At 60.1% G+C, this 115,008-nt stretch carries 106 protein-coding genes and 1 pseudogene (1 of these 107 only partly in view); 37 read left to right on the top strand and 70 right to left on the bottom strand.

Going from position 1 to position 115,008, the window contains the following annotated elements; translation table 11 throughout:
- On the top strand, positions 1-135 hold the final stretch of the coding sequence (locus ACWIKB_RS18915; RefSeq protein ID WP_475268780.1) for a tetratricopeptide repeat protein. The gene continues 420 nt to the left of window position 1, outside the view; only the last 135 of its 555 coding nucleotides appear in the window; its start codon lies off the left edge, out of view; its stop codon occupies positions 133-135.
- Positions 136-311: 176 nt separating this feature from the next.
- Here ACWIKB_RS18915 and ACWIKB_RS18910 read toward each other — a convergent pair whose 3' ends face one another.
- Positions 312-641 carry a DUF1820 family protein gene (locus ACWIKB_RS18910; protein WP_045062075.1) on the bottom strand — a complete coding sequence of 110 codons (330 nt, stop codon included), beginning with the start codon at positions 639-641 and terminating at the stop codon, positions 312-314.
- A 134-nt stretch (positions 642-775) separates the two neighbouring features.
- Between ACWIKB_RS18910 and miaB the strand changes: the two genes are divergently transcribed.
- The 5 genes from miaB to lnt all read left to right on the top strand — a co-directional run bounded on the left by miaB (position 776) and on the right by lnt (position 6,209).
- Positions 776-2,104, top strand: a complete 1,329-nt coding sequence (miaB, locus tag ACWIKB_RS18905) for a tRNA (N6-isopentenyl adenosine(37)-C2)-methylthiotransferase MiaB (RefSeq protein ID WP_163911539.1) — start codon at positions 776-778, stop codon at positions 2,102-2,104.
- A gap of 229 nt (positions 2,105-2,333) precedes the next feature.
- Complete coding sequence (locus ACWIKB_RS18900; RefSeq protein WP_475268777.1) at positions 2,334-3,338, top strand: PhoH family protein; 1,005 nt, start codon at positions 2,334-2,336, stop codon at positions 3,336-3,338.
- Positions 3,331-3,825, top strand: coding sequence for an rRNA maturation RNase YbeY (ybeY, locus tag ACWIKB_RS18895; RefSeq protein WP_475268776.1), 495 nt, complete (start codon positions 3,331-3,333; stop codon positions 3,823-3,825). Before ACWIKB_RS18900 ends, ybeY begins: the two co-directional genes overlap by 8 nt.
- Before the next feature lie 5 nt (positions 3,826-3,830).
- Entirely contained in the window at positions 3,831-4,670 is an 840-nt protein-coding gene (locus tag ACWIKB_RS18890; protein ID WP_027924283.1) for an HlyC/CorC family transporter, read from the top strand.
- 15 nt (positions 4,671-4,685) lie between these two features.
- Entirely contained in the window at positions 4,686-6,209 is a 1,524-nt protein-coding gene (gene lnt / locus ACWIKB_RS18885; protein ID WP_475268775.1) for an apolipoprotein N-acyltransferase, read from the top strand.
- A gap of 83 nt (positions 6,210-6,292) precedes the next feature.
- On the opposite strand, the gene ACWIKB_RS18880 is transcribed toward lnt, so the two are convergent.
- Positions 6,293-7,072, bottom strand: coding sequence for a YdcF family protein (locus ACWIKB_RS18880; RefSeq protein ID WP_475268773.1), 780 nt, complete (start codon positions 7,070-7,072; stop codon positions 6,293-6,295).
- A 106-nt stretch (positions 7,073-7,178) separates the two neighbouring features.
- On the bottom strand, positions 7,179-7,499 hold the full coding sequence (locus tag ACWIKB_RS18875; protein WP_201198146.1) for a hypothetical protein: 321 nt from the start codon (positions 7,497-7,499) through the stop codon (positions 7,179-7,181).
- A 281-nt stretch (positions 7,500-7,780) separates the two neighbouring features.
- On the opposite strand from ACWIKB_RS18875, the gene leuS reads away from it, so the two are divergent.
- The 5 genes from leuS to ACWIKB_RS18850 all read left to right on the top strand — a co-directional run bounded on the left by leuS (position 7,781) and on the right by ACWIKB_RS18850 (position 13,905).
- Complete coding sequence (leuS, locus tag ACWIKB_RS18870) at positions 7,781-10,387, top strand: leucine--tRNA ligase (RefSeq protein WP_475268770.1); 2,607 nt, start codon at positions 7,781-7,783, stop codon at positions 10,385-10,387.
- A gap of 87 nt (positions 10,388-10,474) precedes the next feature.
- Positions 10,475-11,080, top strand: coding sequence for an LPS-assembly lipoprotein LptE (locus tag ACWIKB_RS18865; RefSeq protein WP_475268768.1), 606 nt, complete (start codon positions 10,475-10,477; stop codon positions 11,078-11,080).
- Positions 11,081-11,119: 39 nt separating this feature from the next.
- Positions 11,120-12,157, top strand: a complete 1,038-nt coding sequence (gene holA, locus ACWIKB_RS18860; protein ID WP_475268940.1) for a DNA polymerase III subunit delta — start codon at positions 11,120-11,122, stop codon at positions 12,155-12,157.
- Positions 12,158-12,356: 199 nt separating this feature from the next.
- Positions 12,357-12,521, top strand: coding sequence for an alternative ribosome rescue factor ArfA (arfA, locus tag ACWIKB_RS18855; protein ID WP_054052436.1), 165 nt, complete (start codon positions 12,357-12,359; stop codon positions 12,519-12,521).
- 61 nt (positions 12,522-12,582) lie between these two features.
- Positions 12,583-13,905 (top strand): lytic murein transglycosylase, encoded by a 1,323-nt coding sequence (locus ACWIKB_RS18850; RefSeq protein WP_475268766.1) that lies wholly within the window; start codon positions 12,583-12,585, stop codon positions 13,903-13,905.
- A 111-nt stretch (positions 13,906-14,016) separates the two neighbouring features.
- Here ACWIKB_RS18850 and ACWIKB_RS18845 read toward each other — a convergent pair whose 3' ends face one another.
- From ACWIKB_RS18845 to ACWIKB_RS18785, 13 genes are all read right to left on the bottom strand, one after another.
- Complete coding sequence (locus ACWIKB_RS18845; RefSeq protein ID WP_475268764.1) at positions 14,017-14,967, bottom strand: S66 peptidase family protein; 951 nt, start codon at positions 14,965-14,967, stop codon at positions 14,017-14,019.
- 173 nt (positions 14,968-15,140) lie between these two features.
- Positions 15,141-16,166: a lipoyl synthase gene (gene lipA, locus ACWIKB_RS18840; protein ID WP_475268763.1), complete on the bottom strand. Its 1,026-nt coding sequence runs from the start codon at positions 16,164-16,166 to the stop codon at positions 15,141-15,143.
- Position 16,167: 1 nt separating this feature from the next.
- On the bottom strand, positions 16,168-16,815 hold the full coding sequence (gene lipB / locus ACWIKB_RS18835; protein ID WP_169372926.1) for a lipoyl(octanoyl) transferase LipB: 648 nt from the start codon (positions 16,813-16,815) through the stop codon (positions 16,168-16,170).
- Positions 16,815-17,090 (bottom strand): DUF493 domain-containing protein, encoded by a 276-nt coding sequence (locus ACWIKB_RS18830; RefSeq protein WP_054052426.1) that lies wholly within the window; start codon positions 17,088-17,090, stop codon positions 16,815-16,817. The genes lipB and ACWIKB_RS18830 overlap by 1 nt, the downstream gene beginning before the upstream one ends.
- 80 nt (positions 17,091-17,170) lie before the next feature.
- Complete coding sequence (locus tag ACWIKB_RS18825) at positions 17,171-18,328, bottom strand: D-alanyl-D-alanine carboxypeptidase family protein (RefSeq protein ID WP_475268761.1); 1,158 nt, start codon at positions 18,326-18,328, stop codon at positions 17,171-17,173.
- A 181-nt stretch (positions 18,329-18,509) separates the two neighbouring features.
- Complete coding sequence (locus ACWIKB_RS18820) at positions 18,510-19,520, bottom strand: septal ring lytic transglycosylase RlpA family protein (protein ID WP_475268760.1); 1,011 nt, start codon at positions 19,518-19,520, stop codon at positions 18,510-18,512.
- Positions 19,520-20,527: a lytic murein transglycosylase B gene (gene mltB, locus ACWIKB_RS18815; RefSeq protein WP_213942238.1), complete on the bottom strand. Its 1,008-nt coding sequence runs from the start codon at positions 20,525-20,527 to the stop codon at positions 19,520-19,522. Before mltB ends, ACWIKB_RS18820 begins: the two co-directional genes overlap by 1 nt.
- Before the next feature lie 17 nt (positions 20,528-20,544).
- Positions 20,545-21,648 carry a rod shape-determining protein RodA gene (gene rodA / locus ACWIKB_RS18810; protein WP_054052418.1) on the bottom strand — a complete coding sequence of 368 codons (1,104 nt, stop codon included), beginning with the start codon at positions 21,646-21,648 and terminating at the stop codon, positions 20,545-20,547.
- Positions 21,649-21,679: 31 nt separating this feature from the next.
- Positions 21,680-23,575 (bottom strand): penicillin-binding protein 2, encoded by a 1,896-nt coding sequence (mrdA, locus tag ACWIKB_RS18805; protein WP_475268758.1) that lies wholly within the window; start codon positions 23,573-23,575, stop codon positions 21,680-21,682.
- A 10-nt stretch (positions 23,576-23,585) separates the two neighbouring features.
- Entirely contained in the window at positions 23,586-24,053 is a 468-nt protein-coding gene (gene rlmH, locus ACWIKB_RS18800; RefSeq protein ID WP_007937439.1) for a 23S rRNA (pseudouridine(1915)-N(3))-methyltransferase RlmH, read from the bottom strand.
- A gap of 9 nt (positions 24,054-24,062) precedes the next feature.
- Positions 24,063-24,557 carry a ribosome silencing factor gene (gene rsfS / locus ACWIKB_RS18795; RefSeq protein WP_131063098.1) on the bottom strand — a complete coding sequence of 165 codons (495 nt, stop codon included), beginning with the start codon at positions 24,555-24,557 and terminating at the stop codon, positions 24,063-24,065.
- Between the two features lie 72 nt (positions 24,558-24,629).
- Positions 24,630-25,319 carry a nicotinate-nucleotide adenylyltransferase gene (gene nadD, locus ACWIKB_RS18790; protein ID WP_475268756.1) on the bottom strand — a complete coding sequence of 230 codons (690 nt, stop codon included), beginning with the start codon at positions 25,317-25,319 and terminating at the stop codon, positions 24,630-24,632.
- A 1-nt stretch (position 25,320) separates the two neighbouring features.
- Positions 25,321-26,592, bottom strand: a complete 1,272-nt coding sequence (locus ACWIKB_RS18785; protein ID WP_475268754.1) for a glutamate-5-semialdehyde dehydrogenase — start codon at positions 26,590-26,592, stop codon at positions 25,321-25,323.
- Positions 26,593-26,781: 189 nt separating this feature from the next.
- On the opposite strand from ACWIKB_RS18785, the gene ACWIKB_RS18780 reads away from it, so the two are divergent.
- Together ACWIKB_RS18780 and ACWIKB_RS18775 are read left to right on the top strand one after the other, a co-directional pair.
- Entirely contained in the window at positions 26,782-27,480 is a 699-nt protein-coding gene (locus tag ACWIKB_RS18780) for a DNA-3-methyladenine glycosylase (RefSeq protein ID WP_475268753.1), read from the top strand.
- A 162-nt stretch (positions 27,481-27,642) separates the two neighbouring features.
- A complete protein-coding gene (locus ACWIKB_RS18775; RefSeq protein WP_475268752.1) occupies positions 27,643-28,959 on the top strand; it encodes a bifunctional DedA family/phosphatase PAP2 family protein in 1,317 nt (438 codons plus the stop codon).
- An 88-nt stretch (positions 28,960-29,047) separates the two neighbouring features.
- Here the strand turns inward: ACWIKB_RS18775 and ACWIKB_RS18770 are convergent, their stop codons facing one another.
- The 3 genes from ACWIKB_RS18770 to ACWIKB_RS18760 are packed head-to-tail and all read right to left on the bottom strand — an operon-like array spanning position 29,048 to position 30,724.
- A complete protein-coding gene (locus ACWIKB_RS18770; RefSeq protein WP_475268751.1) occupies positions 29,048-29,638 on the bottom strand; it encodes an LON peptidase substrate-binding domain-containing protein in 591 nt (196 codons plus the stop codon).
- A gap of 10 nt (positions 29,639-29,648) precedes the next feature.
- Positions 29,649-30,365 (bottom strand): LrgB family protein, encoded by a 717-nt coding sequence (locus ACWIKB_RS18765; protein ID WP_475268750.1) that lies wholly within the window; start codon positions 30,363-30,365, stop codon positions 29,649-29,651.
- Positions 30,362-30,724: a CidA/LrgA family protein gene (locus ACWIKB_RS18760; RefSeq protein ID WP_475268748.1), complete on the bottom strand. Its 363-nt coding sequence runs from the start codon at positions 30,722-30,724 to the stop codon at positions 30,362-30,364. Before ACWIKB_RS18760 ends, ACWIKB_RS18765 begins: the two co-directional genes overlap by 4 nt.
- A 195-nt stretch (positions 30,725-30,919) precedes the next feature.
- Between ACWIKB_RS18760 and ACWIKB_RS18755 the strand changes: the two genes are divergently transcribed.
- The 3 genes from ACWIKB_RS18755 to ACWIKB_RS18745 all read left to right on the top strand — a co-directional run bounded on the left by ACWIKB_RS18755 (position 30,920) and on the right by ACWIKB_RS18745 (position 33,865).
- Positions 30,920-31,375, top strand: a complete 456-nt coding sequence (locus ACWIKB_RS18755; protein ID WP_429529308.1) for a MaoC family dehydratase — start codon at positions 30,920-30,922, stop codon at positions 31,373-31,375.
- Between the two features lie 102 nt (positions 31,376-31,477).
- Complete coding sequence (locus ACWIKB_RS18750; protein ID WP_475268747.1) at positions 31,478-33,196, top strand: C13 family peptidase; 1,719 nt, start codon at positions 31,478-31,480, stop codon at positions 33,194-33,196.
- A 27-nt stretch (positions 33,197-33,223) separates the two neighbouring features.
- Entirely contained in the window at positions 33,224-33,865 is a 642-nt protein-coding gene (locus ACWIKB_RS18745; protein ID WP_475268746.1) for an oxidoreductase, read from the top strand.
- Between the two features lie 142 nt (positions 33,866-34,007).
- Here the strand turns inward: ACWIKB_RS18745 and ACWIKB_RS18740 are convergent, their stop codons facing one another.
- The 4 genes from ACWIKB_RS18740 to ACWIKB_RS18725 form a co-directional block, all read right to left on the bottom strand.
- Positions 34,008-34,292: a YceK/YidQ family lipoprotein gene (locus tag ACWIKB_RS18740; RefSeq protein ID WP_475268744.1), complete on the bottom strand. Its 285-nt coding sequence runs from the start codon at positions 34,290-34,292 to the stop codon at positions 34,008-34,010.
- Entirely contained in the window at positions 34,285-34,917 is a 633-nt protein-coding gene (gene ubiX, locus ACWIKB_RS18735) for a flavin prenyltransferase UbiX (protein ID WP_054052392.1), read from the bottom strand. Before ubiX ends, ACWIKB_RS18740 begins: the two co-directional genes overlap by 8 nt.
- Positions 34,914-36,263: a UDP-N-acetylmuramate:L-alanyl-gamma-D-glutamyl-meso-diaminopimelate ligase gene (mpl, locus tag ACWIKB_RS18730; protein WP_475268741.1), complete on the bottom strand. Its 1,350-nt coding sequence runs from the start codon at positions 36,261-36,263 to the stop codon at positions 34,914-34,916. The genes ubiX and mpl overlap by 4 nt, the downstream gene beginning before the upstream one ends.
- A gap of 288 nt (positions 36,264-36,551) precedes the next feature.
- On the bottom strand, positions 36,552-38,465 hold the full coding sequence (locus ACWIKB_RS18725; protein ID WP_475268739.1) for a sigma-54-dependent Fis family transcriptional regulator: 1,914 nt from the start codon (positions 38,463-38,465) through the stop codon (positions 36,552-36,554).
- 449 nt (positions 38,466-38,914) lie between these two features.
- Here ACWIKB_RS18725 and exaC point away from each other — a divergent pair, with 449 nt between their 5' ends.
- The 9 genes from exaC to ACWIKB_RS18680 all read left to right on the top strand — a co-directional run bounded on the left by exaC (position 38,915) and on the right by ACWIKB_RS18680 (position 48,479).
- Positions 38,915-40,435 (top strand): acetaldehyde dehydrogenase ExaC, encoded by a 1,521-nt coding sequence (exaC, locus tag ACWIKB_RS18720; protein ID WP_054052388.1) that lies wholly within the window; start codon positions 38,915-38,917, stop codon positions 40,433-40,435.
- A 258-nt stretch (positions 40,436-40,693) separates the two neighbouring features.
- Complete coding sequence (eat, locus tag ACWIKB_RS18715; RefSeq protein WP_475268736.1) at positions 40,694-42,064, top strand: ethanolamine permease; 1,371 nt, start codon at positions 40,694-40,696, stop codon at positions 42,062-42,064.
- 168 nt (positions 42,065-42,232) lie between these two features.
- Positions 42,233-43,627 (top strand): ethanolamine ammonia-lyase subunit EutB, encoded by a 1,395-nt coding sequence (locus ACWIKB_RS18710; RefSeq protein ID WP_475268734.1) that lies wholly within the window; start codon positions 42,233-42,235, stop codon positions 43,625-43,627.
- An 8-nt stretch (positions 43,628-43,635) separates the two neighbouring features.
- Positions 43,636-44,460: an ethanolamine ammonia-lyase subunit EutC gene (eutC, locus tag ACWIKB_RS18705; protein WP_475268732.1), complete on the top strand. Its 825-nt coding sequence runs from the start codon at positions 43,636-43,638 to the stop codon at positions 44,458-44,460.
- Between the two features lie 113 nt (positions 44,461-44,573).
- The gene (locus ACWIKB_RS18700; protein ID WP_007990572.1) at positions 44,574-45,035 is read left to right on the top strand and encodes a GNAT family N-acetyltransferase; all 462 of its coding nucleotides are present in this window, start codon (positions 44,574-44,576) and stop codon (positions 45,033-45,035) included.
- A 348-nt stretch (positions 45,036-45,383) separates the two neighbouring features.
- Entirely contained in the window at positions 45,384-46,040 is a 657-nt protein-coding gene (locus ACWIKB_RS18695; RefSeq protein WP_475268730.1) for a DedA family protein, read from the top strand.
- A gap of 6 nt (positions 46,041-46,046) precedes the next feature.
- Positions 46,047-46,859 carry a M90 family metallopeptidase gene (locus tag ACWIKB_RS18690; protein ID WP_475268727.1) on the top strand — a complete coding sequence of 271 codons (813 nt, stop codon included), beginning with the start codon at positions 46,047-46,049 and terminating at the stop codon, positions 46,857-46,859.
- 113 nt (positions 46,860-46,972) lie between these two features.
- Positions 46,973-47,500 (top strand): inorganic diphosphatase, encoded by a 528-nt coding sequence (gene ppa, locus ACWIKB_RS18685; RefSeq protein WP_054052377.1) that lies wholly within the window; start codon positions 46,973-46,975, stop codon positions 47,498-47,500.
- Between the two features lie 232 nt (positions 47,501-47,732).
- Positions 47,733-48,479, top strand: a complete 747-nt coding sequence (locus ACWIKB_RS18680) for a S24 family peptidase (RefSeq protein WP_475268725.1) — start codon at positions 47,733-47,735, stop codon at positions 48,477-48,479.
- Positions 48,480-48,937: 458 nt separating this feature from the next.
- Here ACWIKB_RS18680 and ACWIKB_RS18675 read toward each other — a convergent pair whose 3' ends face one another.
- From ACWIKB_RS18675 to ACWIKB_RS18665, 3 genes are read right to left on the bottom strand one after another with little or no spacing between them, the layout of a single operon-like run.
- Positions 48,938-50,023 (bottom strand): Rieske 2Fe-2S domain-containing protein, encoded by a 1,086-nt coding sequence (locus ACWIKB_RS18675; RefSeq protein ID WP_475268722.1) that lies wholly within the window; start codon positions 50,021-50,023, stop codon positions 48,938-48,940.
- Complete coding sequence (locus ACWIKB_RS18670) at positions 50,008-51,609, bottom strand: GH3 family acyl-acid amido synthetase (RefSeq protein WP_475268720.1); 1,602 nt, start codon at positions 51,607-51,609, stop codon at positions 50,008-50,010. The genes ACWIKB_RS18675 and ACWIKB_RS18670 overlap by 16 nt, the downstream gene beginning before the upstream one ends.
- Positions 51,609-52,538: a fatty acid desaturase family protein gene (locus ACWIKB_RS18665; protein ID WP_475268718.1), complete on the bottom strand. Its 930-nt coding sequence runs from the start codon at positions 52,536-52,538 to the stop codon at positions 51,609-51,611. Before ACWIKB_RS18665 ends, ACWIKB_RS18670 begins: the two co-directional genes overlap by 1 nt.
- 292 nt (positions 52,539-52,830) lie before the next feature.
- Between ACWIKB_RS18665 and ACWIKB_RS18660 the strand changes: the two genes are divergently transcribed.
- A complete protein-coding gene (locus ACWIKB_RS18660) occupies positions 52,831-53,709 on the top strand; it encodes a metal-dependent hydrolase (protein WP_475268716.1) in 879 nt (292 codons plus the stop codon).
- Positions 53,710-53,723: 14 nt separating this feature from the next.
- Positions 53,724-54,617, top strand: coding sequence for a lipase family protein (locus tag ACWIKB_RS18655; protein ID WP_475268939.1), 894 nt, complete (start codon positions 53,724-53,726; stop codon positions 54,615-54,617).
- On the opposite strand, the gene ACWIKB_RS18650 is transcribed toward ACWIKB_RS18655, so the two are convergent.
- Positions 54,605-55,720 (bottom strand): hypothetical protein, encoded by a 1,116-nt coding sequence (locus ACWIKB_RS18650; RefSeq protein ID WP_475268714.1) that lies wholly within the window; start codon positions 55,718-55,720, stop codon positions 54,605-54,607. The genes ACWIKB_RS18655 and ACWIKB_RS18650 overlap by 13 nt on opposite strands.
- A complete protein-coding gene (locus ACWIKB_RS18645) occupies positions 55,714-56,373 on the bottom strand; it encodes a hypothetical protein (protein WP_475268938.1) in 660 nt (219 codons plus the stop codon). The genes ACWIKB_RS18650 and ACWIKB_RS18645 overlap by 7 nt, the downstream gene beginning before the upstream one ends.
- A 243-nt stretch (positions 56,374-56,616) precedes the next feature.
- Between ACWIKB_RS18645 and ACWIKB_RS18640 the strand changes: the two genes are divergently transcribed.
- Positions 56,617-58,077, top strand: a complete 1,461-nt coding sequence (locus tag ACWIKB_RS18640; RefSeq protein WP_475268712.1) for a fatty acid desaturase — start codon at positions 56,617-56,619, stop codon at positions 58,075-58,077.
- Positions 58,078-58,129: 52 nt separating this feature from the next.
- On the opposite strand, the gene ACWIKB_RS18635 is transcribed toward ACWIKB_RS18640, so the two are convergent.
- The 23 genes from ACWIKB_RS18635 to ACWIKB_RS18525 all read right to left on the bottom strand — a co-directional run bounded on the left by ACWIKB_RS18635 (position 58,130) and on the right by ACWIKB_RS18525 (position 86,392).
- A complete protein-coding gene (locus tag ACWIKB_RS18635; protein WP_054048120.1) occupies positions 58,130-58,390 on the bottom strand; it encodes a PAAR domain-containing protein in 261 nt (86 codons plus the stop codon).
- A gap of 146 nt (positions 58,391-58,536) precedes the next feature.
- Positions 58,537-60,126 carry a type VI lipase adapter Tla3 domain-containing protein gene (locus tag ACWIKB_RS18630; protein WP_475268709.1) on the bottom strand — a complete coding sequence of 530 codons (1,590 nt, stop codon included), beginning with the start codon at positions 60,124-60,126 and terminating at the stop codon, positions 58,537-58,539.
- Positions 60,126-62,276 carry a T6SS effector phospholipase Tle3 domain-containing protein gene (locus tag ACWIKB_RS18625; RefSeq protein ID WP_475268707.1) on the bottom strand — a complete coding sequence of 717 codons (2,151 nt, stop codon included), beginning with the start codon at positions 62,274-62,276 and terminating at the stop codon, positions 60,126-60,128. The genes ACWIKB_RS18630 and ACWIKB_RS18625 overlap by 1 nt, the downstream gene beginning before the upstream one ends.
- A 202-nt stretch (positions 62,277-62,478) precedes the next feature.
- Complete coding sequence (locus tag ACWIKB_RS18620; protein WP_475268705.1) at positions 62,479-63,216, bottom strand: hypothetical protein; 738 nt, start codon at positions 63,214-63,216, stop codon at positions 62,479-62,481.
- Complete coding sequence (locus ACWIKB_RS18615) at positions 63,213-63,827, bottom strand: hypothetical protein (RefSeq protein WP_475268703.1); 615 nt, start codon at positions 63,825-63,827, stop codon at positions 63,213-63,215. The genes ACWIKB_RS18620 and ACWIKB_RS18615 overlap by 4 nt, the downstream gene beginning before the upstream one ends.
- Positions 63,820-66,573: a type VI secretion system Vgr family protein gene (locus tag ACWIKB_RS18610; protein ID WP_475268701.1), complete on the bottom strand. Its 2,754-nt coding sequence runs from the start codon at positions 66,571-66,573 to the stop codon at positions 63,820-63,822. The genes ACWIKB_RS18615 and ACWIKB_RS18610 overlap by 8 nt, the downstream gene beginning before the upstream one ends.
- Positions 66,574-66,681: 108 nt before the next feature.
- Entirely contained in the window at positions 66,682-67,197 is a 516-nt protein-coding gene (locus ACWIKB_RS18605) for an Hcp family type VI secretion system effector (RefSeq protein WP_054051032.1), read from the bottom strand.
- A gap of 533 nt (positions 67,198-67,730) precedes the next feature.
- On the bottom strand, positions 67,731-68,594 hold the full coding sequence (locus ACWIKB_RS18600; RefSeq protein WP_475268698.1) for a DUF6282 family protein: 864 nt from the start codon (positions 68,592-68,594) through the stop codon (positions 67,731-67,733).
- Complete coding sequence (locus ACWIKB_RS18595) at positions 68,591-69,367, bottom strand: alpha/beta fold hydrolase (protein ID WP_475268696.1); 777 nt, start codon at positions 69,365-69,367, stop codon at positions 68,591-68,593. The genes ACWIKB_RS18600 and ACWIKB_RS18595 overlap by 4 nt, the downstream gene beginning before the upstream one ends.
- 36 nt (positions 69,368-69,403) lie before the next feature.
- Positions 69,404-70,378, bottom strand: coding sequence for an NAD(P)H-dependent flavin oxidoreductase (locus ACWIKB_RS18590; RefSeq protein ID WP_475268694.1), 975 nt, complete (start codon positions 70,376-70,378; stop codon positions 69,404-69,406).
- 82 nt (positions 70,379-70,460) lie between these two features.
- Positions 70,461-70,832 carry an antibiotic biosynthesis monooxygenase gene (locus tag ACWIKB_RS18585; RefSeq protein WP_475268692.1) on the bottom strand — a complete coding sequence of 124 codons (372 nt, stop codon included), beginning with the start codon at positions 70,830-70,832 and terminating at the stop codon, positions 70,461-70,463.
- A gap of 36 nt (positions 70,833-70,868) precedes the next feature.
- Positions 70,869-71,399 carry a flavin reductase family protein gene (locus ACWIKB_RS18580; protein WP_475268690.1) on the bottom strand — a complete coding sequence of 177 codons (531 nt, stop codon included), beginning with the start codon at positions 71,397-71,399 and terminating at the stop codon, positions 70,869-70,871.
- The gene (locus tag ACWIKB_RS18575) at positions 71,396-72,571 is read right to left on the bottom strand and encodes an LLM class flavin-dependent oxidoreductase (RefSeq protein ID WP_475268688.1); all 1,176 of its coding nucleotides are present in this window, start codon (positions 72,569-72,571) and stop codon (positions 71,396-71,398) included. Before ACWIKB_RS18575 ends, ACWIKB_RS18580 begins: the two co-directional genes overlap by 4 nt.
- A gap of 73 nt (positions 72,572-72,644) precedes the next feature.
- Positions 72,645-73,352 carry an RraA family protein gene (locus ACWIKB_RS18570; RefSeq protein ID WP_475268686.1) on the bottom strand — a complete coding sequence of 236 codons (708 nt, stop codon included), beginning with the start codon at positions 73,350-73,352 and terminating at the stop codon, positions 72,645-72,647.
- Positions 73,349-74,530, bottom strand: coding sequence for an isocitrate/isopropylmalate dehydrogenase family protein (locus tag ACWIKB_RS18565; RefSeq protein ID WP_475268937.1), 1,182 nt, complete (start codon positions 74,528-74,530; stop codon positions 73,349-73,351). Before ACWIKB_RS18565 ends, ACWIKB_RS18570 begins: the two co-directional genes overlap by 4 nt.
- 23 nt (positions 74,531-74,553) lie before the next feature.
- The gene (locus ACWIKB_RS18560; RefSeq protein WP_475268685.1) at positions 74,554-75,582 is read right to left on the bottom strand and encodes a beta/alpha barrel domain-containing protein; all 1,029 of its coding nucleotides are present in this window, start codon (positions 75,580-75,582) and stop codon (positions 74,554-74,556) included.
- A 469-nt stretch (positions 75,583-76,051) separates the two neighbouring features.
- Entirely contained in the window at positions 76,052-76,918 is an 867-nt protein-coding gene (locus tag ACWIKB_RS18555) for a LysR family transcriptional regulator (RefSeq protein ID WP_475268684.1), read from the bottom strand.
- A gap of 219 nt (positions 76,919-77,137) precedes the next feature.
- Positions 77,138-78,322 (bottom strand): MFS transporter, encoded by a 1,185-nt coding sequence (locus ACWIKB_RS18550; RefSeq protein ID WP_475268682.1) that lies wholly within the window; start codon positions 78,320-78,322, stop codon positions 77,138-77,140.
- The gene (locus tag ACWIKB_RS18545; RefSeq protein ID WP_475268680.1) at positions 78,319-79,320 is read right to left on the bottom strand and encodes a zinc-dependent alcohol dehydrogenase family protein; all 1,002 of its coding nucleotides are present in this window, start codon (positions 79,318-79,320) and stop codon (positions 78,319-78,321) included. The genes ACWIKB_RS18550 and ACWIKB_RS18545 overlap by 4 nt, the downstream gene beginning before the upstream one ends.
- Positions 79,321-79,399: 79 nt before the next feature.
- Positions 79,400-82,585: an efflux RND transporter permease subunit gene (locus ACWIKB_RS18540; protein ID WP_475268679.1), complete on the bottom strand. Its 3,186-nt coding sequence runs from the start codon at positions 82,583-82,585 to the stop codon at positions 79,400-79,402.
- Positions 82,582-83,760 carry an efflux RND transporter periplasmic adaptor subunit gene (locus ACWIKB_RS18535; protein ID WP_475268678.1) on the bottom strand — a complete coding sequence of 393 codons (1,179 nt, stop codon included), beginning with the start codon at positions 83,758-83,760 and terminating at the stop codon, positions 82,582-82,584. Before ACWIKB_RS18535 ends, ACWIKB_RS18540 begins: the two co-directional genes overlap by 4 nt.
- A 41-nt stretch (positions 83,761-83,801) precedes the next feature.
- Complete coding sequence (locus ACWIKB_RS18530) at positions 83,802-84,962, bottom strand: acyltransferase family protein (RefSeq protein WP_475268677.1); 1,161 nt, start codon at positions 84,960-84,962, stop codon at positions 83,802-83,804.
- Between the two features lie 239 nt (positions 84,963-85,201).
- Entirely contained in the window at positions 85,202-86,392 is a 1,191-nt protein-coding gene (locus ACWIKB_RS18525) for a serine hydrolase domain-containing protein (RefSeq protein WP_475268675.1), read from the bottom strand.
- 125 nt (positions 86,393-86,517) lie between these two features.
- Here ACWIKB_RS18525 and ACWIKB_RS18520 point away from each other — a divergent pair, with 125 nt between their 5' ends.
- Positions 86,518-87,396 (top strand): LysR family transcriptional regulator, encoded by an 879-nt coding sequence (locus ACWIKB_RS18520; protein WP_475268673.1) that lies wholly within the window; start codon positions 86,518-86,520, stop codon positions 87,394-87,396.
- A 64-nt stretch (positions 87,397-87,460) separates the two neighbouring features.
- On the opposite strand, the gene ACWIKB_RS18515 is transcribed toward ACWIKB_RS18520, so the two are convergent.
- Genes ACWIKB_RS18515 through ACWIKB_RS18490 form a run of 6 tightly spaced genes read right to left on the bottom strand, consistent with a single transcriptional unit; the run spans position 87,461 to position 97,647 of the window.
- Positions 87,461-88,270: a YfaP family protein gene (locus tag ACWIKB_RS18515; RefSeq protein ID WP_475268672.1), complete on the bottom strand. Its 810-nt coding sequence runs from the start codon at positions 88,268-88,270 to the stop codon at positions 87,461-87,463.
- Between the two features lie 3 nt (positions 88,271-88,273).
- Positions 88,274-89,893 carry a DUF2300 domain-containing protein gene (locus ACWIKB_RS18510; RefSeq protein WP_475268671.1) on the bottom strand — a complete coding sequence of 540 codons (1,620 nt, stop codon included), beginning with the start codon at positions 89,891-89,893 and terminating at the stop codon, positions 88,274-88,276.
- A 1-nt stretch (position 89,894) separates the two neighbouring features.
- Entirely contained in the window at positions 89,895-94,460 is a 4,566-nt protein-coding gene (locus ACWIKB_RS18505; protein WP_475268936.1) for an alpha-2-macroglobulin family protein, read from the bottom strand.
- Positions 94,457-95,122, bottom strand: coding sequence for a DUF1175 domain-containing protein (locus tag ACWIKB_RS18500; protein WP_475268669.1), 666 nt, complete (start codon positions 95,120-95,122; stop codon positions 94,457-94,459). The genes ACWIKB_RS18505 and ACWIKB_RS18500 overlap by 4 nt, the downstream gene beginning before the upstream one ends.
- Complete coding sequence (locus ACWIKB_RS18495; protein ID WP_475268668.1) at positions 95,092-96,804, bottom strand: DUF2138 domain-containing protein; 1,713 nt, start codon at positions 96,802-96,804, stop codon at positions 95,092-95,094. Before ACWIKB_RS18495 ends, ACWIKB_RS18500 begins: the two co-directional genes overlap by 31 nt.
- 51 nt (positions 96,805-96,855) lie before the next feature.
- The gene (locus ACWIKB_RS18490; RefSeq protein WP_475268666.1) at positions 96,856-97,647 is read right to left on the bottom strand and encodes a YfaP family protein; all 792 of its coding nucleotides are present in this window, start codon (positions 97,645-97,647) and stop codon (positions 96,856-96,858) included.
- Between the two features lie 15 nt (positions 97,648-97,662).
- Between ACWIKB_RS18490 and ACWIKB_RS18485 the strand changes: the two genes are divergently transcribed.
- From ACWIKB_RS18485 to ACWIKB_RS18465, 5 genes are all read left to right on the top strand, one after another.
- On the top strand, positions 97,663-97,788 hold the full coding sequence (locus ACWIKB_RS18485) for a hypothetical protein (protein WP_475268665.1): 126 nt from the start codon (positions 97,663-97,665) through the stop codon (positions 97,786-97,788).
- Positions 97,789-98,158: 370 nt separating this feature from the next.
- Complete coding sequence (locus ACWIKB_RS18480; protein WP_007894317.1) at positions 98,159-98,401, top strand: exodeoxyribonuclease VII small subunit; 243 nt, start codon at positions 98,159-98,161, stop codon at positions 98,399-98,401.
- Positions 98,398-99,285, top strand: coding sequence for a (2E,6E)-farnesyl diphosphate synthase (gene ispA, locus ACWIKB_RS18475; protein WP_475268664.1), 888 nt, complete (start codon positions 98,398-98,400; stop codon positions 99,283-99,285). Before ACWIKB_RS18480 ends, ispA begins: the two co-directional genes overlap by 4 nt.
- Before the next feature lie 91 nt (positions 99,286-99,376).
- Complete coding sequence (gene dxs / locus ACWIKB_RS18470) at positions 99,377-101,275, top strand: 1-deoxy-D-xylulose-5-phosphate synthase (protein WP_475268662.1); 1,899 nt, start codon at positions 99,377-99,379, stop codon at positions 101,273-101,275.
- A gap of 156 nt (positions 101,276-101,431) precedes the next feature.
- Positions 101,432-103,315 carry a TonB-dependent receptor domain-containing protein gene (locus tag ACWIKB_RS18465; protein ID WP_475268660.1) on the top strand — a complete coding sequence of 628 codons (1,884 nt, stop codon included), beginning with the start codon at positions 101,432-101,434 and terminating at the stop codon, positions 103,313-103,315.
- Between the two features lie 155 nt (positions 103,316-103,470).
- Here the strand turns inward: ACWIKB_RS18465 and ACWIKB_RS18460 are convergent, their stop codons facing one another.
- From ACWIKB_RS18460 to nrdR, 12 genes are all read right to left on the bottom strand, one after another.
- Entirely contained in the window at positions 103,471-104,271 is an 801-nt protein-coding gene (locus tag ACWIKB_RS18460) for a cobalamin-binding protein (RefSeq protein WP_475268659.1), read from the bottom strand.
- On the bottom strand, positions 104,271-104,690 hold the full coding sequence (locus ACWIKB_RS18455) for an MFS transporter (RefSeq protein ID WP_475268657.1): 420 nt from the start codon (positions 104,688-104,690) through the stop codon (positions 104,271-104,273). The genes ACWIKB_RS18460 and ACWIKB_RS18455 overlap by 1 nt, the downstream gene beginning before the upstream one ends.
- The gene (ribA, locus tag ACWIKB_RS18450) at positions 104,687-105,304 is read right to left on the bottom strand and encodes a GTP cyclohydrolase II (RefSeq protein ID WP_054052350.1); all 618 of its coding nucleotides are present in this window, start codon (positions 105,302-105,304) and stop codon (positions 104,687-104,689) included. Before ribA ends, ACWIKB_RS18455 begins: the two co-directional genes overlap by 4 nt.
- Before the next feature lie 234 nt (positions 105,305-105,538).
- Entirely contained in the window at positions 105,539-106,273 is a 735-nt protein-coding gene (locus ACWIKB_RS18445) for a substrate-binding periplasmic protein (protein WP_475268656.1), read from the bottom strand.
- Between the two features lie 22 nt (positions 106,274-106,295).
- Positions 106,296-106,799 (bottom strand): phosphatidylglycerophosphatase A family protein, encoded by a 504-nt coding sequence (locus ACWIKB_RS18440; protein WP_046047355.1) that lies wholly within the window; start codon positions 106,797-106,799, stop codon positions 106,296-106,298.
- A complete protein-coding gene (thiL, locus tag ACWIKB_RS18435) occupies positions 106,796-107,761 on the bottom strand; it encodes a thiamine-phosphate kinase (protein ID WP_475268654.1) in 966 nt (321 codons plus the stop codon). Before thiL ends, ACWIKB_RS18440 begins: the two co-directional genes overlap by 4 nt.
- A 21-nt stretch (positions 107,762-107,782) precedes the next feature.
- Positions 107,783-108,283 carry a transcription antitermination factor NusB gene (nusB, locus tag ACWIKB_RS18430; protein WP_007944234.1) on the bottom strand — a complete coding sequence of 167 codons (501 nt, stop codon included), beginning with the start codon at positions 108,281-108,283 and terminating at the stop codon, positions 107,783-107,785.
- On the bottom strand, positions 108,280-108,756 hold the full coding sequence (gene ribH, locus ACWIKB_RS18425) for a 6,7-dimethyl-8-ribityllumazine synthase (RefSeq protein WP_003185938.1): 477 nt from the start codon (positions 108,754-108,756) through the stop codon (positions 108,280-108,282). Before ribH ends, nusB begins: the two co-directional genes overlap by 4 nt.
- A 248-nt stretch (positions 108,757-109,004) precedes the next feature.
- Positions 109,005-110,096, bottom strand: coding sequence for a bifunctional 3,4-dihydroxy-2-butanone-4-phosphate synthase/GTP cyclohydrolase II (ribBA, locus tag ACWIKB_RS18420; protein ID WP_123596788.1), 1,092 nt, complete (start codon positions 110,094-110,096; stop codon positions 109,005-109,007).
- A gap of 16 nt (positions 110,097-110,112) precedes the next feature.
- Positions 110,113-110,775, bottom strand: a complete 663-nt coding sequence (locus ACWIKB_RS18415; RefSeq protein ID WP_054616781.1) for a riboflavin synthase — start codon at positions 110,773-110,775, stop codon at positions 110,113-110,115.
- A 46-nt stretch (positions 110,776-110,821) separates the two neighbouring features.
- Positions 110,822-111,955 (bottom strand): bifunctional diaminohydroxyphosphoribosylaminopyrimidine deaminase/5-amino-6-(5-phosphoribosylamino)uracil reductase RibD, encoded by a 1,134-nt coding sequence (gene ribD, locus ACWIKB_RS18410; protein WP_475268652.1) that lies wholly within the window; start codon positions 111,953-111,955, stop codon positions 110,822-110,824.
- Positions 111,952-112,416 carry a transcriptional regulator NrdR gene (nrdR, locus tag ACWIKB_RS18405; protein WP_003228656.1) on the bottom strand — a complete coding sequence of 155 codons (465 nt, stop codon included), beginning with the start codon at positions 112,414-112,416 and terminating at the stop codon, positions 111,952-111,954. Before nrdR ends, ribD begins: the two co-directional genes overlap by 4 nt.
- A 127-nt stretch (positions 112,417-112,543) precedes the next feature.
- On the opposite strand from nrdR, the gene ACWIKB_RS18400 reads away from it, so the two are divergent.
- The 3 genes from ACWIKB_RS18400 (at position 112,544) to trxA (ending at position 114,671) form a co-directional block, all read left to right on the top strand.
- Positions 112,544-113,008, top strand: a complete 465-nt coding sequence (locus tag ACWIKB_RS18400; RefSeq protein WP_475268650.1) for a hypothetical protein — start codon at positions 112,544-112,546, stop codon at positions 113,006-113,008.
- Positions 113,005-113,661, top strand: coding sequence for a class I SAM-dependent methyltransferase (locus tag ACWIKB_RS18395; RefSeq protein ID WP_475268648.1), 657 nt, complete (start codon positions 113,005-113,007; stop codon positions 113,659-113,661). Before ACWIKB_RS18400 ends, ACWIKB_RS18395 begins: the two co-directional genes overlap by 4 nt.
- A 137-nt stretch (positions 113,662-113,798) precedes the next feature.
- On the top strand, positions 113,799-114,671 hold the full coding sequence (gene trxA, locus ACWIKB_RS18390) for a thioredoxin (protein ID WP_475268646.1): 873 nt from the start codon (positions 113,799-113,801) through the stop codon (positions 114,669-114,671).
- A gap of 120 nt (positions 114,672-114,791) precedes the next feature.
- On the opposite strand, the pseudogene ACWIKB_RS18385 reads toward trxA, so the two are convergent.
- Positions 114,792-114,971: pseudogene (locus ACWIKB_RS18385) on the bottom strand (hypothetical protein); the annotation flags it as partial.
- Positions 114,972-115,008: the final 37 nt, after the last annotated feature.

Raw genomic sequence — 115,008 nt, 5'->3', positions numbered from 1 at the left:
GCCGACGAAGTCGCCGAGAAAATGCCCCGCGAAGATCTGGAAGTCGCTACCCAGGTGCTGGGGCAAATCTTCCGTAAATATTTGATGGAATTGCAGAGCGCGGATGGGCGTACGCCGTTTTCGCCGTTGCCCTGATCGACGCGGGCCCCTGTGGCGAGGGAGCTTGCTCCCGCTGGGCCGCGAAGTGACCCTAAACCCTGTAACCACAGTTTGTCTGGCACACCGCGCTCTCTGGTTTTGCGACTACTTCGCAGCCGAGCGGGAGCAAGCTCCCTCGCCACAGAAAGCTCCTCACCTCAAAAATTCGCTACTTACTTATCAGGCATCGGCATCGGGAACGGCATCACATTGCCGACCGCACCGCGGGCTTCGCTGATTTTCGGCGTGCCCAGGCGCTCGACTTCGTCGATGCGCACAATCGAATGCATCGGCACAAAACTGCGCACCACGCCCTCGAACTGAGCCTTGAGTTTCTCTTCGCTCGGATCGACGACCACTTGCGTGCGCTCGCCAAAGACGAACTCTTCCACTTCCAGGAAGCCCCACAGATCACTTTGATAGATCTGCTTGGCATACATTTCGTACACCTGGCCCTGGTTGAGGAAAATCACCTTGTAGATTGGGGCTTCACGTTTGGTCATGGTGGGCGGGCAACACATTGGGGATAAAAATGAGGGCGCGAACTATAGCATAGCCGCCGGACGCACAACGGTAGGAACCTTGGGACATGTTCCCTATAATGCGCGGTTCTTTGAATCACGTGATGACCCTATCCATGGCCAAGAAGCTTTACATCGAAACCCACGGTTGCCAGATGAACGAGTACGACAGCTCGCGCATGGTCGATCTGCTGGGTGAACATCAGGCCCTGGAAGTCACCGCTCGCGCTGAAGATGCCGACGTGATCCTGCTCAACACCTGCTCCATCCGCGAACGCGCACAGGACCGGGTGTATTCCCAACTCGGCCGCTGGCGCGAACTGAAACTCGCCAACCCGGACATGGTGATCGCCGTTGGCGGTTGCGTGGCCAGCCAGGAAGGCGCCGCCATCCGCGATCGCGCGCCCTACGTGGACGTGGTGTTCGGCCCGCAGACCCTGCACCGTCTGCCGGAAATGATCGACGCCGCTCGCGCCACCAAGCTGCCGCAAGTGGACGTCTCGTTCCCGGAAATCGAAAAGTTCGACCATTTGCCCGAGCCACGCATCGACGGGCCGAGCGCCTATGTGTCGGTGATGGAAGGATGCAGCAAGTACTGCACCTTCTGCGTGGTGCCCTACACCCGCGGTGAAGAAGTCAGCCGTCCATTCGATGACGTGATCGCAGAGATCATTCACCTGGCTGAAAACGGTGTGCGCGAAGTGACCTTGCTCGGGCAGAACGTCAACGGTTATCGCGGCACCACTCACGACGGTCGTCTGGCGGACCTCGCCGAGCTGATCCGCGTGGTCGCCGCCGTCGATGGCATCGACCGGATTCGCTACACCACGTCGCACCCGCTGGAATTTTCCGACAGCCTGATCCAGGCCCACGCCGAAGTGCCGGAGCTGGTGAAACACTTGCACTTGCCGGTGCAGTCGGGCTCGGACCGGATTCTGTCAGCGATGAAGCGCAACCACACTGCGCTGGAATACAAATCCAAACTGCGCAAGCTACGGGCCGCCGTGCCGGGGATCTGCATCAGCTCGGACTTTATCGTCGGCTTCCCGGGCGAGACCGAGAAAGACTTCGAACAGACCATGAAGCTGATCGAAGACGTCGGTTTCGACTTCTCCTACTCGTTCGTTTATAGCCAGCGCCCGGGGACTCCGGCCGCCGACCTGGCCGACGAGACGCCGGAAGAACTGAAAAAAGAACGTCTGAACGCACTGCAACATCGCCTGAACCAGCAGGGTTTCGAGATCAGCCGACAAATGGTCGGCTCGACCCAGCGCATTTTGGTCACCGATTATTCGAAAAAAGACCCCGGCGAGCTGCAAGGCCGGACCGAGAATAACCGTATCGTCAACTTCCGCTGCGACAATCCAACCCTGATCGGCCAGTTCGCCGACGTACACATCGATGCCGCACAGCCGCACTCGTTGCGGGGCTCGCTGATCCAATAACACCGCATACCCCGTGGATGTCGGGCTTTTGTGGCGAGGGGGCTTGCCCCCGTTGGATCGCGAAGCGGTCCCAAGTATTTTGCGACTGCTTCGCAGCCGAACGGGGGCAAGCCCCCTCGCCACAGGTTAAGCACCAAAGTCCGGCATCTTATTTAAGAGCTTTCGCACCCAGCCCTCTGGCGTTATCCTTGATTTCATCTTAATTGCCCCAGGGCGGCTAAATACGACCTTGAACGCACCCATCGAACCACATCGTTTCATCCTCGAGCCCTTTGAGGCTCGCCGCTTCGCCAATCTGTGCGGGCAATTCGACGAGCATCTGCGCTTGATCGAACAGCGCCTGACCATCGAGATCCGCAATCGCGGAAACCAGTTCGAACTGATCGGTGAACCCAAGCACACCACTTCCGCGGAAAACCTGATTCGCCGTCTGTACCGGGAAACCAAAGGTACCGATCTGTCGCCGGATACGGTTCACCTGTTCCTGCAGGAATCCGCCGTCGAAGAGCTGGATAACGTCTCCCCGAACGAGCCCTCCGTCGCCCTGCGCACCAAAAAAGGCATGATTCGCCCTCGCGGCTTGAATCAGTTGCGCTATGTGAAGGAAATCCTCGGTAACGACATCAATTTCGGTATCGGCCCGGCCGGTACCGGCAAGACCTATCTGGCCGTTGCCTGCGCGGTAGACGCGCTGGAACGCGAGCAGATTCGCCGCATCCTGCTGGTGCGCCCGGCGGTTGAAGCGGGCGAAAAGCTCGGCTTCCTGCCCGGCGACCTGTCGCAGAAGATCGACCCGTATCTGCGCCCGCTGTATGACGCACTCTACGAAATGCTCGGCTTCGAACACGTGGCCAAACTGATCGAACGCCAGGTCATCGAAGTTGCGCCACTGGCCTACATGCGCGGTCGCACGCTGAACAACAGTTTCATCATCCTCGACGAAAGCCAGAACACCACCGTCGAACAGATGAAGATGTTCCTGACCCGGATCGGCTTTGGCTCTACAGCCGTAATCACCGGTGACATCACCCAGGTCGACCTGCCGAAAGGCACCAAGTCCGGGCTGCACCATGTGATCGAAGTTCTCAAAGACGTGCCAGGCATCAGCTTCACCCATTTCATGCCCAAGGACGTCGTGCGCCATCCGCTGGTGCAACGCATTGTCGAAGCCTATGAGCGCTTCGAAAATCGCGTCGCCGATGAAACGCCCAAGGATAAACGCCACGATGCTTGAGCTTGACCTGCAACTGGCCACCGAAGCGCCAGCCCCAAGCGAAGCCGAATTCCGCCAATGGTGCGAACTGGCCCTGCGCCAGCGCACTGCCGACTCCGAAATGACCATTCGCTTGGTCGATGAAGAAGAAGCCCGCGAACTCAACTTCACCTGGCGGCAGAAAGACTACGCCACCAACGTTTTGTCGTTCCCGGCCGATGTCCCAGATGAGTTTCTCGACATCCCCCTGCTCGGCGATCTGGTGATCTGCGTGGCGGTGGTTGAGCGCGAAGCTTCGGAACAAGGCAAGGAACTAAAGGCCCACTGGGCGCATCTGGTCATTCACGGTTGCTTGCATCTGCTTGGTTACGACCATATAGATGACGAGGAAGCCGAGGAAATGGAAGCACTGGAACGAACGTTGCTTGCCGAGTTGGGCTATCCCGACCCTTATGCGGACGACGAAACAGACACAACCCCCATCGTTACAACAAAGGATTCAGAGTAATCGCTATGAGCGAAGATCGATCGAGCAACGGGCAGAAGTCATGGCTGGGTAAGCTCACCCAGGCTTTTGCCCACGAGCCGAAGAACCGCCAGGAGCTGCTGGAGCTGCTGCGCGACGCACACCAAAACAAATTGCTGGACAGCGAAGCGCTGGCCATCGTCGAAGGCGCCATCCAGGTTGCGGACCTGCAAGTACGGGACATCATGGTCCCGCGCTCGCAAATGGTCAGCATCAAGGCGACCCAGACACCTCGCGAGTTCCTGCCTGCCGTGGTCGACTCGGCCCACTCCCGCTACCCGGTGATCGGCGAAAGCCACGATGACGTGATGGGTGTGTTGCTGGCCAAGGACTTGCTGCCGTTGATCCTCAAGGAGAACGGCGACAGCTTCAACATCAAGGACCTGCTGCGCCCGGCCACCTTCGTGCCGGAGTCCAAGCGCCTGAATGTGCTGCTGCGCGAGTTCCGCGCCAACCATAACCACATGGCCATCGTCATCGACGAATACGGCGGCGTGGCCGGTCTGGTGACCATCGAAGACGTACTGGAACAAATCGTCGGCGACATCGAAGACGAGCATGACGTCGAAGAAGACAGCTACATCAAGCCGCTGCCCAGCGGTGACTTCCTGATCAAGGCCCTGACGCCGATCGAGAACTTCAACGAGTTCTTCGACAGCGAGTTCTCCGATGACGAGTTCGACACGGTCGGTGGTCTGGTGATGAGCGCGTTCGGGCACTTGCCAAAACGCAACGAAATCACTGAAATCGGCCCGTATCGCTTCCGTATCTTGAATGCCGACAGCCGTCGGATTCACTTGCTGCGCCTGACTCCAATTGCCCGGTAATTCCTAAGGATTGAAATGCACCGTCTGACCCGTCCCGGCTGGCCCGGTAATCTGCTGGCCGTGGTGGCCGGTGCAATCACCACCCTGGCGTTGGCGCCGTACGATATCTGGCCGCTGGCTTTGCTGGCGGTCGGGTTCTTCTATGCCGGTTTGCGTGAACTGAGCCCCCGCCAGGCCTTGGGCCGTGGCTGGTGCTTCGGTTTTGGCCTGTTCGGCGCCGGCACCAGTTGGATCTATTACAGCATTCACAACTTCGGCGGCGCTTCGGTGCTGCTGGCCGGTTTCCTGATGCTGATCTTCACCGCCGCGATTGCCTGGTTCTTCGCCCTGCCCGCCTGGGTTTGGGCGCGCTGGCTGCGTCGCAACGAAGCGCCGCTGGCCGATGCCCTGGCGTTTGCAGCGCTGTGGGTTGGTCAAGAAGCATTTCGTGGCTGGTTCCTCACTGGCTTCCCGTGGCTCTACTCCGGTTACAGCCAGCTCAACGGCCCTTTGGCCGGGCTCGCACCGGTTGGCGGGATGTGGCTGATTTCCTTCGCCCTGGCCCTGACGGCAGCGCTGATCTGGAACGCTCCACGCCTGATTCGCACGGGCCGCAAGGGTTTCATTGCCGCGGGCGTGGTGTTGCTGGCTGGTCCTTGGGTGGCGGGCATCGCGCTCAAGGAGCATGCCTGGACCAGTCCGGCAGGCCCGGCGCTGAGCGTCGCGGCAATTCAGGGCAACATCGAACAAAGCATGAAATGGGACCCGGCGCAGCTCAACGCTCAGTTGGCGCTTTACCGCGACATGAGTTTCAGCTCCAAGCGTGTCGACCTGCTGATCTGGCCGGAAACCGCAGTGCCAGTGCTCAAGGAGTCCGCCGAGGGCTACCTGAGCATGATGGGAAACTTCGCCGCAGAGCGTAAGACCGCACTGATTACCGGCGTACCGATTCGCCAGGAAGTGCGGCACGAGCGACGTTTCTTCAACGGCATCACCGTGGTCGGTGAAGGCGATGGCACCTACCTCAAGCAGAAGCTGGTGCCGTTCGGCGAGTACGTTCCGTTACAGGATGTGTTGCGCGGGTTGATTGCGTTCTTCGATCTGCCGATGTCGGACTTCGCTCGTGGCCCGGCCGATCAGGCCATGCTGCAAGCCAAGGGTTATCAGATCGCCCCGTTCATTTGCTATGAAGTGGTCTACCCGGAATTCGCTGCCAGCCTGGCCGCCCGTAGCGACTTGTTGCTGACCATCAGCAACGACACCTGGTTCGGCAAATCCATCGGCCCGCTGCAACATTTGCAGATGGCGCAGATGCGCGCGCTGGAGGCCGGCCGCTGGATGATCCGCGCCACCAACAATGGCGTGACCGGTTTGATCAACCCGTTCGGGCAGATCACAGCGCAGATTCCACAGTTCGAACGTGGGATTCTGTACGGCGAAGTGGTGCCGATGCACAACCTGACGCCGTACCTGGAATGGCGTTCGTGGCCACTGATCATTGTGTGTCTGTTGTTGTTTGGCTGGGCATTGATCGCCAGCCGGATGGCGAAAACCGTTTAAAAGCTTCGCGAGCAAGCCCGCTCCCACACTCGGTCATCTGTTGGAGCGGGCTTGCTCGCGCAGGCGGCATCCCAGGCGCCGCATCAATCCGCGCCCGCATCGCCCCGATAAAACACCGAATACCCCACCTGCCCCACCGCCTCATTCAGCAACTGCCCGCTCTGCCAGATCGATTTGAACTCAGGCATCCAGCCGCCCAACGGCCGAGCGTTGTCCACGCCCAGAAACCCAACCGGCGCGGCCACTACTTCAAACCCTGCCTGTTTGAAACTCCAGACCGCCCGCGGCATGTGCCAGGCCTGAGTCACCACCACTACGCGTTTAACCCCTTCCGGCAGCAACACCTGAGCACTGAACTGCGCGTTTTCCCAAGTCGTGCGGCTGCGTCCTTCCTGCCAACGTACCGTCACGCCGAAATCATCGAGCAACGAGTCCGCCATCAGTTTGGCTTCCGTCGGCGGCGTGCCGTAATGCAGGCCGCCACTGGTGAGGATCGGCAGGCCGGAGGCCTTGGCCAGTCGCGCGGCGTAGCGCTGACGCTCCAGGCCGACACCGGTCGGCTGATCAGCGCCCCACGCCAGGTCACCGCGCTCGCGCCCGGAACCCAGCACGACGATCGCGTCGGCGCGCTGGCCCAGGGTCGCCCACTCATCAAGAGCCAGCGGCGGCTCCCGCTCCAGCGCCTTGGCGCCCCATTGCACCACCACCGGCAGGCTCATCAACCAGAACCCGCCAAGCCCCAGCGCAAAGCACAATCCGGCCAGTCGCGGCCTTGAGCGGCGCAACCACCAGGCAAGCGCCAACAGCAGCAAAAGAATGCCGGGAGGCAACAGAAATTGTTTTACGAAATAACGAAAAGGCATCGAGCATCTCCAGAGATGCCCGAAGCCTAAGTGGGTTGACGCGATGCGACAACTAATGCGGAAGGACTATGCTTCAAAAAACCATATGTCATGGCTTCAAGCGCCCTTACTTGAATTGCAGAGACCGGACCTTTACCGCGTCCCTGCCGGGTGTTTTGTCCTTGAGCCAGATGATCTTGGCCGAACGTGGTGCGTCGAGTTGCTTCACTGCTTCAGACAAGCATCCGTGGGTTTCACGTTCACTGCGATCCAGATACGCCTTGACCAATGCAAACTCTGCGGGGCTCAGGCCACGCAACTCCAGCTCCAGGGGACGTTCATCACGCAACCGACCGGCGGTTTTTGCCGCGTCCAGGGCCATCCCCAGACGATCGATCAGTCGCTCATACAGCTCCGGTTTTGTAACTTTACGTTGTGACTCAACCATCCCTCACCTCATTGAAGATAAGACTCACTCCCCAATTAGGAGCTTAGCTTCCATGAACAAACCGGCTGAACGCTGCGACCAACGGCCCTCGCGGCCGGTTTGAAGGGGTCTTGTGCCTGTAATCAGGGTTTCCCTCGATAGAGTGCGGTCATGTATGCTACGGCGCTTCCTGTAACTCCACTTCCAGCTCGCCTGGACACCGAAACGCCAATTAGGCGTGATCACCGTCCGGCGTTGCATTGAAGAGGATTAGGCCACCCCTATTCAGTTCAAAAGTAGCCATGCACGAACAATATCAGCCCCGTGAAATCGAAGCCGCCGCCCAGTCGTTCTGGGACGAGCAAAAGTCCTTTGAAGTCAGTGAACAGCCAGGCAAGGAGACTTTCTACTGCCTGTCGATGTTCCCTTACCCCAGCGGCAAGCTACACATGGGGCACGTGCGCAACTACACCATCGGCGACGTGATCTCCCGCTACCAGCGCATGCAAGGCAAGAACGTCCTGCAACCCATGGGTTGGGACGCCTTCGGCATGCCGGCGGAAAACGCCGCGATGAAGAACAACGTAGCGCCCGCCAAGTGGACCTACGAAAACATCGCCTACATGAAAACCCAGCTGCGCAGCCTGGGCTTGGCGGTGGACTGGTCCCGCGAGGTGACTACCTGCAAGCCTGATTACTACCGCTGGGAACAATGGCTGTTCACTCGCCTGTTCGAAAAAGGCGTGATCTACCGCAAGAACGGCACCGTGAACTGGGACCCGGTCGACCAGACCGTCCTGGCCAACGAACAGGTGATCGACGGTCGCGGCTGGCGCTCCGGCGCGCTGATCGAAAAGCGCGAAATCCCGATGTACTACTTCAAGATCACCGCTTACGCGGATGAGCTGCTGTCGAGCCTCGACGATCTGCCGGGCTGGCCTGAACAGGTCAAGACCATGCAGCGCAACTGGATCGGTAAGTCCCGGGGCATGGAAGTGCAGTTCCCGTACAACGTCGACTCCATCGGCGAAAGCGGCGTACTGAAAGTCTTCACCACCCGTCCGGACACCCTGATGGGCGCGACCTACGTTGCCGTGGCCGCTGAACACCATCTGGCCGCCCTGGCCGCGCAGAACAACCCTGAGCTGCAAGCGTTCATTGCTGAATGCAAAGGCGGCAGCGTCGCCGAAGCCGACGTCGCCACCCAAGAGAAAAAAGGCCTGCCGACTTCACTGTTCGTCGAGCACCCGCTGACCGGTGAGAAACTCCCGGTGTGGGTCGCCAACTATGTGCTGATGCACTACGGCGACGGCGCGGTGATGGCGGTTCCGGCTCACGACGAACGTGATTTCGAGTTTGCCACCAAGTACAACCTGCCGATCAAATCGGTGGTGCGCACCAGCTCCGGCGACACTAATCCCGCGCCATGGCAGGACGCCTACGGCGAACACGGCACGCTGATCAATTCCGGCGAGTTCGACGGCCTCGACTTCGAAGGCGCCTTCGACGCGATGGAAGTCGCGCTGATCAAGAAAAACCTTGGTGCCTCGCGCACCCAGTTCCGCCTGCGCGACTGGGGCATCAGCCGCCAGCGCTACTGGGGCTGCCCGATCCCGATCATCCACTGCGACACCTGCGGTGATGTCCCTGTCCCGGAAGCTCAACTGCCGGTCGTGCTGCCGGAAGACGTGGTGCCGGATGGCGCCGGTTCGCCATTGGCGCGCATGCCTGAGTTCTACGAGTGCAGCTGCCCGAAATGCGGCCAGCCTGCCAAGCGTGAAACCGACACCATGGACACCTTCGTCGAGTCCTCGTGGTACTACGCCCGCTACGCCTCGCCGCACTATGAAGGCGGCCTGGTGGAAAAATCCGCGGCTGATCATTGGTTGCCGGTTGATCAGTACATCGGCGGCATCGAACACGCGATTCTTCACCTGCTGTACGCGCGCTTCTTCCACAAGCTGATGCGTGATGAAGGCCTGGTGAGCTCCAACGAACCGTTCAAGAACCTGCTGACCCAGGGCATGGTGATCGCCGAAACTTACTATCGTCGCGAAGCCAATGGTGCCTACACCTGGTTCAACCCGGCGGACGTCGAACTCGAGCGTGACAGCAAAGCCAAGGTTATTAGCGCCAAGCTGATCGCCGACGGCCTGCCGGTGGAAATCGGCGGCACCGAGAAGATGGCCAAGTCCAAGAACAACGGCGTTGACCCGCAGTCGATGATTGACCAGTTCGGCGCAGACACCTGCCGCCTGTTCATGATGTTCGCCTCGCCACCCGACATGAGCGCGGAATGGTCCGACTCCGGCGTAGAAGGTTCGCACCGCTTCCTCAAGCGCGTCTGGCGTCTGGCTCAAGCCCACGTCACTCAGGGCCTGCCGGGCAAACTGGACGTCGCCAGCCTGAACGACGAGCAGAAAGTCATTCGCCGTTCGATCCACCAGGCCATCAAGCAAGCCAGCCACGACGTCGGCCAGAACCACAAATTCAACACCGCCATCGCCCAGGTGATGACGCTGATGAACGTGCTGGAAAAAGCCCCGCAAGGCACCGCACAGGATCGCGCACTGGTTCACGAAGGTCTGGAAACCGTGGTCCTGCTGCTGGCACCGATCACTCCGCACATCAGCCACGAGCTGTGGAATCAACTGGGTCACGCAGACCCGGTGATCGACGCAGGCTGGCCGGTGCTGGACGAGAGCGCTCTGGTGCAAGACAGCCTTCAGTTGGTCATTCAAGTGAATGGCAAGCTGCGCGGCCACATTGAAATGCCGGCCAGCGCCACTCGCGAAGAAGTCGAAGCTGCCGCACGGGCCAATGAAAACGTGCTGCGTTTCGTCGACGGCCTGACTATTCGTAAAGTGATCGTAGTGCCCGGGAAACTGGTCAATATCGTCGCCAGCTAATTGGATCAGGCGCCAGGTGAGCCTGGCGCCGAGTTAAACCTTTCGGGCCGCACGGTCGGCCCACATGGTTTCAAGGGGAGCAACAAGATGATCAAACGCAATCTGCTGGTGATGGGCCTCGCAGTCCTGTTGAGCGCCTGCGGTTTCCAGCTGCGCGGTACCGGCACCACTGAACTGGCGATCAAGGAACTCGACGTGAGCGCCCGCAACGCCTATGGCGAAACCGTGACACAACTGCGTCAGGTCCTGCAAAGCAGCGGCGTCAAGGTTTACACCGGTGCACCGTACAAGCTGATTCTGACCGATGAGCAGGAAAGCCAGCGCATCCTCAGCTACGCCGGTGCCGGTCGTACGGGTGAGTATCAAGTGACCACCGTGCTGAACTACGACATCCGTGGCGAGCACGACCTGGCGCTGATGAGCGACAAGCTCGAAGTGCAGAAAATCTTCATCCACGACGGCAACAACCTGGTGGGTTCCGATCAGGAAGCCACAACGGCCCGAGTGGAAACCCGTCGCGAGCTGGTTCAGCGCATGATTCTGCGTCTGCAACAGATCACGCCGGCTCAGCTGGATCAGTTGCAACAGACCGCAAGTGCCCGTGCCAAGGCTGAAGCCGATGCACTGAACGCGGCGCAGAAGGCTGAAGCGGAAACACCGCGCCAGTCGCCTGTCGAAATCCCGCAGCAGTAAGACTTACGGGGCGCTCAGGCGCCCCGTTTGCCCTCTCTTATGAAACTCGCCCCCGCCCAACTCGCCAAACACCTGCAAGGTGGCCTCGCGCCCGTCTACATCATCAGTGGCGACGACCCACTGCTGTGTCAGGAAGCCGCCGACGCCATCCGCGCCGCTGCCCGTCAGCAAGGTTTCGATGAACGCCAGGTCTTTGCTGCCGACGCCAGTTTCGACTGGGGAACGCTGCTGCAGGCCGGTGCCAGCATGTCGCTGTTCGCCGAAAAGCGTCTTCTGGAACTGCGCCTGCCGTCCGGCAAGCCCGGTGACAAAGGCGCCGCCGCGTTCATCGAATACTGCTCGCGCCCGGCCGAAGACACCGTGCTGCTGATCAGCCTGCCCAAGCTCGATGGCGCTGCGCAGAAGACCAAATGGGGCAAGGCGCTGGTCGAAGGTGCGCAGACCCAGTTCGTGCAGATCTGGCCGGTGGAAGCCAACCAGCTGCCGAGCTGGATTCGTCAGCGCTTGTCTCAGGCAGGGCTGTCTGCCAGCCAGGACGCGGTCGAACTGATCGCCGCACGGGTCGAAGGCAACCTGTTGGCCGCCGCCCAGGAAATCGAAAAGCTCAAGCTGATGGCCGAAGGTGGCCAGATTACCGTCGAAACCGTGCAGGCTGCGGTTGCCGACAGTGCGCGTTTTGACGTGTTCGGCCTGACCGACGTGATCCTCAACGGCGAAGCGGCCCATGCCTTGCGCATGCTTGAAGGGTTGCGTGGCGAGGGCGTCGAACCGCCGGTGATTCTCTGGGCCCTGGCCCGTGAGTTGCGCCTGCTGGCCAACCTGTCGCTGCAATACAGCCAGGGTGTGCCACTGGACAAAGCCTTCAGTTCGGCACGACCACCGGTCTGGGACAAACGCAAACCGCTGATGAGCAAAGCCCTGCAACGCTACCCGGCGCAACGCTGGGCGCAGTTGTTGCTGGAAGCGCAGCGCATTGATGCCCAGATCAAAGGCCAGGCGGCGGGTTCGCCGTGGATGAGTTTGAGTCGGTTGTCGTTGTTGATGGCCGGGCAGAGATTGTCGTTGCCGGCTGAATAAGATCAAGGGATCGCAGCCTCGTTTCACTCGACAGCTCCTACCTTGGAATGCGTCCGCTGTAGGAGCTGTCGAGTGAAACGAGGCTGCGATCTCTTGACCTTGCGTCCTACAAATCAAATCTAAATCTCCCCTCTAGACAGAACCCCAACTTCAGCAGATTATTTCCCCCGCAAAACCCACCTACCTGTGAGAGACCATCATGAGCAAAAAGCCATCCAAGCATGGCCCCAACAAGGCCAAATCCATCATCGCCCAGCCACTGTTCCGCAGCCGTACGGAACGAGCCGGCAAAGGCAAAGGCAGCTACCGCCGCGAAGCCTTCCAGTCTAATAGCTGGGAGGCTTCTTACTTTCTGGCCGCTTAAAGCAGAACACCCCTTCTACATGTTAAGGTCTGCTCCTGATTCGTATTCTCTGGACCTGTGCATGCCCCTTCGTCTTTCCCGTCGTTGGCACCTTCGCCAACTGATTGCTGCCTCCAGCCTCATATTGCTTGTCGCCTGCGCGGAAAAACCGACCGCCGCCGACGCCCAACCGCTCCAAACCCTCCCCGTCGCAACTGCGCCTGCGGTGATTCCGCCCGTGGTGCCGACCGGTGAAAACCTGGATATCCAGCCGACCCAGACCTTCGCTGAATGGCAGGCCGGTTTTCGCAAGGACGCCCTCGCCGCCGGCATTCGCGCCGACCTGTTCGACCGCGCCTTCGCCAATGTCAGCTTTGACGACAGCGTGATCCGCGCCGACCGTAGCCAGCCAGAGTTTTCCCGCCCGGTGTGGGAATACCTCGACGGTGCCCTGTCGCCGCTGCGGGTGCGCAAAGGTCAGGCACTGGTCAGCCAGTACGCCGACATCCTGCAAAGTATCGAGCAGCGCTACGGCGTCGACCGTCAGGCACTCGTTGCGGTGTGGGGCATGGAAAGTAACTTCGGGCAGTTCCAGGGCACCAAATCGGTGATCAACTCCCTGGCAACCCTGGCATACGAAGGCCGCCGTCCGGGCTTTGCCCATGCGCAACTGATCGCCGCCCTGCAGATCCTGCAACAGGGCGATATCACGCCGGAGAAAATGCTCGGCTCCTGGGCCGGCGCCATGGGCCAGACCCAGTTCATTCCGACCACCTACAACACCCACGCCGTGGATTTCGATGGCGATGGTCGCCGTGATATCTGGGGCAGCCCCGCCGATGCCCTGGCCTCGACCGCGCACTACCTGCAAAGCTCAGGCTGGCAGAAAGGCCAGCCGTGGGGCTTCGAAGTGCAGCTGCCGGGCAGTTTCAACTACGTTCTGGCCGATGGCACGATTCGCAAGAGCGTCGCTGAATGGCTGCAATTGGGTGTCTCACTGCCCAACGGCACCCAGGTTCCGGCAGGCGCCGAACACCTGTCAGCCGCCCTGCTGCTGCCGGCCGGTTATCGCGGCCCGGCATTCCTGGTCCTCGACAATTTCCGCGCGATTCTCAAGTACAACAACTCGTCGTCCTACGCGCTGGCGGTCAGCCTGTTGTCCGAGCGCTTCAACGGTGCCGGCCTGATCAACGGTGCCTGGCCGAAAGATGATTTGCCATTGAGCCGCAGCGAGCGGATCGAGCTGCAAAACCTGCTGAGCACCCAGAACTACGACGCGGGCACTGCCGACGGCATCATCGGCGCCAACACCCGCAAGGCGATCCGCAGCGCACAGCAGTCGTTTGGCTGGCCGGCGGATGGGTATCCGACGCACAAGTTGCTGGAAGGGTTGCGCAACCGATAGATAGCCGTATGGCTGGTGTCCCCTTCGCGAGCAAGCCCGCTCCCACATTTGGAATGCACCCTCTGTGGGAGCGGGCTTGCTCGCGAAGACTGACTGTCAGACGATAAACCTCTAAGCCTTAACCACCACATCCTGCTCCAACACCAACACCTTGTTCCCCGCATCCAGCTTGACCAACGCCCCCATCGGCAGCGTCAGGTTCGGATCACAATGCCCGCTGCGCCACCCAGCCAGCACCGGAATCCGCAACGGTTCGAAGGTTTGCTTGAGCAACTTCGCCAACGCTGCAGCGTCCACCCCCGCCACATCCCCCACCAGAACTCCGCGCAGCTTGCCCAGCGTGCCGGCCAGGCGCAGATGGGTCAGCAGCCGGTCGATGCGATAAAGCGGCTCGTTGATGTCCTCAATGAACAGGATCACCCCTTCGGCATCGATTTCGTAAGGCGTGCCCATGGTTGCGGCAATCATCGACAGATTGCCCCCCAGCAAGCGCCCGTGAGCGATGCCAGGTTCGATTGTGTTCAACGGGAAGGCAACCGGGTGCGTCAGCACACTGCCCGCCTTCATCTGCCCACGCAGCATGTTGAAGAACGACGACTCAGTCGGCTTCTGCTTGTCACCCAGCAGGTCAGCGTTGAGCAGCGGACCATGAAAGGTCACGAAGCCTGCATAACGGCTGATCGCCAGATGCAGTGCCGTGATGTCGCTGTAGCCAATAAAGGGCTTGGCATTTGAACGCAACAAGTCGAAGTCGAGGCGATCCAGCAACCGCGGCGTACCGTAACCACCACGCAGACAGATGATCGCGTCGACTTCAGTGTCGGCGAATGCCCCGTGCAGGTCATTGAGCCGCACGTCGTCGTTGCCGGCGAGGTAACCGTCCTGCTCGTAAACGCCAGGGAACACCCGCAGCGAATAGCCTCGGGCGCGCATCCATTGCACGGCCTTGTCGGTGTCCAGCGCTGCGGGGCCGGCGGGCGCAATCACGCCGATCAGTCCTTCCGACGGCAAGGCCGGAACTGGCGCATGGGGAAAAAGAGTGTGTGTCGGTCGAACGGTCATCCATGAATCTCCCTGCATGAAAACTTCAGCACACAGTAGTCAGGAACGGGCATAAACAGAAGAGGGCCAATCGCGCCGCGCGTTGCGGGAAAAGACCGCCGTGGATGTGGGCAAGACAAAAAAACGCCCGCAGGCTGTGAAGCCGTGCGGGCGATTTGTCTTTCATCAGCTCGTTACAGGGCCGCTATAAGCTCGGCTTTAACCAGCTTCGCCTGCTCATCGGCATGGTACGAGGAACGCACCAACGGGCCGGAAGCGACGTTTTTGAAGCCCATCTTGTAACCTTCCTCGGCAAACCAGGCGAACACGTCCGGGTGCACGAAACGCTGCACCGGCAAGTGGCTGCGGGACGGTTGCAGGTACTGGCCCAAGGTCAGCATGTCGATGTCGTGTTCACGCATGCGCTTCATGACTTCGATGACTTCTTCGTCGGTTTCGCCCAAGCCCAGCATCAGGCCGGATTTGGTTGGAATGTGCGGCATCATCTGCTTGAAGCGTTGCAGCAGGGTCAGCGACCACTGGTAATCCGAACCCGGACGCGCAGCCTTGTACAGGCGCGGCACGGTTTCCAGGTTGTGGTTGAACACATCCGGTGGCTCGGCGGCGGTGATTTCCAGCGCCACGTCCATACGCCCACGGTAATCCGGGACCAGGGTTTCGAGCTGCACGTTGGGCGACAGCTTGCGGATCTCGCGGATGCAGTCGGCAAAGTGCTGGGCACCGCCGTCACGCAGATCATCGCGATCCACCGAGGTGATTACCACGTACTTGAGCTTGAGGTCGGCGATGGCGATGGCCAGGCTTTGCGGCTCGTTGACGTCCAGTGGTTTCGGACGACCGTGGCCGACGTCGCAGAACGGGCAACGACGGGTGCAGATGTCGCCCATGATCATGAAGGTCGCGGTGCCGCCGGAGAAGCACTCGCCCAGGTTCGGGCAGGACGCTTCTTCGCAGACGCTGTGCAGCTTGTGTTTGCGCAGCAGGGCCTTGATGCGGTCGACTTCCGGGGATACCGGAATGCGCACGCGGATCCAGTCGGGTTTCTTCGGCAGTTCGGTGGTCGGAATGATCTTTACCGGGATGCGTGCAACCTTCTCGGCGCCGCGCAGCTTGACGCCGGCTTCAACCTTGGCACGCGGGGCCGGGCGCTCGGTAACATCCAGCGTCGGGATCATGGTTTGCACTGCATCAGTAGTCATATCAGTCGATTCCGCCCGTAAGGGTCGTCTGCTCAGCATAGTCGAGGTGTTTGACGAGCTGCGCGCGCAGCCGGGCACTTACCTCGGCAAATTCAATCGATCCTGCGTGATCGCTCAGCTGGGTCATCGCCAGCCCGGCGTAGCCGCAGGGATTAATCCGTCGAAACGGTTCCAGGTTCATGTCCACGTTCAGGGCCAGGCCATGAAAGGAACAACCATGGCGGATCCGCAGGCCCAGTGAAGCGATTTTCGCCCCATCGACGTAGACACCTGGTGCGTCTGGCTTGGCTGCGGCGGTGACGCCATAGCTGGCCAGCAACTCGATCAGGCAGTGTTCCATGCGGGTGACCAGGTCACGCACGCCGAAACCCAGTTTGCGCACATCCAGCAACAGGTAGGCCACCAATTGGCCGGGACCATGGTAAGTCACCTGGCCGCCGCGATCGACCTGCACCACCGGAATATCTCCGGGAAGTAACAGGTGCTCGGCCTTGCCGGCCTGGCCCTGGGTGAACACCGGTGGGTGTTCCACCAGCCAGATCTCGTCCGCGGCGTCAGTGCCGCGCTCATTGGTGAAGCGCTGCATGGCATGCCAGACCGGCTCGTAAGCCATCTGGCCAAGCTCACGAAAGCCCAGCGTGCCAGACATCACAGCACCATGTGCACGAAACCGGTAGCCCGCAACTCGCTATTGATGTCGTACAGCTGGTCTTGACCGGTGGCGATGATGTGCAACTGGATGGTGGTGTACTTGCCGTTGCTGCTCTGGCGTTCGTCCACCTTCTCATCGTTGATCGTCGCGTGTTTCTTGACGATGTCGATGATCTTTTGCTTGATGTCGACAATGGTGTCGCCGATCACTTTGATCGGGTAATCATTGGCGGGGAATTCGATCTTTGGCGCCTTTACTTCAGTGTCTGTCATGGCGTAACGGCCTCGTAAGCCGTGGCAACGGACATGGCCCCGTCCCGGGTTGGAACGGAGCCATGCAGGTCCACACTAATTCAGTTGAACAAGCCGTAGAAGAATAGACGGATGCTATCCCACATGCGACGGAAGATACCACCCTCGTCGACCGCGTCCAGAGCGATCAGGTCAGCGCTGTGCACTACCTTGTCGTCCAGTTTCACTTCGACTTTACCGATCACGTCGCCCTTGGCGATTGGCGCAACCAGTTGCGGGTTCATGGTCATGCTGGCGGCGAGCTTTTTCAGCTGGCCTTTTGGCAGGGTCATGGTCAAGTCTTCAGCCAGGCCGGCCTTGACTTGATTGGTGGTGCCTTTCCAGACAGGAGCCTGAGCCAGCTCGGCGCCTTTCTGATAGAAGGTCTGGGTTTCGAAGAAGCGGAAACCGTAGGTCAGCAGTTTCTGGGTTTCGGAGGCGCGAGCCACTTCGCTGTTGGTGCCGAACACCACGGCGATCAGGCGCATGCCATCACGTACAGCCGAAGACACCATGCAGTAGCCGGCTTCGTCGGTGTGACCGGTTTTCAGACCGTCAACGGTCTTGTCGCGCCACAGCAGCAGGTTGCGGTTAGGCTGCTTGATGCCGTTCCAGAAGAACTCTTTCTGCGAGTAGATCGCATAGTGAGCCGGGTCTTCGTGGATGATTGCGCGAGCCAGCAGCGACATGTCGTGAGCCGACGAGTAGTGCTCCGGGTTCGGCAGACCGGTCGGGTTCATGAAGTGGCTGTTGGACATGCCCAGGTCGCCGGCCGTCTTGTTCATCATGTCGGCGAACGCGTCTTCGCTACCGGCGATGTGCTCGGAGAGCGCAACACTGGCGTCGTTACCCGACTGAATGATGATGCCGTGCAGCAGGTCGCTGACCGTTACCTGCGAGCCAACCTTGATGAACATCCGCGAACCGCCGGTACGCCAGGCGTTTTCGCTGACGGTCACCGGGTCGTTTTCGCCGATCTGGCCACGACGGATTTCCAGCGTCGCAATGTACGCGGTCATCAGTTTGGTCAGGCTGGCAGGTGGCAGACGCTGGTCACCGTTGTTCTCGACCAGCACGTTGCCGCTGCTGGCATCCATGAGCACGTAGGATTTGGCGGCCAGTTGTGGTGGCGACGGCATCATTTCTACCGCAAAAGCGGCAGGCGTGACGAACAGCGGGACTAACAGGCACAGGCGTTTGGCAAAGGTGGTGATGTTCATCCGTCTCTCGAAATCGCTAATGGAAACTGCCCGAAGGCAAAACTAATCAGATGGCTTTCTAAGGGGCCATCGCGTGTTCAGTTGCAAACTCAGTAACCCTTGCCGGGCTTTTGTTCTTAACGAGCCAACAACCAGGTCCGCCCCCCAAACCGCAAGCGAACCCTCAATCAAGTACTGCGTGTTACTCGGCGGTGACCAGGCTCGGCGAACCGAGATTGGCCATACGCACGCTGTTCTGCACTTGCTGGATTTCACCCTGCGAACCGATCGGCCCCAGGCGCACCCGATGCAGTGTCTGTTGGTTGCGCACGATCGAGCTGATGAACACCGGAGCGCTCACCATCCCGCTGAGCTTCGATCTCAGGAGTTCTGCAGCGTCCGGGTTGGCGAACGCGCCCACCTGCAGATACTGGCCAGAGGCTGGTACAGAAGCGTTTTTTTTTGCGGCCACCTGCACAGGCACAGTGTCCGTGGCATGTTGCTGCGGCGGTGGCGTCCATTGCTCGACCGTGCCCGCCGAAGCGGTAATGGTCGGCGCGGCATTTTGCGCTACTTGCGGCTCATTGAGCATCAAAGGCGCCGGACGGCCTTTGGCGGCCCACCACTGTTGCGGATCGATACCTTCGACCTTGACCCGCGCCGTGCCAATTTCGGCATAGCCGAGCTTCTTGGCGGCGGCATAGGACAAGTCGATGATGCGATCAGAGTAGAACGGCCCACGGTCGTTGACCCGCAGGACCACGCTCTTGTTGTTGTCCAGGTTGGTCACCCGAACGTAACTCGGCAGCGGTAAAGTCTTGTGTGCGGCACTCATGCCATACAGGTCATACACCTCGCCATTGGCGGTGTTCTGACCGTGGAACTTGGTGCCATACCACGACGCCGTGCCCGAGGCGACGTACGTCTTGGAGTCTTGCAGCGGGAAGTAGGTCTTGCCCAGCACGGTGTACGGGTTGGCTTTATAAGGGCCGCTGTGCAGGGTCGGCGTGGCATCCGGGATACGCGAGACGTCGACATCCCACCACGGCGCACCGTCTTTGTGGGCGCGGTTGATGTCCAGCCCCGGCGTAGCGCGCACGGCGGTGTTGGTCTTCTGCGTCGGCGCGCGGCTGGTCGAACAACTGGCGACCAGCACCGCCAACGCGGCGAATGCCATCAGCTTCAGGGGTTTACTCATAGGCAATGCCCGCATTACTTGACGCCCCGTGCTTGGACCAGCTGTTCAGACAGTTGATGTACGGCCATGGCGTACATCACGCTGCGGTTATAACGCGTGATCGCGTAAAAATTCTTCAGACCCATCCAGTACTCGGGGCCATTGTCACCTTCCAGGCGGAAAGCGGTGACCGGCATATCATCGCGCAGCGCATCATGACTCGACCACCCCAACGCCCGCAACTCCCCGACGGTTTTCGTCGGCTCGATGCCGGTGGTCAAACCGTCGTCCACCTGATCGCCACGCACATCGGCGCGACTGACCACAGGTTCGCCGGCGACCCAACCGTGACGCTTGAAATAACTGGCGACGCTGCCGATGGCATCGTCCGGATTGGTCCAGATATTAATGTGGCCGTCACCGTCGAAGTCCACCGCATAGGCGCGAAAGCTGCTCGGCATGAACTGCGGCAAGCCCATGGCACCGGCGTAGGAGCCTTTGAGAGTCAACGGATCGACCTGCTCTTCCCTGGCCAGCAGCAGGAATTCACGCAATTCCTTGCGGAAAAACTCGGCACGGGGAGGATAGTCGAAACCCAGGGTCGACAACGCGTCGATCACCCGGTAATTACCGGTATTACGGCCGAAAAAGGTTTCAACGCCGATGATCGAGACAATCACCTGGGCCGGCACACCGTATTCCTGCTCGGCACGCGCCAGTACGGCCTCGTGCTGACGCCAGAAGTCCACACCACGGGCAATACGCGCGTCGGTGATGAACATCGGGCGATATTCATTCCACTGTTTGACCCGCTCGGCCGGTTTGGAGATTGCATCCAGAATCGCCTGTTTGCGCTCGGCTTCGCGGAACACGCCCATCAGCTGTTCACCGGCAAAACCGTAGTCGCGGGTCATTTCACCGACGAATTCGGCCACCTGGGGTGAGCCTTCGTAATCGCCGGCCCGCGTTTCAGCGGTACCAAGGATGCCTACCAGGCCGACCCACGGCGCGTATCGAGTCGCCCAGCCATGCATTACTTGCATTGAAATCTTCACCTTATTCAAACCTGTGCGATCCACTTACGATGGGTATGGATCGACATCAAAACCCCAAACGCTGACAGCAGCGTCACCAGCGAAGTTCCTCCGTAGCTAATGAACGGCAACGGCACCCCCACAACCGGCAACAGGCCACTGACCATACCGATGTTGACGAAAACGTAAACAAAAAACGTCATGGTCAGGCTGCCCGCGAGCAATTTGCCGAACAATGTCTGCGCCTGGGCGGTAATCACCAGCCCGCGACCGATCAGCAACAGGTAAATCAACAGCAATGCGCAAATGCCCACCAGGCCGAATTCTTCGCCCAGTACCGCAATAATGAAGTCGGTGTGGCTTTCCGGCAGGAAGTCCAGGTGCGACTGGGTGCCCAGCAACCAGCCTTTGCCGAATACGCCGCCGGAACCGATGGCTGCCTTGGACTGAATGATGTTCCAGCCAGTGCCCAACGGATCGCTTTCCGGGTCGAGGAAGGTCAGGATTCGCTGCTTCTGGTAGTCGTGCATGATGAAGAACCACATCGCCACCGCCACCGGCACTGCCGCGGCGATCACGCTGAGGATCCAGCGCCAGCGCAGGCCACCCATGAACAGCACGAACGCACCGCCCGCAAGGATCAGCAGCGAAGTGCCGAGGTCGGGCTGACGCACGATCAGGATAAACGGCAAGCCGATCAGGAACAGGCTGACACCCACATGCTTGAGCTGCGGCGGCAATGTACGTTTGGACAAGTACCAGGCGATGGTCGCCGGCATCAGGATCTTCATGAATTCCGAGGGCTGGAAGCGGATCACCCCGGGAATGTTGATCCAGCGCGTGGCGCCCATGGCGTTGTGGCCCATGACGTCCACCACCACCAGCAACAGCACGCCGAGCACATAACCGATCGGCACCCAACGGGCCATGAAACGCGGTTCGAACTGGGCGATGACGATCATCGACACCAGGCCGATACCGAATGAAGTGGCTTGCTTGGCCAGCAGGTCCCAGCTCTTGCCACTGGCCGAATACAGCACGAACAGGCTGCCGGCGGCGAGGGTCAGCAGCAGGATCAACAGCGGGCCATCAATGTGCATACGTTGCAGCAGCGTCGCACGGCGACGCATCACGTCCTCACTGGAGAGGATGCGATCGAAATTACTCTTCACGGGCCGTAGCCTCCGCGCTGATAGGGCCGGCGTACTCAGGCTTGAGTCGTCCATCCTGGTCCAGGAGCCAGGCATCCATGACTTGACGCACAACAGGTGCCGCGACGCCGGAACCGGACTCGCCGTTCTCGACCATCACCGACACCACGATTTTCGGGTTGTCGGCCGGCGCGAAGCCGACAAACAAGGCGTGGTCGCGATGCCGTTCCTGCACCTTGGAGCGGTCGTATTTCTCGCCTTGCTTGATCGCGACCACCTGGGCCGTACCACTTTTACCGGCAATCCGGTATTGCGAACCGATGGCAGCTTTGCGCGCCGTACCGCGAGCACCGTGCATTACTTGCTGCATGCCATGGTTGACCTTGGTCCAGTCGGACGGGTCGCGCAGGATGATGTCCGGCATCGGATTCTCATCCTTGGGCTTTTCGCCTTCGACAGTCTTGGCCAGGTGCGGACGGTTCCACACACCCTTGTTGGCCACCAGCGCCGTGGCTTGCGCCAGTTGCAGCGGCGTGGATTGCATGTAGCCCTGGCCGATCCCCAGAATCAGGGTTTCGCCCGGGAACCAGGCCTGACGCCGGGTAGCCCGCTTCCATTCGCGGGACGGCATCAAACCAGGGGATTCTTCGAACATGTCCAGCGAGACCTTCTGGCCGATGCCGAACTTGCCCAGGTAGGAAGACAAGCGGTCGATGCCCAGCTTGTGGGCCAGGTCATAGAAGTAGGTGTCGTTGGAACGCATGATCGCCGTGTCCAGGTCCACGTAGCCGTCGCCGGTACGGTTCCAGTTACGGTATTTGTGATCGTAGTTGGGCAGCATGTAGTAGCCGGGGTCGAAGACCCGGGTCGAGGCCGTCACCACACCGGAATCCAGACCGGCAATCGCCACCGCAGGCTTGATCGTCGAGCCCGGCGGATACAGACCGCGAAGCACCCGGTTGAACAATGGCCGGTCGATGGAATCGCGCAACTCGGCGTAGGCCTTGAAGCTGATGCCGGTGACGAACAGGTTCGGGTCGAAACTCGGCTGGCTGACCATGGCCAGGACTTCGCCGGTGTTCGGGTCCAGCGCGACGACCGCACCACGTCGACCGCCGAGTGCCAACTCGGCAGCTTCCTGCAATTTGATGTCCAGGCTCAGGACGATGTCCTTGCCGGGAATCGGATCGGTGCGCTTGAGCACGCGCAAGACGCGGCCCCGAGCGTTGGTCTCGACTTCTTCGTAACCCACTTGGCCGTGCAGCTCGGGCTCGTAGAAGCGCTCGATACCGGTCTTGCCAATTTGATGAGTACCGCTGTAACCGACCGGGTCCAGCGTCTTGAGCTCTTTCTCGTTGATCCGGCCCATGTAACCCACGGAATGCGCAAAGTGCGCGCCCTGCGGGTAATGCCGCACCAACTGCGCGACCACTTCCACACCCGGCAGCCGGAACTGATTCACCGCGATCCGGGCGATCTGCTCTTCGGTCAGCTCGAACAGAATCGGCACCGGCTCGAATGGCCGACGCCCCTGCTTCATGCGTTTCTCGAAGATCCCCCGGTCCTCGGGCGTCAGCTCCAGCACCTGGACGATCACGTCGAGCACTTGCTGCCAGTCGCCGGAGCGTTCACGGGTCATGCTCAGGCTAAAGCTGGGCCGGTTATCGGCCACCACCACGCCATTACGGTCGAAGATCAACCCGCGAGTCGGCGGAATCGGCTGTACGTGGACGCGGTTGTTTTCCGACAGGGTCGAGTGGTACTCGTACTGAATCACCTGGAGGAAATACAGCCGCGCGATCAGCACGCAGATCAGTGTCACCACCGCAATTGCCCCGAACACGACGCGGCCACGCACCAGACGGGCGTCTTTTTCGTGGTCCTTGATGCGGATCGGCTGGGACATGAGGGCAGAACTACTTGTGGTAAGGGTGGCCGGACAGGACTGTCCAGGCACGATACAACTGTTCGCCGATCAGAATCCGCACCAGCGGGTGCGGCAACGTCAACGGCGATAACGACCAACGCTGATCAGCCCGGGCACACACTTCCGGCGCCAGCCCTTCGGGGCCGCCGACCATGAAATTCACCGTGCGCGAGTCCAGCCGCCAGCGATCGAGTTCGACCGCCAACTGCTCGGTGCTCCAGGGCTTGCCGTGGACTTCGAGGGTGACAACCCGCTCGTTCGGCCCGACCTTGGCCAGCATGGCTTCGCCTTCCTGACGGATGAAGCGCGCCACGTCGGCGTTCTTGCCACGGGTATTGAGCGGTATTTCCACCAGTTCCAGCGCCAGCTCGGACGGAAGGCGCTTGGCATATTCATGCCAGCCTTCTTCCACCCATTTGGGCATGCGTGAACCGACGGCGATCAGTCGCAGTCGCACAGCGGTCCCTTATTGCTGGTCTTTGTTGAGCTTGATGAAATGCTCGTGGGTGTTTTCCGGGCTGTGGTGAGCCGCGTTCAGGGCACGGCTCTGTTCAGCGCCGGACCACAGACGCTCGAGGTCGTAAAACTGACGAGCAGACGCGGTCATCATGTGCACGATCACGTCGTCCATATCCAGCAGAACCCAGTCGCTGTCGCCCTTGCCTTCTTCACCCAATGGCTTGACGCCCAGGGCTTTGACGGCTTCGCGGACCTTGTCCAGCATCGCGCCGATCTGGCGGTTCGATGTACCAGTGGCGATGATCATGTAGTCAGTGATGCTCTGCTTTTCGCGAACGTCGATGACCTGAATGTCCTGGCCCTTTACGTCTTCCAGGGCGGCTACGGCAACCTTGACCAGCTCATCACCCTTCAGGGGCTCGGTGGTGAGAACCGGCTCAGGCAGCGGGGCGCTCTTGAACGTGCCTTTGCGCTTTACTTTAGTTACGTCTTTGTTCGTCATATAAAACTCGTTTTGCTCGTATGTTCGGGCGCTTCAATACACGTCATTCGTGCCTGGAAGCGTGCCCTCTTTTCAGTTCGACGCACGGTAAAGACCGTGCGCATCGATGTAGGCCAGGACCGCGTCGGGCACCAGGAAACGTACCGACTTACCGCTGGCCAGCAGTTGACGGATCTGGGTGGCGGATACCGCGAGCGGTGTCTGCCAGACGAATGCAATCTGTCCGCTCGGCCCTTTGAGGGCCAGCGGGTCGCTCACCGAGCGTGCCGCCAACAGATTGCGCAAGGCATCCGGCGGTTCGCTGTCGGCATCCGGGCGTTGCAGCACCAGGATGTGGCAATGCTGGAGCAACTCTTCCCAGCGGTGCCAAGTGGGCAGGCCGCAAAATGCGTCCCAGCCCAAAAGTAGAAAAACCTGGGTATCCGCGGCCATTTCGGCACGCATCAATTCCAGGGTATCGATAGTGTAGGACGGTTTGTCCCGCTGCAATTCGCGGGCGTCCACCACCAACGGCGCCACACCGGCCACCGCGCACTCGACCATCGCCAGACGGTCCTGCGCCGAGACCTGCGGCGTGTCCCGATGAGGCGGCCTGGCACTGGGTGTCAGTCGCAGCTCATCGAGGCCTAAGGACTCGGCCACTTCCAGTGCACCGCGCAAATGGCCGATGTGCACCGGGTCGAACGTTCCGCCCAGCACGCCAATGCGTCGAGGCTCAGCCTCGCCGGCAGTGACCGGGGCTGACGGGTCGAGGTCGCCCAAGTCAGACCGACTCCTGTCCGCGCAACTGGCCGTCACCGACCACGATGTACTTCTCGCAGGTCAGACCTTCGAGGCCCACCGGGCCGCGGGCGTGCAGCTTATCAGTAGAAATGCCAATCTCGGCACCCAATCCGTATTCAAAGCCATCGGCAAAGCACGTCGGCGTGTTGATCATCACCGACGACGAGTCGACTTCAGCCACAAAACGCCGGGTGTCGGCCAGGTTTTCGCTGACGATCGAATCGGTGTGGTGGGAGCCGTATCGGTTGATGTGCTCGATGGCCTGGTCCAGCCCGTCGACCACGCGGATCGACAGAATCGGCGCCAGGTATTCGGTGCTCCAGTCGTCTTCAGTGGCCGCAACGGCCTCGATGATCGACCGGGTGCGTTCGCAGCCGCGCAGTTCAACGCCTTTTTCGCGGAACTGTGCAGCCATCGATGGCAGGAAATCTTTGGCAACGCTTTGATCCACCAGCAGCGTTTCCATCGCGCCGCAGATGCCATAACGGTAGGTCTTGGCGTTGAAGGCAATGCGCTGGGCTTTCGGCAGATCGGCGTGCTCACTCACGTAGACGTGGCAGATGCCGTCCAGGTGCTTGATCACCGGCACACGAGCATCGCGGCTGACTCGCTCGATCAGGCCTTTGCCACCGCGCGGCACGATCACGTCGACGTATTCAGGCATGGTGATCAGCGCGCCGACGGCGGCACGGTCGGTGGTTTCGACCACTTGCACCACAGCGGCCGGCAGATCGGCCTCGGCCAGACCGCGCTGGATGCAGGCGGCAATGGCACGGTTGGAATGAATCGCTTCGGAACCGCCACGCAGGATGGTCGCGTTACCCGACTTCAGGCACAGGCTGGCGGCATCAATGGTTACGTTCGGCCGGGATTCGTAGATGATCCCGATCACGCCCAACGGCACGCGCATCTTGCCGACCTGAATGCCGGACGGGCGAAAGCTCATGTCGCGGATCGCGCCGACCGGGTCCGGCAGGGCTGCAACCTGGCGCAGACCGACAATCATGCCGTCGATACGCGCCGGGGTCAGCGCCAGACGTTCCAGCAAGGCCGGTTCAAGACCATTGGCCCGACCAGCGGCCAGATCCAGTTCATTGGCAGCCGTCAACTCGCCGCGGGCGGCGTCCAGCGCATTGGCAGCAGCCTGCAAGGCGCGGTTTTTCTGCGCGGTGCTGGCACGGCCGATGATGCGCGACGCTTCACGGGCAGCGCGACCCAGGCGGGTCATATAGTCGAGGACGGACTCAGTCATTGTCTGAAGTGGTCTTTTGCTGGATTTTGGAAAAGAGTAAAGCGGCAGATTATAGCTGTCGCGTCCCGGGACTAACAGCGGTGACGGGCGGATGGTCGAAATGGAGGGCAATTTGCCGACGTTCAGCCGTGATTAAGCTGCAAATTGTTATCATCACCGCTCAATCAGCCCTGATAAACGCCGTTCATCATGTCCAACCTGACTGTTCGCGCCTCCCTTCCGGCCCTGCCCACGGCGCTGCCGGACGCTTTTTTTGACCGCGACGCGCAAATTCTGGCCCGCGAGTTACTGGGCAAAGTCATCCGTCACCGGGTCGGCGACCTGTGGCTCAGCGCCCGGATCATCGAGACCGAAGCCTATTACTGCGAAGAAAAAGGCAGTCACGCGTCCCTCGGCTACACAGAAAAGCGTAAGGCTTTGTTTCTGGATGGCGGCCACATCTATATGTATTACGCACGGGGCGGCGATTCCCTGAATTTTAGCGCCCAAGGGCCGGGCAACGCCGTGCTGATCAAATCCGCCTATCCGTGGGTCGATGAATTGAGCGGGCCGGCGAGTCTGGCGCAGATGCTGCTGAACAACCCTGACGCACAAGGCCGCCCTCGCCCCTCGCAAAAACTCTGCGCCGGCCAGACGCTGCTGTGCAAGTCACTGGGATTGAAGGTGCCCGTCTGGGACGCCAAACGCTTTGATCATGAAGTGTTGCTGGTACAAGACATCGGCCCGGCACCCGGCCACATCATTCAAACCACGCGCCTGGGCATTCCCCATGGGCGTGACGAACACCTGATGTACCGCTTCGTCGATGCGGCTTATGCGCCTTACTGCACGCGGAACCCGCTACGTCGGGGGCGGGTCGAAGGTCGCGATTATTTTTTGCTTCCCTGACTAACAGCAGGACCATTGTGGGAGCGGGCTTGCTCGCGAAGGCGGTGTGTCAGGCGATATTGATGTCGACTGACACGGCCTTTTCGCGAGCAAGCCCGCTCCCACAGGGGATCCGCAGTGTTTTGAAGATTGAGTTTTCCCTTATTGGATGGAGTTGTAGGTATGGGCCCATGGCTCGATAGCATCACCGGCTGGTTGACGGTCAATCCGCAGTGGCTGGCTGCCGCTGTGTTCATCGTGGCTTGCGTTGAATGCCTGGCGATTGCCGGGTTGATCGTGCCGGGCACCGTTTTGCTGTTTGCGGTGGCGGTGCTGGCCGGCAGCGGTGCCCTGTCGCTGGGTGAAACACTGCTGCTGGGGTTTCTCGGTGGCTTGCTGGGTGACGTGGTTTCCTACTTCCTGGGACGACATTTCCACCAGAACATCCGGCGCTTGCCCGGCTTGCGCCATCACCCGGAATGGATTGCCGGGGCCGAGTCTTACTTTCAGCGCTACGGTATCGCCAGCCTCCTGGTAGGACGCTTCATCGGCCCATTGCGGCCAATGCTGCCGATGGTCGCAGGGATGTTCGACATGCCCTTCCCGCGCTTCGCCGCCGTTAGCCTGCTGGCCGCCGCCGGCTGGAGCATCGCGTACTTGCTGCCGGGCTGGGCCACGGGGGCGGCGATTCGCTTGCCGTTGCCGGAAGGCTTCTGGCCGGAAGCCGGGATCGTCGCCGGCAGCATCGCGGTGATGATCGGCTTGAGCGTCACCAGCAGCTTGCGTCGTCATCGTCACGCCACGGCGTATATTGCCGGCCTGGGCCTGGTGATTCTGTTGGGGCTGTTTATTGGCTATCCGCACCTGACGGCCCTTGATCAGGGCTTGATGACGCTGGTGCAGGAACACCGCAGCCCGATGCTCGATGAAGTGGCCGTGACGTTCACGCTGATTGGTGAATTCCGCAACATGCTGGTATTCAGCGCCCTGCTGACCGGGTTGCTGTTGCTCACCCGGCAATGGCGCCAGGCGATTTTCGCCGGTGGCGCGCTGCTGTTCACCGCGCTCGGCAACACCGTGACCAAGCACTTCTTCGCCCGCTTGCGCCCGGAAATATTGAGCGATCCGCTGACCAGTTACAGCATGCCCAGCGGGCACGCATCGGGCTCTTTTGCGCTGTTCCTGGCACTCGCGGTTCTCGCCGGACGTGGACAGCCACCGCGTATGCGCCTGACCTGGCTGCTGCTGGGCTGCTTGCCGGCGCTGGCGATTGCGTTGTCGCGGGTGTATCTGGGGGCGCACTGGCCAACGGATGTACTGGCGGGCGCGATGCTGGCGGCGGGCGTCTGTGCAGCTAGCCTGTGGCTGAGTCAGCGCCAGACGCCGCTCAATCCGATGCCACCCAGGGTCTGGTGGTTGGTGCTGCCGTCATTGCTGGTGTTGTTTGCCTTCTTTGCACTGCGGCATTTGCCCCATGCGATGTTGCGTTACGCGTATTGAAGAACAAAAGATCGCAGCCTGCGGCAGCTCCTACAGGTCGTACGTCGATCCGGTGTAGGAGCTGCCGCAGGCTTCGATCTTTTAGCGTTCACGCAAACAACTCGCCCTGCAACTCATCCAGCAACGCCTGAATCGCATCCAGCCGTTGCTGCGGGTCGTCGAGTTGCAGCAGGTCGATCTTGTCCACCTCGGCGAACGGCAGCAGGTACGCCAATTGATTGGCCAATGACTGTTGCCCGGTCGCTTCGGTGCCCATGTTCAGCGCCTCGACCATCGGGTGCTCGGCCAAGGCCTTGAGCAACGCGACGAGGTCGGCATCCTCTTCCTGCAACGGTTGTTCAGGTTCATCTTCAAGCCACTCGACGTCGGCAATGGTCAGGTGATCGCGCTGCACTTGCGAGCGCAAGACGTGGAAACGCCGCCCGCCCTGCACCCGAATCCCCAGCAAGCCGTTGTCCTGCTGCTTGAAGTCAGTGATCAACGCTTCGCAGCCCACCAGCGCATAACCCGCCGGGGCGATGCCGACCTCTTCGCCGTCAAGAATGCACACCACGCCGAAGCCGCTGCCTTGTTTCATGCAACGACTGATCATGTCCAGATAGCGCGCCTCGAAAATCTGCAAGTCGAGGATGCAACCGGGGAACAGCACCGTGTTCAGCGGAAAAAGCGGCAAGCTCATAGACATTTCCTTACACCACCATCGACACGGCCAACGGCAGGAACACCGCCGTCGCCACGCCCATCAGACTCATCGCCAGCGCTGCAAAGGCGCCGCACTCTTCACTTTCCTGCAACGCCACCGACGTGCCGACCGCATGAGCGGTCATCCCCAGGGCCATGCCACGCGCCTCGGGGCTGTGGACACCGAGTCGGGTCAACAGACTCGGGCCGAAAATCGCACCGATCACGCCGGTAATCAACACGAACACCGCCGCCAACGCCGCGACGCCACCGATCTGCTCGGCCACCAGCATGGCAATCGGCGAGGTCACGGATTTGGGCGCCATGGTCATCAGGATCATGTGTTCGGCACCGAACCACCAGCCCAGCAACACGCCCATGCCCGTGGCGACCACGCCGCCTATCACCAGCGTAGTAAATATCGGCCAGAATAACTGCCGAATCCGTCGCAGGTTCAAGTACAGCGGCACAGCCAAGGCAACGGTAGCCGGTCCCAGCAGAATGCTGAGGATCTCGGTGCTCTTGCGATACTCGGCGTAGGTCAGGCCGCAGGTCAGCAGCACGCCGATCACCAGCACCATCGACACCAGCACCGGTTGCAGGAAGATCCAGCGGGTTTTCTCGAACGCCGCGAGCACCAGTTGATAGGCGCCCAGCGTAATGCCGATGCCAAACAGCGGATGGTGAATCACCGAATCCAGTGCGCCATGCCAATCGAGGATCATTGGCCGTCTCCGCGATGGGCATGGCGCTTGACCAGGCGCTGCATCAACACCCCAACGAAGGCCATGGACAACAGCAGCGACAGCACCAGCGCACCGGAGATCGCCCAGAAGTCCGCGGCAATATCCTTGGCGTAAACCATCACGCCCACTGCCGGTGGCACCAGCAGCAACGGCAGGTAGCGCAGCAAACTGCTGGCGGCCAGGTTCAGCGGCTCACCGACTTCGCCACGACAAATCAGAAACACCAGCAACAGTAGCAGGCCGACAATCGGCCCCGGCAGCACCGGTAAAAACAGGTGGTTGATGGCTGTGCCCAGCAATTGGAACAGCACCAGCCAGGTCAGGCCACGTAACAACATCCAGCATCTCCCACGCTTTTCCCCACCAAGAAGGGGGCCGGGCATTATAAGCATGCCGACGCTATACACCGGCATTCGCCAAAAGCATGGTCAGTTGACCGGAGCAATTTGCCATGTTGATCTAAAGTGGTAACCCGGGAGGTCAAATCCCCCCACCTCAAAACTATAAAACCGATGAACCCAAGGAGAGTCTCAATGCCCTATGTTCCCGTTGCAGAGCTCAAAGATTATGTCGGCAAGGAACTTGGACGTTCCGAATGGCTCACCATCGACCAGGAGCGCATCAACCTGTTCGCCGAAGCCACCGGGGATTATCAGTTCATTCATGTCGACCCGGTCAAAGCCGCGCAAACGCCATTTGGCAGCACCATCGCCCACGGTTTCCTGTCGCTGTCGCTGATCCCCAAACTGATGGAAGACATCCTGATCCTGCCGGAAGGCGTGAAGATGGTGGTCAACTATGGCCTGGACAGCGTTCGTTTCATCCAGCCAGTGAAAGTCAACTCACGGGTCAGGCTCAAGGTCGACATGAACGAAGTCACCGAGAAAAAACCTGGTCAGTGGCTGCTCAAAGCCACCGCAACGCTGGAGATAGAAGGCTCGGACAAACCGGCGTACATCGCTGAACCGTTGTCCCTCTGTTTCGTGTAAACCATCCCGAATGCGAAGCAGCGCACGCTGTTTCGCGACCTTCTCTATATATGCGACGCATAGCTGCGGCATACTCGGTCGCCTAACTGTCCGGATCCCGCTATGCGCTCACTTGTACCTCTTGCTTTGACCCTGTTGCTCACCGCTTGCGGCGATGGCGAATCGCTGTTGTCCCCTGACGCCCGCCTGCCGGACGGTGGACGCTATCGAGGGGATCTGGTCAACGGGTTGTTGCAGGGCCAGGGCCGCATCGACTACCCGAACGGCAGTTGGTACGCCGGGCAGTTCGACAAGGGTCAATGGCATGGCCAGGGCGAATGGCACGGCAGCAATGGCGAGGTCTATCGCGGGCAATTCCAGCAAGGGCTGTTTGACGGCCAGGGCTCGCTGACCACTAACGGCAGCAGCTACACCGGCGGTTTCAAACTCGGCCGGCGCGACGGTGAAGGCACCCTCAAAGAAAACGGCATGACCTACCGCGGTGAATTCAAGGCTGATCAATACTCCGGGCTCGGTCGTCTTGAACTTGAAGACGGCAGCTCGTACCAAGGCCAATTCGCCCACGGCAAACCCAATGGCGAAGGCCAGCGCGGCGACGCCAGCGGCAATCAGTTCAGCGGCCATTTCGTCAACGGTCAGTTGGAAGGCAACGGCACCTTCAACAGCGCCGACGGCGATATCTACGTCGGTGGCTTCAAGGACAACCAGCTCAGCGGCAAGGGCCGCTATGAGAACGCCGATGGCGATGTCTGGATCGGTCAGTTCAAGGAAGGCGTGCTCAATGGCAAAGGTGAGCTGATCGGCACCGACGGCAGCCATTACATCGGCCAGTTCAGCGACTGGCGCTTCACTGGCCCGGGCCGTTTGAACCTGGCCGACGGCAGTTTCTATGTCGGCGGGTTCGACAGCGACAGCTATGCGGGCCGCGGCACCCTGGTGCTGACCGATGGCACGGTGCTCAGCGGTACCTGGATCAACGGCCAGCGCGTGCGCGATGCTGATGGCAAATTACTGCCCGACACCCTTGAACTCGGTTTGCTGGCCCAGGGCCGCTTGCTCGACGAAGCACTGGCCAGCGTCCCCGCCTCGACCCCGGCGGTCGAGTTGTACACCCTGACCCTCGGTGGTGACGGCAAGCAGAGCGTGTTCCTGCGTGAGTCCGACTACGTCGCCAACATGCTCGCCAGCCGCTTCGGTGCCTTCGGCCAGATCCGCCTGGTCAACCATCGCGAGCACCTCGCCGACCGGCCAATGGCCACCCGGGAAAACCTGCGCCGTGCCGTCCAGACCCTGGCCGAACGCAGCGGACCGGAAGACTTGCTGTTCATCTACCTGACCAGCCACGGCACCAGCGAGCACGAACTGGTACTCGACCAACCACGCATGGAACTGGCCGATCTGCCGGCCGACGAATTGGCCGCAGTCCTCGCCCCGTTGAAAAATCGCGACAAGATTATTGTCATCTCTTCCTGCTATTCCGGTGGCTTCATCCCGGCACTGAAAGATGAGCGCACCCTGATCATGACCGCCTCGCGGGCGGACCGCGTGTCCTTCGGTTGCTCGGAAGAAGCCAACTTCACTTACTTCGGCGACGCGTTGTTCGCCCAGGCGCTGAACCAGACCGACGATCTGGAGCAGGCCTTCAAACTGGCCAAGGCCACCGTGGCCGAGCGCGAGCTGGCGGATAACTTCGAAGCCTCCGAGCCGCAGATATGGGCACCAAAAACCGTACTCGCCCACTGGCAACTTTTACGTAAGCAACAAGCTCGAAAAGCATTACAAAGTGCTGCTATCAGCAGCAAGGACGCCAAGAGCAACTAAGCTGAAGAGTATCAAGGGGGAAACACTATGTACTTGACGCCTCAGCATGTATTGCTTGCCGGAGCTACCGGATTAACCGGCGAACATTTGCTTGATCGCCTGCTCAATGAGCCAACGATTACGCGGGTATTGGCACCTTCACGCCGGCCGCTGGCCGAGCATCCCCATCTGGAAAATCCCGTCGGCGACCCCGCCGTGTTCCTGCCGCAGTTGAACGGTCGTGTCGACATCGCCTACTGCTGCCTCGGCACCACGATCAAACAGGCCGGCTCCGAGCAGGCGTTTCGCGCGGTGGACCTGGACATGGTGGTGGCCTTCGCCAAGCGCGCGCGGGAAATGGGCGCGCGGCACCTGATTGTGATCAGTGCCTTGGGGGCCGATCGCAGATCCTCGATTTTCTACAACAAGGTCAAAGGCGAGATGGAACATGCATTGCGCGCACAGAATTGGCCGCAACTGACCATTTGCCGACCTTCACTGCTGCTGGGCGAACGCCTTGAGCCGCGTATGGCCGAACAACTGGCCGGGCCATTGTCGCGCTTGATCCCGGGCAAATATCGCGGCATCGAAGCCTGCCAACTGGCCCGCGCCATGTGGCGGCTGGCGCTGGAAGAGCAGGATGGGGTGCGGGTGGTTGAGTCGGATGAGTTGCGTAAGTTAGGCAAATAACTGTGGCGAGGGGGCTTGCCCCCGTTCGGCTGCGCAGCAGTCGTAAATCCTGTGCACGCGGTGTGTCTGGTAAATCGAGGTGCCTGGCTTGGGGCCTGCTTCGCAGCCCAACGGGGGCAAGCCCCCTCGCCACAGGAATCCCCTACAACCCGCCCGTCGCCTGAAAACTCACGCCGATCACCGTCAACACCGACAACGGCAACAACAACGTGTCGAGCAACGCGCTGGCCGGCAGGTCTACACCGGGGTAACTCGGGGCTTCAGCGCCGAAATGATCCTTGGCACAGCAACCGCCATTCATCGCGTACAAATCCAGCCGAGTCCCCGAATACACCACCGGCGCGCCAGGCTTGGCTGCATCGAGGGTGCGCGCCGTGGCGCAGCCGGCCAGTTGCAAGGCCAGCAGAACCATCAGTAGTTTATTCATCGCTGCTCAAATGATGCTCGCCCCAACGCGGCAGCATGTCCTGTGGGATGTTCAGCAGATTGAGGATCCGCGCCACGACGAAGTCGATCAGGTCGTCGATGGTCTGTGGCTGGTGATAGAAACCCGGCGAGGCCGGCAGAATCGTCACGCCCATGTTCGACAACTTGAGCATGTGCTCCAGATGAATGCTCGAATACGGTGCCTCGCGCGGCACCAGAATCAACTGGCGGCGCTCCTTCAAGGTGACATCGGCGGCCCGCTCGATCAGGTTATTGCAAGCCCCGGTCGCGATGGCCGACAAGGTCCCGGTCGAACACGGCACCACCACCATCGCCGCTGGCGCGCCGGAACCCGAAGCCACCGGCGACATCCAGTCTTCCTTGCCATACACCTTGATTTGCCCGGCGGCGGCACCGGTGTATTCGGTGAGGAAGGCCTGCATGGTTTGCGGTTTCGGCGGCAGCGTCACGTCCGTCTCGGTGGCCATCACCAGTTGCGCGGCTTTGGAGATCAGGAAGTGCACCTCACGGTCTTCGCGAATCAGGCAGTCCAGCAGGCGCAAACCGTACTGGGCGCCAGAAGCGCCGGTCATGGCCAGCGTGATGCGTTCCGGGCCGTTGTTCATTGCAGCGCCTCGGCGAGTTTGCCGTGCAGGCCGCCGAAGCCGCCATTGCTCATGATCACCACGTGTGTGCCGGGCTGGGCCTGACTTTTCACGCGTTCGATGATGCCTTCGAGGGAGTCGCTGACAATCGACGGCACGGTGCACAGCGCCGCCGTGCCAGCCAGATCCCAGCCGAGGTTGGCTGGTGCGTACCAGATCACCTGATCGGCATCGACCACACTTTCCGGCAAACCATCACGGTGCGCACCGAGCTTCATGGAGTTGGAGCGCGGCTCGATGATCGCGATCAATGGCGCGTCGCCAATCTTCTTGCGCAGACCGTCGAGGGTGGTGGCGATGGCGGTCGGATGATGAGCGAAGTCGTCGTAGATGGTGATACCACGGACTTCCGCGACTTTCTCCATGCGGCGCTTCACGCTTTTGAACGCGCTCAACGCTGCAATGCCCATCGACGGCACCACGCCGACGTGGCGCGCGGCCGCCAGGGTAGCCAAGGCGTTAGCGACGTTGTGCTGACCAGTCATGTCCCACTCGACCACGCCTTGGGCGACGCCTTCGAACATCACTTCGAACTTGGAACCGTCTTCGCTCAGCAACTTTACCTGCCACTGACCGCCAGCGCCGGTGGTTTGCACCGGAGTCCAGCAGCCCATTTCAATCACGCGCTGCAAGGCTGGCTCGGTGGTCGGATGGATCACCAGGCCTTCGCTCGGAATGGTGCGCACCAAATGATGGAACTGCCGCTCGATGGCTGCAAGATCAGGGAAGATGTCGGCGTGATCGAACTCAAGATTGTTCAGAATCGCCGTGCGTGGGCGGTAGTGAACGAACTTGGACCGCTTGTCGAAGAAGGCGCTGTCGTATTCGTCGGCTTCGATCACGAAGAACGGTGTGCCGCCCAGACGAGCGGACACCGAGAAATTCTGCGGCACGCCGCCGATCAGGAAACCCGGGCTCATGCCCGCGTGTTCCAGCACCCAGGCAAGCATGCTGCTGGTGGTGGTTTTGCCATGGGTGCCAGCAACGGCCAGCACCCAGCGACCTTGCAGCACGTGATCCGCCAGCCATTGCGGGCCGGAAACGTAAGGCAGGCCTTTGTTCAGGACGTACTCGACGGCCGGATTGCCACGGGACATGGCGTTGCCGATCACCACCAGGTCGGGGGCCGGGTCGAGCTGCGCCGGGTCGTAACCCTGGGTCAACTGAATGCCCTGCGCCTCAAGCTGAGTGCTCATCGGCGGATAGACGTTGGCATCGGAGCCCGTCACGTGATGGCCCAGCTCTTTGGCCAGAACCGCCATCGAACCCATGAAAGTGCCGCAGATACCAAGAATATGAATGTGCATAGTCGACCTCGTAAAACATGGCCGCAGGTTAGCGTAGGGTGGGGAAAATCGCACTCTTTAGGTGATGGGCCGATTGAGGGTGAGGTTTGGGATTTGGGGGTTGATTCTCGATCGACCCCTCAGCCCAGCCCTCTCCCCACGGGGGAGAGGGAGCTAACCGAGTTGCTCTGTCGAACTACATCGACCTGAAAGTCCAGAGTCGAACTCAGGTTCTGAAAAGCCCCCGATTGGCTCCCTTTCCCCTCTCCCCTCTGGGGAGAGGGTTAGGGTGAGGGGTGGATTTAAGGCCTACCGCTCAATCCCATGTTTACGCAGCTTGCGATAAAGGGTGTTACGGCTGACACCTAGCTGCTCAGCCGTATGGGTCATATGCCAGCGCTGCTGCTCCAGCGCATTGAGCAACGCCAAGCGCTCGGCATCATCGAGCGGGAATTCGGAAGGCTCTTCCACCGCCGCCGCAACCACCGGCCGCGCCTGACGAATCATCGCCGGCAAATCCTCCAGCCCAACCCGCCCGCCATCACACAACGCCGCCAAGGTGCGCAGCACATTGCGTAACTGCCGCACATTCCCCGGCCAGGCAAAACCCAACAAGGCCTGACGCGCCGGTTCGTCGATCAGCACCGTTTCCCCGCCCGCCTCTTCCTCCAGCAGGAAATCGAGCAACTGGGATTTATCGGTGCGATCACGTAACGCAGGCAACGCGACTTCCAGGCCATTGAGCCGGTAATACAAATCCTCGCGGAAGCTGCCGTCCTGCACCCGGTCCAGCAGATTCCGGTGGGTGGCGCTGATAATCCGGACGTTGACCGACTCCGGCTCCCCACCAATCGGCACCACCTGACGATCTTCCAGCACCCGCAACAACCGGGTCTGCAAGGCCAGAGGCATGTCGCCGATCTCGTCGAGGAACAACGTGCCGCCATCCGCCTGTTGCAGTTTGCCGCGCATACCCTCCTTGCGCGCACCAGTGAAACTGCCGCCGCGATAGCCGAACAGTTCGCTTTCGATCAGGCTTTCCGGGATGGCTGCGCAGTTGAGGGCGACAAAAGACTTTTCCGACCGTTGACTGGCCTGGTGTACAGCTTTGGCGAAAGCCTCTTTACCGGACCCGGTTTCGCCATTGATCAACAGCGGCACATCCCGCTCGAACACACGCAGGGCCTTGCGAAAATCCTCCTGCAACGCGGTATCGCCCAGGCAAATGCCGGACAGGCGCGGGCGCTCGGTAATCACCGGACTTTGCACCACCGGCACTGGAATACTGCGCGGCTGGCCACGTAACAGAGCAAACAGGCTGCGCCCGTCACGGGTGCGCAGTGGCCAACTGGCGCTGGCATTCACGCTGGCGCGGCCGAGTAACTCATCCAGCGAGCAATCAAAAAACGCTTCCACCGGTTTGCCCAGCAAGCCGCCGCGAATATGCCCCAGCAGGTTCAGCGCACTCTGGTTGACCGCGCTGATCCGCCCTTCACCATCGAACGCCAGCAGCCCTTCGCTGAACAGCCCGACGGATTCCGCCTGAAGGTGAAAACGCAGCAGCCATTGATTATCGAAGTAACGCAGGAAATAGCAGCTCTCGATCATCTTCGCCGACAGATTGACCAGGGCCATGGTGTGGAATTGGCTCTGCCGCGAGACTTCATGGCGAGCCGAGGATACGTCGAGCACCGCCAGCAGTTCGCCATGCGGGTCGAACACCGGACTCGCCGAACAGGTCAGGCCGGTGTGGCGGCCGCGAAAGTGTTCATCTTGGTGGATGGTCAGGGCCTGGCGCTCCACCAGGCAGGTGCCGATGCCGTTAGTGCCTTCGCAGGCTTCACTCCAGTCAGCCCCGAGCCAGAGCCCGGCGCGCTCGAAAATCTTCCGTTCGGCGGGAGCCGTGACGCAATTTAGGATCACCCCACGGGCGTCGGTCAGGAGCACCGCGTGGCCGGCGCCGGAGAGTTGCTGGTGCAGGCTGGTCATTTCGTTGCCGGCGATGTGCAGCACTTGTTGCAGGCGCTCGCGGCTTTCCAGCACGCGGCCATGTTCCAGCACCGTCGGCGCCATGGTCAGGGCCGGGTCGAGGTGATAGTCCTCAAGACAACGCAGCCAGGAGCGGGCAATCGACGGATCGCTGCCAGGGCCATGCAGGTGCGATTTGCCCTGGGTAACGGTCAGGACTTGCTGGGCATGGCGACTCAAATGGTTGTCGTGCATTTCTTATTATTCTCCTCGAGCCGCTCACACCTCCCACGTAGGAGCTGTCGAGTGAAACGAGGCTGCGATCTTTTGATCTTGTTTCTCAAAAAGCAAAATCAAAAGATCGCAGCCTCGTTTCACTCGACAGCTCCTACAGGGGTTATGCAACAGCCATCAAAGGTGTGCAGCCCAATGACGTAGTCATATGAACACGGAGCATCCTCCACGTCAGCGCGCTTTGCAATGCTGGCAAGACCGCCCAGTCACACGCTGTGCCACAAGCGGTACAAACTGTCACCCAAGCTGTACCGAAACCGTCACAGACAACCTCCGCTTGTCCGACAAAAACCGCGCAAGGCCTTGATTTGCCTGCCCTGCAAGGCAGTGGCCCAACCTTTGCTCTACGCTTATAGCAAGCGCTCATGCGCGTCTCTCTTATAAGTACAACAAGCCAAGGAGAAATCACCATGCGTTACGCTCACCCCGGTACTGAAGGCGCTATCGTTTCGTTCAAGAGCAAATACGGTAACTACATCGGCGGCGAGTTCGTCGCGCCTGTTAAAGGTCAGTACTTCACCAATACTTCGCCAGTGAATGGCCAACCGATTGCCGAATTCCCACGCTCCACGGCCGAAGATATCGACAAAGCCCTGGACGCTGCCCACGCCGCTGCCGATGCCTGGGGCGCCACGTCCGCCCAGGCGCGCTCGCTGGTGCTGCTGAAAATCGCCGACCGCATCGAGCAGAACCTGGAACTCTTGGCAATCACCGAATCCTGGGACAACGGCAAAGCCGTTCGCGAAACCCTCAACGCCGACATCCCGCTGGCAGCGGACCACTTCCGCTACTTCGCCGGTTGCATTCGCGCCCAGGAAGGCAGCGCTGCCGAAATCGACGGCAACACCGTTGCCTATCACATCCATGAACCGCTGGGCGTGGTCGGGCAGATCATCCCGTGGAACTTCCCGATCCTGATGGCCGCCTGGAAACTCGCCCCGGCCCTGGCCGCCGGTAACTGCGTGGTGCTCAAGCCTGCCGAGCAAACCCCGCTGGGCATCACCGTGCTGATGGAACTGATCGGCGACCTGCTGCCACCCGGCGTACTCAACGTTGTGCAAGGGTTCGGCAAAGAAGCCGGCGAAGCTCTGGCCACCAGCAAGCGCATCGCCAAGATCGCCTTCACTGGCTCGACTCCGGTCGGCTCGCACATCATGCATGCCGCCGCTGAAAACATTATTCCGTCGACCGTGGAGCTGGGTGGCAAGTCGCCGAACATCTTCTTCGCCGACATCATGCAAGCCGAAGAAACCTTCATCGAAAAAGCCGCCGAAGGCCTGGTGCTGGCGTTCTTCAACCAGGGCGAAGTCTGCACCTGCCCATCCCGCGCGCTGGTGCAGGAATCGATCTACGACGACTTCATGAAAGTGGTGATGAAGAAAGTCCTGTCGATCAAACGTGGCGACCCGCTGGACACCGACACCATGGTTGGCGCCCAAGCGTCCGAGCAGCAATTCGACAAAATCCTTTCGTACCTGGAAATCGCCAAGGGCGAAGGCGCCGAGCTGCTGACCGGCGGCAAGGTGGAAAAACTCGAGGGCAACCTGGCGACCGGGTATTACATCCAGCCGACCCTGCTCAAGGGCACCAACAAAATGCGTGTGTTCCAGGAAGAAATCTTTGGCCCGGTGGTGAGCATCACCACGTTCAAGGACGAAGCCGAAGCCCTGGCCATCGCCAACGACACCGAGTTCGGCCTCGGTGCCGGCCTCTGGACCCGCGACATCAACCGCGCCTACCGCATGGGCCGCGCCATCAAGGCCGGTCGTGTGTGGACCAACTGCTATCACCTGTACCCGGCGCACGCCGCGTTCGGTGGTTACAAAAAGTCCGGCGTCGGGCGTGAAACTCACAAGATGATGCTCGATCACTATCAGCAGACCAAAAACCTGCTGGTGAGCTACGACATCAATCCGTTGGGCTTCTTCTAAAAACCGGGGGCGATGCAGGTGTTTCTGTGTCGTCCCTTCCACCGCTTTCGCGAGCAAGCCCGCTCCCACATTGAATTTGTGATGAATTCACATAGGCGGGCCAACACGAGTCCAATGTGGGAGCGGGCTTGCTCGCGAAGGAGTCCTCAACAACACACCCAAACATCGCCCTGCCCCTCTGGCACGGGCTTTGCGTGCCCGCTGTAACCGCAATACCCGAAAGTCCACCGATCAAACAATAAAAAACAGAGAGGACTTATGACTTCTACAACACAGCTCAAACCCACACTCGGCACCCTGCATTTATGGGGCATTGCCGTCGGCCTGGTGATTTCCGGCGAGTACTTCGGCTGGAGTTACGGCTGGGGCACCGCAGGCACGCTGGGTTTTCTCGTCACCGCGTTAATGGTGGCGACGATGTACACCTGCTTCATCTTCAGTTTTACCGAACTGACCACCGCGATTCCCCACGCGGGCGGGCCGTTTGCCTACAGTCGGCGGGCGTTTGGCGAAAAGGGCGGATTGATCGCCGGCATCGCCACCCTGATCGAATTCGTCTTTGCGCCACCGGCGATTGCCATGGCCATCGGCGCCTATCTCAACGTGCAGTACCCGGAACTGGACCCGAAGATTGCGGCGGTCGGCGCCTACTTCGTGTTCATGACCCTGAACATTCTCGGCGTCAGCATTGCGGCGACCTTTGAACTGGTGGTCACCGTACTGGCAGTTGCCGAATTGCTGGTGTTCATGGGCGTGGTGGCGCCAGGCTTCAGCTTCAGCAATTTCGTGCTCAACGGCTGGTCGGGCTCCAACGAGTTCACCATGGCCTCGATCCCGGGGATTTTTGCGGCTATCCCGTTTGCGATCTGGTTTTTCCTGGCCATTGAAGGCGCGGCCATGGCGGCCGAGGAAGCCAAAGACCCGAAACGCACGATTCCCAAGGCCTACGTCAGCGGCATTCTGACCCTGGTGTTCCTGGCTATCGGCGTGATGGTGATGGCCGGCGGCGTTGGCGACTGGCGTCAACTGTCGAACATCAACGATCCGCTGCCCCAGGCAATGAAAGCCGTGGTTGGCAACAATTCGAGCTGGATGCACATGCTGGTGTGGATCGGCCTGTTTGGTCTGGTGGCGAGCTTCCACGGGATCATCCTTGGCTACTCGCGGCAGTTCTTCGCCCTGGCGCGCGCCGGTTACCTGCCTAAAGGCCTGGCCAAGCTTTCGCGTTTCCAGACCCCGCACCGGGCGATCCTGGCGGGTGGCGTGATCGGCATCGCAGCGATCTACAGCGATGGCCTGGTCAATCTGCAAGGCATGACCCTGACGGCGGCGATGATCACCATGTCGGTGTTCGGCGCCATTGTGATGTACATCATCAGCATGCTGAGCCTGTTCAAACTGCGCAAAACCGAGCCGAACCTGGAACGCACCTTCCGCGCGCCAGGCTATCCGATCGTGCCGGGGATCGCGCTGTTTCTGGCGGTGGTGTGCCTGATCGCGATGGCGTGGTTCAACACGGTGATTGGCCTGGTATTCCTGGGCTTCATGGTTGCCGGTTACCTGTATTTCCAACTGACCGCCAAGCAACGCCTTGCTGCACCGGCGGACGCTATGCTGACAGGTGTCTGAGTTGCACCGGCGCCGGGCTCGTTGCCCTATTTGAGAGCACCCCGTTCCGTAGGAGCGAGGCTTGCCCGCGAAGAACGATGACGCGGTTAATCTATCGGACCGCGTTATCGTTCTTCGCGGGCAAGCCTCGCTCCTACGGGTCACACTTAATCAGGAGGACCCCGTCCCATGGCCGCATTTGCCCATTCCGTCGGCGCCCAGACCTACCGCTTCGAGAGCCTCAAGGAAGTCATGGCCAAGGCCAGCCCGGCGCGCTCCGGGGACTTTCTGGCCGGCGTCGCCGCACTCAACGACGGCGAGCGCGTGGCCGCGCAAATGGCCCTGGCCGACATCCCGCTGACTCACTTCCTTCAGGAAGTACTGATTCCTTATGAGTCCGATGAAGTCACCCGACTGATCATCGACACTCATGACAAACAAGCTTTCGCCGTGGTCAGCCACCTGACCGTCGGTGGTTTTCGCGACTGGCTACTCAGCGACGCGGCAGACGAGCAGAGCCTGCGCGCCCTCGCCCCCGGCCTGACCCCGGAAATGGCCGCCGCCGTGTCGAAGATCATGCGCGTGCAGGACCTTGTACTGGTGGCGCAGAAAATCCGCGTGGTCACCCAATTCCGCGGCACCATGGGCTTGCGTGGACGCCTATCTACGCGCCTGCAACCTAATCACCCGACCGACGAACCGGCCGGCATCGCCGCGAGCATTCTCGACGGTCTGCTATACGGCAACGGCGACGCGATGATCGGCATCAACCCAGCCACCGACAGCATTGCGTCGATCTGCGCGATGCTGGAAATGCTCGATGCGATCATCCAGCGCTACGAGATTCCTACACAAGCTTGCGTTTTAACCCACGTAACAACGTCTATCGAAGCGGTCAATCGCGGGGTTCCGCTGGACCTGGTATTCCAGTCGATCGCCGGCACCGAGGCGGCCAACGCCAGTTTCGGCATCAACCTGAACGTGTTGCAGGAAGGCTACGACGCCGGTTTGAGCCTGAACCGCGGCACCCTCGGCCAGAACCTGATGTATTTCGAAACCGGCCAGGGCAGCGCGTTGTCAGCCAACGCCCACCATGGCATCGATCAACAGACCTGCGAGACTCGGGCCTACGCCGTGGCGCGACATTTCAAACCGTTTTTGGTGAACACCGTCGTAGGATTTATCGGCCCGGAATACCTCTACAACGGCAAACAGATCATCCGCGCCGGCCTCGAAGACCACTTTTGCGGCAAGTTGCTGGGCGTGCCGATGGGCTGCGACATCTGCTACACCAACCACGCCGAAGCCGACCAGGACGACATGGACACCCTGCTGACCCTGCTGGGCGTGGCCGGGATCAACTTCATCATGGGCATCCCCGGCTCCGACGACATCATGCTCAACTACCAGACCACCTCGTTCCACGACGCCCTCTACGCCCGGCAAACCCTGGGGTTGAAACCGGCGCCGGAGTTCGAGCAGTGGTTGGCGAAGATGGGGATTTTCACTCAGGCGGACGGCAAGGTTCACTTTGGTAACAACCTGCCGCCGGCCTTCCGCCAGGCTTTGGCGCAACTGGGATGAGTGTTGATATGGATAAACCACCCGTCGATCCGCAGAACCCGTGGCTGGAGCTGCGCCGCCTGACCCCGGCGCGCATTGCCCTGGGCCGCACCGGCACCAGCCTGCCCACCAGCGCACAACTGGACTTCCAGTACGCCCACGCCCAGGCCCGGGACGCGGTGCATTTGCCGTTCGACCACGCCGGGCTCAGCGCGCAATTGGCCGAGCGCGGGCGCGAGAGTTTGCTGCTGCACAGCGCGGCGACGGACCGGAACAGTTATTTGCAGCGCCCGGATCTGGGGCGCAAGTTGAGTGATGCGTCGGCACAGACTCTGCGTGATTACGCTCTAGCCCACCCTGGTGGCGTGGATCTGGTCATCGTGGTTGCCGACGGCTTGTCGGCATTGGCCGTTCATCGCCATACCTTGCCATTTCTGACGCGACTGGAAGAACAGGCATCAGCGGATGGCTGGTCCGTGTCACCGGTGATTTTGGTGGAACAGGGCCGGGTAGCCGTGGCCGACGAGATCGGAGAGCTGCTGGGCGCGAAAATGGTGGTGATCCTGATTGGTGAACGCCCGGGACTCAGTTCTCCTGATAGCCTGGGTTTATATTTCACCTACAATCCTAAGATTGGCCTCACGGACGCTTATCGCAACTGCATTTCCAATGTCCGGCTCGAAGGCCTCAGTTACGGTATGGCGGCACATCGCTTGCTGTATCTGATGCGCGAGGCCTGTCGGAGGCAGTTGTCGGGGGTCAATCTGAAGGACGAAGCGCAGGTTCAGACACTGGAGTCGGACTCAGGTGCGGACATGAAGGGAAATTTCCTACTCAGTCCGCCGGATGCCTGAACCGTTTCCGCATTGCGTTTCTGAGTCGGTTTCAGGCAGGATCGAAGCACGGCCGCCAGGGGTTTCCCATCGCCGTCACGCACGTATGACAGCCACTTGAAGCGAGACCTACCATGCGGATTATTCAAGCGACCCTCGAACACCTGGACCTGCTAACCCCGTTGTTCGTCAAATATCGCGAGTTTTACGGCTCCCTGCCGTATCCGGACTCGTCCCGGGCGTTCCTCGAAAAACGCCTGCGTCGCAAGGAATCGGTGATCTACCTGGCCTTGTCCGATGACGACAGCAACAAACTGATGGGTTTCTGTCAGCTATACCCAAGCTTTTCATCGCTGTCGCTCAAGCGCGTGTGGATCCTCAACGACATCTACGTCGCCGAAGATGCCCGTCGCCAACTGGTCGCCGACAACCTGATTCGCACCGCGAAGAAAATGGCCAAGGAAACCAACGCCGTGCGCATGCGCGTTTCCACCAGCAGCAACAACGAAGTAGCGCAGAAGACTTACGAGTCGATCGGGTTCAAGGAAGACACCGAATTCAAGAACTACGTGCTGCCGATTAGCGACGAGTTATAACAACATCGCGCCGGGCGAGCTTTTGTGGCGAGGGAGCTTGCTCCCGCTCGGCTGCGCAGCAGTCGTAACCCGACCAACAAGATTCTCCTGACACACTGTAAATGCAGGCTTTGGGAGTGCTTCGCCCTCCAGCGGGAGCAAGCTCCCTCGCCACAGGGATTTGTATACAGCCTGTCGGACTCTGATTATCCGCGACATCCCCCGCTACAATCTCGACGCGCTTTTCACTATTCACCCCGTATAATCCCGAGCTTCCCGGCTTGTAAGAAAAACTACGCCCTCTTGTAGCCTTACACGAAGTCATACGCACAGGTCTGCTGAGTCGGACCGTCACCACAGGTGCCCCACATGGATTTCAACCCAGTAGACCTTATCCTGCATCTCGACGTGTACCTCGACCTGCTGGTGAACAATTACGGTCCATGGATCTACGCCATCCTGTTTCTGGTGATCTTCTGCGAAACCGGTCTGGTAGTGATGCCCTTCCTGCCAGGTGACTCCCTGCTCTTCATCGCCGGTGCCGTCGCAGCCGGTGGCGGCATGGACCCGGTGCTGCTGGGCGGCCTGCTGATGCTGGCGGCGATCCTGGGTGACAGCACCAACTACGTGATCGGACGAACGGCGGGCGAAAAGCTCTTCAGCAACCCGAACTCGAAGATCTTCCGCCGCGATTACCTGCAACAAACCCACGATTTCTATGACAAGCACGGTGGCAAAACCGTGACCATGGCGCGCTTCCTGCCGATCATTCGGACCTTTGCCCCGTTCGTCGCCGGCATCGCCCGGATGCCTTACCCGCGTTTCTTCTTCTTTAGCGTGCTCGGCACCATCCTGTGGGTCGGCGGCCTGGTGACCCTCGGTTACTTCTTCGGCAACGTACCGTTCATCAAGAAAAACCTGTCATTGCTGGTGGTGGGCATCATCCTGCTGTCGTTGGTACCTATGATCATCGGCGTCGTGCGCAGCCGCTTCGGCGGTTCGAGCTCCAAAGCCGAAACCCGCTGAGCGCCCATGTGGTCCCTGAGCGCCTGGCGTCGCCGGCGCACTCTGGCCAGGCACCCGATTGCCGACGACCTGTGGCAACGGGTGCGCCATCACCTGAGCTTTCTTGACGGCATTAGCGCCGCTGAAGACCAGTGGCTGCGTGAAGCCAGCGTGCTGTTCCTGGAAGACAAACACCTGACCGCCCTGCCCGGCGTCGAACTCCACCAGGAGCAACGCCTGTTGCTCGCCGCCCAGGCGCAATTGCCGTTGCTGAACCTCGGTGACTTGAACTGGTATCAGGGTTTCCACGAAATCGTTCTCTACCCCGACGACTTCCTGAGCCCACAGCGCCATCGCGATGCCAGCGGCGTCGAACACGAATGGGACGGCGAACACAGCGGTGAAGCCTGGCAGCAAGGCCCGATCATCCTCGCCTGGCCCGGCGTCATGGCCAGCGGTGGCTGGGAAGGCTACAACCTGGTGATCCACGAACTGGCGCACAAACTCGACATGCTCAACGGCGACGCCAACGGCCTGCCGCCGCTGCATCCCGACATGCGCGTCAGCGACTGGGCCAAGGTCATGCAACACGCCTACGATGACCTCAACCGCCATCTGGACCGCAACCCCGACGCCGAAACCGCCATCGACCCCTACGCCGCCGAGAACCCGGCCGAATTCTTTGCGGTCACCAGTGAATACTTCTTCAGCGCCCCGGATTTGCTGCACGAGGCTTATCCACAGGTCTATGAGCAGTTGAAGCTGTTTTACCGGCAAGACCCGCTGGCCCGGCTGCGGCAACTTCAGGCGTCTAGCCCTGTCTATCAGGGACACGACTAAGGTCTACACGACCCAAGGCGCATGGCATCGGCGGAGGAATATGCCTATAATCGCCGCCACTTTTTGGTCAATCCGGCCAAGTGTTTTTGGTCAACTAACGGGGGCACCGCCCAATGAGCTACAGCAAGATTCCGGCTGGCAAAGACCTGCCGAACGACATCTACGTCGCGATCGAGATCCCGGCCAACCACGCGCCGATCAAATACGAAATCGACAAAGACAGCGATTGCCTGTTCGTTGACCGTTTCATGGCCACCCCGATGTTCTACCCGGCCAACTACGGTTTCATCCCGAACACCCTGGCTGACGACGGTGATCCCCTCGACGTGCTGGTTGTGACCCCTTACCCGGTTGCTCCAGGTTCGGTTATCCGTGCCCGCCCAATCGGCATTCTGCACATGACCGACGACGGCGGCGGCGATGCCAAAGTTATCGCAGTGCCACACGACAAGCTGTCCCAGCTGTACGTCGATGTGAAGGAATGCAGCGACCTGCCACAGTTGCTGATCCAGCAGATCGAGCACTTCTTCGCGAACTACAAAGACCTTGAAAAAGGCAAATGGGTGAAGATCGAAGGTTGGGGCGACTCAGAAGCCGCTCGCACCGAGATCATGAAGTCGGTAGCTGCTTACAAAGGCTGAGAAGCCGCGGTAAGCGTCTAGCTGCATGCGTTAAAAAGAACCCCGGTTAATCCGGGGTTTTTTGTGGGCGGTGATAAATACGCTGTTAAACGCTAGGTTTAATGATTTTGGCGTTCGGTGTTTTCCCGTTTAAATCCTACGAAAAACGTCTTACATCCGGTCTTAAAATTCCCGCGTAATTTGAACAGGTGGTTTATTCAAACCCCTATTCCACGCCAGTAGACTCGTGTTTATGAAAAAGAATACGAGCGGTCCACGATTCAAAGCACTCCTGGAAGAGGCGAAGATCACGACAACGGGATTCGCCGCTTTCTGGGACACCGAAGCACAGAACATCCACAACTGGTACACCCGAGGTGTGCCCGCCTACCGCATGGAAGAGGTGGCGAGAATACTGTCCGTCAACAGTCACTGGCTGAAAACCGGCGAAGGCTCGAAAGACGCCGCAGCCCTGCGGGTGGTCGATGAGTCTGGCAACACCTTCGACGCCCAGGCTATCCGCGGGATCTACACCGTCATCGAGCCTGTGGACGTCGAGTTGCCCGTCTACAAAGAAACGCCTATCGCCCGGGGTTCCTGTAAAACCCACGTCGTCGAAGACCCTGGTCAATTCATTCGCCTGCCTAAAAGCCACCTCGACTCTCTGGAAATCAACCATGCAGATGTGTTCTGCGTTCATATGGTCGGCAACGGCATGGGGGCCAGGATTGAGGATGGCTCCATACTCGCCATCGACCGTGGATTGACCAAGGTGGTTGATGGGGAAATCTACGCGATCGAACATGATGGAATGTTGCGAATCAAATACCTGCACCGTATGCCAGGCAACGCGTTGCGGTTGCGCAGCTACAACACAGCCGAGCATCCGGATGAAATCTTGCGAGCCGAGCACATCGAAGAACAGAACATCAAGGTATTGGGCTGGGTGTTTTGGTGGTCGACCCTGAACAAACGACGGCCGCCGGTACCGTTCCTGTAACACCGTGCCGCGACCTTCGCGAGCAAGCCCGCGCGGGCCTGCCCGTGAAAGCACTGGACCCTTCATCGTATTCATCGAATGGGCTACTCCATCCGAACATCCTGATAGCTCTAATCCGCATATCACGCTGGGAATTACATAAAAAAATCAGTATGCTGCGCCCCACATTTGCGCATCGACCCGCCCCGCGGCTCTGATCGCACTGACAAGGCAGATCACTTTCTCGCCAAGTCCCACAGCCGGACGCAAGATCCGGGTGTACGTTTTGAAGGCTGGCGCGGTTTACCAAAAATGAACCAAGCCAGTCCCCGAGAAGCCGGCCACAAGCCGGCTTTTTAATGCCTGAAATAATTCCGCCTCAGCCGAGAGCCCACCGGCTATTTCAGGGCTGGTCAGCGGACGCCCAGGTGACTTCGTCGAATGGTTACAGTCAACGAAAGCACCGTTGCGCGTCACCCTCAAAGCTCAAACCGTATCCGGCTTTCCCGACGCTGCGCCAGCGGCAAATCCTCTCCCCGCCTCACTGCCACCAGCAACTGCTCAACCCCCACATGAACAGCATCCGCCTGCACGTTGGCCGGTTTGAAATCCGCCGCGTTATCAAGGCCTTCTCTGTGCGCCTGTATGATTTTCACGTCCTGGCGAATGACGATGCGGGTGTACAGATGAATGAACGGGCGCAATGTTCGCAGCACCCACCGGGGTAGCCGGAAGCGGTAGGCGATGTAGGTATAGACGCGGGACTGGCGGGCATCTATCGGCGTGATTTGACTGATGATCAGAAAGGCCGAGCGGTCTCCCCACAGGTAGTCGCAGCGCGTTACGTTGGGCGCAAAAAAACGATCGGTGTGGACCAGTGGATCGCCGTCGGGATTGCTCAGCCAGTTCAAGAGCCCGATCTTGTCGCCGTCATCGTGGTAGGTCACTTCGATGCTCTGCGGCTTGCAGGCGAGCGTCGCTTCCATCGTGCGACCGGTGCCGGACCTGAAGATGCCTTCGTGCACAAAGACGGTGTGCGGCACGTCCATGAAATTTTGTACCAGGCTGCCGACGTCTGCCTCGAAGGTATTGATCATGAAATACGACTGCCAGCCTTTTTCGCCGTAGGCAGGTAGCCTGAACACCGGCCTGGCCTGCGGGTCACCGCTGCCGGTGTACACCCAGATCAATCCGTCCAGTTCTTGCACCGCAAAGTGGCGCTGTTTGTATCGATGCTCTCGCGATGTCGACGAGCACTGTTTATCGCCGACGCTGGGGATGTGCACCACTTGCCCCTGAGCGTCATAGCGCCAGCCATGATAGGGACAGACGAGGCAATCTTCGGCGATCTTGCCTGCCGACAATCGCGTGCCTCGGTGCAAGCATTGGTCGAGCAGTGCCGCCACCTGGCCGTCACGCTGACGAAAGAGCACAAGGTTCAGACCGAGAATTTTTGCCCTGTACGGCTTGCCCTTGAGCAATTCCGTGGAGGAGCAAGCCACATACCATTGTTCGAAGGTGCCGTCGCTAGCCACCTCGACGGTGCTGATTAAAGGTGCTGACATTGGGTTTCCGTCAGGGCAAGAATGGCGTCGGCTGTCTCAAGCCGATTGATAAGTGGGCGCGGTTTGACATCCCCTGCGCGGATACCGCTTAACTCCGCCGCTTGTTGCAGGACCTGAGCGAGCAGATCAGCGCCACCTTTGAGCAATCGAACCCGCAGTGGCGCCAGTTGCCCCAGGCTGCGAGCCTGGGCGTAATGAAAGGAGCCCGACAGTGCAGACTCGACAGCCAGCGCCAGTGCGTGTGGATCGATGTCTTCACAGGTGGCAACCAACGCCAGGTAGTAAGGTGGCGTGGCCGAGGCATTGGGGATCAGGCACGCGGCCCCCTTCGCGGTAATGCAGCGGTCAAATATGCCCTGGACGATTTGCTCATCGAGCTTTTCACCGACCAGATCACTGGTCACTGTGGCGCGCCCCACGAACGCTACACGCGGAGTACGCCCAAGCATGCCGACGACTCGGACCCGATCACCCAACGCGTAGCGATACAAGCCGCCACCAGTGGTCAGCAGGACTTGCGCGGTTTCGCCCATGCGTAATGCGTGCGCATTGCGTACGGAGCCGTCTTCGCAGAGAAACTCAAGATAATGGCTGCCAATCGCCAGTGGGCACCCGGCCTCGTCACCAAATGGCACGCTGACAACGCCTTCAGTGGCAAACAGACCTTTGGGTAGCCATTGTGTTTGCGGAAAACGCTCCGCCAATTGTTTGAAGTAGTTGCGACTGGGGCCGTCCATCCAGCAACTGACGGCGGTCAGTCGCGGCCATAGTTCGGTGCACGTCCCCTGGGATCGCGCTCGGCGCATGACGGACTTGCGCGAGGCGGGAAGCGCCTCTTCCAGCCAGGCAAATGTCTGTGCATGTTCAGGTGTATCGCCGTCAAACAACGGCTGCAGCAGACTGGTCAGGAACGTCGGGCTCCACACACTGATAAAGCTCAAATCAGCATCGGCCAGCAAAGCCAGCAGGGTCTGTCGGCGCCACTGCGAAGGATCGTCGGCGAACCCTGGAATCAGCAAAGTCCCCGCCAGGCTGGCGATGTTACTGCCGCTCAAATACTCCAGATCACTGGCCGAGCCGATGGAAACTCCATTAGGGCCGGCTACCGGCGCTTGCAGCGGCGGAGACATCGACCAGTAGCCTGATCCATGACTGATTTCTGGTACTTGGCGATACATGTCGGCGAGCCAGACGTTTAACGCGCTGTGCATTTCGCCCAGGAAGGCGCGCGTATAGGGGATCGCTTTGTGCAGTGCACTGTTGCCGCTGGTGCGCTCGAAAAACACTGGAGGGACGGACGTCAAAATCGCTTCCGACTCCTGTTGCGCACGCTCGATCCAGGGATGCAGTTGCGCATAAGAGTGGATCGGTACGTTGTCGCGAAACTGCGTTGAATCATCGATATGGGCAAAGTCGTGGGCACGCCCGAACGCACAGTCACGATTGGCCTTCAGCAATCGTTGCAATACACGTTCTTGCGCCAACTCCGGCTGTTCGAGTTGCTCTCGCCAGTGATCAAGAGTGGGCTGGGCACTTTCTATAAAGGTCTGCCACAGGGCGCGTTTTGCGCCGTTGTTGGCGCTCATCAAAAGTAGGTCTTGTCGAGTTGGGTCAAATCGTCAGGCAACCGTTGGGGCGGCAGGAAAACCTGCAGCCAGCCAAACCACAATGGCCGCGTTTCCTTGAGGTTCGACGCCCTATGCATCTGCTGCCAATGCAGCCCTGATTGTCGATGATGGGTGAGGTTGTAGTTGAAGTTCAAAAATGCCCAGCGTACGAGGCGCGGCGCCCTCATGTTATAGGCGCCCTCGACCACATCCAGCGGCGTGCGCATGTGGTACACCCACTGCAGCGACGACCAGGAAAATGCAAAGGCTATGTAGGCAATAAGCACGACATGCCAGGTCCAACCCAACAATAGCCCGACCGATAACCACGCCGCGATACTGGCAATCACTTCCAGGCGGATACGCCTGAAGTCGCTGCTGGAAAAATCCTTGAAGGCTGCGGCATAGGTATTGACCTCGGCGGTTTGCGACCATTTGTCAGTGATCCGCGCCGGCAGCAATGGCAACAAAAGACTGCCGATGAACGCCGCGAACCAAATACCTCCGAGCACCGCAAAGTAGTACTCGATCCGTTTGCGCAGCAGCGACTCATCCGCGACCGCGAAATCCGCCAGCTCGGCGCGTGTGCGATTTCGGGTGTGGTGGCCCAGATGGTTGATATGGATCAGCGTGGCCGAGGCACCAAACAGGGTGGAAGCCCACCACATGATGAAGTAGTTCAGCGACTTTTTGCTGTGCGCCAAGCCATGAAAGGACTCGTGCATCATCGAGAAGACACCTTGCATGACCAGGCAAAACGGGATCAGGACAAGCCACTTGAGCCAACCCGCGTCGGTGTATGACAGCCAGGTCAGCGTCGCCCCCCACACCAGGGTCTGCAGCGCCAGAACACTCAGATTTGCCACGTCGAAACGACCGGTTTGCAAAATGTCACTGGAACTAAGCATAAGGGACCCTGTGGAAATGTCGTATGTAACGAGTATACCGCCCTGTCCTTCTCACTCACGACAACTTGCCTGATCGATGGGGTAACGACGAAGCGCTAGCAACTTGGGCATTACTACTAGTTGGCGTCCTCAAGAAAAAGTTGAATGCACTTTTCAGCAAAAACACTTGATGGAAACCGGGTTTCCGGCGCTATCTTTTGAAGATGCCTTGTCTGATTAACCTCGACTATCCATTCACACGAGCCGTGACAAAAGAGATAGCCTGTAGTTTTTCAGGGTAGCTCCGGTCGATATGTCGTATCTCAAACACCTTTTCTCCAGGTGCCGGCCTGCACAATCATCTTGCGCAAAAATCCCCCATCGCAACGTTCGCTTTGCACTTGATGAGCATATTCCCCGTTACTGGTATAGAGACTGGCCTCACGTAACGCGTTTTTTTGATGGGCTGTCGATTATGTTTCCACTCGGCGAAAAACTGTTCATTGATAGCGTTGTGCACTTTCGTGCCGAGATCGAAACGGATGTCACGCTTTCCAGAGCTGTTGAAGAGTTTGTTTATCAGGAGGCGTCGCATATTCGTGAGCATCGGTTGTACAACCGGCTACTCGCGGCACAAGGTGCGCCGATTGATGAACTGGAGAAACTACTATTGCGTAGACAGGAAGTCGGTAATCGATTTACGCCTGCTACTCGTCTGGCCATGACCGCCAGCCTTGAGCATTTCACCGCCATCCTCTCCGATCAGTTGCTGCGTCATCCCGCTGTGCTGGAGGGTGCCGACCCGAGAATGGCCATGTTATGGCGCTGGCACGCCATAGAAGAAACCGAGCACAAAGCCGTCGCCTTCGACGTACTGTGCTCGGTGGTGCGTAATCCGGTTTGGCGATACCTGATGCGCTGCGGGGTCATGCTGACAATGACTGCGTACTTTGCCATCGACGTCATGTATTTCATTTACCGACTTGCCGGGAATGACGGGCAACGCCGTAATTGGCGAGGGTGGATGCGCTTGCAATGGTGGTTATTTGTAAACCCTGGTCCGCTGACACGCGCCTTTCCGAGGTGGCTGTTCTGGTTCGTTCCGGGGTTTCACCCCAACCATCTCGACAACAGTGAAGCCCTGGAAGCGGCGCGCCAGACACTGGATGAATACGTTGGGCCCATTCCATGAGGCAACCCTTGTCGATGACAAAGCCCTGGACGCCGGAGGGCTTCGACGATTGGCCCGTTCATTTTCCAGCCACGCAATTCGCGCGGCCTGCTGCACAACAGGATTGGACAGAACAATTTATCTCGTGCTGGCACGAACCCATGCCATGCCTGCCCAGCAGTACATTGGTGGTGCTGGTCGCCGGACTGTTTTCCGAATGGTTGCCACGTTGTTTTCAAGATTGCGCCCTGACGTTACGGCGCACGGGCCATCAGGTTCTGCGCATGCCCGTAAACTCTTCGCGTGGGGTCATGGCGCAAGGCAGGCATATCAGCAAGGTGCTTTCTGCTGAACTCAAGCAAGGGCAGCGGTTTGTTGTGTTGGCGCACAGCAAGGGCGGGCTCGACGCACTTGCGGCACTGTCACAGGACATGGCCTTGAGCGATGCGTGTGATGGCGTAGCACTGGTGCAACCGCCGACAGGTCCGTCGACAGTAATGGATGAGGTGCTGGGTTGCAGCACTCGGCAACCTGTCCAGGGCTACTCGCTAGACCGCGTTCGTCGAGTGCTGGCGAAAACTCCCTGGATGGCCGATGGCACGCGGGATATCAGTAGCCTGCGCGACCCGCAGATCGTTCGAATACTCAATGATTTGCCCGTCGACTTACACTGCGCACACGTTGTCAGTTGGTCCGCCGCTCCCAGTTCGCGTTTCGACACCCATCATGCACGCCTCAATGCACGACGACCCGGTTGGGCTCATGACGGGCAGTTTTACCTCGAGCATCAACGCATCGAGGGCATGCCGCAGATCTGTCTGCCCCGGCTCGATCATGGTCAACCGGTGCTGGGCGGCGGTGGCTTTGACGCCACACGTTTCTGGCTGACGCTATTGGCTGTCGTGCACGTACGCGCTCAGACGAGATAGATTTCGAAGCCCGGGATGCGCTCGGCGTCCTGCGCCGTCAACGCCTCGGCATTCCCCACACAGGGCGCCGTGTACAGGTCCATTGGAATGGACACGGCGCGATAGCGCGTCATGGCCATCCAGAGCGGGTCACGGTCATACAGACACAATTGCATCAACGCGTACTGACCGCGAACGCGCATCCACGCCGCATCCAGCAGTGCCGCAAAGATCTGCGGGTCGCGCTGTCGTACGTGCAAGTGGGTCAGGTAAACGTCGCGCAATGCCTCGCCGGGCGCAGCAATGGCAGGGCGCCCCAACAGCGGCGCACAGGTGTTGAACGCGAGGCGAAGGGCCTGGTGCGCCAAGGGCAATGTTTCAAGCACCACCCGTTTGATCCGCCCGGCATCCCAAGGCGCGACACAGCCCAGCAGATTGTCTTGGGCGTCCAGTGCCAGCAGAAATGACGAGAGGCCGAAGTCCGGCCAGGTGTCCAGGCGCCGTGCAAACTGCGCTTCACTGAAAACGCTGCCGAAGGGCTGACCTGCCGATTCGCGGTCGAGAAACGCGCGCAGCGCATCAGCGTGGCGCGGCTGCGCTTGTACGATACGCACGTTGTCCAGCGCTCGCGGAGTGCTTCGCCACCCGCGCTGGGCATACACGGCTACGTTGCTGTAGCCCCGCCAGTGCGCAAGCTTGAGCGGATTGGCGCGCCGTCCGCCCAGCAGCGACTGCGTGGCGAGACGGTTGTCGCGAATGACACAGCAATAGGCGTGCTGGACACCCGTTTCATCGGCCAGCGCTTCGAGCCGGACTTTGACCTCGGCCATCCACGACACCGACAGACGCCTATCAGGTACCAGCCGCAAATCCCCCAAATAGGCCACGGGCTGAATGTCACCCTGAAGATAACCCTCGCGCACCACCAGGCTGGCAATGCCCTTCAGATCACCGACGTCATTCTCGGCGAGCCAGGTGCGATGGTCCAAGGCATGACAATGGTGCAGCGCAAAATAGTCAGGCCCGCGATCAAAACGCATTGGCAAGCCGCCCTGCATCGCCCGCTGCGCCTGAAAGTCGAGCAATTGCCGATTGTCCGCAGCGCTGGCCTGGCGGATCAGCATGGTTGCGCGGCGGCAAACAGACGCAGCGCCATCGGCCGCAGGTTGTCGGGGTGCAATTCACACAGACAGACCAGCTCATCGCCCGACGCGTAATGAGGATTCTTCTGCAGAAAATATGCGACGTTTTCCAGGCGCAGGTGAGGGGCAGGGACTTGTGCCAGTTCCGTCGTCAACCGACCTTGAGGCACTTTGAAAGACAGCACGCCCGTTGCCGGATCATAGGCCTCGCCGAAACGATCCACTGCAAGATGATCCGCCAACGCCTGCACCGCAGGATCCGTCATCACGCTGGCGCGGGGGGCGTAATTCAACGCCATGGCGCCCAGATAACGGTAGGTGCGGTGACCCTTGCAGATCAGCAACCAGTACAAAGGCACGTCCGGCTGCTCCTGCCAGATCTCACCGGCTAGGCGCATCCACGCGAATGCCAGTTGCTGGCTGCCCCAGTGTTCGCGGTCAATGATGGTGTCGCCGGAAAAAATCACCCTGATCGGTTGGCCTGACCACGTGCGCTCATACCGTTTGAGGGTGGTGAAACCGACGATGGTTTCATCTGCGCAACGCAATACGATGCAGTGCGTCTTGTCCTGCAAATCCTGATCGAATCGCGGGCGGGAGGTATCGCAGTAGGATGCGGAATAAATCTCGAACATCCGATCGATTTCATGTGGATGCAGATCGCAGCATTCAACGGACGTTGCGCTCAAACACATGGAGATCCTCGGCATCGCAAGTAAGATGTTTGGAGTTTGGCGAGTTGAAAGGGTCAATGCAACGTAGACGTCCTTTCGTCGCTGCCATTTCAGACGGTGCAAACCTTGAATAACCGAGCAGAAATCGCCGTTCATGGCGGTATGGAAAATTGAGTTTGTTCTGACCCATCAGGCGCCTTATTCATGTCATCCACGTTTGTCAGTCATCACCTTGATACCTCGATCGTGACGCGGCCCTTCAGTTGGCTGGTGATCTACACCGTCGTGACGGGCGCACTGTACTTTCTCGTCACGCACTTCCCGATGGGCGCGGTACGGGTGATTCAACCGACGTGGTTTGATGCGCACATTGCTCGACTGCCTTACACCTTGCCGCTGTACCTGAGCTACGTACTGATCATGCCGGCGCTGGTGCTGCTGGGGCGACGCCGCGAATGGCTGTTGCCGGCCTTTTTTGCGGCGGCCGTGGCTTCCGGAACCTGCCTGCTGAGTCACTTGTTCTGGCCGACCATGATCGAGCGTGCGGACAGCACGTCGCAGTGGCTCAATTGGTTCTACCGGATCGACTCACCGTTGGCCGCCTCGCCCAGCGGGCATATCGCATTGCCGGTGGCCATCAGCGTTGTCCTCGGTTATCTACGCGTTCGTGCGGCATGGCTCTTCAGTCTGTGGAGCGTGGTGCTGGGGATTACCGTGTTGACGACTGGTCAGCACGTGTTACTCGACGTGGTGTATGGCGCTGCGATTGGCGGGGTGGCGGGCCTGATCACCGTCATGTTGAAGCGGCTGAAGGTGGATCTGCGCACCATGGCAGCGATCCTGCTGGAATGGCTGTGCATTGTCGTGACGTTGCGCATCGCGCTATACGTGGGGGACTGGCGACTGTATGGCGTGGCCTTCGTGGTGATTGCCGCGCGCCAACATGCGCTGTTTATTCTGTACCACGACGCGACGCACTATCACCTGACCCGTCATCGCACGCTAAACGACTTTCTGATCAACCTGGCGATCGGGGTGCCAGGAATGGTCCCGGTGGAATTCTATCGGCCCCTGCACCTCGAACATCATCAACAGACCGGAACCGCGAACGACCCGGAGCGGCGTTTTCTGTATCACCGGCAGCCTTGGGATTTCCGCCCGCTGAGCGGGAAGTTGTTGCTGCGGCAATTGCTCGGGGATCTGTTCTTGATCAACACGCTGCGCAACCTGCGCGCCTACAAGGCGGCGGGCGGAGCATCACCGAAGATGACCCGGCCGGCATTGGCTGCCGGTGTGATCTGGCTGGTCCTTTTATCGTTCATCGCTTGGCAAACGTCCGCCCAGACGCTCTTGCTGATGGTGTTTTTCTGGTTTGTGCCACTGGCCACACTAGGCACCCTGCTGCAGAAAATCCGCAGCATCGCCGAGCACAGTGGCGGACCTGACGTCACCCCCGGTTGGCGGGAATGGACATATGCCTGGAAAGTCGGGTGCGCAGGGCGGTTTTTCATTTGGCCTTATCACATCAATCTGCACCTGCATCATCACCACAGTGCCAACCATCCCTGGCATGTTCTCCCGCGTCTGGTGACGGCGGATGACGCGTTGCTGGACTCACGGACGTTGCCCTCGCTGCTCTGGTCGGGGATGAAGAAGAACCGTTGATCCAGCCTGTTTCCCGGGCAGCACCGCTGGCGCAAAGAACGCCCCACGTTTTTTAACTTGCAGCCTCACCCTTGGGATTGCTGGCAATCAGGCTGGCGCCGCATGCGGTTTTCATCCCGTGAAGCGCCACCGCGATGCCGCCGACATCCAGCAGAGCGCTGCCCTGCGTAATAGGGAAAACACCTTTGCACAGCGGGCAAACCACCTTATGGCCAACACCGGACATGGGTTTGCCGTTCAGGTCAGTCTGGTTGAAAGCTTCAAGAACGGTTCCACCGTGACTGGTGGAGTCGCCGAGTCGAATGATGTCCATATCTGATCCTTTTCGTGTTACTGACAGACATTCATTTCTCAGCGGCATATGCTTACTGAGGAATGAGTATTTCAGATATAAAAAGCGCAGTTCCAGAGGGCCAAGTGGCACCCTGGAACAGCCAAACACACATGTCTGCGGAGTTTTTACAGTTCATCCACCCAGTTACTGTTCGGCTTCAAGTCGGCCAGGAACTCTTCCAGTGTGTGATCCTGCTGCACGACCGACACTTTGGGTGCCAAAGGAGCTGGAGGTGCGGGAGGCGCCTCCTCAGTGCTGGCAGTTTGCGGCATCAACGTGACACCGAAATGATCATTGCCAGCAGGCTTCTTGCCAGGCGTTGGTGAGGTCACGGTAATGATCGTTGCCTGGTCCTGGCGGCGCATCGGCATGACCACGCTGGTGTCGGCATTCAGGTAACTGGCCATGGTTGCCAACACAATTCCGACAAAGGGCGAGGCCGCGCCGGTATCGCCGAGACGCTGGGTGAGGTCGTAGCTTTCCCGCGACTCCAGCAAGTCGAGCGGGCTGTTGGCCGCTCTTAGGGCCGGTAACAGTTCGGCCAGCGGCGTGGTGTTCAGGCCGCCATCGAAGAACACTCGGGACGGTTTCGGAGAGAGCCCGTCCGTGGCGTTTTTCCAGCCTTCGGCCAGTTTGACAGTCAAGGCCTCGCGCTTCAGGCGCTCGCCAGTATCCGGTCGTCGCAGTGAGACCGTCACCGGCCGGTGCAACTTGGCCAGCACCGGCAGCGCATCCCACTGCTCGAAAGCACGTTGGGTCCAGGGTTGAGGAATGAACTCCGACGGCTGGAACTCCACCGCAGGTTTGCGCCAGCCCCAACCGGTGAACGCGGGATCGATCTGGTTCTCGTTGACCTTCGCGAACTGGGCGTAGTAACGCAGCCATTCAACGCGTTCGGGGCGGCCGACGACCATGGCGACCATGGCGTCAGTCAACTTATCGGGCTGACGCGGCCCGGCGACAGCACCAAGAGACTTCAACGAAACATCTTTGCTAGATAAAGCACCAGCCATGCTGATGCCTTCTACGTTGTAAATCAATACAGCGGGAAGGTCGGGATTACGTTCGAACAGCTGGAACAGGTTCTCTACCAAGTCTTCGGGCGTGTCATTACAGACAATGCCATCTTGTAGGTTGAGAATGCGGTGCCAATGTAAGCCCGCGTCTGTACGGTAACTGTTCACCATACTGGTAAGCATTTCTCGGGTTCTTTCAGGCGAGAAACGCAGGTTCGGTGTAGTGGGGTTCCAGCCACGAACTACGGTGATGGTGGGAATGGGCCATTTTTCCATGAAGTCTCGTAGTCCCAACTCCAAAGCATCAGCCTTTCGCTTGTCATAAGCCATATCCTTGTCGTCGGCAGTCTGAGGATATTTCTTCAGGTCCGTAGGCAAAACGCTTCCAACGTGTAGAGCCTCTGGCTGTTTTGTACTCTGCTCTTGCAATGCTTGCCAGACCTGCCCTTGTCGGAATACATCTAGGCTCAGTCCGATGCTCAGCACATCCAAGGTTTCCAGGCGAGGCGACGTGGCAGGGGCGCGGAAACGAGTATCAGCAGACATGTTGGCGGCCTCCTTGGCCGAGGTATGGGTAGTCACGGGCGTGGCCGGGCTGGCAAAGCAACGGGTAGTCATCAGTGAGTTTTCGACCGCCTGAACCAGAGGGCTGGTCAGCAACAGGCCGGAAATGGACAAATACGCAAGGAGCTGACGCATCAAATGGGCCCGCCAAAACGAATGGACTTGCCTAGCTTGCTCCCGCCCCATGTCTGTGTGGCAATCAGGGAGGGCAAGTTGGCAGTGCCCACGATGGCCGGCAGTGTACCGCTCGTGCGATACGTCACTGTGGAATCGATCAAATTGCGATTTTGTTTTTCTTCCGAGTCATAAAGTTGCTCCACAGCCTCGTCAGGGACGTCTGATTCAGATGCAGCTTGAGCGAATAATCCGCTATCAGTCTTTTTCCAATTCAATCGCCAGTCCGCCACACGGCAGAGATAGGCGTAGAAGGTCGCATCATCGACACTTTCGCCCGCACCAATGGCCACATCATAAGCCAGCACCCTCCGGCTGTGCTCCGGGTTGTTCGGAATGGCGGAGTGGAAAGACTGAGCCTCTTGATACTCGCGTTGTAGGCGCAGGCGTGCCTCGTAGGGTGTCTCTCCGCGTGTGATCAGGACCATGCCATTACCTTGTGCTCGAACCACAAACACATGGGAGGTCTTCTGGGATGCGTCTTTGTCTTCGTTGCGCGCCTGTTTCACACTGTCTGTATCACGCCCATATTTGAAAGCTATCTTCTCGTCCATGGTTTCCTGGCGAGCATTTTTCGCCTCCTTGGGACGCCAGCCGTTATTACTCACGCCGATGGAGGCGTCGATAGGGTCCAGTTTGTCCTTGATCTGGTAAACCCCACTCTTTGAATCCTCCCCCGGCGCTGTAATGGAGCCATCAGCGCTAAAGTCCGCCTCAGTCGGCACTGGCAACAGGGAGGCTGTCAGCATAACGCTAGCACCCTGTGGTAAAGAGGCGCGGCTGCTATGATCCATTAGCCCGAAACCGGTGTCTTCCCAGGTTTCCTCCCCCTCAAGAAGCAAAGGATAGGCATAAGGAGGGACATGTAAGCCGATTTTTTCCTTCTCGCCACCGCGTTTACGCACAGTGAATATGCGCTGATGGAAAAGATGCGGAAGTACCTTGCGTGCAGGTACGCCTTCGATCTCGTCCCCAATACCCTGCCAACCGATACCCTGGACGTTGCCAAGGCCCACGGTCTGGTCCTGGGGAGTGAAATAAAGATAGGTGCAGCCGCGATTGTCTCGCTCGTCGAACGAGATTTTCTCTCCGCCGATGTTGGCTTGAGACGACGAGCTACCGGTCCAACCCAGCCCACCAATGGCGCCATAACCCTGGCAGTTTTTGAGCGTGACGCTCGACAGCGCCGGATTGGAGTTCGGGTTGCCAGAGATGAATTGCAATATGCCGTTGAGGGTGGCAATACGCGCTCCTGTCGTCTGTTGCCCCAGCCATTTCTGGGCCTTTTCGTTGTTCGGCTGGTACAAACTATAAGGTGAGTTGATCATGACGACCCCGTCAACCGGACGTTCACCTTCATCCTTGAGGAAAGCATGGGCCAGCAGGGTGAGCAGCGTGCCCTGACTGTGACCTACCACGTTGACCGTATCGTTCGGATAACGCTTGCGAATAATTTTGATCAACATCGCCAGGCGCAGGGCGGCCAGTACCATATAGCGACGGTTAGTGGCTGAGTACAGCGGGTGGGTCAGGTTGCCACCAATAAAATTGAGGGGAAGGATGCCGAACGGATAGCCGTTGAAACCCTCGCCCCACATGTCAGGCAAGTTGGTGGTGGCATTGGCGAACTGACCGCCTTCCTTGGTGCCGGTCTTATCCAGACGGTTGCCGTTTCGGTCTTCCCACTGTCCATGAGCTTTGGTTTTATTGATCTTCTCCTCTTCCTCCCGAAACCCCCAATAAAATGGAATAACCACACTGCGCGGTTGGCAGCCGTTGCTGGATGCACCGAAGTTGCGCCGGTAGTACACGGCGTCAGGGTTTGTTGCCTTGCCGTCATCGTCAGCGGGCAGGCTGTACGTGGCCGGCATCAGAAAGCCCGGATTGTTCGCGCCGTTGGGCAGAGTGCGTGGCATATCCAGGCGCTCGTTCAATCCCTGGCACAGGCCACGCTCGACGCGTTCGTAGCAACCGGCCATGTCGTTGACGCCATGTACGACGATAGTCACGCAGGGCTTGGGTGGCGGCGGGATGAGGTGTACGTCGCCACCGCTGGGCATGGTGATCGATTGGGCGGAACAGATTTTTTTCGTCTGGACGGTGTCATTCATCGTGCATTTCCTCCTTGAAGTGTTACCCCGTTGGTCTCGACGCGTGGGGTCGAGCGCCTGGCCGGGTTGGTGCCTGCTACCCGACGCAGGTCGGCTGGTGTCGTGATGAGCAGACGTAGTGAGTCTAGGCCCTTCATTTTGTTCCCCTAAGGTGATGACCCTTGCACGCGGTAAGCGTCATGACGGATTCGCTCGCTGAGGCCTATTGGCGCTGCGCCTCAAATACGAAGGGGTCCCCCTGATTCGGGAAGTGCAACAGGTACTGCGCCACCGGGTTTTTAACATTGGGTACCCGGTAATCCACTTTCAACCCGGTCGGATTGTTTTCCAGCTCCGCCCCCAGGTAGGCGTTATCCGGATAGCTGAACTGATTGCCGGGCGCCTTGCGAATGGCCGAGCAAGAAGCGAACAGTGGCGGTAAGGCGTACAAATGCTGACCGTGTACCAGCAACACTTGGGTGTATCGATCACCGTAGCCACTGCTGACGTACTGCATCTCCAGGCACGTTGAGGTGCCTTGGCGCCAGGCCGTGGCGGTCGCAAGGTTTTCCGGGTCGATGGGGTCACCGACGGGCCACTGCGGCGAGGCGAAGTTGACCGCATCGCGCAGTGGCCAACGTTGTTTGCCAATCGTCAGGGCTTCGCCATCGAAGACAATCTCGGGCGTGCCTTTGGGCGGTTCGAGATTCAGCCCGTCGGGAGCGCTCCATTGCGCATCTTCAAAACGTTCAAACGCCGGGCGCATGGCGTTGACCCACAGGCAATGCCTTGGCGATTCCGAGCAGGGCATGGCGAGTTCGGTGCCGGGCCCTGCAAACAGGTTGTCGCCCAACGACTGATAGAAAGCACGGTAATCGGTGAACTGTACCGGAGCTGCCTGCGCTAGAAAGGGCAGGCCAGCACCGAGAAACAGGCTCAGACAACGGGTGACTTTTCTCATCGATGCCCCTTGGCGCCGGATGCCTTGATGTACTCCGGATTGGTGGTCCAGAAGATCGTTTTGCCGATGGCGGCAGTGGATTGGTATTTGTAGGTATAACGACCCCGCTCGCGGGTATTTACCATTGTGTTGGTCTTTTTGTTGAACTGCGTCCAATAGGTGATCTTCTCCGGCAACGTGACTTGCGCAACACCAAAGATGTTGTGCGAGGGGGAGCCGTAGTGGAACCCGGAAGAGTGTCGGGGGTTGGTCGACTTCTTGATATCGACACCATCCCACCAATACGCCCCGTTGGAGGGATCATTGCCACGCTGGGCGAGCGCGTCCCGTGCACTCTCTACCGCCGAGCGCATGTTCGGATCGGCATTGATGGCCGCTTCCGAAGCCGCCATCAATTGGTTGTAACGGACATTGTTGCCCTTCGTGGCGACGACGTAGCCGGCGCCGGCCTCCTTGAGCAGGCTGTCGACGTCGGCAAGCTCCCACGCGCGCATGCGGTTGGTCACCGTAAAGCAAATAGCGCGGACTTCCTGCGGGTTGTTGTCCGTCGAAGCTTCGCCGTATCCGATGGCCGCGAGCTTGCGCACCTGCGTTGTCAGGACTTCAGGCATTTTGTTTCTCCTTCACCGGCCACGATTCCAGTTCCAGCTCCATGTCGGAAGGGAATTCCGGCGTGCGCTCACCGGAACCCTCGGCCACGACTTCCCCGGCGGACAACACCTTGAAGTGGTGCGGTGCGGGTCCACCTTTGTCATCCTTGAATTCAAAGAACTGCACAATTTCCTCTGCCTCATCATCGGCACTGGCAACACTGGCAGCAGCCTCCGCACCGCCCGCCGTGGCACCCGCGGCTGCGGAGGATGGAGGCTTATGCATGGCCACGTTGGCAATGCTCATCGCATCCTTCTGCAACAACTGCGTGGCTCCCTGCGCATCGGTCACCCCCTCGACAACTTCGCCATTGGACAGGGTGATTTTGTACGGCATGTTAGGCATCGCCGATTTTCCATCGATCTGCTTGAGCATGAACCGTCGCTGGGTATCGCCGACCTTGAACTTGGGCAGTTCCGCTTCCAGGCTGGTCGCGCCGAGCAGGCTGTGTTTTGCCGCTTTGACGATCAGGTTGCCAGGCATTCCCAATTCGATATTGCCGCCCTTGAGGGTGATGTAGGCCCCGCCACACATCAGGGTGATGTGCTCTTTGGCCGAAATCAGCACATGCTGGTTGCTCGCGCTGACTTCCACACTCTGATCCGCCTCCAGGCGGATGTTGTTTTTCTGCGCCTGCAACAGCATCGGGCCCTGATGGGTGATCTGGCGCATTTCGCCGCTGTGGGCAAACATCCCCAGGTCGGTACCGGCGTTGAGCACAAATTTCTGACCCGACGTCTGTTGCTGATTCTGCTGGGCAATGGTGTCGATGTGCTCACCCGCCGCCACCGTGATGCTCTTGGGCGACGCTGCGGCAATACCGGCTTCACCGCTCACGGCAATCGCCGGATTGCCACCGTTGCTCTTGCCGGACTCGTCGTTCGCGCCGTTGCCCAGGTCGCGAACCGCATCGCTGAGCGTCTTCTGCGGCGCCTTGTCATGGCCTACACCCTGGTTGTCCTGGGCGTAATCGCCCAAGTCCTTGGCCAGTTTCAACGCCGCTTCCAGTACCTGTACAACAGAGGCGCGATTGAGGTGACCGCCGCTGGCGTTCATTTGCTCCTCGGTACTCAGCAGCAGGCCTTTGGCTGCTCGCAACGCGCCGTGTTCATCGGTGCGCAACTCAAAACCTTCGCCGCGCGGTTCACCGCCGCTCGGCCGTGGATGCGTCAGGTAACCCAGATGCAATGCGGTGCTGCCGTGATCACTCATTAACGCGGCACTGATCTGCTTGGTGGTGTCGTCAATGCGCAGTTCGTTGGCCCTAGTGCCCTTGTATTCCTTGCTTTTGATGGTGCTGAGAATCTTGTGATTGGGCAGTTGGTAAGGCGGCATGTTCGTCGCCCGGTAGGTGCGGCCGGTGATGATCGGCTGATCGCAATCGCCGTCGAGGTAATCCACGATGACCTCCTGGCCAATGCGCGGGATCGCCATATGGCCCCAGTCCGCGCCCGCCCAGTTCTGCGCCACGCGCACCCAGCAGGAACTGAATTCGTTGTTCTTACCTTCCCTGTCCCATGGGAACTGGACCTTTACCCGGCCAAACTCATCCGTGTAAATCTCTTCCCCGTCCGGCCCGGTCACCGTCGCAATCTGTGGTCCGTCAACAATCGGTTTGGGGCGTGGCGGGGTACGCCATTCGGTTTCTTCGGAAACGATCTCGGCGACAAAGTCATAACTCACGCCGACATCGGCACCGGCGGACTCTTCTTCCTGACTGGCGTGCTGGATGCCCTTGTGAGTGATCCTCAGCGGGCGCCACCAGCGATTGAAATCTTCCCGGGGGTGGCCGGTGAGCTGGAAAGAGAAGCCCGGGATCAGGCGCGGATCGTCGCCTTCGACAACGGCGATTCGAGCGTCGCCACGGTGCCCCAGCAAGCGATTCTGGGTGAAGGGTTTACCGGCGGCGGTGGCCTTGTAGCGGCCCGGATAGTCGTAGCGTTCGTAGTTAGGCGTCTGATGTTGCAAGTCATCGCCGGCGAAGTTCTGCTGCTGGTCGAAGGTCGGGCGCTTGAAGGTGTAATCGCGTTGCGCCTGCTCGGCCGTGCGAACGTTCTCGGTGTAACTGAACGCATAGAGCACGGGTTGCGTGGCATCCGCTGCCGGTTCAGTGGTGTAGAGCACCGGAGCGCCTTGAATACGCTCCTGCACATAGAGTTTGTCGCCCTGGATCAGCGTGTGAGTGCTTTCGTTGCATTTGAAGAAATAGAACAAGCCTTCTTCGCTGGACAGCCGATCGAACAGGTACAAGTCAGTGTCGCCGACCTGCGTACAGTATTCGCGCGGCAAATGTTCGCTGTTGATGTGTTGCTGATAGTCGAGGATGCCGTGCTCGCTCAACACGGACTTGATGATGTCCGGCACGTTTTTCTGCTGAAAAATACGCCAGTTGGAACTCAAGGCCAGTCGGGCGAGTTGCGGTTCGACCACCGCCCGATAACGTGTCCGGCGGAAGCCGGTTTTACGTTGAGTGAAACTGGACACCAACCCGTGGACATGACGCACAGCCGTGCCGCCTTGCCAGATCGTGAGCAATGAGGGCTGATCGAGCACCTTGCCGAAATCAATGTTCGGGTTGCGGCTGGCCAACTCGATCGTGAGTCGAAAAGGCTCACAGAGGGCCTCCTCCAGCGTGAACTCTACGACCTCGAACTCCATCTGCCCTGACAACACGGAAAACGTGAACTTCAAATCCCTTTGACGCATTTAACTGTTCCTTGGTCAGGTGAGAAAGAGAGTCCGCACATCAACTCTGCAGGGCATAAATCGCATCGACCAGCAGAGCTGGCCGATGCGTGAAGCGGTCAGCCGCAATTAAGCGACTGGTTGACGCCAGTCATCGGAACCCGAAGTACCGGAGACTTCGTGGGTCCAGGTGATTTTGCGGTAGGTGAACTGCACTTCTTCCAGGTGCGTGAAGTGCGAGTTCGACGGGTCCTGGCAGTTGTGCATTTTGTTGTTGATGGCGACGATGATCGCGTCTTCCAGTTTGGTGGTGTAGTAGTGCTCTTGGGTCCCTTGGGCCGAAGTGCGGTACCACTGGATAACGATTTCGCTCATGCGCTCGCCGGAAGTCAGAGCAGCTTGCAGCAGTGGCGAAGCCTTGTCGTAGACCTTGGTGATCACAACTGGCTTGTGCACGCGCTGACCGGTCGGTTGGCCGGATTGCGGGTCACGCGGGATGATCACGTCGTGGCTGAAAGCCTGAACCATAACCTGGTCTTCGTGACCTTCTTGATAGGTGTTGCCAACCGAGTCGGCGGTGAAGGCGCCGGCAGTGATCAGACCTTGTTTTTCGCCAGTGACGGACATGTACGCTGGTGTAGCCATGGATGTGCTCCTTGCTAAAAGTTAGGGTGCCCGGGAGGCGGTATCGCCCGGTGGGTACCTGACTGTTATCAAGGTTCGAGCCAAAAATATTCAGAGCCAACAAAAACGGGGGGAGGAGGAAGTTTTCTCAATGGCTTGAACGAGCCTGAACCGAAATCCCCTGACAAAGTGCGCAAGAAGTTGCGCAGTACTGCGCAACTTCTTGCGCACTTGTCTGTACAGCACGAATAACAAGGCCTACAGAAATGTATCCACACGGTTATCCACATTTTAGTGCGCAACTTCTTGCGCATAGTGGCGATGAGGCATTGGTCAGCAAGTAGAGGCAGATAAAAAAGTTGTTCATCGTTCTTAAACGCTCAACCGCCCCATCCCGAAGGTCCTCATGCGTACTGGCTTCAGGTGCAGGTGTTGCGTGTCCTTTCCCAGGCAGGTCATGACGTTGAATTGAGCCCGGCCGACTGGATCAAACTCATGATCGCAGCCCGCCGTTTTCCGCAGCGCAGAGATCCTGCGAAGAGCAAATTCTTGCGTCAATGACTCAACATCTGCGCCGGCCAGCCACGGGTAATCAACGCTTTTCGCTCTGCACTCAAGCCGAATTCGTCGAACCACTGCTGGCTCATGTTCAGCCACGGGCCAATGTCCGGCTGGCTGGTCTGGCCCAAGTCCGAGCTGTAAACCACCCGTGGCAAATCGCGCAAGACCCTGGAAAAGTCTTCCTTGCCCTGATACTCCAACAGATACGTCAGCGCGGTCTGCTCGATGTACAGCGCAGGCAGGTCGCCCAGCGCCAGAAGGTCCTCGGCGCTGAGTCCGGTCAGTGGGTTGGCCGGCTGATTGAGCATCAGGCGCGGCACTTGCAGTCGATCCGCCGCTTCCACCAGCCTTAGCACCTCTTCACGGTTGGCGTGACCGGTAGAGATCACCACCGGGTAGTCACGGCTCATACGCAACAGATCGAGGGTGGCGCGGTTCAATTGACCGCTGTCATCGCTGACAGTCAGCGGTTTGATCGGTCGCTCAGTCAGGATCGGGTGGCTGAGCGAGCGAGCCAGCCGACTGGTGTGCGAGCGACCGGTCACGGTGGGCAGGTGCACGATAAATCGCAGGTCGGCGGCGCCGTGCTGGCAAAGAGAGCGTTCGACGACCCGCCAATCGATGCCCCCGGCGATTTCATTGAGCACGACCGATCCCGACACCGGCAACCCTTGCTCCCGAGCTTCCCAGGCTTGAGCCGCGGTGCAACCCAGATGATTCTTGAGCACCACCCAGCCGTTCTGCGCCTGGTAATGCTGACCCGCTTGCAGCGCACTGTGCCGACGCAGATAAGCGTCGGGCCCGGCGTGGTAATGGACATCAATAAAGTCGGCCTGGGAGACTGTCGAATCACTCATGCATGAGCCTCCAGATCGATGCCCAGATGTGTGCGAACACTGGCGCGCACTCGTGCGAGGTCATCAAGCAGCGGTCGCATGCCGGCGCCCGGAACGCCAACAGACTGATGTTGTGGGGACAGCTTGAAGCTGACGTTGGTGGCCCTGACCAATTGCGAGTCCTCGCCGAAGATACTCAACAGCCGGCCGCTCCAGGCCGCCACTTGCGGTTCCACATTGAGTTTGCTCAACAAGCGAAATCCCTGGTCCAGGCGTCGCCCCGCCTGCTCATCGGCTGTCGCCGTTTGATCAGGCTTGCGCACCGGCGGTTTTACCCGGGCCGGCAACACCCATTGATCCAGCAGCATCAACGCGGTGTCGACATCACCGGCGCTGGCGAGCTCGGCCATCGCCCCCAGTCGGCGGTCCAGGACGGCGTCGGCTTTGGTCGGCGAGGAAATCAGCAAGGCCCGCGCCACTTGTTGACCGACGGGGGTGGCCAACAACCCCTGAACCACCGCCCCGCCCAACGCGGAACCGGCGATCAGGGCAATCGACCCCAGCGGCTCAAGTTCGGCGGCCCAGCGTCGGGTGAAGCTAACGAAGTCCTCGTCGTCCTCGGCCAGCAGCGAGAGCGTGTCAAAGATGATGACCCGGTAACCTTTGTCGACCAGCGACTGGGTCAACGGGGCGAAAAATTGTCCTTCGTCCCAGGCCGGCATGACCGGCGACATCACCACGACCAGCTCCGGGCCCAGACCAAACTGCACATGTACGGGGGCATTAATGTTCATATCGATTCCTTTCCAGAAGAACACTCGCAGATCGAGTCAATCAAACAGTTTGCGGGTACCACGCAGCGCGTGTTCGGCGCCACGCAAGGTCTGTTCGACAATCGTTGCGGCAGGCAGCACATCGTTGACCAGGTCGGCGACTTCGCCCGCCCAGATGGCACGCACGTCGGTGTTGTCTTCGCGCAATGCCTGCGCGTAATCCTCGCCGACGCTGGCCGGGGCCCGCACCAGTTCGTGTTCGAAACCCAACCAGCGTGCAGTGAAGTCATTGGCCAGCGCCCGGCCGCTGTATTGCTCTGGCCATTCGATGCCGCGCACCAGGTCAAACGCGCGGGTGCGCACGGTATCGCCGGCGGTGGCGTGGACCAGACGCTGCTTGAGCTTGTTGGAGGGCAGCGCCTCTTCACTGGCCAGAAAACGCGTCCCCATCATCACCCCGTCGGCGCCCAGCAAGAGTGCGGCGGCCAGGCCCCGACCATCGGCGATGCCACCGGCGGCGATCAGTACTGCAGCGTCACCCACGGCGTCGCGCACGGCAGGAATCAACGGAAACGATGCCCGGCGCAAGCTATGCCCACCGGCCTCGGCACCCTGCACGATCAAGGCGTCGGCACCGGCATCGAGTGCCGCTAATGCCTGGTCAACGTCATGCACCTGGACGATGGCCAACGCACCGCTGGCCTTGATCGGCGCGATAAAAGGCCGGGCATCGCCAAACGACAACGCAACCACACTGGGTTGATAAGAAAGGGCCAGGTCCAGCAGTTCGAAACGCTTGGCCACGGTGAACATCACCAGGCCGACGCCCCAAGGCTCCTTGACGTCTTTCATCAATGCCAACTCGGTTTTCATCCAGTCCGGATCGCCATAGCTGGCCCCCACCAGACCAAGCCCGCCGGCCCGTGACACCGCAGCAGCGAGTCGCCCGCCGGAAGCGCCGCCCATGGGCGCCAGCACCACCGGATTGGTGGTTTTGAGCAGTCGGGTAAGTGCGGAATCAAAATTGCTCACGGTGTATCTCCTTGATGTACCGATAAAGAATTCGCCGATGGGCAAGCCCGCAACACCTGGCGTGTGCGGGCCTGCGCCGCGCTTAAGCGAGCGCCGCGACTGCCGGGGTGTAGTCGGCCGGGATGTAGTCGTTGACCTTGTACAAGTGGAACTCCCAAGTGCCGGTCTCTTTCAATCGGTTGTAGCGCGACAGGAATTGCTCATCGGAAAACAGCGAATCGAACTCTTCCTTGCTGCTCCATTGCGCCTGATTGATCACCGTCTTGCCGTCGATGCTTTTGAACAGTCGGCTCCACTGGAACGACGGGTAGGCCTGCGCTACGTAACTCACCGCCGAGCGCAGCACATCAAGGGCCGCATCCTGCTGGCCTTCGAAGACATGCACGACGTTAACCAGAAAAATCGCATTGCTTTCATCAGGGGCAGGTGCGTCGAATTTCGTCAGGTTGCTCATAGTTGCCTCCAGGCAAACGTAGGTTGAAAGAGTCTCTCAGTGAGTCAATTCACAGGACTTTGCTGGCTTGCCGTCCTGCCACAGCAGGGGTGAAATGCGCTCGGTCACCAACGACCGCTCGACCCGGCCGACAATCACCTCGTGGGTGGCGTAGGTCAGTCGCGCATCGACGCGGCAAAACAGCGTGGCTTGCGCATCGGCCAGGTACGGCAAATCATCCACCGCCTCCCAGTCACCGTGCTCGAAGCGCGCAGCCCCCTTGAGTTGGCCGGCAAAGACGCCGACCAACTGGCTTTGCGTGGCGTCGAGCAGGTTCACGCTGAAGCGTTGGTTGTTCAGCAGCGGTTGATACAGGCTGGCCGAGCGGTTGATGCAAATCAGCAGCGACGGTGGATCGGTGCACAGCGAGCTGACTGCCGTGGCGACCATGCCGCAGCGAGCATTACCGACACCGGTGGCGATGATCGAGACCGTGCTGGTCAGGCGTCGCATGGCTCGCTTGAAGTCCTCGGCCGGTTCCGGTTCAGGAACCTCGATGGCCAGCGCCAAAGCGTTGCGGGCACTCACGCGACGGCTCCAATGATCAGGCGAGCGCTGTTGTGGGGCTGGCGCAGGCCGACGTCTTCCATGCGTGGCAAGACGTCTTCGAGAAACTCGTCGAGGCCACTTTTGTAGTCGAGCCAGGTCAGGCAGATACCGTCGATACCCAGGTCGCTGTAGCGCTGGAATTGCTCGGTGATCATTTGCGCTGTGCCCACCAACGGCACGCCCGCGAAACCGGCCTTGAAGTGGAAGCGGAAGCGTTCGGCGTCTTCGGTGCTGGCGAACATGCCGCTCTGAATGCCGATTTCCGAGGTGACGTTATCCAGTGCGACTTCATCGCCATGCTGGTTGACGTAGTAGTCGAGGTACTTCTCGGCTTCTTCCAGCGTGTCTTCCTGCACCACGTAGGAGTAGACCCAGATCTGGATCTCGCGGCCATATTCCAGACGCGCCAGGTCGCGATACGCTTTGATCTGCGCGCGGATGGTGTCGTCGTCATCTTCGTGCTTGAGGATCAGGAACGCCGCGTCGCAATGCTCGGCGCAAAACCGGCGACCGCGCTCGGAGCCGCCGGCGTTCATCAGGAACGGCTGGTTCAGCGGCTTGGGTTGGGCAAAGCCTTGGGCGATGTTGAAAAAGTCGCCCTTGAAGTCGAAATTGGCCGGCTCGTTCCAGGCCAGGCGAGCGACTTTCAGCCACTCGTCGGCATGGTCGTAGCGCCGGTCATGCTCCAACTGCACGCCACCGTTGAACATGCCCATTTCTTTGCCGTACCAGCCGCAGATCATGTTCAGGCCGAAGCGCCCGCCGCTGATATGGTCAATGGTTGCGGCCTGCTTGGCGGCGAACAAAGGGTGCACGGTGGACAGGTGCGAGGTGGTGAACAAGGCAATCTGCTCGGTCACCGACGCCAGCCCCGCGGCCCAGGTGTAGGTTTCGAACGACACGCCCATCGGATCGCTCGCACCGCCCCAACCACGCCAGCGGCCCACGGGCAGCAGCAATTCGAGGCCCGCCTTGTCGGCCTTCTTGGCGATTTCCAGGTTGCCGTTCCAGTCACTGGCGTTCAAGCGCTCCGGGACTGTCGTGAGGGTGCACCCCCCTTCGATGTTGAGCGCGAACACCCCCAATTTGATTTTGTTGGTGCTGCTGCGCATCGGATTGGTTTTGATCTTTACCGATTGGCTCGAAGTCATCTCTTCTCTCCTTGATAAGGTGGGCGTGCTGCGCCGTCTCGCATCACGCCTTACATCGCACGCAGGTTGCCGCTCAAGCGGCGCTCGGGGTTTTGGCTTCGGCTGCAAGCCACGGCTGGTCATAGCGGTGCAGACGCCGTGCTTCGGCAAGCGACAGGCCTTGGGCGACTGACTCGATGATGTCGCGCTCGGTCTTCTCCACCGAGATCGCACGGCTGATGACCTGCTCGGCTTTGTCGATAGGGATCACCAGGCAGCCGCTGGCATCACCCACGATCAGGTCACCCGGATTGATCGTCACGGCACCGATTTGCACCGGCACTTGGGTGGCCTTGAGTTGCACGCGGTTCTTGCCCGATTGCATGAACCGGCCACGGCTGAACAACGGGTAGTTGAGTCGGGTCACGGTGTCGATGTCCCTTGCCGCCCCGTCGATTACCGTGCCGCGAATATTCCGGTTCAAGGCCACGTGGGTGAGGATGTCACCCCAAACCGTGGCATCCAGCCGCCCGGCATTGCTGGACACCACCACGGAATCCGCGGGAACGTCGTCAATGTAATTGGCAGCGTTTTTGAACCCGTCGTTCTGGTTGACCGGCTCATAGAGCACGGTGAATGCCACGCCGACGAAGCGAGTGCCAGGGACTTGCTGAACGATGCCCTGCAGCCCGGCGTCAATGCCGAGGCTGTCGAGAGCGTCACTCAGCGAAGCCGTATCCAGCGCGGCGCACCGCTCCAGAAGGGAGGCGTGTTGTGCGCCTGTCAATGAAGACTGACTCATGCATGACTCCTTGCTGGCGACGTCCAGCCGTGGTCGGTTTGCGGGATAAGTTTGCGAAGGTTGAGCACGCTTCTTTCGATGATGGCCGCGGCGCATTGCCGGGTCGTGGCCTTGCCGCCGCTGTCGTAGGTCTGGCAGTCGTGCTTGACCACCTGCGCCACCGCTTGCTCGATGGCCAGGGCCTGAGCCTGGTAGCCCAGGTGTTCGAGCAACAGCGCCAGTGACAGGAACATCGCACTCGGGTTGGCCTTGTTCTGGCCGACATGCGTCGGGGCACTGCCATGCACCGGTTCGAAATACGCCCCGGCATCGCCAATGTTTGCACTGGGGGCAAAACCCAGACCGCCCATCACGCCCGCACCGAGGTCCGAGAGGATGTCGCCGAACATGTTCTCCGCGACGATCACGCCAAAGCGTTCCGGGCGACGGATCATCCACAGCGCTACGGCGTCGACGTTGTCGATGTTGTAGGCAATGTCCGGGTAGTTGGCAGCGACAGTCTCGAGAATCTCCTTGGCGAACGCGCCGCTGTAACGCAGCACGTTGGGTTTATCCGCCAGGGTCACGCGGTTGTAATCGTGCTTGCGGGCATACTCGAAGGCGTAGCGGAACAGGCGGGTCAAACCGGCCCGGGTCTGTAACCGCACGGTCATGGTGGCGTCACCCGGCGTTTCACGGTGCCAGGGCGCCCCGGCCAGCTCCCGGGCCTTGAGTACCGGTTCGAACTCGGTCGGTATCGAGGCGAAATCGAGCCCGGCATAAAGCCCTTCGGTGTTCTCACGGATCACCGTGAAGCGGAACCGGCCTTCACCCAGCACGTCAGTGACTGGCCGTACGTTGGCATAAAGGCTCAAGCGCTGACGCAGTTGAATCACCGGCGATACGTACACGTGCGAGGTGTTGCGCAGATGCTCCGGCAGTTCGGCCTCGGCTTCCTGCAAGGCCTTGCTGGTGATGGCGCCGAGCAAGGTCGCGTCGGCGGCAGCGATTTTCGCCCAGGTTTCCGCCGGCACCGGGTCACCGCCCGTACGCCAGCACTCCCAGCCGATCTGACCGAAGTCCAGATCGATGGGCAGCTCAAGTGCCTCGAAGATCGGCAGGATGGCGTCGACGACCTCCACCCCTACCCCATCCCCTGGCAATACACAGACTCGGTGACGCGGTGGCTGACCCGACAACGCCGATGGATGAAGGACCGTCATCACATTTTCCCTTCTGCAGTCAGTTGAGTCGGGAAGCTGGCCCGGGAAATCACCGTCGGCCGAACGGCGTGACGCTGGAACAGATCCTGTTCATGCATCGCTCGCAGCGCCTGGAAGGTCGAGCTGATTTGCAGCCGGGACATGGTGTCCTCAAGCCGTTGCGACACATCGAAAGGCAGGTTGTAGGCGCCCAGCATCACGTCCATGAGCGGTGCCGGCATGCTGCTCAGCGGCACGCTTTGGGCGGTGTATTCGGATAACTGCAGAGCCTTGACCAGGTCATAGCCATTGGCGCTGCCGATGCGCTCCAGGTAGGCGATGAACATGCCCAGGTGCAAGTTGCCCGCGCCTTTGCCCATGCCGCAAATCGAGGTGTCGATGTATTCGGCACCCGCATCGACAGCGGCGATAGAGTTGGAAAGTGCCAGGGAAAGATTGTTGTGCGCATGGAACCCCAGCGGCGCATGGACCCTGCGGGAAATCCGGCTGATCAGTCGCTCGACATCATCGGGGATCATGTTGCCGTTGGAATCGGCGAACACAATAATATCGGCCCCTGCACCTTCCGCTCGCAACGCGATATCCGTTATGGCGCCGGGTGTTTGTGTGGTGATGTGAGTGATATTGGCGCTGACCTGAAAGTTGAACGACTTGGCCAACTTGATAGTGGCCTGGCCTTGTTCAAGCTGATCGGCACGCAAGCACACCCGGATCATTCCAACGCCATGTTCGGCCAGCATTTCAAAGTCTTCGCTGGCGACATTACGCGGGTGAACCATGACACATAGACCCAGTTGGCCATGGGCCGCACGGCGCAGCGAATCTATATATTCCGGGTTCACCGAACTGCTAAGACCGTGCTCTTTTTTGCGCACGAAAGAACCATTGCAATAACCAATCTCCGCGTGACTTACACCGACATCAGCAAGGTGCCCGACCGCATTGACTGCATAGTCAGTGGTGAACTCAAAGTTATTACGATAACCACCATCACGGAGCGTTACATCAACGATTTTAACTTTGCTCATGATCCAATTCCTTCTGAGGGCTTTCAATAAAACCTTGGACACGCACGCAAGTACGCCCCGGGTTTCTCCAGTAGTAACGTTGCCGTTATGCAGGGTTATTTATGAACAATTTTTTACAAGGCATGAGTCGAGGGCCGCAAAGGCCAAAGGCAGAATCAACGAAAGTTTTTCAGCGTTAATGCTCCAGTTGCCATCGAATGGATTCGATGGGCAAGCGGAATCATTGCTGTTTTTTTTATTATGGATTCAGACCGCACCGGAGAAGCGTGTGCCGTAGCCGGTGGGGGAGACTCGTGAAAACCCTGGTCAAGGTTTTCAGCGGCCGGAGGAATCTACGTGTTTCTTATTCTTGGACAGATACTGGAATCAGCCCGCTTGTTTGTAAACTCCCCGTATTCACCCTGGGGGGTTAAAAAATTCACCTTGTGTTAATTCCAGACTGAACTACGCATGCCTCTAAAAGTGCATTTCAAAAATACTGTTCCGTCGGAAAACAACTGACCAGGAAGTCCATCAGTGACCGTATAGGTGCTTCTTTACGTAAATCCTCATGAACCACCAACCAAATATCGATCATCAAGTCGGCGGAATCGAACCTGGCCTTTTCCAGTGCAGGATCTTTCATGCCGTAAAAGTTGGGCAGCAAGGCAATACCGACGCCCGCACGCGCCGCTGACGCCTGAACTTCAAGGCTTCTGGCGCGCAACACTACGGGACGCTCTGCGCAAACTTCACGCAACCAGATCTGTTTTCGGGAATGCTCCATGCTCTCGTCATAGACGATGTACTCGTACTGCTCGGGGGTGTGCTCTGCCAGGTACTCCACGCTGCCATATAACCCGAACGAAACAGTGCCGATCTTGCGCGCGACAAGGTCCATCTGGGTGGGTCGACAGAGGCGGATCATCAAATCCGGTTCGGGATTGCACAGGGTGCCGATATCGTCCTGCATCAGCAGGCTGACATTGATCGAGGGATGTTCGCGGCGCAGACGCCCCAGGTGCGGGGCAATGAATTCGGAGGTCAGCAGCGGCGGTGCACTGACCGCCAGGTCGGCGACCATCTCCGTCTGCACGGAGAGCGCCACCTTGGAAATTGCCTTGGCGTCTTTTTGCATCCGGCCGGCGATTTCAGCGATGCGGTGGCCGAACGGCGTGATCTCGTAGTTACGTTTACGCCGGTCGACCAGTTTCAGGTTCAGGGAGGATTCAAGTGCCGCGATACGCCGTGCCACCGTGGCATGTTCCACCCCCAGCTCCCTCGCCGCGCTGCTCAGGGACTGCGTGCGGGCGAAGGTGACGTAGTGACGCAAGTTCTCCCAGTCGAACATGCTCATGTCCCGGGAATCCAGCCCCTTGGGCCAGGCACAGGACGTTTTATCTAATGGTAATGAGCTCATGCAGCCTCGATCGATTCTCAATGGAATGACAATCCAGGCAGTTCACCCAAAGGCTTCCTTCCTGGAGATCCTTGTTTGGGAACATACATTCGATACCGGCCACGCACTGACGAAAACAGAACCCCCATCCGTGCGGGCCATGATGCTTTTCAACACTCAGTCTGCCGCGATTTGCGCGCCTCCCTTGCGCGACTCGGCACTGAAAAATACAACTTTGACGACGATGACCAACAACGCCAGCGCGGCAAACAGCAAACCACTGTACAGGGTGCCCTGCAACCCCATGCGCGCCAGGAACCAGCCGCCGGTGGTCGAGCCGATCGTCACGCCCAGGTTGATAAAAGAGATGTAGATACCGGTGGCAAATTCCGGCGCTTCCGGTGCTTCGGACGTCAGCCAGATCTGCGTGACAATCAGGCCACTGGTATGCGTCGCGCCCCAGATCACCACAATCACCAGCATGGTCAGGAAGGACGGACCGGCAAACAGGTACAACAACCCATACGCACCTGCCAGCAGGATCGGGTGCAAGAGCGTCGTCCTGACCATGTTCTGCCCGATCAGCTTGCCGGCGTACAGATTGCCGGCGACGCCACCGATACCGAAAATCACCAGCAGGATGCTGATCAGTTGCGCACTCATGCCTGCTTCCTTGGCCAGGTATTCGGCGGAATAGCTGTACACGGAAAACATCGCGGCAAAAATCAGGGTCGAAGCGGTGATGTTCAGCCAAAGCGGAAACTTACGCAGAATCGCCAACTGCTCGGTATAGGAAACGCGGGTTTTGTCGGGCGCGTCCGGCAGCCTGGCAATGATCCCCAGGCCGGCAATGCAGTTCACCACGGCGCAGAACAAAAACGAGGCTTCATAGGAAAACTGCGCCGCAATCAGCGTCGTCAACGGCACGCCCAACACCATGCCCATGCTGGTGCCGACAAACGCCTTGGCGGCAGCGCGGGTCGACTCTTGAGGAGGATAAAGCGACACCGCCGCGACAAACGCCAGGGAGAAATACACCGGGTGAAACAGCGCCGGGATGATCCGCAGCACCATCAGCGATTCAAAGTTCGGCGCGTAGGCCGACAGCACACTGGTGCCGGCGAAAATGAACAGCGCAATGGTCAGCACCTTCTTGCGGTTGAAGCGCGACAGCAACAACACCATGACCGGCCCGCACACCGCAATGATCAACGCGAACAGCCCCACCAGCAGGCCTGCCTGGGACGCACTGATCGAGAAGCGCTCGATAATCACCGGAAGAATCCCGACAACGCCGAACTCGATGGTGTAGACACCAAACAGGCCAAGCGCCAGGAAGTAGATCGGATGGAGCATTTTCATGAGCTGGACTCCAGCGTGACGACGACTTTACCGAACTGTTCGCCCGCTTCCAGATAACGGTGGGCGTCGACGATCTGCTCGAATGCAAACGTCTTGGCGATGATCGGACGCAAGGTCTGCGCTTCGAGGCCGGCGATGACATAGGCCTTGGCCGCTTCGAACACCTCGGGTCGGGAGGTGATTTCGTGCAGCAGGTAACCGCGTAGCGCGAGGCTTTTGCCCAGCACCTTGAACAGCGGGAATGGCGCCGGTTCCGGGCTCAGTGCGCCGTACACCAGAACGATCCCGCCGCTGGCGGCGGCATCGACCAGGTGCTCCAGAAAGGGGCCGCCCACCGGATCGAAGATCACCCGGGCGCCCTTGCCTTCGGTAATTCGTTCGACCTGCTGATTGAAGTCCGACGCTTGGCTGGCGACCACATGGGCTGCGCCAGCGGACAGCAGTTGCTCACGCTTGGCCTGGGTGCGGCTGACGGCAATCGGGATCGCGCCGACCTGGTTGGCGATTTGAATCGCGGCCAGGCCGACACTGCTCGACGCCGCCGTGATCAGCACGAACTCCCCTGGCTGCAACGCAGCAACGTGAATCAACGCGCCCCACGCCGTGAGGTATTGCATCCAGACCGCCGAGGCTTGTGCGAACGACAGTGTGGCGGGATGCTTGACCAGCATCGCCGCGGGCACCACCGCCAGCTCGGCATAGGTGCCCCACTGCGCGATCGAGGCCGGCGGGACCAGGCTGACGATGTCACCCACGGCAAACTGGCCGGCGTGCGCGCCGACCGATTCGACGATGCCCGCCGCCTCGTAACCCAACCTGGAAGGGAACTGCGCCTCCTCCAGATACTGGCCGGCACGGAACATGGATTCGGCCCGGTTCAGTCCGATTGCCTTGACGGTGATCCGTACTTCATCGGGCCCTGGCTCAGGTACTTCGATGTCATCGATCCTGAGTACATCAGGGCCACCATAGTGGTCAAACCGCACGGTGCGCGTCATTTACTGCCCCTTTCATTCGTTGATTGCCAGTTACTTTAAAGTGAGTGCAACTACTGAAAAACAAGCTGCCGTTCCATTCTCAGCGGACACTTGTGTCCGCAACCGATGGCACGTAGGCGTCCACCACCGGGTGCTGTCGCCGGGTAGCCAGCAACCGCAGCGCGACGTAGAACACCGGTGTAAACAAGAGCCCGAACAGGGTGACCCCGAGCATGCCGAAGAACACGGCGACGCCCATGGCGTAGCGCATCTCGGCGCCCGCCCCGGTGGAGAGCACCAACGGCACGACCCCCATGATGAAAGCGATCGAGGTCATCAGAATCGGGCGCAGGCGTAGTTGGCTGGCCTCGATGGCGGCGCGGACGATGCTGTGGCCCTGCTGTTCGAGTTCACGGGCAAACTCGACGATCAGGATGGCGTTCTTGCTCGCCAGCCCCACCAACACCATCAGGCCGATCTGGGTAAAGATGTTGTTGTCGCCCTGGGTCAGCCAGACCCCGAGCAACGCCGACATGATGCCCATGGGCACGATGAGCAAAATGGCCACCGGCAGCAACAGGCTTTCATAAAGCGCAGCGAGCACCAGATACACCAGCAGCATGCAGATCAGTAGAATCCACAACGTGGCATCGCCGGAAATGATTTGCTGGTAGGTCAACTCGGTCCATTCGAACTTGATGCCCTTGGGCAACGTTTCCGCCGCGATACGTTCCACCGCCGCTTGAGCCTGACCCGACGAATAACCGGGTGCCGGGCCGCCGTTCAGGTCGGCGGCGGTGTAGCCGTTGTAGCGCACGACCATTTCCGGCCCATAGGTGGGATGAACTTCCACCAGGCTGGCCAGCGGCACCATGTTGCCGTCGGCGTTGCGGGTCTTCAGTTGCCCGATGTCGTCGGCGTGCGCCCGGAAGGGAGCATCGGCCTGCACACGCACCTGGTACACCCGGCCCAGCAAGTTGAAATCGTTGACGTACAGCGAACCCAGGTAGATCTGCAACGTATCGAAGACATCCGTCATGGCGACCTTCGACTGCTTGGCCTTGACCCGGTCGAGATCAACCTTCAATTGCGGCACATCGATCTGGTAGCTGGAGAAACTCGGCCCGAGTTCGGGAGCCAGTGCGGCTTGCTTGAGAAACCCGCGGACTGCTTCATCGAGCTTCTCGAAGCCCAACGCGCCACGGTCCTCGAACTGCAACTTGAAGCCGCCCAAAGTGCCCAACCCCAACACCGGCGGTGGCGGGAATACCCCGGTGAATGCTTCCTTGATCCCGGCAAACTGCTGGTTCAGCGCCGCTGCGATATTGCCGGCGCTCATCTGCGAACCGTGGCGATTGGCGAACGGTTCGAGGATCACGAAGATAATGCCGGCGCTCGATGAGTTCATCAGACCGTTGACCGACATGCCGGGAAATTCCAGGGTGTGGGCCACGCCGGGTTGTTTGAGGGCGATGTCGTTCATCCGCTGGATGACCTGCTCGGTACGCTCCAGCGAAGCACCGTTGGGCAGTTGCGCCAGGCCGACAAGAAACTCCTTGTCCTGGGCCGGCACGAAACCACTGGGCAACGAATGGCCGAGCCAGGCAGTGACACCCAGCAACACCGCATACAACCCTAGGGTCAGGCTTTTGCGCTGGATGACCCGGCCCAGGTTGTTGCCGTAGGACTGCTCACCCCGCGCCGACAGTCGATTGAAGCGACTGAACAACGGGCCCAATAACCGATCAATCACGCGGCTCAGGCGATCCTTGGGTGCGTCGTGGGACTTGAGCAGCAGCGCACACAGCGCCGGCGACAAGGTCAGCGAGTTGAACGCCGAAAGGATGGTCGAGATGGCGATGGTCAACGCGAACTGCTGATAAAACTGCCCGGTCAGCCCGGGCATGAACGCCAGCGGCACAAACACACTGGCCAGCGTCAGGGTGATGGCGATGATCGGTTTGCTGACTTCGTCCATCGCCTTGTAGGAGGCGGCTTTGGGGCTCAACCCCCGGGCGATGTTGCGTTCGACGTTTTCGACCACCACGATGGCATCGTCGACGACAATGCCGATGGCCAGCACCATGCCGAACAGCGACAGCGCATTGATCGAAAAACCGCAGGCAAGCATCAGTGACAGGGTGCCGATAATCGACACCGGCATGGCCAGCAGCGGGATGATCGAAGCACGCCAGGTTTGCAGGAACAGGATGACCACCAACACCACCAGCAGTGTTGATTCAAGCAAGGTCTGGATCACCGCCAGAATACTCGAACGGACAAACTGGGTCGGGTCGAAAACAATCGTGTAGTCGACCCCCGCCGGCATGTCTTCCTTGGCCTGGCGCATGATCTCCCGCGCTTGATCGGAGATCGCCAGGGCGTTGCCGCCGGCCATCTGGAACACGCCAAAACCCACCGCCGGTTTGCCGTCGACCAGCGAACGCAAACCGTAATCCGAAGCCGCCAGTTCGACCCGGGCGACATCCCGCAAAAAGGTCACCGCCCCGCCCGCCGAACTCTTGACGATGATGTCGCCGAATTCCTTCTCGGTCTTCAGCCGTCCCTGAGTGTTGACCGACAGCTGTTGGGCAACGTCGGTGCGCATGGGCTGGCCACCAATGACCCCGGCCGCGACCTGGACGTTCTGTTCACGAATGGCCGCCACCACGTCGTTGGCGCTCAACCCGCGCTGGGCGACCTTTTCCGGGTCCAGCCAGATGCGCATTGCATAATCGCCGCCGCCCCAGATCCGCACCTCACCGACACCCGGAATCCGTTCCAGCTGGTTCTTGATATTGAGGATGCCGTAGTTACGCAGGTAGGTAGCGTTGTACTGGTCATCCGGCGAGATCAGGTGGATCGCCAGGGTTTGGGTCGACGACGACTTCATCGTCACCACCCCCAAGCGCCGGACGTCTTCCGGCAGCCGTGGCAACGCCTGGGAAACACGGTTTTGCACCAGCTGCTGGGCCTTGTCCGGGTCGGTCCCGACCTTGAACGTGACACTGAGCGTGAGGTTGCCATCGCTGTTGGCCTGGGACTGCATATACAGCATGTCCTCGACACCGTTGATCTGCTCCTCGAGCGGCGCCGCGACAGTCTGCGCCACCACCGCCGGGTTCGCCCCCGGGTACTGGGCGTTGACCACAATCAGCGGCGGGACCACGTCGGGGTATTCCGAGACCGGCAGGCGGAACAGCGAAATAATCCCCGCCAGCAAAATCAGGGTCGAGAGCGCGCCAGCGAAGATCGGCCGATCAATGAAGAAGCGTGAAAAGCTCATTGGCTTTTCCCCGCATCCGCCCGCTGTGCGAGTAACGGCCGGACGGTGTCCCCGGGCCGTGCGCGATGCAAGCCATTGATCACGACGCGCTCGCCGGCTTGCAGACCGGAATCGATGATTCGCAGGTCGCCGACCAGATTGCCGGGGCTGATCCGGCGGTATTCCACCTGATCATTGGCGGTGACGACCAACACGAATTTCTTGTCTTGATCGGTGCCGATCGCACTGTCGTCAATCAACACCGCCTGACGCGGCGGGCCACCTCCGAGCTTGACCCGGGCCAGCATGCCGGGCCTGAGCAAGCCGTCGGTATTGTCGAAACTGGCGCGTACCCGCAGCGTGGCCGATTGCAGGTCGAGTTGGTTATCCAGGGAGGCCAGCTTACCTTCGCGCGAGTAATCCGTTTCATTGGACAAGCCGAGCATCACCGGCACTTCGGCGGTCTTGGCACTGCCGTGATTGAGGTAACGCAGGAATGTTTGCTCGTCGACATCGAACGCGGCATAGATCGGCGACAGCGACACCAGCGTGCTCAACGGTGCAGCATTTTCACCGGCGCTGACGATGTTGCCCGCAGTCACCAAGGCACGGGACATGCGGCCACTGACCGGCGCGTTGATTCGGGTGTGGGCCAGGTTCAACCGGGCGTTGTCGAGTATGGCCTGGGCCTGCCGGACATTGGCCTGGGCTTCGCTGGCGGCGTTTTGTTTTTCGTCCAGGTCGCGCATGGCAATGGCATTGGAGTTGATCAGCCGTTGCGCCCGCCCAAGGTCCGTGGCGGTGTAAAGGCTTCGCGACTTCGCGGCGGCCAGGCTCGCCTGAGCCTGGTCGACTTCGGCGGCATACGGTCGGGCGTCGATCTCGAACAGCAAGTCGCCTTCCTTGACGATGGCGCCATCCTTGAAATGCACGGCCACGATCGTCCCCGATACCAAAGGCCGGATCACCACTTTCTCGACCGCCTCCAACCGTCCGGTATAGCTCTGCCAGTCCGTCACCGACCGGGACAGCGCCATGGCGACGTCGACTTCGGCGGCCGGCGGTGCAGTGGCTGCCTTGGCGGTTGCAGCGGGTCCGCCGCGCAACACCATCACCATGGCAACAACGATGGCGCAAGCCAGGCTTGCGCGAAGCAGGAGGGCTTTAGCCGGGCGTTTGGTTCGGATCGAGTCCATAAAACAACTTCCTTGTTGTGAGGCGGTCGGTGGAAAGTGACTTAAAGCGCGGTTTCAGGCGTAGCCATGTTGCCCTGCACCTTGGCTTTGCTGGTCCTGCCCCAACGTTGCATGACCGGGCGCTCGATAAAGTTGAACAGCAGCCAGCCACCGAAGATCGACAGGCCGAAGGTGGCGGCGACAATCACCGTCGCGGTCCAGTTATCGAACAATCGCCCGCCGAGCAGTTGCGTGGCGTAGGTCATGACCAGCAGATGGATCATGTAGAAACCGAAGGAAATCTCCCCCAGCCAGACCATCCAGCGACTGTTGAGCAGACCCTTGCGGTCCTTCAGGTCACTGGCGGCAATCGCCGTGATCAGTGCCGCGATCGGCACCAGCGTCACCAGGTTGAGGCTGTACTGGAACGGCACCCACATGGCCGCCAGGTAACCGCCGACCATCAGCGCGAAGGCCCAAGGCACGCTCAATTCGATCCAGCGTCCGGCCATGAGAATCCGCGCCATGAGCATGCCCAGCACGAACTCGAACATCCTTGCTGGCGGGAAGTAGTAGGACCACCACCATTGGCTCAGGGAAATCGGGTATTCCTTGATAAACGGTGCGGCGGGCGCCAACCCTTTAATCGCCAGTTGCGTCAGGGCCAGCCCCGCGACCATCGCCCAGGCCCAGAGCCACAGGCGTTCCTCGGATATTTTCCAGATCAGCTTGAGCACCAGCGGGAACAGCAAATAGAAGAACATCTCGCAGCACAGTGACCACGAAGGGCCGTTGACGCTGAGAAAGGTGTCCATCCGCGCAATCCACGAATGCACCAGCAACAGGTTGGGGAGCCAGATCGCGACGCTGGCGGCCGGGACGGCGAACAACACCATCGCCAGCGCCCAGGTGGCGATGTGGTTGGGGTAGATTTTCAACAGGCGGCGCTTCCAGAAACCGGTCACGCTGTCGCCCTTGCGCGCAGACCAGGTGATCACAAAACCACTGAGCACGAAAAAGAACGACACCCCGAGCCAGCCGCCGCCACTGAAGATCCGTTGAAAAGCATCGATCACCCCACTGTCGGCGTAGGGGTTGAAACCGATGATCCGGGTCAGCGACGCGTGGAACATGAACACCATGGCCGCAGCGAGAAAACGTATCCCGGTGAGCGAGTCGAGCTTGCTGTGTGCATGCGAATGGTAGAACTCTGCTTTTTTCATTACCCGATCCCCAAATAGTCATGGCACGCCCACAGACGCCTGCGCGTCTGGAGCGTGCTCCCTGTAAAAAAACCACGACAATCGTTAACGGCGGTTGCTTGCGTTGCAGGCAGTGTTGCGAGGGGCTGTGAGCCCAAGGGGTACGGCTAAATACAGAGGGTGTTGCGCGCGGAACGCTGGGCGAACCGTCTTTTTTCTATGGGAGAGCGGGCCTCTGCACACAGGGACCCGCGCACCGGTCATTGCCCGTAAACGGCGTTGCAAAGGTCTACGGTGAACTGCCCGAACATGCCTTCGAAGGCTGTGTTGGTGAACGCGACCACGGTCAGTTGCTCAACCGGGTCGACGAACCAGGAGTGCCCATAGGCACCGCCCAGTCGCCAGCTGCCCACCGACTCGGCGGTCTGTGCGGCGGCCGGGTCCTTGAGCACTGTGAAGCCCAGACCGAAGCCGCGCCCAGGCCAATTATCCAATGGCAGGTTGCCGGTCTGGTTGCTGGTCATTTCATCGACCAGCGCTTTGGGCAGCAGCGGCGCGCCACCTTTGCGCAGGGCTTCGAGCAGTTGCAGGAACTCGCCTGCGCTACCGATCAACCCTGACCCGCCGGAATTGAACGCCGTGTGATCCAGTGCCCGGGATGGCTCCAGTTTGATGCCGGCAGTGCCTTCGAAAACCGGCACCACTTCCAGCTCTTTCATGCGCCGCGGTTGTGGCTGATCGTTCAGGTACGCCGCAGTCAGGCGACTGACGTCGGTCACGCCGAAACCGACATCCGGCAAGCCCAGTGGCTTGGTAATCAGCTTGTCGATGGCCGCTGCCAGCGAGGTGCCGGTGACTGCCGCAATCACACCGCCCAGTACGTCGGTCGCAATCGAGTAACCCCACGAGCTACCCGGCTTGTACAGCAACGGGGCGTGGCCGAGACGACGCAGGTTGTCTTCCAGCGTCAGGTTGCTGCGCTCCATACCATCGGACACACCGGCATCGCGGTAAGGCCCACCTTGATCGCTTTCCAAAAAACCGTAAGTAAAACCGGCGGTGTGGCTCAACAACTGACGCACTGTAATGACCGCTGGCTGACCATCGCTCAAGGTAGGTTTGAAATACGGCAACCAACGGGTGATATCGTCATCAAGGTTGAGTTTGCCTTGGCCGATCAACGCCAACGCCGCCACCGAAACGATCGGCTTGGATACCGAAGACAACCGAAACAAGGCATTCTCACGCATCGGCAATTGCGCCTCGCGATCCGCCAGCCCGGCCGCTCGGTGGTAGATCAGCTGGCCGCGGTGCGACACCAGTACCACGGCGCCCACCAGGCGTTGATCCTGCAGGGTATGTTCGAGCACGGCGTCGACCCGTAAGCCTAACTGGACGGGCTCGAAGGAACGAAGTGACTGTAGCTGTCGAAGCGGTTCGTTAACGGACATATCGGACCCCAAAAGTTGGATGGCAAAACTGGATGGGTCGATGGTAGAGCGGGCAGTTGCCGGGAAACAGAGGTTAGAATTCCGAGGTCCACGGACCTTTTTGTCCGCAATCAAGGGAGTGAGAGTTGGATAAGCTCAATGGCATCACAGTCTTCGTGCAAGTCGCCGAAAGCCGCAGTTTTGTGGGGGCCGGGCGCTTGCTCGGGATCTCCGCCTCGGCAGTGGGCAAGAGCATTGCGCGCATGGAAGAAAAACTCGGCGCACGGCTGTTCCATCGCAACACCCGCAGCATCAACCTGACCAGCGAAGGCTCGTTGTTTCTCGAGCGCTGCCGCCGCGTGCTCAACGAACTGGAAGCCGCCGAACAGGAGCTTTCCAGCTCCAGCGAAACGCCTCGTGGAAAATTGCGCATCAGCCTGCCGTTGCTCGGCAACGTCCTGTTCATGCAACTGTCAGGGTTCATGCAACGCTACCCGGACATTCAACTGGAACTGGATTTCACCGATCGGCTGGTGGACGTGGTCGAGGAAGGTTTCGACGCCGTGGTGCGCACCGGCCAGTTGCACGACTCCAGGCTGATGGCGAGGAAGCTGAACAGCTTCGGCTTCCATCTGGTCGGCGCCCCCGGTTACTTCGCAAGCAAAGGCTACCCGGACAACGTCGAGCAATTGCAGGAACACCACTGCCTGCATTACAAACTGCCCTCCACCGGCAAACTGGAAAAATGGCCGCTGACGGGGCTTGCCGATGGCCTGGACTTGAAAGTGCCGGCGACGATGGTCTGCAATAACCTGGAGATGCTGATCCACATGGCCACGCAAGGACTGGGCATCGCCTGCGTCCCAGAATTCGCCGTACGCGAGGCCCTGGATAACGGTGAGCTGGTGTCGATCCTGCCCGATCAGGTGCAGCGCACGCTGAACATCCAGGTGGTGTGGCCATCGAGCCGACACCTCACACCGAAGTTGCGGGCGTTTATTGATTTTATTTGTGAGGGTGGGTGAGGTCGTGAGGGCAGCCACCTGCTGCCCGACTCAATGGTCCTGACCCGCAGAGTGGCGCAGGCCCTTACGGATAACTAAACCCCTTAACCAACGTCAACTCCCCCACTGCCCGCATCGGCACCAGGAACGTCTCCATCTTCTCGTTCGGTGTCCCTTCCTCGGTAATCACCGTCACCTGCGCCGTCGTCAACGCCTGCACCGCATCCTCCTGCCCTTCTTCATCGCTGCGGTATCCACCGCCGAAGTAGTTCACGTAAACGAGGTATTGGCCCTTGATCGGCGCCGGCATGGAGAAGATTTCCGGGCCGTAACCCGTGGTCACGTCAACATCCAGCGCCGCGCCGTTCGGTGCGACGCGATCGCCGTACCAGATATGCGCGCCGTCAGGGGTGATGAGGTGCAAATCCAAATCCGTGTTATCGCTGTCCCACGACAACAACACCCGCAACTTGGCCGGCGTGGCCCCGCCACTGGTGTGAAGGAATTGCGTGCGATGCCGCTGCTGCCCATCCGGGCTACGAACTTCAACGCTGTTGCTGCCATTGGGAAACGAGTACGGGCGATCAAAACGTCCGGCAGCGTCAATCTTCAACGGCATGCTGATTCCATTGACGATCAATCGCCCAGGCTCACCCGACTTGGGCGTGGCTTTGATCTGGCCGCTGATGCGTGCGGTGTTGGCTTGGCCGACCGGCGTGTTCACCGAGGAGGCCGGGTAGTTGACGGTCTGGCGGTAGTTTTCGCCTTCGCCTTCAACCGCACCGGTTCGCCAACCGCCCACGGGGGTATCAATATCAACAGAGCCGGCAAACGTCGCCGGCAGTACACAAAAAGAGCAAAGGAACAGGAAGACCTGTGGATAACGGAGTTTCATGGCCTATTCCAGCAAGAGGTGGCGGGCGAGCCCTTCGATGTAGGTTTCATCCTGGCCGTTGGGGTGTGCTTCGAAGGCCAGGTGCAGGTATTCGTGAGTCAGGTCGAGGCGGTCCTGGAGGGACAGCACGCCGCGCACGTAAATGCGTTGGCGTTCGCGGTCGACATAGGGGCGTCCGAAGGCCAGGCGGCAGACGGCGAAGGTGTTGACTTCGTTGTAGCCGACTTCGTTTTCGAGGCGTTGGCGCCAGCCGCGGCGTTGGGTTTGCAGCCAGTCTTGGGCGGCGGGCAACGCTTCGCAGGAGGCGACGGGATTGTCCCAGCGGCTGAGGCTGGCGCGCGGGTAGGCATGCAGCAGGATCGCGTCGTAGCGTTGGCCGGCGTTGGCTTGTTCGACGGCTTGTTGCCAGGAAAGTTTGTCCGGGCCGGGTTGATCGGAGTGGTAGGTGACGGTGCTGCCGGCCAAGACCAGGTCGCTGGTCCATGCGGCAATGTTGCGCGATTCGGCGGTGGCCGGGCGTGGCGCGACCCGTTGACGACTGCTGCTGTCGTCGATGCTCAGGCAGTCGCCGTTGCGGGTGGCGTTTTGCAGCAGGTAGGTTCTTATTGCGATGGCCAGTGCTTTGGCAGCTTCAGCCGGTTCGGGTTTGGCTTCGCGCTGGAGGACGCGGGCGACATATTCTTCGCGGTCCAGACGGGCGACGAGCTTGTCCTTGAGCAGAAACAGTTCGCCGTCGCTGTGGATATCCAGTTGATTGCCATTGGCGAACTCAACGCGGTAATCACCCTGCAAAGGCCCGGAGGAAACAACCCGATCCCCCGCCAGAACACGACCAATCGGATAGCGCGAAAACAGCCCAACCTCAACGCAACGCCCCGCATCCACCGGCCAATCCACCGGCACCACCGACGCCAGCGCCGCACCATAATGACGAAGCACCATCTGACTGGTCCCACGCCCACCGGCCCAGATCGGCGTGCCATCCACCGTCCACCCGGCAAACCCACCCTGGCGCGACGCTGGGTCCTGATCTCCCAGCCAGCTCCAGGTTTTCACCCGCAACCGGCCACCGAGTTCACCGACGACATTGCCGTCAGCGGCGTTCAACACCACATCCAGCAACACCCGCCGCGCCTGATCCTGCGCCGGCATTACGGCCAGCACCTTCAACAATTCAACAACCGAAACCCGAGTCGAAGGCTGTAGCGACGGCAAGTTCAGCAACCATTCCGGCGCCTGCCGAGCCTGCCAATACTGGCGCCAGTCAGCGCCAGTAATGCCCAGCCGCGCAGGCTCGAAGTACAACCCGCAAGACTTCACCAACGCCTGATCACGCCCAATCTTCCCGCCAGCCGTGCAGCAATAAACTTCTTCCTTCGATTGCCCGCGACATTCATAAGGCGACTCATGAGCACCGGTATCCACCAGCCAGCCGTAGACAAACAACTTCCACAAACTGCCCAACGGCGTCTGTAAATCCGCCGGCAGCGGCTCGCGGGAAATCACCTGAGTCGGGCTCAACGACAGCAACTCACCCTTGAAGCCCAGCCGCAGCGGTTCGTCCTGCGCTGTCGCCAGCGCAGGGAGTAAACACAGCAGCAACCAGACCAGAGGTCGGGTCATGTCAGTTGACCGTGACCTGGCCGAGTGCCGGTTTCTGTTCCTGGGCCTGATGCTGTGGCGCGTAGACCTGAGTGAAGCGCACCGGCGGCAGGTTGAACTGACCTTTCTGTGAGAAGCGCACCAAGTGACGCACGCGCAACTCACCGCTCAAGGCGTCCACGGGAATCCCGTAAGCCATCTGACCCGGTTCGAAACGCGCCTTTTCCAGCGCCGTCGGTTCGGTGCCAGCCTTGCCCATCAACTTGATGCCCCACGTGGTGCGCTCGACATCGGCGCCCGGTGGCAGCGGCACTTCGATCATGCCGTAGCGCAGCGGTTTCGCGGCTTTGCTGGTGATGATCACTTCGTCCAGGTACAGGCTGTCGCTGGACAACGGCTTGGTGCCGACCGCTTCGAGTTTGAATTCGAACGCTTCGTCGCCCGGCACCAGACGCGACAGGCGACGGGTGATGGTCACGGCCATTGGATCGATTGCCGGTTGCTTGGTCTGGTAGCTCAACGCGGCGCGCAGCGGACGTTCTTGTGTACCGGCCAGCGACAACACTGGCGGCACAGGCGTCGCGCCCTGCCACGTCCAGTACATCTCACCGGTATCACCGTAGCGTTTCTTCCAGCCTTCACCCGGCGCCAGTGCAATGGTCGGCGAAGCCTGTTCGATGCTGCGCTGCAACCAGCTCAGTGCCAAGGCGCGTTCCAGGGTCGATTGCTGTGGCAGCAGACGTTGCAATAGCTGTTGCGCGTGAGCCTGATCGAAGGCTTGCAGCGACAGGTTCAGCGCTTCGGCAAACGGCTGCGAACTGACTGCCAGACGTTGTTGCGCATCCGGCAATTGACGATTGAATGCATCCGGCAGCGTCACTTTGGACTGCTTGGCCAAAGAAGCGGTCAGCGCACGCGCCGCCGCCAGGCCCAGCGCCGAATCTGGATCACTCATGACAATGCTGTCTTCGCCATCGTCCATCAGGTTCGCCGCGTTGCCGTCGCCGGCCTTCGCCAGGTCATCCATCAAGCCACTGAGCAAAGTGTTCACCGGCAATTGCATCTGTTTGGCGAACGACAGGATCAACGCCCGTTGCAACAGCGGCGTGTTCTTCGCTTGCTTGGAATACACCTCCAGCACCCGCTGCCAATGCTCCGGCGGCAGGCTCAGTTCCAGCGCTTTGCTGGCGTACCAATCAGCGTAATAGGCGTAAGCGGTGAGGAACGCATCCGGTTCCCCGTCCTGGCCCCACCAGGTGAAACTCGCCGAAGGCCCGGCCATTTGCACCAGGCGCAGACGGCTGTTTTGCATGATCAGGCGCAAGCGATCGCGGATCTGTGGATTCGACGACAGCGATGGATAGGCGATGCTCAGCGGCAGCAAACGGCTGGCAGTCTGCTCGACGCCACCGTACGGATAGCTCAGCAAATCATCGAGGGCCGAACGGAACAGCGCTTGCGGACTGTCATCCAGACGCAGGCGAATGTCCGTCGCGTCCGCCGGCAAGGTCAGCGGCGTATCACCGCTGGCCACGTCCAGGCTTTGGCTTTGCGTGACCTGCCAGCCTTCGCCGGTCGCGGTCAGGCGCACGGCCAGGGCGTCGGCGGTTTTGCCGTCCTGCACCAGTTCGGCAGTCCAGTCGCCACTCGCGAGTGCGAACGACGGCAGTGCGATGTAGTTGATGCCGTTATTCAGGGTCACAGGCACACGCTGATCGGCGCCGCCGTAATGAATCACCAACTCAGCCTTGACCGGTTTTTCGGCCTGACTGAAGGCGAACACGCCGAGGTCCGGTTTGTCGCCAGTGCGGAATTTAGTCGGGCCGCTCCACTTCAGGTACAGCGGTTTTTCCGAACGCACGAATTGCTTCTTCTGCCCGACCTGACCGTCATCGGCGATGGCCCGTGCAGTGATGCGCCAGCGGGTCAGCGAGTCAGGCATCTTGAAGGTGAAGCGGGTTTTGCCATTGGCGTCGGTGATCAATTCCGGCTGCCATGCAGCGGTATCGACGTCTTCACGACGCGGCCGCTCCAGTACTTTCACGCCCCGCTCGCTGCGGTTGGCTTTGCCCGGCGCGCCAGGGCTGCCCGGCAACGCCACGTCGTAGCTGATGAACGACAGGCTAGCGCTGGTGCGCACGTTGTTGCGGCGCGGGTGGTAGAAGAACTGGTCGATGGTCGGCGCGACTTCGGGTTGCAGCGCGTAGATCATTTCATCGACGACGCTGACCGTCAGGTGCGCCGGAATCGGTTTGCCGGCGAACTGGGTGGTCAGGTCAACCGACACCGTATCGCCCGGCTGATACGACTCTTTGTCCGTCGCAATCGCCACGTCAATTTGCGGCGTCACTACCTTGATGCCAGCGTTCTGGAAGCTGTACTGGCCGCCCTTGGTGTACAACACCGAGAACGTCAGGTTCGGCGCGAAGTTGTCCTTCACCGCAATGCGCGCGCGGTATTGGGTTTCGCTGAGTTTTTCCATCTTCAACCAGTCAGCGCCCTTGGACAGCAGCGCCGTGGCCTCGACCTTGTCCCGCTCCAGGGACAGCAGCGCATCGCTGATCGGTTCCGGGAACGTGATCAACGCCATGGCTTCGTCGCCGGCCTTGTACTCGGGTTTGTCGAGGACGATTTCCACGGTGCCCGGCACGGCTTTGACGCCTTCGCCGGTAACCGAATGACCGGTCGCACCGACCACGCGGCCATGGTCATCCTTCAGCGTCAGGTTGTAGGTGCCCGGACGGTCGAACGCGAGGCTGAAGCCTTTGTCTTTCGCGGTGAGTTTGCCGTCGCCGGTGGTCTGGTCTTCCAGACGCACCCAGCTGTAGCTGCTCGGCGTAACCGCTTTGCTTTGCTCGCTACCGCCTTCGTTCACGTAGCGGAATGCAACCTTGTCGCCGACTGCGCTGAAGCGTTGCGGTGCGCGCAGGCTGAAGCTCGCGGCGCCACGGTCGATGAGGATTTCCTTGGTGGTCTTGACCCGATACGCCGCGCCATCGCTGGCGAACACGGTGAGCATGTAGCGGCTCGGTTTGTCAGCGGCCGGCAGGTCGAGGGTCGCGTTGCCCTTGGCGTCGGTGGTCAGTTCGGTGCTGGTCAGCTCAATCGGGAATTGCCCGAGGTATTGCAGTTCGTTATCGACCATCGACAGCTGTTGGGCACGCAGGCTCAGGGTCAACTTGGCGTCGGCCACCGGTTTGCCGTCCGGGTACAACAACACCAGGCTGCCCTTCACCGGTTCGCCAGTGCGGTAATCCTGCTTGGCCAAATTGAGCGAGATTTCGAAGTGCGGCTTGATGTATTCAGCAACACGGAACGCGCTGCTGTAAGCCTGATCCTTGTAGCTGAAACGCAGTTCATAACCGCCCGCCACCGCGTTGTCCGGCAACTGGAAACGGCCCTGGGTGCCGGACTTGGAATCGAGCTTCAGCGCCAGGGATTGCAGCGCGGTGCCGGTGGCATCGAGCACCGTCACGTTGACGTCGGCAGCGGTCGGCGCCACGGAGTCCCGGGCGTTCTTGAACTCGCGTCCGACGATTTTCAGCGACACCCAATCCCCCGGCCGGTACAGCGGCCGGTCGGTGAAGGCATAGAGTTTGGTGTCGTAGATTTCGCTGTCGTAATAGAAGTTTTCGGAGACAAACACCCCGCCCTCTTCGTCTTCTCCGATCACGAACGAACGCTCGGGGCTGACGTGTTTCAGGCGCAGCAAACCATCAGCATCGGTGGCGCCGCTGCTCATTACGCCGAGGCCATCGGTCCACAGCACATTCACTTTTGGTACCGAACTGCCTTCGTGTTTGCGCGCAGCCCACACCAGTAGTTCATCACCGGCAATCTTGCTCACGGCCACGGTGTTGGAAACGAAAACCATGGTGGTCGCGCGGTACTTGCCGATCAGCGCTTCCACCAGGTACAGACCCGGTTTCAGGTGGCCCAACGGGATGTACACATTGCCCGGCGCGACGCTGACGAATTCACTGGAAGAACCGGCCAGGTTCACGCCAGCGGGCGGCTGGATCGGTTTGGCTTCCCACAGTGGATAACGGAACTGACTGACCACCGGCAGGCCCGGAATCAGCGCGAATTGCGGCTGAGCGTCGTACGGCGTTGGCGCGGCAATCGCGGTGCCCATCTTCAGCTCAGGCACTTCCTCGGTGACTTGTTTACGGGACTCGTAAGAAAACGCCCGTTGCATCACGCGACGGGATTTGCGGTACCAGTTGTCCCACAGGTACGCGAGGGTGTTCGACAGGCCTTCGCCCTTGAACTGGCCGTCACTGACTACGCGGTGCAGGTTCTTCTGGCGCTTGAGGAAATCCAGCGGCTTGTCGATGCGGTACACGCGAATGTCGGCGCCGCCATAAGGTTCCATGCGAAACCGGCGATAGTCACGGCCCGGCGCTTCGAGGCGCACCATCGCCTGCTCGTCACTGGCGAAACTGCTGTCCGCCAGCAGGAAAAAGCTTTCACCGGCCACCGGCGTGTAGCCGCTTGGCTCGACGGTGTCTTCGGCATTCACCGCCGAAAACGGCAGCACTAAAACCAACAGCAGAGGCAGTAAACGCAGCATGCGGGCACCGATCATTGGGAGAGAAAGTTCAGTCGATAGACGCCGATGAAGTTGGGGTTGGCTGCGTCGGGTATCCATCGGGTGTCCTTCCATGTCATGAGTTGCTGCAGGCTCGCGGATCGCATGCCGTTGTCAGTGGGGGTGGTGGTGCCGGTGTGATAGGCGATGTAGCGGCCCATCCAGATCATCAGGTGCTGGTCGTCGCCCTGATCGAAAAACATCAGGTCGCCGGGCCGGGCCTGCGACACATCGCGGCCCACCAGATGGCTGTTGAACTGAATCAGTTTGATTGCGTTGACGTACGGCCCGACCTTGCCGCCGCCCTGCTGCCATTGTTGGGCGAGCCCGCGCTGGGCCTCACTCAATTGCAGCTCCGGCGGCAGGTAGCGGTTGGACAGGCCATTGCTGCGCAGCCATTTGTCGTCGTGGACTTTCAGCGCTTCGTTGGCGGCGAAACGCACCAGGCCCGCGCAGTCCTGCTGATACCAGCGCGGGCTCGGGCCTTGGGTCAGTTGTTCCTGGGCGATGCGCACAAACCAGGCGCGGAACACCTGGGATTGCTGCACATCGAGCGGCGCGGGTTCGGAGGCAAACACCCGACTGCCCAGCAACATCGCCAGCAGGCCGAGGCCTCGGATAAGGGCTGTCACAGGGCTTTCCACTCCAGCGGCAACCATTGCCAGTGGCCGTCGGGCTCGCTGCCTTTTGGCAGGGTCAGCGCGTACTTGCCGTAACCGCCGAGCTTGCGCAGTTTCGGGATCAGGTAGGTTTGCGCGGCGTTGTAGAACACCGGCTCCATGTCCTGGGGCAGGCTGTCGAGGGTTTCCTGTTGCATCAGTTGCGCCATGGAATCCGGGCCGAAGTAGACCGGCATCAGCAGGTCTTTCGGCACCACGTCGGCCATGGGCGGGAAGCGTTTGTCGAGGGTGCCGAGGGCTTTGTCCACCAGCTTGTCGTCGAGGGAGAACAGCAGCGTCGAACCGTGGCGGGCCAGGCTGACTTTCATGAACGCCTTGCCGGTGATGGCGTCGGGGTTCTCGGCATCCTTGGCTTTATAAGGGCCGAAGTTGGAGCTGACCTGACGTTGCCACTGATGGGATTCGCCTTCCTTCTTCTCGATCACCGGGAACGCGTGTTCTTCGACGTTGCCTTCATAAGCGCCGACCATCGAGCCGAACAGATTACCCAAGTCGCCATCGAGTTTGGCGCTGTCGCTGTCGTTCAGGCTGGCCACCAGCAGTGGCGTGTACAGCCGCGAATCCGCGTACCAGCACAGGCCCGCCGCGCCGGCCATGTGTTCAGTCAGGGCCTGGGCGACTTTTTCTTCGGCGCCGAGTTTAACCAGCAAGGGTTTCTGTTGCTCGGCGGCAAGCGGCAAGGCCACGCAGGCGCTGGCGCCCATCGGCATGGCTTGCCAGATCGGTTTGAAATCGAAGTCCGGTTGGTTGTCCAGTTCGTCCATGGCGAGGAAGCTGTGCCAGCCCTTGTCGTCCATGTCGAAGCGCAGGCCAGCGAAGTTCGGGATGAAACGCTGGTAACCCATGGCCAAAACGCTGGAATTGACCGACAGCCGTTGTTTAACCTCAGGCGCGCGCGGTTGCAGGCCGAAGGCTTCGGGGAACAGCTTTTCGCCGCTGAGCAATGCGGCGATGGACTTGGTCGAAACGGCGCCCGACTCTTCAGACGCACCGTTGTCCGCGTCGTAGAGTTTGGTCGGATTGGACAGCACCACCAGTTTGTCGCCATGGGAGGCAAACAGCAGTGCTTTCGTTGCGTTGTAGGTCAGTTGATAGAGCGCCACATCATCAGCACCGACTTTCACCGTGCCGACTTGAGTCAGTTGCGTGTCGTCCAATGCGACCTTGGCCAACGGCTCCAGCACCTTGGCCAGACCACCGCGATCCATCACCAGCAAGAAGTCTTTCAGGCGACCATCCGCCCCACGCCACAGCGCCACGTCCGCCGGCTGATCGAAAAGCTGCTCGATCAGGCTGTCCTGCAGCTTCAGGTCATGTTCGTAAATGATCCGCCGCAAGCTGCCGATCAAGCCGAGGCGATCGGCGTGGGCTTCGTAATAGAAGACGAAATCTTCGGTCAGGGTTTCCTTGAGGAACGGCACGGCCAGCAAGTCCTTGGGCAATTGGCTCAAGGAGTTGGTTTCCAGCAGACCGTCCGGGCGGCTCATGCCCAGTTTGTCGCTGGCCAACGCCGCCAGCGGCACTTTGGGTTTGTGCATGAACCAGCCCAACCCGCCCGCCACGCCGGCCACCAGGCACAGCCCGATCACTACGGCCGGCCAGCGACGTGAAGGTTTGGCAGCCGTTGCGTCAACAGCAGGAGTCACAGTGTTATCGCTCATGTTCACGCTCATGTTCCCAAAGCTCAGCAGTTCATCCGTGGAGCGGGATGCTTAATAGTTGAAAGTCTTGACCAGCAACAGGTCACCGATGGCCCGCAAGGGCACGATGAATGTCTCGCGTTTTTCGTCGATGGTGTTTTCGTTGAGCACCAGGTTGATTTGCGAGGTGATGACCTCGTTCTGGTTGCTGGTCTCATCGAAGTTATAGCCTTCGCTGCCGAAGTTGCCCCAATAGTTCACGTAAACCAGATAGGTGCCATGCATCGGTGCGGTCATGGTGAACATTTCCGGGCCGGGGCCATCGACGCCGTCCGGGTCGAGGCCGCCACCGTTGGTCAACGCCGTATGGGCGAAGAACGCGTGCTGGCCGTCGGGGGTGATGATGTGCAGGTCGAGCTCGGCTTTGGGATCGTCCCAGCCCAGCACCACGCGAATCCGCGCTGGGGTGCGCAGGTTGTTGGCTTCATAGAATTGAACGCGCTTGAGCGACTTGCCCTCGGCGCTGCGCACTTCGACGCTGTTGGAACCGGCGCCAAACGCATACGGCCGGGCGAAACGCCCTTCGTCGTCGGTGTACAGGTTCAGTGGATTGCCGTTGACCGCCAGGGTGTGCGGCCCGCGCTGAGTGCCGATGGCCTTGAGCTGCCCTTCGATCATCGTGCGATTGCGCTGCACGCCCCGGTCGATGGGCGGTGTGGGATAGGCGACTTGAGGGTTTTCACTGCGATCGAGCAAGCCGTTATAGCGCCAGCCGCCCACGGGCTCCGACATTTCAGCCGTCGGCTCGGCCCAGGCAGCAGAGGCCCAGGCCAGCATCATCAGCAGTGAAATAAGACAACGCATGTGACGCCTCCTGCCATGCACAACGAAACCTTGCGCCCGATCCTCGGCGCGTTACAGATGCAAAAACTGCGTTTCGTCAGAATGACCCGTGACTATTGGGTCGTAGAAGGCGCGAAGGTTAGCCATTCGGCAGTTTTTTAACAATCAGATACATCTTTATTTGTGGTGGAAATCACGGTGATTGTTGGGCGTGAGCCGAATAGAGCGGTTATTCGGCTCACGGAATGAGCTGAATAATTTTCCACTGTCCCAAAAACGACATTCCTTGTGGCGAAGGACCGTGCACCGATGCCTGACAGATGAAGAACTCAACTGTGGGAGCGGGCTTGCTCGCGAAGGCGATCCATCAGCCACATCTAGAGTGACTGACACGCCGCCTTCGCGAGCAAGCCCGCTCCCACAGGGATTGTGCTCATGCCCAGGGAACAGGTTTCAAAACCCCGCTCATTTGCCCATAACCCCCATGTCTGCTAGTGTCGCGCCGGTTTAACGTCAACCGGAAATAGCCGCCATGGCCCGCAAAAAAGCTGCACTGGATTTCGAACAATCCCTCGCTGACCTGCAAACGCTGGTGGAGCGACTGGAGAACGGCGAGTTGTCGCTGGAAGATTCGCTGACGGCTTTCGAGCAAGGCATCGGTCTGACCCGCGATTGCCAGGCAGCGCTGGCCCAGGCTGAGCAAAAGGTTCAAGTGCTGCTCGAGCGTGATGGCGAGCTGGCCGAGGAACCCTTCGACGCGGATCAGCCAGAATGATTGCAGCGTATTCGGCGACCAGCCAGGCCCGCGTTAACGCAGCACTGGACACCCTGTTCAACCCGCCAAGCCCCGAGCTCGCCCGCCTCTATGAAGCCATGCGCTACAGCGTGATGAATGGCGGCAAGCGTGTGCGCCCGCTGCTGGCCTACGCCGCGTGCGAAGCGCTGGGCGGTAAGGCTGAGCAGGCCAACGGCGCGGCTTGCGCGGTAGAGCTGATTCACGCCTATTCCCTGGTGCATGACGATTTGCCAGCCATGGACGACGACGATTTGCGTCGCGGCCAGCCGACCACACACAAAAAATTCGATGAAGCCTGCGCGATCCTCGCCGGTGACGGCTTGCAGAGCCTGGCGTTCAGCGCCCTGCTTGACCCGCGCCTGAGCACCTCGGACGCCGAAATCCGTCTGCAAATGGTCAGCGCCCTGGCGTTGGCCGCAGGCCCGGCGGGTATGGTCGGCGGTCAAGCCATCGACCTCGGTTCGGTCGGCCTCAAGCTCAATCAAAAAGCCCTCGAAACCATGCACCGGCACAAGACCGGCGCGTTGATCGAGGTCAGCGTCAAACTCGGCGCCCTGGCAAGTGGCCGCGCCGAGAAAGACGAACTCAAGTCGTTGCAGACCTATGCACAGGCCATCGGCCTCGCGTTCCAGGTCCAGGACGACATTCTCGACGTCGAAAGCGATACCGAAACCCTCGGCAAACGTCAGGGTGCCGATATTGCCCGGGACAAGCCGACCTACCCGGCGCTGCTCGGTCTCGATGCGGCCAAGGCTTACGCCCTGGAACTGCGCGATCAGGCCTTGCATGCGCTGCGACCGTTTGACGCGGCAGCCGAGCCTTTGCGTGACCTGGCCCGCTATATCGTCGAACGGCGCAGCTGACAGCGTATCCGCCAAAAAAGAGCAACGCGTGGGCAGGGGCCGATGCATCAGGTAAACTGCCGCCTCTTCTATACCTATAACGATTCGCCTGATGCCCACGACGTTTCATGAGATTCCCCGCAAGCGCCCGACCACGCCCCTGCTCGACCGCGCCAACACGCCGGACGGCCTGCGCCGGTTAGGTGAAGCCGAGCTGGAAACCCTGGCCGATGAATTGCGCCTGGAATTGCTCTATACGGTCGGTCAGACCGGCGGGCATTTCGGTGCCGGCCTGGGCGTCATCGAGCTGACCATCGCGTTGCATTACGTCTTCGACACCCCGGACGACCGGCTGGTGTGGGACGTGGGTCATCAGGCCTATCCGCACAAAATCCTCACCGGCCGTCGCGAGCGCATGGGAACCCTGCGCCAGAAGGACGGCGTCGCGGCCTTCCCGCGTCGTTCCGAGAGCGAGTACGACACCTTTGGCGTCGGCCACTCCAGCACCTCGATCAGCGCAGCGCTGGGCATGGCCATTGCCGCCCGCCTGCAAAACAGTGATCGCAAGGCAATCGCGGTGATCGGCGACGGTGCACTGACCGCCGGCATGGCCTTCGAGGCGCTGAACCACGCGCCGGAAGTGAACGCCAACATGCTGGTGATCCTCAACGACAACGACATGTCGATCTCGCGCAACGTCGGCGGTTTGTCGAATTACCTGGCGAAGATCCTCTCCAGCCGCACTTACGCAAGCATGCGTGAAGGCAGCAAAAAGGTCCTGTCGCGTCTGCCCGGCGCCTGGGAAATCGCCCGGCGTACCGAAGAATACGCCAAGGGCATGCTGGTCCCCGGCACGCTGTTCGAAGAGCTGGGCTGGAATTACATCGGCCCGATCGATGGCCACGACCTGCCGACCCTGATCGCCACCCTGCGCAACATGCGCGATCTCAAAGGCCCGCAATTCCTCCACGTCGTCACCAAGAAAGGCAAAGGCTTCGCCCCGGCGGAAGTCGACCCGATCGGTTACCACGCGATCACCAAACTCGAACCGGTTGATGCGCCGGCTGCTGCGCCGAAGAAGTCTGGCGGGCCGAAGTATTCCGGTGTATTCGGCGAATGGCTGTGCGACATGGCCGCGTCTGATCCGCGTCTGGTCGGGATCACCCCGGCGATGAAGGAAGGCTCGGACCTGGTGGCGTTCAGCGAGCGTTTCCCGCTGCGCTACTTCGACGTGGCGATTGCCGAGCAGCACGCCGTTACGTTCGCTGCGGGCATGGCCTGCGAAGGCGCGAAACCGGTGGTGGCGATCTATTCGACGTTCCTGCAGCGTGGCTACGACCAACTGATCCATGACGTCGCGGTGCAAAACCTCGACGTGCTGTTCGCCATCGACCGCGCCGGTCTGGTGGGCGAAGACGGCCCGACCCACGCGGGCAGTTTCGACCTGTCGTTCCTGCGCTGCATCCCCGGCATGCTGGTGATGACCCCGAGCGACGAAAACGAACTGCGCAAAATGCTCACCACCGGCCACCTGTACAACGGCCCGGCGGCAGTGCGTTACCCGCGTGGCAATGGCCCGAACGCAACCATCGAGAAAGACCTGCAACCGATTGAAATCGGCAAGGGTGTGGTTCGCCGTCAGGGTAATAAAGTCGCCCTGCTGGTGTTCGGCGTGCAACTGGCCGAGGCGCTGAAAGTCGCCGAGACGCTGGATGCGACCGTGGTCGACATGCGCTTCGTCAAACCGCTCGATGAAGCACTGGTTCGCGAAATCGCCGGCAGCCACGAGCTGCTGGTGACCATCGAAGAGAACGCGATCATGGGCGGCGCCGGTGGTGCGGTCAGCGAGTTCCTCGCCCGCGAGAACATCCTCAAGTCGATGCTGCACCTGGGCTTGCCGGACAGCTATGTCGAACACGCCAAGCCTGCGCAAATGCTGGCGGAGTGTGGACTGGATGAAGCCGGGATTGAAGCGTCGGTGCGTGAGCGCCTGCAACTGCTGAATATCTAAACGCAAAACCCTGTGGGAGCGGGCTTGCTCGCGAAAGCGGACTGTCAGTCGACTTAAATGTTGCTGACCCACCGCCTTCGCGAGCAAGCCCGCTCCCACATTGGTTTTGCGCAACCTTCAAATATGTATCTGCTCCAGATTGCCAATGGGCTGCCAATGAACCTCCCCCGCCTCGCCCTGACGCTGACCTTGCTGCCAGCTGGCCAACTCCTGGCCGACACCTTCGAACGCGACCAGGCCCTCAAGCTCCCCGACGTGTTGATCAGCGCCAACCGCCAGGTCGAAGCGCGCAACGACAGCAGCGCCGCCAACACCGTGTTCACCCGCGAAGACATCGACCGCCTGCAACCAAGCAGCGTCACCGACCTGTTGCGTCGTGTGCCGGGCGTGCAAGTCGGGCAAACCGGTGGGCGCGGCAGCTTGCCGGGGATTTACATTCGCGGCACCAAGTCGGCCCAAAGCCTGGTGCTGGTGGATGGCCAACGCATCGGCAGCACCACATCCGGTGACAGCAACCTGCAACACCTGAATATCGAACAGATCGAGCGCGTGGAAGTGTTGCGTGGCTCCCGTTCGGTGATTTATGGCAGTGATGCAATTGGCGGGGTGATCCAGATTTTTACCCGTCGTGGCGGCGAACAAGGTTTGCAACCGCGCCTGCATGTGGGTTTTGGCAGCAATCAGACGTGGGAACGCAGTCTCGGATTGTCTGGTGGCGATGAGAAAACCCGCTTCAATCTCGGCGCCAGCCTTGATGAAACCGCCGGGATCAATCGCAGCCACGAGTCGTATCCCAGCGATGGCGATCACGACGAGTACCGCAATAAATCCGTGAGCCTGAGCCTGAGCCACGCCCTCACGGATGACATCGAAATCGGTGCCAACGTGCTGGATAACCGTGGCAAAAGCGAATTCGACAACCCGTTCGGCCGCTTCGACACGAACACCTTCGAATCGGTCCAACAGCAGCCTTACAGTGAGTTCGATGTCAGCAGCGTCAGCAGTTACATCGACGCGCGCATCAACGACGCCTGGAAAACCCGCGTCGAATTCGGCCACAGCGAAAATCGCGAAAAGACCCTCGATAAACTCAGCGACGAGCGCTCGGTGTTCAACACCTACCGCGATTCGGTGAACTGGCAAAACGACCTGACGCTCAACGAGCGCAACAGCCTGATCCTCGGTGGCGACTGGTATGAAGACCGAATCAACAGCAGCACGCCGTTCGACGAGGACAGTCGCTGGAACCGCGCGGCCTTCATTCAGCATCGCTACCAGGCTGACAGCTTCTCCACGGAACTGGGCCTGCGTCGGGACCAGAACCAACAATTCGGCGGCCAGAACAGTTGGAGCGGCACTTTCACCCTTCCGCTGAACCCGGACAACGACGTGCTGCTGACCTACAGCGAAGGCTTCCGCGCGCCGACGTTCAACGACTTGTATTACCCGGACTTCAGCAACCCGGACCTCAAACCTGAAACCTCGAAAAGCTATGAGCTGCAATGGCGCAGCCAGTTGACCGACACCGGCCGACTGGAAGCATCGCTGTACCGTACGGACCTGGAAGACGCGATTATCTTCGGTAGCAACAACCGTCCGCAGAACGTGGCCTCAGCACGCATCAACGGTTTCGAAGCGGCGCTGAAGCAGAAACTGTTCGGCTGGCAGAGCAACCTCGGTATGGCGATTATCGACCCGCGGGATCGCGACAGCGGCCATACCTTGGCCCGACGGGCGCGACGCACGTTGAGTCTGGATCTGGATCGGCAGTTTGATCGGCTGGGTCTGGGTGCCAGTTGGCAAGCGGTCAGCAACAGCTATGACGATGAGAACAACCGGCAGCCGTTGGGTGGTTATGCCTTGCTTGGGTTGCGCAGCAGTTGGGCGTTGAATCGAGAAGTTAAGCTTGAGTTGAAGGTCGACAACCTGCTCGACAAGGGCTATAGCCGGGCGTTGTACAGTTTTGACGGCAGTCAGTACGGGTATCGTGAGGAAGGTCGGGCGTGGATGTTTGGGGTGACCTGGACGCCGGAGCTCTAGCGCACGATCGTTCCTACGCTCCGCGTGGGAATGCATCCCGTGACGCTCTGCGTCACATCAGGAACGGACGCGGTGCGTCCATGGCGGCATTCCCACGCAGAGCGTGGGAATGATCATGTGGGAGCGGGCTTGCTCGCGAAGCAGGCGCCTCGGTCTCAACGGTCGGGCGCAATCAGCTGACACAACTTGGCCGTCGCCTCAATCATCTGCCCACTCGGCCGCTCCAACCCTTTATCCGTCACCAACAACAATTGCCCGCGAGCCACTGCCGTCACCTGCGGCCAGGCTTTCCACGCGTCCAGCTGCGCCTGATCACTGGCCAGAATCACCTCGGGATTGCGCTGTAATACCGCCTCAACGCTGACCTGCGGCGCCGGCAATGTCAGGTCGGCGAACACGTTACGCGCCCCGCACACTTCAAGCGCATCGCTGATGATCTGCCCGCCGCCCACGGTGTACAGCGGCCGATCCCAGACCTGATAGAACACCTGCAACGGATTGTCCCGGCGATAGCGCTGGCGCAGGCTATCCAGTTTCTGGCGCAGGTCAGCCGCCAATGTGACGCCTCGCTCCGGCCGGCCGAGTTGCGTGGCAATCGCTTCAATCTGCGCGGTGAGCTGTGCGAGGTTGTGGGGTTCGGCGACGTAGGTGGGAATGTTCAGGCGCTTGAGCTGTTCACGCTGGGCCGGGCCGACGCTGCCGGGCCAGAGCAATAGCAGATCGGGTTTGAGGCTGAGCAAGCGCTCCATGTCCAACTGACCATAGCGGCCAACGGAAGGAAGCTCCTTGAGTTCGGCGGGACGCTCACCGGCATCCAGCACCCCGACCAACAAGTCGGCGGAACCCAGTTCAACAACGATTTCAGAGAGTGACGGCGCGAGGCTGACAACCCGTTCGACCGCCATCGCCGAGCCACTGACGGCCAACAGCAAAACCGCCAGCCAATGGCGACGCATCAGCCGAGTTGACGCGGGATACGGTAGAGGTAGAACAGCACCGCAGTCGACAGCGCCAGCAGCATCAGCGGCACGGCTTCGAGGCCGACGAACACGGCCAACGCACCGATCCATGCCGGGAGGCCAGCCGCCAGGAACGCAGTACGACGCTTGGCAGCCAGGGCAATCCAGGCAGCGGGTTCTTCAGGGGTATCGAGGGCTTTCTGGGTGGCGATCAGCGCATGCTTGTAGCCGCTGAAGAACTTCAGGCTGACAAACATCGAGGCCACACCGGCGATGAACAGCGGCATCGCCAGCACCGGCAAAATAGCCTCGCCCTGGCCGAACACGCCGTTGATCACGAACAGCGGCAACAACGCCAGCGCCAGGTATTGCCACCAGTTGAAGGACAGTCGGCGCCGAACCTGACCCCGGGTCACGCCCGGTCTGCCTCGCCCTGGTGCTCGTTGCCCATCATGTGATCGAGCTTGCTGGCCTTGGTGGCCAGGTAGAGTTTGTTGTGCGGGTTGTGCCCGGTGTGCAGCGGCACACGCTCGGCGACCACGATGCCCATGTCGGTCAAGGCTTTGACCTTGCGCGGGTTGTTGGTCATCAGGCGCAGGGATTTCACGCCCAGGTGCTGGAGCATCGGCAGGCACATGGCGTAGTCACGCTGGTCGGCGGCAAAACCCAGACGCTCGTTGGCTTCAACGGTGTCGGCGCCGCCATCCTGCAACTCGTAGGCGCGGATTTTGTTCAACAGGCCAATGCCCCGGCCTTCCTGACGCAAGTAGAGCAACACGCCACGGCCTTCACGGGCGATGGCCTGCAACGCCGCCTCCAGTTGCGAGCCGCAGTCGCAGCGCTGGCTGAACAAGGCATCGCCGGTCAGGCATTCGGAATGCAACCGGCCGAGTACCGGGGCACCGTCGGCGAAATCGCCCAGGCTGAGCACCACGTGCTCGCGTCCGTTCTCTTCATCGAGAAAGCCGTGCATGGTGAATTGCGCAAAAGGCGTTGGCAGCTTCGAAGCGGCGACAAAAACGACAGGCACCGGTGTGCTCCTGATCAATAAGTACTGGAGATTCGCAGAGGCGGCATTGTAACAGCAGCTTCTTTCAGACGCTTAGGCTGAATTATGGGGCATAACAATCAAAAAGTTTGATCACTGTGGGAGCGGGCTTGCTCGCGAAAGCGGTGGGTTAGTTGGTATCAGTGTGACTGACCCACCGCATTCGCGAGCAAGCCCGCTCCCACAGGGGATCATCATATGCCAATGGATTCGTGTTCAGTCTGTGCCAAACGGATACGGCTGCTTCCACTTCTCAAAGATCGGTTTCAACTGGCCGCTTTTCACCAACGATTCCATGCGCTGGTCAAACAACGCCATCAGCACACGGGCCTTGGGGTTGTTGGCAAAGCACAAGTACAGCGGCAACTCGGCGATGTGGGTTCGACGGAATTGCGACGGGTCCCGGGCTCGGGCGACCACGTAATTGATTTCGGTCAGCGCATCGATGTAATAGTCGGCGCGGTTATGGGTCAGCATCGACAGAATGCCAGTGCGCCGTACCACTTCGTTATAGCGCTGCACGTTCGGCAGGTAATCCTGGTATTTGTAGCCGCGCACCCAGGCCAGTCGATAACTGCCGAGGGTGTCCAGGGTCGGCGCCGGATTGCTCGCCAGACCAAGGGCGTAGATGTGATCGGTGTCGAAGTTCCAGTGCGGATAGAGCACATCACTGGTCTCATCGCGATAGGCGCCAACGCAGGCATCCACTTCCCCGCGCTGGGCCAGGCCGACGGCACGGGTGTAGGGTTCGGTGCGGATGTCCAGATTGACCCCGGCCGGCTCGAAGATCGCGCGCAGCACGTCCCAACCCAGGCCGTGACCATCAGCGGCGGTGTAGTCTTCCCAGTCTTCGCTGGCCAGATGAATCACGGACGGCATCGGTGCGGCATCCCCCGCTTGGGCGAGGGAGCAAAATAGCGCGAAAATCACCATCAGCCAGCGTCGAGCCATCCTTAGACCCCTGCCTCGTTATTCAGGCGAAAAACCACACCAGGCCCTGCATCCCCAGCCACGCAAAGACCCCGGCCAACACGTCGTCGAGCATGATCCCGACACCGCCATGCACATGCCGGTCGATCCAGCGAATCGGCCATGGCTTGAGGATGTCAAAGAACCGGAACATCAAGAATCCCGCCAGCAACCAGTACCAGCCTTCCGGTACCAGCCACAGGGTGATCCACATCCCGACCATCTCGTCCCAGACGATGCCTTCGTGATCATGTACCCGTAAATCGTCGGCGACTTTGCCACATAGCCAGAAGCCGAACAGCATGGTGATGCCGAGCATCAGCCAGTAACCCCAGTCGGGCAACATCTGCCACAACGGGATAAAGGGTAGCGCAACTAACGAACCCCAGGTGCCAGGTGCCTTTGGCAAGGTGCCCGAGCCGAAGCCGAACGCCAGGAAATGCCAAGGATTGCGCCAGACCGAAGGCGGTACGAACTCCGCCGGGGTCTGCTTGGGATGATCGGTCACGGTGTCTCCCGAAAATGTTGATAGCCCCGGGTTTGCGGGGTGATGTCTTGTCCGTCAGCGTCCAGCAGCACAACGCCCTGCCCCGCTACGACCTGGCCGACCACATGAACCGGCCAGCCGTCCGCCAACAGCCTGGACAATTCGACGGGCGGCAAGGTGAAGGCCAGCACGTAATCGTCGCCACCACTCAGGGCGGCATCTTCGGCGCCTGATTGACCGAGGAAGGCCAGCAACGCTTGCGATATGGGCAGCTTACTCCGCTCCACCTGAATGCCGACCTTCGACGCGAGCGCGATATGCCCGCAGTCGGCGAGCAGGCCGTCGGAGATGTCCAGCGCCGAGGTGGCTTTGCCGCGCAACGCCTGGCCGAGGGCCAGTTGCGGTTGCGGCGACCAGTAATGGCGTAACAAAGGATCGGCGACGGCTTCATCAGCGGTCCGTTGACCGAGCACCAGCGGCAAGGCCCCGGCAGCATTGCCCAACTCACCACCGACACACAGCAAGTCACCCGGCTGTGCGCCACTGCGAGTCAACGCCTGACCGGCCGGCACGCGCCCGAACACAGTCATGGTCACACTCAGTGGCCCACGGGTGGTATCACCACCGATCAGCGCCACACCACAACTCTGCGCCATCACATTCAAACCACGGGCGTAGGCGTCCAGCCAATCGGCGGTCACCGTCGGCAACGTCAGGGCAAGGGTAAAGGCAACGGGGGTGGCGCCCATGGCGGCCAGGTCGCTGACCGCTACAGCCAGCGAGCGCTGACCGAGCAAAAACGGGTCGCAGGGATCTGCGAAATGCACACCGGCAACGAGCGTGTCGGTGGATATCGCCAACTGTTCCCCAAGAGGAACAGCCAGCAAGGCGCAGTCATCACCGATCCCAAGAGCAACGCCCTCGCCGCCCTGCGCACAAGGCGCGGCGGCGAAGAAATTGCGGATCAGCTCAAACTCGCCCATGTGGCAGCTATCAAGCGCAGATTAGCGCTTGAATGCCTTCACTTCAGCTTCACGCAGACGTGGGGCCAGCTTGTCGAGCACACCGTTGACGAACTTGTGGCCGTCGGTGGAACCGAAGACTTTCGCCAGCTCGATACCTTCGTTGATCACAACGCGGTAAGGCACGTCGACACGCTTGATCAGCTCCCAGGTGGACAGGCGCAGAACGGCCAGTTCAACCGGGTCCAGCTCTTCGATCGTAATGTCCAGGCACGGGGCCAGGGCCGTATCGATCTCGGTGCGGTGCGCTGGAACGCCGTGCAGGATGTCGTGGAAGTAGGCAGCATCGACATCGCTGAAATCGTTATCGACCCGGAACTGCGCTTCGATCTCGTTCAGCGACTGCTTGGCCATGTGCCATTGGTACAGCGCTTGAGTCGCGAGCTGACGGGCTTCGCGACGCTTGACGCTTTTCGATGGCTTGCCGGCATCCGCAGGCTTTGGATCGCGCGGGTTGAAACGATCACTTTCGTCGCTAATCACTTGGCCTCCAACTGCGCCAGCAGGCTGACCATTTCCAGAGCGGACAGGGCAGCTTCGGCACCTTTGTTACCGGCCTTGGTGCCGGAACGTTCAATGGCTTGCTCGATGGAATCAACGGTCAGGACGCCGAAAGCGACCGGAACGCCGAACTCCATGGACACCTGGGCCAGGCCCTTGGTGCATTCGCCCGCCACGTATTCGAAGTGCGGAGTACCGCCACGAATGACCGCGCCCAGGGCGATGATTGCCGCGTATTCGCCCTTCTGAGCGACTTTCTGCGCAACCAGCGGAATTTCGAAGGCGCCAGGCGCACGGATGATGGTGATGTCGCTTTCGCTCACGCCATGGCGAACCAGGGCATCAACTGCACCGCTAACCAGGCTTTCAACGACGAAGCTGTTGAAACGGCCCACTACCAAAGCGTAGCGGCCTTTAGGGGCGATGAAGGTACCTTCGATGGTCTTCAGGGTCATTCGTTAGATCTCTTAAAGAGCCGGGACGCGTTTTCTACGCGTCCCTCAGTGATATTTGAACCGCGAATACAGCGTCGGAAATCGCACATCGGTGTTCACTTGCACATCTTTGTGGCGAGGGAGCTTGCTCCCGCTGGGCTGCGTAGCGGCCCCTCTTGTGGGCGCTGCGCACCCAAACGGGAGCAAGCTCCCTCGCCACAATAAATCAAACATGCCTTGAGCGAACAACGAGGCCAAAACCCGGCGTCTTATTCGGAGGGCACGTATTCTACAACTTCCAGATCGAAACCGGATATCGCATTAAATTTCATTGGCGCACTCATCAGGCGCATTTTGCGTACGCCCAGGTCCCGCAGGATCTGCGAACCGGCACCGACAATGCTGTAGGTGGTCGGTTTTTTCGCCGGGACGTGCTCCGCGGTTTCGCGGATGTGCGCCAGCAATACGTCGCCATCGAGCGGATGACCGAGCAACAGCACCACACCGCTGCCGGCCTCAGCCACCGCGGCCATGGCGGCGCGCAGGCTCCAGCGGCCCGGTTGCTTGACCATCAACAAGTCGCGCAGCGGGTCCATGTTATGCACTCGAACCAGGGTCGGCTCTTCAGCGCACACGGTGCCCAAGGTCAGGGCCATGTGCACGTCGCCTTCCACGGAATCACGATAGGTCACCAGGTTGAATTGGCCCAGTTCGCTGTCCAGCGGCTGCTCGGCAATCCGCTGAACGGTACGTTCGTGGATCATCCGGTAGTGAATCAGGTCGGCAATGGTGCCGATCTTGATGTTGTGTTCGGCGGCGAAGGTTTCCAGTTCGGCGCGGCGGGACATGGTGCCGTCGTCGTTCATCACTTCGCAGATCACGCCGCTCGGCTCGAAACCGGCCATGCGCGCCAGGTCGCAAGCGGCTTCGGTGTGGCCGGCGCGAGCGAGGGTGCCGCCCGGTTGGGCCATCAGCGGGAAGATGTGGCCCGGGCTGACGATGTCTTCAGCCTTGGCATCCTTGGCGGCGGCGGCCTGTACGGTACGGGCGCGGTCGGCGGCAGAGATGCCTGTGGTCACGCCAGTCGTGGCTTCGATCGACACGGTGAACTTGGTGCCGAAACCGGAACCGTTGCGCGGCGCCATCAACGGCAGCTTCAGCAGTTCGCAGCGCTCGCGGCTCATCGGCATGCAGATCAGGCCACGGGCGTGCTTGGCCATGAAGTTGATGTGTTCAGGCTGGCAGCACTCGGCGGCCATGATCAGGTCGCCTTCGTTCTCGCGGTCTTCGTCATCCATGAGGATGACCATCTTGCCTTGGCGGATGTCTTCAACCAGTTCTTCGATGCTATTGAGCGCCACAAGGCACCCCCTTGAGTCAGGATTTGAGGTAGCCGTTAGCGGCCAGAAAGCTTTCGGTGATGTTTCCAGAAGTTGGCTCTGCGGCCTTATCGCCCAACAGCAGGCGCTCCAGATAACGTGCCAGCAAGTCCACTTCCAGATTCACCCGGCGACCTGGCTGATAAGACGCCATGATGGTTTCGCTCAGGGTGTGGGGAATGATCGTCAGCAAGAACTCGGCGCCATCGACCGCGTTCACAGTCAGGCTGGTGCCGTCGACGGTGATCGAGCCTTTATGGGCGATGTACTTGGCGAGGTCTTTCGGCGCGCGGATGCGAAATTCCACAGCGCGAGCATTCTCGGTGCGGGCAACCACTTCGCCCACGCCATCGACGTGACCGCTGACCAGGTGCCCGCCGAGGCGAGTGGTCGGGGTCAGGGCTTTTTCCAGATTGACCGGGCTGCCGCTTTTCAGGTCGTTCATGGCGGTGCAGTCGAGGGTTTCGCGGCTGACGTCCGCCGCAAAGCCGTTGCCTGGCAATTCAACCGCAGTCAGGCATACGCCGTTGACCGCAATACTGTCGCCCAGTTTGACGTCGCTCAGGTCGAGCTTGCCGGTTTCTACGTAAACCCGCACATCTCCGCCTTTTGGGGTCAATGCACGAATACTGCCGATGGATTCGATGATGCCGGTAAACATGAAGTCCTCCTCGAGAACAAAGCCGTCGCGTGGCGCAGGCCGGGAATTATACGCTCGCTGCTGGCACAGGAATGGCGATGACTCGCCAGTCATCGCCAACCGCGCGAATTTCGGTGATTTTGAGCTCAGGCGCATCCTTCATTTGCGTCAACGGCCAGTCCAGCAACGGGCGGGCCGAAGAGCCGAGGAACTTGCCGGCGATGAATATCTGGAATTCATCCACCAGACCTTGCTGGGCAAAAGCCCCGGCCAGGCGCGGGCCTGCTTCGACCAACACTTCGTTGACCCCACGGTTGGCCAGTTCGACCAGCAGTTTGCGCAGGTCCACCAGACCATCGTCGCCGGCCACGATCAAACATTCCGGACCGTTGGCGTACTGTTCTTCAATCGCCATGCAGGTGGCGACCAACGCCGGGCCAGCCTTGAAGAACGGCGCATCCAGCGGCACGCGCAGGCGACCGTCGATCAGCACGCGCAGTGGCGGACGGCTCATGGCCAGGGCAGTTTGCTCAGCGTCCAGGCCCAACTCTGCGGCACGCACGGTCAAACGCGCGTCATCCGCCAGCACTGTGTCAGCACCGGTCAGCACCACACTGGCCTGGGCGCGCAGGCGTTGTACCGCCGAACGTGCGGCCGGGCCGGTGATCCATTGGCTTTCGCCACTTTCCATCGCCGTGCGACCGTCGAGGCTCATGGCCAACTTGACCCGCACGAACGGCAAGCCGTGCTCCATGCGCTTCAGGAAACCTTCATTAAGCTTGCGCGCCTCACCTTCCAGCACGCCGCTTTCGGTGGCGATCCCGGCCTGGGCCAGGCGCTGCATGCCGCGACCGGCCACCGACGGGTTCGGGTCCTGCATCGCCGCGACTACACGGGCGAGGCCGGCATTCACTAGCGCATCGGCGCAGGGCGGCGTGCGACCGTGGTGGCTGCAAGGTTCGAGGGTCACGTAAGCGGTGGCGCCCCGGGCCTTGTCGCCGGCAGCGTGCAAGGCGTGGACTTCGGCGTGGGGTTCGCCGGTGCGCACGTGCCAGCCTTCGCCGACAATCTGCCCGTCCTTCACGATCACACAACCAACCCGTGGGTTGGGGTGAGTCGTGTAGTGACCTTTGCGCGCCAGTTCAAGGGCGCGGGCCATGTAATGGGCGTCGAGGATGGCTTGTTCTGCGGAGGTGGTCATTCTTTCACCGGCTCACGGGCCAGGCGATCGATCTCTTCGCGGAACTCGTTCAAGTCCTGGAAGCGCCGATACACGGAGGCGAAACGAATGTAGGCGACTTCGTCGAGCTTTTGCAGCTCGGCCATCACCAGTTCACCGACCACGAGGGATTTGACCTCACGCTCGCCGGTGGCGCGCAGTTTGTGTTTGATGTGCACCAGCGACGACTCGAGGCGCTCGACACTCACCGGGCGCTTCTCCAGCGCCCGCTGCATGCCGGCGCGGAGTTTTTCTTCGTCGAACGGCTGACGGCTGCCGTCAGTTTTGATCAGGCGCGGCAACACCAGTTCGGCAGTCTCGAACGTCGTGAAACGCTCGCCGCAGGCCAGGCATTCACGCCGGCGGCGCACCTGTTCGCCCTCGGCGACCAGACGCGAGTCGATGACCTTGGTGTCGTTGGCACCGCAGAAGGGACAGTGCATGGTGGCAGGCAACAAAAAAAGGGAGGGCCATGGTAGCGCATCCCCGTGGCAAGACAAGCCATAGGGTTTGCGGTATACAGACGAGCTATATGTTTGATTCATGGATTTCACCTTGCTGGAGCCACACATGTCGCTACGACCGCTCGTCTTGCTCAGTGTTTTAAGCCTGCTGGTGGCCTGCGGCAGCGATGCGCCCAAGCCCCAGCCGCCGACCCCAGGCCCGGCGCCACAAGCTGCGCAGAAGAAAGCCAAGGAATCGGCCGACCTCGGCCCGCTGCCGGCATATCAGCGTGAATTGAGCGGCACCCTGCAGGGCGTGCCCGCCGGTGCCGAAGTGGAACTGGCGCTGCTGGTGATCGACGATAAATCCCGCCCGCAACAATTGCTCGCCAGTTCCAGTCTGATCGGCACTAATCAGGTGTTGCCGTTTCGCCTGCGCTTCAACCCTGAATCCTTCCCGATCGGTGCCCGCGTTGAGCTACGTGGCCGCGCCACCCAGTCCGGCCAGCTGATTTTGCACCTGCCGTCGCAAACCATTACCCAGCCGACGACCCAGGCCCTGGGCCAACTGCAATTCGTCAAAGCACCATGATTGCACCGCTCGACCTGCAACAGGCGTTGGGTGAGTTGCTCGGTGATGCACAGCTCGTCGCTTGCGCGTTACCGGACACCGACCTGAAACTCTGGCTGATCGACGGCGACAACATGGACCGAGCCTTCAGCCCGGAAGAAACCCGACGGATTCTGCACGAACCGCCCTACTGGAGTTTCTGCTGGGCCAGTGGCTTGGCGGTGGCGCGTTATCTCGCTGAGTTTCCAGAGTGGGTCAAAGGCAAACGGGTGCTGGATTTCGGTGCCGGGTCCGGGGTGGCCGGGATTGCCGCTCTGAAGGCCGGCGCACTGGAAGTGGTGGCCTGTGACCTGGACCCGCTGGCGATTGCGGCGTGTCGGGCGAATGCTCAGCTTAATGACGTAGAACTCAATTATTCGACGGATTTTTTTGCCGAGGCGGATCGGTTTGATCTGATTCTGGTGGCGGACGTGCTGTACGACCGGGCGAATCTGCCGCTGCTCGATGAGTTCCTGAGTCGCGGCCAGGAAGCCTTGGTCGCGGATTCACGGGTTCGGGATTTTCGTCATCCGTTGTATCGGCGCATCGAGATGCTGGAGGCGATGACCTTGCCCGATCTGGCTGAGCCCGAAGAGTTTCGGTATGTGAGCCTTTACCATGCCCGGCGTGCATGAAGCCGCCAAAAAATCGCAGCCTTCGGCAGCTCCTACAGGATCGGGTTCACACGCGGTCAATGTAGGAGCTGCCGAAGGCTGCGATCTTTTGCGCCAGCCCTTATAGTGAGCGTATCCACGCTTTTACGAGATCCCCCATGAGTCAGGAAACGCCGTACATCTTCGACGCCACGACTGCCGATTTCGACCAGTCGGTGATCGAGAACTCTTTTCACAAACCGGTGCTGGTGGATTTCTGGGCCGAATGGTGTGCGCCGTGCAAGGCGCTGATGCCGATGCTGCAAACCATCGCTGAGAGTTATCAGGGCGAACTGCTGTTGGCCAAGGTCAATTGCGACGTCGAGCCGGACATCGTCTCGCGCTTCGGCATTCGCAGCCTGCCGACCGTGGTGCTGTTCAAGGACGGTCAACCAGTAGACGGTTTTGCCGGTGCCCAACCGGAATCCGCTGTCCGCACCATGCTTGAACCGCATGTGCAGATGCCGCCGCCGGCCGCTGCCGATCCGTTCGAACAGGCTCAGGCACTCTTCGACGAAGGTCGTTTCGCCGACGCCGAAGCCGTTCTCAAAGTGCTGCTGGGCGAAGACAACACCAACGCCAAAGCGCTGATCCTGTATGCCCGCTGCCTCACCGAGCGTGGCGAACTGGGTGAAGCGCAAACCGTGCTCGACGCGGTCAAGACCGATGAGCACAAGGCTGCGCTGGCCGGTGCCAAGGCGCAGATCCAGTTCCTCGGCCAGGCCAAGGATTTGCCGGATGCGGCGGATTTGAAAGCACGCCTGGCAAAAGACCCGCAGGACGATGAAGCGGTCTACCAACTGGCGATTCAGCAACTGGCCCGTCAACAATATGAACCGGCGCTGGACTCGTTGCTGAAGCTGTTCATCCGCAACCGCAGCTACAGCGAAGGCTTGCCACACAAGACCTTGCTGCAGGTATTCGAACTGCTGGGCAACGATCACCCGCTGGTGACCACGTACCGTCGCAAGTTGTTCGCAGCGTTGTATTAATCGGATTCGGGCCCTGTGAACCCGATCCCGTAGGAGCTGCGGCACGCTGCGATCTTTTGATCTTGTTTTTGCGGTGCCGGAACAACCGAAAGATCAAAAAATCGCAGCCTTCGGCAGCTCCTACGCTGGCTCTTGCCAGCTGTACAACGGCGTATCCCCGCCGCTCACCACCTTCACATCCGCACAATGGCGCAGGCGCACCAACAGGCGTGCCGCAGCTCCTTGTATCTCGACTATCGCTCCATCAGGAGCGATAGTTCTCGACTGATCATCGAGGGAGGGATCTGGAAGCCGTGCAGCTCCTTAGGCTTTTTGCCTGTGACGTAGATCGTGCTCC

It is taken from the genome of Pseudomonas sp. 5Vm1k, from assembly GCF_056161485.1.
The sequence above is the reverse complement of the archived record's forward strand: the minus strand, read 5'-3'. Positions and strand labels throughout refer to the sequence as shown.

Coding starts and splice junctions, on each gene's coding strand:
- ACWIKB_RS18910 (WP_045062075.1), bottom strand. CDS start 641: ATGACCAAACGTGAAGCCCCAATCTACAAGGTGATTTTCCTCAACCAG.
- miaB (WP_163911539.1), top strand. CDS start 776: ATGGCCAAGAAGCTTTACATCGAAACCCACGGTTGCCAGATGAACGAG.
- ybeY (WP_475268776.1), top strand. CDS start 3,331: ATGCTTGAGCTTGACCTGCAACTGGCCACCGAAGCGCCAGCCCCAAGC.
- ACWIKB_RS18890 (WP_027924283.1), top strand. CDS start 3,831: ATGAGCGAAGATCGATCGAGCAACGGGCAGAAGTCATGGCTGGGTAAG.
- lnt (WP_475268775.1), top strand. CDS start 4,686: ATGCACCGTCTGACCCGTCCCGGCTGGCCCGGTAATCTGCTGGCCGTG.
- ACWIKB_RS18880 (WP_475268773.1), bottom strand. CDS start 7,072: ATGCCTTTTCGTTATTTCGTAAAACAATTTCTGTTGCCTCCCGGCATT.
- ACWIKB_RS18875 (WP_201198146.1), bottom strand. CDS start 7,499: ATGGTTGAGTCACAACGTAAAGTTACAAAACCGGAGCTGTATGAGCGA.
- leuS (WP_475268770.1), top strand. CDS start 7,781: ATGCACGAACAATATCAGCCCCGTGAAATCGAAGCCGCCGCCCAGTCG.
- ACWIKB_RS18865 (WP_475268768.1), top strand. CDS start 10,475: ATGATCAAACGCAATCTGCTGGTGATGGGCCTCGCAGTCCTGTTGAGC.
- holA (WP_475268940.1), top strand. CDS start 11,120: ATGAAACTCGCCCCCGCCCAACTCGCCAAACACCTGCAAGGTGGCCTC.
- arfA (WP_054052436.1), top strand. CDS start 12,357: ATGAGCAAAAAGCCATCCAAGCATGGCCCCAACAAGGCCAAATCCATC.
- ACWIKB_RS18850 (WP_475268766.1), top strand. CDS start 12,583: ATGCCCCTTCGTCTTTCCCGTCGTTGGCACCTTCGCCAACTGATTGCT.
- ACWIKB_RS18845 (WP_475268764.1), bottom strand. CDS start 14,967: ATGACCGTTCGACCGACACACACTCTTTTTCCCCATGCGCCAGTTCCG.
- lipA (WP_475268763.1), bottom strand. CDS start 16,166: ATGACTACTGATGCAGTGCAAACCATGATCCCGACGCTGGATGTTACC.
- lipB (WP_169372926.1), bottom strand. CDS start 16,815: ATGTCTGGCACGCTGGGCTTTCGTGAGCTTGGCCAGATGGCTTACGAG.
- ACWIKB_RS18830 (WP_054052426.1), bottom strand. CDS start 17,090: ATGACAGACACTGAAGTAAAGGCGCCAAAGATCGAATTCCCCGCCAAT.
- ACWIKB_RS18825 (WP_475268761.1), bottom strand. CDS start 18,328: ATGAACATCACCACCTTTGCCAAACGCCTGTGCCTGTTAGTCCCGCTG.
- ACWIKB_RS18820 (WP_475268760.1), bottom strand. CDS start 19,520: ATGCGGGCATTGCCTATGAGTAAACCCCTGAAGCTGATGGCATTCGCC.
- mltB (WP_213942238.1), bottom strand. CDS start 20,527: ATGCAAGTAATGCATGGCTGGGCGACTCGATACGCGCCGTGGGTCGGC.
- rodA (WP_054052418.1), bottom strand. CDS start 21,648: ATGCGTCGCCGTGCGACGCTGCTGCAACGTATGCACATTGATGGCCCG.
- mrdA (WP_475268758.1), bottom strand. CDS start 23,575: ATGTCCCAGCCGATCCGCATCAAGGACCACGAAAAAGACGCCCGTCTG.
- rsfS (WP_131063098.1), bottom strand. CDS start 24,557: ATGACGAACAAAGACGTAACTAAAGTAAAGCGCAAAGGCACGTTCAAG.
- ACWIKB_RS18785 (WP_475268754.1), bottom strand. CDS start 26,592: ATGACTGAGTCCGTCCTCGACTATATGACCCGCCTGGGTCGCGCTGCC.
- ACWIKB_RS18780 (WP_475268753.1), top strand. CDS start 26,782: ATGTCCAACCTGACTGTTCGCGCCTCCCTTCCGGCCCTGCCCACGGCG.
- ACWIKB_RS18775 (WP_475268752.1), top strand. CDS start 27,643: ATGGGCCCATGGCTCGATAGCATCACCGGCTGGTTGACGGTCAATCCG.
- ACWIKB_RS18770 (WP_475268751.1), bottom strand. CDS start 29,638: ATGAGCTTGCCGCTTTTTCCGCTGAACACGGTGCTGTTCCCCGGTTGC.
- ACWIKB_RS18765 (WP_475268750.1), bottom strand. CDS start 30,365: ATGATCCTCGATTGGCATGGCGCACTGGATTCGGTGATTCACCATCCG.
- ACWIKB_RS18760 (WP_475268748.1), bottom strand. CDS start 30,724: ATGTTGTTACGTGGCCTGACCTGGCTGGTGCTGTTCCAATTGCTGGGC.
- ACWIKB_RS18755 (WP_429529308.1), top strand. CDS start 30,920: ATGCCCTATGTTCCCGTTGCAGAGCTCAAAGATTATGTCGGCAAGGAA.
- ACWIKB_RS18750 (WP_475268747.1), top strand. CDS start 31,478: ATGCGCTCACTTGTACCTCTTGCTTTGACCCTGTTGCTCACCGCTTGC.
- ACWIKB_RS18745 (WP_475268746.1), top strand. CDS start 33,224: ATGTACTTGACGCCTCAGCATGTATTGCTTGCCGGAGCTACCGGATTA.
- ACWIKB_RS18740 (WP_475268744.1), bottom strand. CDS start 34,292: ATGAATAAACTACTGATGGTTCTGCTGGCCTTGCAACTGGCCGGCTGC.
- ubiX (WP_054052392.1), bottom strand. CDS start 34,917: ATGAACAACGGCCCGGAACGCATCACGCTGGCCATGACCGGCGCTTCT.
- mpl (WP_475268741.1), bottom strand. CDS start 36,263: ATGCACATTCATATTCTTGGTATCTGCGGCACTTTCATGGGTTCGATG.
- ACWIKB_RS18725 (WP_475268739.1), bottom strand. CDS start 38,465: ATGCACGACAACCATTTGAGTCGCCATGCCCAGCAAGTCCTGACCGTT.
- exaC (WP_054052388.1), top strand. CDS start 38,915: ATGCGTTACGCTCACCCCGGTACTGAAGGCGCTATCGTTTCGTTCAAG.
- eat (WP_475268736.1), top strand. CDS start 40,694: ATGACTTCTACAACACAGCTCAAACCCACACTCGGCACCCTGCATTTA.
- ACWIKB_RS18710 (WP_475268734.1), top strand. CDS start 42,233: ATGGCCGCATTTGCCCATTCCGTCGGCGCCCAGACCTACCGCTTCGAG.
- eutC (WP_475268732.1), top strand. CDS start 43,636: ATGGATAAACCACCCGTCGATCCGCAGAACCCGTGGCTGGAGCTGCGC.
- ACWIKB_RS18700 (WP_007990572.1), top strand. CDS start 44,574: ATGCGGATTATTCAAGCGACCCTCGAACACCTGGACCTGCTAACCCCG.
- ACWIKB_RS18695 (WP_475268730.1), top strand. CDS start 45,384: ATGGATTTCAACCCAGTAGACCTTATCCTGCATCTCGACGTGTACCTC.
- ACWIKB_RS18690 (WP_475268727.1), top strand. CDS start 46,047: ATGTGGTCCCTGAGCGCCTGGCGTCGCCGGCGCACTCTGGCCAGGCAC.
- ppa (WP_054052377.1), top strand. CDS start 46,973: ATGAGCTACAGCAAGATTCCGGCTGGCAAAGACCTGCCGAACGACATC.
- ACWIKB_RS18680 (WP_475268725.1), top strand. CDS start 47,733: ATGAAAAAGAATACGAGCGGTCCACGATTCAAAGCACTCCTGGAAGAG.
- ACWIKB_RS18675 (WP_475268722.1), bottom strand. CDS start 50,023: ATGTCAGCACCTTTAATCAGCACCGTCGAGGTGGCTAGCGACGGCACC.
- ACWIKB_RS18670 (WP_475268720.1), bottom strand. CDS start 51,609: ATGAGCGCCAACAACGGCGCAAAACGCGCCCTGTGGCAGACCTTTATA.
- ACWIKB_RS18665 (WP_475268718.1), bottom strand. CDS start 52,538: ATGCTTAGTTCCAGTGACATTTTGCAAACCGGTCGTTTCGACGTGGCA.
- ACWIKB_RS18660 (WP_475268716.1), top strand. CDS start 52,831: ATGTCGTATCTCAAACACCTTTTCTCCAGGTGCCGGCCTGCACAATCA.
- ACWIKB_RS18655 (WP_475268939.1), top strand. CDS start 53,724: ATGACAAAGCCCTGGACGCCGGAGGGCTTCGACGATTGGCCCGTTCAT.
- ACWIKB_RS18650 (WP_475268714.1), bottom strand. CDS start 55,720: ATGCTGATCCGCCAGGCCAGCGCTGCGGACAATCGGCAATTGCTCGAC.
- ACWIKB_RS18645 (WP_475268938.1), bottom strand. CDS start 56,373: ATGTTCGAGATTTATTCCGCATCCTACTGCGATACCTCCCGCCCGCGA.
- ACWIKB_RS18640 (WP_475268712.1), top strand. CDS start 56,617: ATGTCATCCACGTTTGTCAGTCATCACCTTGATACCTCGATCGTGACG.
- ACWIKB_RS18635 (WP_054048120.1), bottom strand. CDS start 58,390: ATGGACATCATTCGACTCGGCGACTCCACCAGTCACGGTGGAACCGTT.
- ACWIKB_RS18630 (WP_475268709.1), bottom strand. CDS start 60,126: ATGCGTCAGCTCCTTGCGTATTTGTCCATTTCCGGCCTGTTGCTGACC.
- ACWIKB_RS18625 (WP_475268707.1), bottom strand. CDS start 62,276: ATGAATGACACCGTCCAGACGAAAAAAATCTGTTCCGCCCAATCGATC.
- ACWIKB_RS18620 (WP_475268705.1), bottom strand. CDS start 63,216: ATGAGAAAAGTCACCCGTTGTCTGAGCCTGTTTCTCGGTGCTGGCCTG.
- ACWIKB_RS18615 (WP_475268703.1), bottom strand. CDS start 63,827: ATGCCTGAAGTCCTGACAACGCAGGTGCGCAAGCTCGCGGCCATCGGA.
- ACWIKB_RS18610 (WP_475268701.1), bottom strand. CDS start 66,573: ATGCGTCAAAGGGATTTGAAGTTCACGTTTTCCGTGTTGTCAGGGCAG.
- ACWIKB_RS18605 (WP_054051032.1), bottom strand. CDS start 67,197: ATGGCTACACCAGCGTACATGTCCGTCACTGGCGAAAAACAAGGTCTG.
- ACWIKB_RS18600 (WP_475268698.1), bottom strand. CDS start 68,594: ATGAGTGATTCGACAGTCTCCCAGGCCGACTTTATTGATGTCCATTAC.
- ACWIKB_RS18595 (WP_475268696.1), bottom strand. CDS start 69,367: ATGAACATTAATGCCCCCGTACATGTGCAGTTTGGTCTGGGCCCGGAG.
- ACWIKB_RS18585 (WP_475268692.1), bottom strand. CDS start 70,832: ATGAGCAACCTGACGAAATTCGACGCACCTGCCCCTGATGAAAGCAAT.
- ACWIKB_RS18575 (WP_475268688.1), bottom strand. CDS start 72,571: ATGACTTCGAGCCAATCGGTAAAGATCAAAACCAATCCGATGCGCAGC.
- ACWIKB_RS18570 (WP_475268686.1), bottom strand. CDS start 73,352: ATGAGTCAGTCTTCATTGACAGGCGCACAACACGCCTCCCTTCTGGAG.
- ACWIKB_RS18560 (WP_475268685.1), bottom strand. CDS start 75,582: ATGAGCAAAGTTAAAATCGTTGATGTAACGCTCCGTGATGGTGGTTAT.
- ACWIKB_RS18555 (WP_475268684.1), bottom strand. CDS start 76,918: ATGAGCATGTTCGACTGGGAGAACTTGCGTCACTACGTCACCTTCGCC.
- ACWIKB_RS18550 (WP_475268682.1), bottom strand. CDS start 78,322: ATGAAAATGCTCCATCCGATCTACTTCCTGGCGCTTGGCCTGTTTGGT.
- ACWIKB_RS18545 (WP_475268680.1), bottom strand. CDS start 79,320: ATGACGCGCACCGTGCGGTTTGACCACTATGGTGGCCCTGATGTACTC.
- ACWIKB_RS18540 (WP_475268679.1), bottom strand. CDS start 82,585: ATGAGCTTTTCACGCTTCTTCATTGATCGGCCGATCTTCGCTGGCGCG.
- ACWIKB_RS18535 (WP_475268678.1), bottom strand. CDS start 83,760: ATGGACTCGATCCGAACCAAACGCCCGGCTAAAGCCCTCCTGCTTCGC.
- ACWIKB_RS18530 (WP_475268677.1), bottom strand. CDS start 84,962: ATGAAAAAAGCAGAGTTCTACCATTCGCATGCACACAGCAAGCTCGAC.
- ACWIKB_RS18525 (WP_475268675.1), bottom strand. CDS start 86,392: ATGTCCGTTAACGAACCGCTTCGACAGCTACAGTCACTTCGTTCCTTC.
- ACWIKB_RS18515 (WP_475268672.1), bottom strand. CDS start 88,270: ATGAAACTCCGTTATCCACAGGTCTTCCTGTTCCTTTGCTCTTTTTGT.
- ACWIKB_RS18510 (WP_475268671.1), bottom strand. CDS start 89,893: ATGACCCGACCTCTGGTCTGGTTGCTGCTGTGTTTACTCCCTGCGCTG.
- ACWIKB_RS18505 (WP_475268936.1), bottom strand. CDS start 94,460: ATGATCGGTGCCCGCATGCTGCGTTTACTGCCTCTGCTGTTGGTTTTA.
- ACWIKB_RS18500 (WP_475268669.1), bottom strand. CDS start 95,122: ATGGTTGCCGCTGGAGTGGAAAGCCCTGTGACAGCCCTTATCCGAGGC.
- ACWIKB_RS18495 (WP_475268668.1), bottom strand. CDS start 96,804: ATGAGCGATAACACTGTGACTCCTGCTGTTGACGCAACGGCTGCCAAA.
- ACWIKB_RS18490 (WP_475268666.1), bottom strand. CDS start 97,647: ATGCGTTGTCTTATTTCACTGCTGATGATGCTGGCCTGGGCCTCTGCT.
- ACWIKB_RS18485 (WP_475268665.1), top strand. CDS start 97,663: ATGCACAACGAAACCTTGCGCCCGATCCTCGGCGCGTTACAGATGCAA.
- ACWIKB_RS18480 (WP_007894317.1), top strand. CDS start 98,159: ATGGCCCGCAAAAAAGCTGCACTGGATTTCGAACAATCCCTCGCTGAC.
- ispA (WP_475268664.1), top strand. CDS start 98,398: ATGATTGCAGCGTATTCGGCGACCAGCCAGGCCCGCGTTAACGCAGCA.
- dxs (WP_475268662.1), top strand. CDS start 99,377: ATGCCCACGACGTTTCATGAGATTCCCCGCAAGCGCCCGACCACGCCC.
- ACWIKB_RS18465 (WP_475268660.1), top strand. CDS start 101,432: ATGAACCTCCCCCGCCTCGCCCTGACGCTGACCTTGCTGCCAGCTGGC.
- ACWIKB_RS18460 (WP_475268659.1), bottom strand. CDS start 104,271: ATGCGTCGCCATTGGCTGGCGGTTTTGCTGTTGGCCGTCAGTGGCTCG.
- ACWIKB_RS18445 (WP_475268656.1), bottom strand. CDS start 106,273: ATGGCTCGACGCTGGCTGATGGTGATTTTCGCGCTATTTTGCTCCCTC.
- thiL (WP_475268654.1), bottom strand. CDS start 107,761: ATGGGCGAGTTTGAGCTGATCCGCAATTTCTTCGCCGCCGCGCCTTGT.
- ribH (WP_003185938.1), bottom strand. CDS start 108,756: ATGACCCTGAAGACCATCGAAGGTACCTTCATCGCCCCTAAAGGCCGC.
- ACWIKB_RS18415 (WP_054616781.1), bottom strand. CDS start 110,775: ATGTTTACCGGCATCATCGAATCCATCGGCAGTATTCGTGCATTGACC.
- ribD (WP_475268652.1), bottom strand. CDS start 111,955: ATGACCACCTCCGCAGAACAAGCCATCCTCGACGCCCATTACATGGCC.
- nrdR (WP_003228656.1), bottom strand. CDS start 112,416: ATGCACTGTCCCTTCTGCGGTGCCAACGACACCAAGGTCATCGACTCG.
- ACWIKB_RS18400 (WP_475268650.1), top strand. CDS start 112,544: ATGTCGCTACGACCGCTCGTCTTGCTCAGTGTTTTAAGCCTGCTGGTG.
- ACWIKB_RS18395 (WP_475268648.1), top strand. CDS start 113,005: ATGATTGCACCGCTCGACCTGCAACAGGCGTTGGGTGAGTTGCTCGGT.
- trxA (WP_475268646.1), top strand. CDS start 113,799: ATGAGTCAGGAAACGCCGTACATCTTCGACGCCACGACTGCCGATTTC.